This window comes from Paenibacillus sacheonensis (genome assembly GCF_009909195.1).
In the GTDB taxonomy this organism is placed as follows: Bacteria; Bacillota; Bacilli; order Paenibacillales; family Paenibacillaceae; genus Paenibacillus_Z; species Paenibacillus_Z sacheonensis.
The window spans coordinates 1-115,343 of sequence record NZ_JAAAMU010000006.1; the positions used below are offsets into that span (position 1 = coordinate 1).

The 115,343-nt window shown below is 55.5% G+C and carries 86 protein-coding genes and 1 rRNA gene (1 of these 87 running past the window's edge); 9 read left to right on the forward strand and 78 right to left on the reverse strand.

The features are described from left to right. A 16S ribosomal RNA gene (locus GT003_RS13010) occupies window positions 1-145 on the reverse strand; the annotation flags it as partial. Between the two features lie 361 nt (window positions 146-506). Continuing rightward, window positions 507-1,373, reverse strand: coding sequence for a nucleotidyltransferase-like protein (locus tag GT003_RS13015; RefSeq protein ID WP_338045911.1), 867 nt, complete (start codon window positions 1,371-1,373; stop codon window positions 507-509). A 140-nt stretch (window positions 1,374-1,513) separates the two neighbouring features. Here GT003_RS13015 and GT003_RS13020 point away from each other — a divergent pair, with 140 nt between their 5' ends. After that, the gene (locus GT003_RS13020) at window positions 1,514-1,888 is read left to right on the forward strand and encodes a YgzB family protein (protein WP_161698337.1); all 375 of its coding nucleotides are present in this window, start codon (window positions 1,514-1,516) and stop codon (window positions 1,886-1,888) included. Between the two features lie 98 nt (window positions 1,889-1,986). Here the strand turns inward: GT003_RS13020 and GT003_RS13025 are convergent, their stop codons facing one another. From GT003_RS13025 to GT003_RS32250, 7 genes are all read right to left on the reverse strand, one after another. Continuing rightward, complete coding sequence (locus GT003_RS13025; RefSeq protein WP_161698339.1) at window positions 1,987-3,714, reverse strand: glycosyl hydrolase family 18 protein; 1,728 nt, start codon at window positions 3,712-3,714, stop codon at window positions 1,987-1,989. A 224-nt stretch (window positions 3,715-3,938) separates the two neighbouring features. Beyond that, window positions 3,939-4,376, reverse strand: coding sequence for a Fur family transcriptional regulator (locus GT003_RS13030; protein WP_161698341.1), 438 nt, complete (start codon window positions 4,374-4,376; stop codon window positions 3,939-3,941). Between the two features lie 81 nt (window positions 4,377-4,457). After that, window positions 4,458-6,389 (reverse strand): DUF4097 family beta strand repeat-containing protein, encoded by a 1,932-nt coding sequence (locus tag GT003_RS13035; RefSeq protein ID WP_161698343.1) that lies wholly within the window; start codon window positions 6,387-6,389, stop codon window positions 4,458-4,460. 118 nt (window positions 6,390-6,507) lie between these two features. Continuing rightward, window positions 6,508-7,950 carry an Asp-tRNA(Asn)/Glu-tRNA(Gln) amidotransferase subunit GatB gene (gene gatB, locus GT003_RS13040; protein ID WP_161698345.1) on the reverse strand — a complete coding sequence of 481 codons (1,443 nt, stop codon included), beginning with the start codon at window positions 7,948-7,950 and terminating at the stop codon, window positions 6,508-6,510. Between the two features lie 31 nt (window positions 7,951-7,981). Then, window positions 7,982-9,439 carry an Asp-tRNA(Asn)/Glu-tRNA(Gln) amidotransferase subunit GatA gene (gene gatA, locus GT003_RS13045; RefSeq protein ID WP_161698347.1) on the reverse strand — a complete coding sequence of 486 codons (1,458 nt, stop codon included), beginning with the start codon at window positions 9,437-9,439 and terminating at the stop codon, window positions 7,982-7,984. A 35-nt stretch (window positions 9,440-9,474) separates the two neighbouring features. Further along, complete coding sequence (gene gatC / locus GT003_RS13050) at window positions 9,475-9,762, reverse strand: Asp-tRNA(Asn)/Glu-tRNA(Gln) amidotransferase subunit GatC (RefSeq protein WP_161698349.1); 288 nt, start codon at window positions 9,760-9,762, stop codon at window positions 9,475-9,477. 186 nt (window positions 9,763-9,948) lie between these two features. After that, window positions 9,949-11,991 carry an S-layer homology domain-containing protein gene (locus tag GT003_RS32250; RefSeq protein ID WP_204798897.1) on the reverse strand — a complete coding sequence of 681 codons (2,043 nt, stop codon included), beginning with the start codon at window positions 11,989-11,991 and terminating at the stop codon, window positions 9,949-9,951. Window positions 11,992-12,283: 292 nt separating this feature from the next. On the opposite strand from GT003_RS32250, the gene GT003_RS13060 reads away from it, so the two are divergent. Then, window positions 12,284-13,147 carry a hypothetical protein gene (locus GT003_RS13060; RefSeq protein ID WP_161698352.1) on the forward strand — a complete coding sequence of 288 codons (864 nt, stop codon included), beginning with the start codon at window positions 12,284-12,286 and terminating at the stop codon, window positions 13,145-13,147. 175 nt (window positions 13,148-13,322) lie between these two features. On the opposite strand, the gene GT003_RS13065 is transcribed toward GT003_RS13060, so the two are convergent. From GT003_RS13065 to GT003_RS13130, 14 genes are all read right to left on the reverse strand, one after another. Continuing rightward, a complete protein-coding gene (locus tag GT003_RS13065) occupies window positions 13,323-13,703 on the reverse strand; it encodes an ATPase (RefSeq protein ID WP_161698354.1) in 381 nt (126 codons plus the stop codon). Window positions 13,704-13,800: 97 nt separating this feature from the next. Continuing rightward, window positions 13,801-14,583 carry an ABC transporter permease gene (locus GT003_RS13070; protein WP_161698356.1) on the reverse strand — a complete coding sequence of 261 codons (783 nt, stop codon included), beginning with the start codon at window positions 14,581-14,583 and terminating at the stop codon, window positions 13,801-13,803. Next, complete coding sequence (locus tag GT003_RS13075; protein WP_161698358.1) at window positions 14,580-15,575, reverse strand: ABC transporter ATP-binding protein; 996 nt, start codon at window positions 15,573-15,575, stop codon at window positions 14,580-14,582. Before GT003_RS13075 ends, GT003_RS13070 begins: the two co-directional genes overlap by 4 nt. After that, window positions 15,572-15,775, reverse strand: a complete 204-nt coding sequence (locus GT003_RS13080) for a PLD nuclease N-terminal domain-containing protein (protein ID WP_161698360.1) — start codon at window positions 15,773-15,775, stop codon at window positions 15,572-15,574. The genes GT003_RS13075 and GT003_RS13080 overlap by 4 nt, the downstream gene beginning before the upstream one ends. Before the next feature lie 18 nt (window positions 15,776-15,793). Further along, the gene (locus GT003_RS13085; protein WP_161698362.1) at window positions 15,794-16,015 is read right to left on the reverse strand and encodes a hypothetical protein; all 222 of its coding nucleotides are present in this window, start codon (window positions 16,013-16,015) and stop codon (window positions 15,794-15,796) included. Next, complete coding sequence (locus GT003_RS13090) at window positions 16,012-16,359, reverse strand: YxlC family protein (RefSeq protein ID WP_161698364.1); 348 nt, start codon at window positions 16,357-16,359, stop codon at window positions 16,012-16,014. The genes GT003_RS13085 and GT003_RS13090 overlap by 4 nt, the downstream gene beginning before the upstream one ends. Further along, window positions 16,346-16,897, reverse strand: a complete 552-nt coding sequence (gene sigY / locus GT003_RS13095) for an RNA polymerase sigma factor SigY (RefSeq protein ID WP_161698367.1) — start codon at window positions 16,895-16,897, stop codon at window positions 16,346-16,348. The genes GT003_RS13090 and sigY overlap by 14 nt, the downstream gene beginning before the upstream one ends. A gap of 218 nt (window positions 16,898-17,115) precedes the next feature. Continuing rightward, on the reverse strand, window positions 17,116-17,889 hold the full coding sequence (locus tag GT003_RS13100) for an SDR family oxidoreductase (RefSeq protein ID WP_161698369.1): 774 nt from the start codon (window positions 17,887-17,889) through the stop codon (window positions 17,116-17,118). Further along, window positions 17,886-18,851, reverse strand: a complete 966-nt coding sequence (locus GT003_RS13105) for an AraC family transcriptional regulator (protein ID WP_239565785.1) — start codon at window positions 18,849-18,851, stop codon at window positions 17,886-17,888. The genes GT003_RS13100 and GT003_RS13105 overlap by 4 nt, the downstream gene beginning before the upstream one ends. Before the next feature lie 35 nt (window positions 18,852-18,886). Continuing rightward, complete coding sequence (locus GT003_RS13110; protein ID WP_161698371.1) at window positions 18,887-19,972, reverse strand: Gfo/Idh/MocA family protein; 1,086 nt, start codon at window positions 19,970-19,972, stop codon at window positions 18,887-18,889. Then, entirely contained in the window at window positions 19,972-21,135 is a 1,164-nt protein-coding gene (locus GT003_RS13115; protein ID WP_161698373.1) for a Gfo/Idh/MocA family protein, read from the reverse strand. The genes GT003_RS13110 and GT003_RS13115 overlap by 1 nt, the downstream gene beginning before the upstream one ends. Further along, window positions 21,132-22,004, reverse strand: a complete 873-nt coding sequence (locus tag GT003_RS13120; protein WP_161699088.1) for a sugar phosphate isomerase/epimerase family protein — start codon at window positions 22,002-22,004, stop codon at window positions 21,132-21,134. Before GT003_RS13120 ends, GT003_RS13115 begins: the two co-directional genes overlap by 4 nt. Window positions 22,005-22,017: 13 nt before the next feature. Further along, complete coding sequence (gene uxuA / locus GT003_RS13125; RefSeq protein WP_161698375.1) at window positions 22,018-23,064, reverse strand: mannonate dehydratase; 1,047 nt, start codon at window positions 23,062-23,064, stop codon at window positions 22,018-22,020. 281 nt (window positions 23,065-23,345) lie between these two features. After that, window positions 23,346-24,548 carry a M24 family metallopeptidase gene (locus tag GT003_RS13130; RefSeq protein ID WP_161699090.1) on the reverse strand — a complete coding sequence of 401 codons (1,203 nt, stop codon included), beginning with the start codon at window positions 24,546-24,548 and terminating at the stop codon, window positions 23,346-23,348. 270 nt (window positions 24,549-24,818) lie between these two features. Here GT003_RS13130 and uraA point away from each other — a divergent pair, with 270 nt between their 5' ends. Beyond that, complete coding sequence (gene uraA, locus GT003_RS13135; RefSeq protein WP_161698377.1) at window positions 24,819-26,126, forward strand: uracil permease; 1,308 nt, start codon at window positions 24,819-24,821, stop codon at window positions 26,124-26,126. A gap of 142 nt (window positions 26,127-26,268) precedes the next feature. On the opposite strand, the gene GT003_RS13140 is transcribed toward uraA, so the two are convergent. The 22 genes from GT003_RS13140 to GT003_RS13240 all read right to left on the reverse strand — a co-directional run bounded on the left by GT003_RS13140 (window position 26,269) and on the right by GT003_RS13240 (window position 61,943). Further along, the gene (locus tag GT003_RS13140; RefSeq protein WP_161698379.1) at window positions 26,269-27,549 is read right to left on the reverse strand and encodes a hypothetical protein; all 1,281 of its coding nucleotides are present in this window, start codon (window positions 27,547-27,549) and stop codon (window positions 26,269-26,271) included. Window positions 27,550-27,658: 109 nt separating this feature from the next. Continuing rightward, window positions 27,659-29,764: a hypothetical protein gene (locus GT003_RS13145; protein WP_161698381.1), complete on the reverse strand. Its 2,106-nt coding sequence runs from the start codon at window positions 29,762-29,764 to the stop codon at window positions 27,659-27,661. 45 nt (window positions 29,765-29,809) lie between these two features. Beyond that, on the reverse strand, window positions 29,810-32,155 hold the full coding sequence (locus GT003_RS13150) for a glycoside hydrolase family 2 protein (RefSeq protein ID WP_161698383.1): 2,346 nt from the start codon (window positions 32,153-32,155) through the stop codon (window positions 29,810-29,812). A gap of 89 nt (window positions 32,156-32,244) precedes the next feature. Then, window positions 32,245-34,962 carry a family 78 glycoside hydrolase catalytic domain gene (locus tag GT003_RS13155; RefSeq protein ID WP_161698385.1) on the reverse strand — a complete coding sequence of 906 codons (2,718 nt, stop codon included), beginning with the start codon at window positions 34,960-34,962 and terminating at the stop codon, window positions 32,245-32,247. Window positions 34,963-35,167: 205 nt separating this feature from the next. Then, complete coding sequence (locus tag GT003_RS13160) at window positions 35,168-36,883, reverse strand: extracellular solute-binding protein (RefSeq protein WP_161698387.1); 1,716 nt, start codon at window positions 36,881-36,883, stop codon at window positions 35,168-35,170. A 151-nt stretch (window positions 36,884-37,034) separates the two neighbouring features. Then, window positions 37,035-37,958 carry a carbohydrate ABC transporter permease gene (locus tag GT003_RS13165; protein ID WP_204798896.1) on the reverse strand — a complete coding sequence of 308 codons (924 nt, stop codon included), beginning with the start codon at window positions 37,956-37,958 and terminating at the stop codon, window positions 37,035-37,037. Window positions 37,959-38,003: 45 nt separating this feature from the next. Next, a complete protein-coding gene (locus GT003_RS13170; RefSeq protein ID WP_338045909.1) occupies window positions 38,004-38,981 on the reverse strand; it encodes an ABC transporter permease in 978 nt (325 codons plus the stop codon). Window positions 38,982-39,109: 128 nt separating this feature from the next. Next, on the reverse strand, window positions 39,110-40,264 hold the full coding sequence (locus GT003_RS13175) for a trans-sulfuration enzyme family protein (protein ID WP_161698389.1): 1,155 nt from the start codon (window positions 40,262-40,264) through the stop codon (window positions 39,110-39,112). 182 nt (window positions 40,265-40,446) lie between these two features. Continuing rightward, window positions 40,447-42,345, reverse strand: coding sequence for a heparinase II/III domain-containing protein (locus GT003_RS13180; RefSeq protein ID WP_161698391.1), 1,899 nt, complete (start codon window positions 42,343-42,345; stop codon window positions 40,447-40,449). Between the two features lie 108 nt (window positions 42,346-42,453). After that, the gene (gene bglB / locus GT003_RS13185; protein ID WP_161698393.1) at window positions 42,454-43,548 is read right to left on the reverse strand and encodes a beta-galactosidase BglB; all 1,095 of its coding nucleotides are present in this window, start codon (window positions 43,546-43,548) and stop codon (window positions 42,454-42,456) included. Between the two features lie 212 nt (window positions 43,549-43,760). After that, window positions 43,761-45,551, reverse strand: coding sequence for a sensor histidine kinase (locus tag GT003_RS13190; protein WP_161698395.1), 1,791 nt, complete (start codon window positions 45,549-45,551; stop codon window positions 43,761-43,763). Window positions 45,552-45,582: 31 nt separating this feature from the next. Continuing rightward, the gene (gene bglB / locus GT003_RS13195) at window positions 45,583-46,659 is read right to left on the reverse strand and encodes a beta-galactosidase BglB (protein ID WP_239565784.1); all 1,077 of its coding nucleotides are present in this window, start codon (window positions 46,657-46,659) and stop codon (window positions 45,583-45,585) included. A 220-nt stretch (window positions 46,660-46,879) separates the two neighbouring features. Continuing rightward, window positions 46,880-48,526, reverse strand: coding sequence for a response regulator (locus GT003_RS13200; RefSeq protein ID WP_161698397.1), 1,647 nt, complete (start codon window positions 48,524-48,526; stop codon window positions 46,880-46,882). Between the two features lie 257 nt (window positions 48,527-48,783). Continuing rightward, the gene (locus GT003_RS13205; protein WP_161698399.1) at window positions 48,784-49,815 is read right to left on the reverse strand and encodes an S-layer homology domain-containing protein; all 1,032 of its coding nucleotides are present in this window, start codon (window positions 49,813-49,815) and stop codon (window positions 48,784-48,786) included. Window positions 49,816-50,011: 196 nt separating this feature from the next. After that, window positions 50,012-57,235: a sugar-binding protein gene (locus GT003_RS13210; RefSeq protein WP_161698401.1), complete on the reverse strand. Its 7,224-nt coding sequence runs from the start codon at window positions 57,233-57,235 to the stop codon at window positions 50,012-50,014. 399 nt (window positions 57,236-57,634) lie between these two features. Continuing rightward, window positions 57,635-58,114: a hypothetical protein gene (locus GT003_RS13215; RefSeq protein WP_161698403.1), complete on the reverse strand. Its 480-nt coding sequence runs from the start codon at window positions 58,112-58,114 to the stop codon at window positions 57,635-57,637. 95 nt (window positions 58,115-58,209) lie between these two features. Next, the gene (locus tag GT003_RS13220; RefSeq protein ID WP_161698405.1) at window positions 58,210-58,635 is read right to left on the reverse strand and encodes a hypothetical protein; all 426 of its coding nucleotides are present in this window, start codon (window positions 58,633-58,635) and stop codon (window positions 58,210-58,212) included. Continuing rightward, window positions 58,632-58,778: a hypothetical protein gene (locus GT003_RS13225; RefSeq protein ID WP_161698407.1), complete on the reverse strand. Its 147-nt coding sequence runs from the start codon at window positions 58,776-58,778 to the stop codon at window positions 58,632-58,634. The genes GT003_RS13220 and GT003_RS13225 overlap by 4 nt, the downstream gene beginning before the upstream one ends. 31 nt (window positions 58,779-58,809) lie before the next feature. Further along, window positions 58,810-58,971: a hypothetical protein gene (locus GT003_RS32135; protein WP_170312228.1), complete on the reverse strand. Its 162-nt coding sequence runs from the start codon at window positions 58,969-58,971 to the stop codon at window positions 58,810-58,812. A gap of 17 nt (window positions 58,972-58,988) precedes the next feature. Next, a complete protein-coding gene (locus tag GT003_RS13230) occupies window positions 58,989-59,879 on the reverse strand; it encodes a hypothetical protein (protein ID WP_161698409.1) in 891 nt (296 codons plus the stop codon). A gap of 19 nt (window positions 59,880-59,898) precedes the next feature. Beyond that, window positions 59,899-60,834, reverse strand: coding sequence for a type II secretion system F family protein (locus tag GT003_RS13235; protein WP_161698411.1), 936 nt, complete (start codon window positions 60,832-60,834; stop codon window positions 59,899-59,901). Beyond that, window positions 60,831-61,943 carry an ATPase, T2SS/T4P/T4SS family gene (locus GT003_RS13240; protein ID WP_161698413.1) on the reverse strand — a complete coding sequence of 371 codons (1,113 nt, stop codon included), beginning with the start codon at window positions 61,941-61,943 and terminating at the stop codon, window positions 60,831-60,833. The genes GT003_RS13235 and GT003_RS13240 overlap by 4 nt, the downstream gene beginning before the upstream one ends. A 65-nt stretch (window positions 61,944-62,008) precedes the next feature. Here GT003_RS13240 and GT003_RS13245 point away from each other — a divergent pair, with 65 nt between their 5' ends. Beyond that, window positions 62,009-63,442, forward strand: coding sequence for a recombinase family protein (locus tag GT003_RS13245; protein ID WP_161698415.1), 1,434 nt, complete (start codon window positions 62,009-62,011; stop codon window positions 63,440-63,442). Between the two features lie 452 nt (window positions 63,443-63,894). Here GT003_RS13245 and GT003_RS13250 read toward each other — a convergent pair whose 3' ends face one another. The 4 genes from GT003_RS13250 to GT003_RS13265 all read right to left on the reverse strand — a co-directional run bounded on the left by GT003_RS13250 (window position 63,895) and on the right by GT003_RS13265 (window position 67,849). Further along, window positions 63,895-64,236 carry a hypothetical protein gene (locus GT003_RS13250; protein WP_161698418.1) on the reverse strand — a complete coding sequence of 114 codons (342 nt, stop codon included), beginning with the start codon at window positions 64,234-64,236 and terminating at the stop codon, window positions 63,895-63,897. 304 nt (window positions 64,237-64,540) lie between these two features. Continuing rightward, window positions 64,541-66,709 carry a DUF5906 domain-containing protein gene (locus tag GT003_RS13255; RefSeq protein ID WP_161698420.1) on the reverse strand — a complete coding sequence of 723 codons (2,169 nt, stop codon included), beginning with the start codon at window positions 66,707-66,709 and terminating at the stop codon, window positions 64,541-64,543. 110 nt (window positions 66,710-66,819) lie between these two features. Beyond that, window positions 66,820-66,978: a hypothetical protein gene (locus GT003_RS13260; RefSeq protein WP_161698422.1), complete on the reverse strand. Its 159-nt coding sequence runs from the start codon at window positions 66,976-66,978 to the stop codon at window positions 66,820-66,822. A 70-nt stretch (window positions 66,979-67,048) separates the two neighbouring features. Beyond that, window positions 67,049-67,849: a hypothetical protein gene (locus GT003_RS13265; protein WP_161698424.1), complete on the reverse strand. Its 801-nt coding sequence runs from the start codon at window positions 67,847-67,849 to the stop codon at window positions 67,049-67,051. A gap of 894 nt (window positions 67,850-68,743) precedes the next feature. Here GT003_RS13265 and GT003_RS13270 point away from each other — a divergent pair. Continuing rightward, window positions 68,744-68,944 carry a hypothetical protein gene (locus tag GT003_RS13270; RefSeq protein ID WP_161698426.1) on the forward strand — a complete coding sequence of 67 codons (201 nt, stop codon included), beginning with the start codon at window positions 68,744-68,746 and terminating at the stop codon, window positions 68,942-68,944. Between the two features lie 213 nt (window positions 68,945-69,157). Beyond that, the gene (locus tag GT003_RS13275) at window positions 69,158-69,757 is read left to right on the forward strand and encodes a hypothetical protein (protein WP_161698428.1); all 600 of its coding nucleotides are present in this window, start codon (window positions 69,158-69,160) and stop codon (window positions 69,755-69,757) included. A gap of 207 nt (window positions 69,758-69,964) precedes the next feature. On the opposite strand, the gene GT003_RS13280 is transcribed toward GT003_RS13275, so the two are convergent. The 21 genes from GT003_RS13280 to GT003_RS13380 form a co-directional block, all read right to left on the reverse strand. Next, window positions 69,965-71,095: a DUF3800 domain-containing protein gene (locus GT003_RS13280; RefSeq protein ID WP_161698430.1), complete on the reverse strand. Its 1,131-nt coding sequence runs from the start codon at window positions 71,093-71,095 to the stop codon at window positions 69,965-69,967. 76 nt (window positions 71,096-71,171) lie between these two features. Then, window positions 71,172-71,720: a hypothetical protein gene (locus GT003_RS13285; protein ID WP_161698433.1), complete on the reverse strand. Its 549-nt coding sequence runs from the start codon at window positions 71,718-71,720 to the stop codon at window positions 71,172-71,174. Window positions 71,721-71,792: 72 nt separating this feature from the next. Beyond that, on the reverse strand, window positions 71,793-71,996 hold the full coding sequence (locus GT003_RS13290; protein WP_161698435.1) for a hypothetical protein: 204 nt from the start codon (window positions 71,994-71,996) through the stop codon (window positions 71,793-71,795). 535 nt (window positions 71,997-72,531) lie between these two features. Next, window positions 72,532-74,358 (reverse strand): DUF2357 domain-containing protein, encoded by a 1,827-nt coding sequence (locus tag GT003_RS13295; protein WP_161698437.1) that lies wholly within the window; start codon window positions 74,356-74,358, stop codon window positions 72,532-72,534. Next, on the reverse strand, window positions 74,342-76,297 hold the full coding sequence (locus GT003_RS13300; RefSeq protein WP_161698439.1) for an McrB family protein: 1,956 nt from the start codon (window positions 76,295-76,297) through the stop codon (window positions 74,342-74,344). The genes GT003_RS13295 and GT003_RS13300 overlap by 17 nt, the downstream gene beginning before the upstream one ends. 25 nt (window positions 76,298-76,322) lie before the next feature. Further along, window positions 76,323-77,486 (reverse strand): coiled-coil domain-containing protein, encoded by a 1,164-nt coding sequence (locus tag GT003_RS13305; RefSeq protein WP_161698441.1) that lies wholly within the window; start codon window positions 77,484-77,486, stop codon window positions 76,323-76,325. Between the two features lie 238 nt (window positions 77,487-77,724). Further along, on the reverse strand, window positions 77,725-78,189 hold the full coding sequence (locus GT003_RS32255) for a hypothetical protein (protein ID WP_204798895.1): 465 nt from the start codon (window positions 78,187-78,189) through the stop codon (window positions 77,725-77,727). Beyond that, window positions 78,186-79,049, reverse strand: a complete 864-nt coding sequence (locus GT003_RS13315; protein WP_161698443.1) for a CpaE/TadZ family protein — start codon at window positions 79,047-79,049, stop codon at window positions 78,186-78,188. The genes GT003_RS32255 and GT003_RS13315 overlap by 4 nt, the downstream gene beginning before the upstream one ends. Further along, window positions 79,046-79,771, reverse strand: a complete 726-nt coding sequence (locus GT003_RS13320) for an SAF domain-containing protein (protein WP_161698445.1) — start codon at window positions 79,769-79,771, stop codon at window positions 79,046-79,048. The genes GT003_RS13315 and GT003_RS13320 overlap by 4 nt, the downstream gene beginning before the upstream one ends. A gap of 197 nt (window positions 79,772-79,968) precedes the next feature. Next, window positions 79,969-80,643, reverse strand: a complete 675-nt coding sequence (locus tag GT003_RS13325; RefSeq protein ID WP_161698447.1) for a hypothetical protein — start codon at window positions 80,641-80,643, stop codon at window positions 79,969-79,971. A gap of 18 nt (window positions 80,644-80,661) precedes the next feature. Continuing rightward, entirely contained in the window at window positions 80,662-81,351 is a 690-nt protein-coding gene (locus GT003_RS13330) for a hypothetical protein (RefSeq protein ID WP_161698449.1), read from the reverse strand. Window positions 81,352-81,549: 198 nt separating this feature from the next. Continuing rightward, a complete protein-coding gene (locus GT003_RS13335; protein ID WP_161698451.1) occupies window positions 81,550-83,169 on the reverse strand; it encodes a response regulator transcription factor in 1,620 nt (539 codons plus the stop codon). A 1-nt stretch (window position 83,170) separates the two neighbouring features. Further along, a complete protein-coding gene (locus GT003_RS13340) occupies window positions 83,171-85,018 on the reverse strand; it encodes a cache domain-containing sensor histidine kinase (protein ID WP_161698453.1) in 1,848 nt (615 codons plus the stop codon). 351 nt (window positions 85,019-85,369) lie between these two features. After that, window positions 85,370-87,115, reverse strand: coding sequence for a type 2 periplasmic-binding domain-containing protein (locus GT003_RS13345; RefSeq protein ID WP_239565782.1), 1,746 nt, complete (start codon window positions 87,113-87,115; stop codon window positions 85,370-85,372). A gap of 69 nt (window positions 87,116-87,184) precedes the next feature. After that, window positions 87,185-88,072: a carbohydrate ABC transporter permease gene (locus GT003_RS13350; protein WP_161698455.1), complete on the reverse strand. Its 888-nt coding sequence runs from the start codon at window positions 88,070-88,072 to the stop codon at window positions 87,185-87,187. A 23-nt stretch (window positions 88,073-88,095) separates the two neighbouring features. Next, on the reverse strand, window positions 88,096-89,067 hold the full coding sequence (locus GT003_RS13355) for an ABC transporter permease (RefSeq protein WP_161698457.1): 972 nt from the start codon (window positions 89,065-89,067) through the stop codon (window positions 88,096-88,098). Window positions 89,068-89,345: 278 nt separating this feature from the next. Beyond that, on the reverse strand, window positions 89,346-89,696 hold the full coding sequence (locus tag GT003_RS13360) for a type II toxin-antitoxin system PemK/MazF family toxin (protein WP_125664969.1): 351 nt from the start codon (window positions 89,694-89,696) through the stop codon (window positions 89,346-89,348). Between the two features lie 2 nt (window positions 89,697-89,698). Then, window positions 89,699-89,980, reverse strand: coding sequence for a CopG family ribbon-helix-helix protein (locus GT003_RS13365; protein ID WP_090644307.1), 282 nt, complete (start codon window positions 89,978-89,980; stop codon window positions 89,699-89,701). Window positions 89,981-90,442: 462 nt separating this feature from the next. Then, complete coding sequence (alr, locus tag GT003_RS13370) at window positions 90,443-91,636, reverse strand: alanine racemase (RefSeq protein WP_161698459.1); 1,194 nt, start codon at window positions 91,634-91,636, stop codon at window positions 90,443-90,445. 262 nt (window positions 91,637-91,898) lie between these two features. Further along, a complete protein-coding gene (locus GT003_RS13375; RefSeq protein ID WP_161698461.1) occupies window positions 91,899-93,215 on the reverse strand; it encodes an outer membrane lipoprotein-sorting protein in 1,317 nt (438 codons plus the stop codon). Between the two features lie 228 nt (window positions 93,216-93,443). Beyond that, a complete protein-coding gene (locus tag GT003_RS13380; RefSeq protein WP_161698463.1) occupies window positions 93,444-94,289 on the reverse strand; it encodes an SDR family oxidoreductase in 846 nt (281 codons plus the stop codon). 94 nt (window positions 94,290-94,383) lie between these two features. On the opposite strand from GT003_RS13380, the gene GT003_RS13385 reads away from it, so the two are divergent. Then, complete coding sequence (locus GT003_RS13385; protein WP_161698465.1) at window positions 94,384-94,797, forward strand: MerR family transcriptional regulator; 414 nt, start codon at window positions 94,384-94,386, stop codon at window positions 94,795-94,797. A 121-nt stretch (window positions 94,798-94,918) separates the two neighbouring features. Here the strand turns inward: GT003_RS13385 and GT003_RS13390 are convergent, their stop codons facing one another. Next, complete coding sequence (locus GT003_RS13390) at window positions 94,919-95,338, reverse strand: antibiotic biosynthesis monooxygenase (protein WP_161698467.1); 420 nt, start codon at window positions 95,336-95,338, stop codon at window positions 94,919-94,921. Between the two features lie 515 nt (window positions 95,339-95,853). Between GT003_RS13390 and GT003_RS13395 the strand changes: the two genes are divergently transcribed. Together GT003_RS13395 and GT003_RS13400 are read left to right on the forward strand one after the other, a co-directional pair. Then, window positions 95,854-96,165 (forward strand): hypothetical protein, encoded by a 312-nt coding sequence (locus GT003_RS13395; RefSeq protein WP_161698469.1) that lies wholly within the window; start codon window positions 95,854-95,856, stop codon window positions 96,163-96,165. 149 nt (window positions 96,166-96,314) lie between these two features. Then, window positions 96,315-97,229 (forward strand): Rossmann-fold NAD(P)-binding domain-containing protein, encoded by a 915-nt coding sequence (locus GT003_RS13400; RefSeq protein ID WP_161698471.1) that lies wholly within the window; start codon window positions 96,315-96,317, stop codon window positions 97,227-97,229. A gap of 126 nt (window positions 97,230-97,355) precedes the next feature. Here the strand turns inward: GT003_RS13400 and GT003_RS13405 are convergent, their stop codons facing one another. From GT003_RS13405 to GT003_RS13435, 7 genes are all read right to left on the reverse strand, one after another. Next, window positions 97,356-100,142, reverse strand: a complete 2,787-nt coding sequence (locus GT003_RS13405; RefSeq protein ID WP_161698473.1) for a carbohydrate binding domain-containing protein — start codon at window positions 100,140-100,142, stop codon at window positions 97,356-97,358. Window positions 100,143-101,499: 1,357 nt separating this feature from the next. Beyond that, window positions 101,500-107,238, reverse strand: coding sequence for a carbohydrate binding domain-containing protein (locus tag GT003_RS13410; protein WP_161698475.1), 5,739 nt, complete (start codon window positions 107,236-107,238; stop codon window positions 101,500-101,502). A 63-nt stretch (window positions 107,239-107,301) separates the two neighbouring features. Beyond that, on the reverse strand, window positions 107,302-108,138 hold the full coding sequence (locus GT003_RS13415; protein ID WP_161698477.1) for a carbohydrate ABC transporter permease: 837 nt from the start codon (window positions 108,136-108,138) through the stop codon (window positions 107,302-107,304). Window positions 108,139-108,141: 3 nt separating this feature from the next. Beyond that, a complete protein-coding gene (locus GT003_RS13420) occupies window positions 108,142-109,032 on the reverse strand; it encodes a carbohydrate ABC transporter permease (protein WP_161698479.1) in 891 nt (296 codons plus the stop codon). Between the two features lie 302 nt (window positions 109,033-109,334). Beyond that, window positions 109,335-110,693 (reverse strand): ABC transporter substrate-binding protein, encoded by a 1,359-nt coding sequence (locus tag GT003_RS13425; RefSeq protein WP_161698481.1) that lies wholly within the window; start codon window positions 110,691-110,693, stop codon window positions 109,335-109,337. Window positions 110,694-111,748: 1,055 nt separating this feature from the next. Beyond that, entirely contained in the window at window positions 111,749-113,548 is a 1,800-nt protein-coding gene (locus tag GT003_RS13430) for a response regulator (protein ID WP_161698483.1), read from the reverse strand. 1 nt (window position 113,549) lies between these two features. Next, window positions 113,550-115,343, reverse strand: partial view of a cache domain-containing sensor histidine kinase gene (locus tag GT003_RS13435; protein WP_161698485.1) — the 3' portion only. The gene runs 21 nt beyond the window's last position; 1,794 of the gene's 1,815 nt are visible here — the last part of the coding sequence; its start codon lies off the right edge, out of view; its stop codon occupies window positions 113,550-113,552.

A 115,343-nucleotide genomic window follows, 5' to 3' on the forward strand; every position in this document is an offset into this window, starting at 1 on the left:
TTATCCCGGTCTTCCAGGCAGGTTGCCTACGTGTTACTCACCCGTCCGCCGCTAAGCCATCCCCGAAGGAATGACTCCGCTCGACTTGCATGTATTAGGCACGCCGCCAGCGTTCGTCCTGAGCCAGGATCAAACTCTCCATAAAAGTCGGATTGGTTTGCGTTCAAAGCCAAAGCTTTGAATGCAGCATTCCAACTGAAGGATGTGCTTGTTAGCTCATCGCTGACTTACATTTAATGACCTTTTGACAGGTCGCTCATTGTTCAGTTTTCAAGGAACAAATTCGTGTGTCGTTCGCCCAATGTCTCAGCGGCGACTTGATTAATATATCACATCCGGTCATTCACTTGCAAGCTTTTTTTGAAATCTTTTTCTTGCTTGCTTACAAGCTTCTCACCCATATGGGTTTTCCCGAAGGCGGTAATAAATAATTTATCACATCCTCCGCATACACGTCAAGCACTTCATAAAATAAATAACGCATGCTTGGGAGCATGCGTTATACCTTAATGATACCGGAGTTCCAGCACTTCCATGTCGCCGGCCGTAGGCATGTAGGCCACTTCTCGCACATATCCGCGTTTGACCAGCTTTTGCAGCAGAAGCGACAAATCCATATGCAGCTCTGAGAGCATGGAATGCTGTTGAAGCTCCATTATGCTCCATGGTTCTTCCCTGCTCTCCAAGATCGAAAGCAGCAGCCCGCAAGAGGATTTCATTTTACTCATGACGGAGAACTCACAGGCGAGCAGTACGAGCTGCACCCGCTTCTCCAGCGTTTCCGGCGAAACCGTCAGCTCTTCGTAGAGTTTATAGATGCCTGGATTAAACCGTCGCATTTGACGCCAGATGCCGAGCTCGGGATGTACGCCCTTCTCGATAAAAGCAATATGGGCCCAATGGTTAAGCGCTGCTAGTATGTTGCTATACGCATCGAGCAGGTTATTGTCCTGAAGATCCTGTTTGGCCTGCAGATACGTACGAATGAATCCCCCGAACTCCACCAATTCCTTCTGACTGCGCAGTACCGGTGGAAACGAAAGCAAGCCGTCGCGCAAATTCGCCAAATAATTGTCTCGGTCCAACAGGATATCCCCCCGAGCAAGCCATTGTATGATACTCCGGTTCTCGCCGCCTCGTGTCCATTGTTCCAACGTCGCGGGCGTGACCGTTCTAATCTGAACGCGTTCTCCGTCAAAGCTAATGTGCTCGGTTCCTTTGGCCGGGTTCTCGCGTTCGGTAACGATAATTATAAGCAGGTCCAGACCGTCGATCAGCGGATTATAAGGAAACGGGTTGTCGATGGCCGCCAGGCTGACGAGCCCTTCTTGATGCTCATATGCGGCTTTGAAATGTGATTTTATATGCTCCACGTCAATCCCCCGTATAGCTTTCATGCTTACATTTAGCTATAATTATTTCGCAGTTGTTATTCTCTTGTTCGACAATGTCCGTCCGTTTTCCTGCCTAAAGTCTTAGAAACAACTGGGAACTGCCAGAAAGGATTGAAATTATGTTTGGAAAATCGAGTAAAATCAATGAATTCCGGTTATGGGGACTGCTCTTCACCCTATTCGGAATGGGTCTAATGATATTGGGAACAGCCGGTATCGTCTTCTGGGGACAAGCCGGTAAAGTATTTGCTGCCATCTTTATGGTTATTGGCATGATCGCGATGCTGCTCAGCGTCGGTGTTTACTTCTGGGCAGGCATGCTCTCCACCAGCGCCACGATCCTCGTGTGCCCGGAGTGCAACCGCCATACGAAGCTGCTCGGCAAAACGGACCGATGCATGTACTGCAAAACGAAAATGACGCTCGATCCAAAGCAAGCGACCGATCTCGACGAAACCGAGTCGGTTGAAGAGAACATACAACCGCAGGCTTAGTGTTTGCAGTGGGTAAGCATGTAATTACAATCTATTGATTTTAACGCCAAAACGCCCTGCAGGCGGCATATCCGCCTGCAGGGCGTTTGTTTGTGGTATTAAGGAAGCTTCGTCAGGGATTGATGTATGATGCCCCAAATGTCATCGGATTGGAATTGGCGCTGCCAGGTTGCCGCGCCGGCCAAGTTGTACTTCTTCACTAAGGCGACTCTCGCCTTCATCGATAAGGAATCCTCGATCCATATCCGCTGCAGAGCGCCGTCCGCGGTATACTCCACATACCTTTGTCCGGATTCCGCATCGATTACCTGCTTCAGCCCTCGTTGCGCGATAAGCTTCTGGACGGCTTCCATGCCAAGCGTCTTGGAGGTGACGACGGTCTTGCCTTCTTTATCCTTCTTCTCCGTCCATTGACGCGTATACAGTGGCATGCCGAGTACGAGCTTGCCCGGCGGTACGCCGTCTTCCGTCAGAATTTTCTTGATCGACTGCTCCGTCCATGGCAGCGAAGCAACGGAACCCGAAATCGGGCTTGCCGCCCAATGCTCATCGTATGCCATGACCATCATATAGTCGACGACCTTGCCGAGTGCAGCACGGTCCAAGAACAAGGACCACATCTCGCTGTTCGACTTCGGCGTCACGTCGATCGATACGACGACGCCCATCTCATGCATGTAAGGCGTCAACTCGCGAACAAACTGCACGAGGTTGGCTTTGTCTGCCGTATACACATTTTCAAAATCAAGATTGATGCCTTGAAGCTTGTACATTTGCGCAAGCGCAGCCAACTGCTGAATCATCTTCAATCGGGATTCTGCGCTGGCCAATGCTTTCGTAGTGAGATCGGGGTCGAAGCTGTTGCTGAACACCGCCCACACTTGCATGTTAAGCTTATGCGCCCGGTCGACGTACGCCTTATCCGCTTTGCTCTGGATGCTGCCGTTGCCGTCAACCAACGCGAACCAGGTTGGAGATACAACGTTGACGCCGGTTAAGTTATTGATTACGTCCGGATTCGGCGCTTTCATATAGACGGCTTCCCAAGTCAGATTGATTTTGGATCCGACCGCCTTCCAAGCCGGATAGACCGGTGCATCCTTCAACGGCTTGATCTGTTCCATCTTCGTTAAGGCGACGGAGGACTTGTCCGCGTAACCTACAATCCCGTCCGCGCTTTGAACAACATACCATTTCTCTTGTTCGCCCCAAATCCTGACTTCCTTGGACGCGGCGATGCGTTCGTATATCGGCTCCTTCATCGACGGACCGCGCCGAATCGTCAGCTCCCCCTTCTTCTTGGCTCCGAGCTGAATCGCATCGCCCGCGGAGAGCACCGTAACTATATGGTTGGAGGGATTGTAAGACACCTGGAGACCAAACAATTCTTGCAAAGGCTGCGTTGGGATATAGGCGGTCTTATCGACGACTTCAGCAGCAATCCGAAGCTGGTACGGCGATTTATTGAGCTTTGCCGTGAGCGTATTGGTCTGCATGCGAAGAACTTTGTTGGATGTCGTAAGCACGATCGAGCCTGTTTTGCTTTCGTAATAAACTTCTTCCTTCAACCCGAGCTGATCCTGTATGAACGATATCGGAATCCTCACCTGTTCACCGTCGACTAAAGCGCCTTTCGGTATGACTTGTCCATGATATAGCAACGGATAGTCTTCGCCATAATCCGGTTCAACAATCGTATTGTTCGGCTCAAACCGCTGCCAGCCGAACCAAATCACCGCTAACATAGCGGACAACCCGCATGCGATCACGAGCCATTTCAGCCATCCGCCGCTGCGGCGTCTAGGTCGGTATCGAACCGTTTCCACGTTGTAAATCGCTCCTTTCATATAGACATGCTATTCCCGAAACAGAAAAAACATGCAGCTTAAGCTCTCCTCGCAGCCGTACCGTACGGCTGGTCAGCGACTCGGGCCTCTAAAGTACGGCAAATAAAAAACGCGCATATGGCGAGCTTCCTCAACCCTTGCGCGTTCATTCGATTCATTATCGATCGATCGATTCATTATCGATCGATCGAAGTCGTTATCGTTTAGTTTGCCTTATGCCTCGATGCGCAGCTTGCGCATTGTCCGTAGATTTCCATGCGATGTCCCTCGACTCGAAAACCCGTTTCCTTGGAAGCGGCGATCTCCACTTCCGTCAAAGGAGGATAGTCGAAGTCGACGATCGTGCCGCAAGTTCGGCAAATCGCATGATAATGCTCGGATAAGTCGGCATCGAATCGGCTGGAATCATCGCCGTAGGTGAGTTCCCGGATTAATCCCGCCTCGACAAACAGCCGCAGGTTGTTGTATATGGTCGCCACGCTCATGCTCGGAAACGAAGGCGAGAGCGATTTATAAATTTCATCTGCAGTCGGATGAGTCATGGAGTGCATGAGAAAACTTAAAATAGCGTGACGCTGCGGGGTCATACGAACGCCGGTACTTTTCAATTGCTCCAAAGCTTGTTCCACGGTCGCACCCATGCCCAACACGTCCTTTCTGCAATAGTTTAGAACTATTGTACGTGCATCGTTTTCGATTTGTCAATGAAAGCGGAAATCATTTTATGCCTTGTAACGATTTACCGCGATGCTGCTATTGGCGTCAATGTTGATCCGGTAAGTGCCCATGCCGATGCTGCCACGGATCGTTTTCTTATTCACCGCGATCGGCAAATCGCTTGATATGTCTCCGAACGTCACGGACCCATTCACCGAATAGTCGCCCGCTTCGGGAATCCAAACGTGAATTTCGCCGATGGAACTGTCGATGTCCCAGTCGCCGCCAACGAGGCTGCTCGATACATTGATATCTCCGTTCAGCGTGTCGGCCCTCACGGTTCCTTGCGCTTCTTTAATTCCGATCTGGCCATTCTTCGTATCCGCATCCGTACCCTTGGACACGCGCTGCAAATCGATGTTCCCGCTTAACGTGGATCCGTCGAAGCTGCCGTCAATGTCCGATGCTTTTATATCGCCGTTGTACGTATTGAAGGTTACGTTTCCTTGCATCGCGGATGCCGTTATGCTGCCGTTCTTCGTTTCCGCATCGACGGGTCCTTCAATGTCATGAACCGCAATCTCGCCTGACGTCACTTTAATGGTCAATCCGCCGGACAAATGAAGATTCGCCATATCAACGGAGCCATTCACGGTGCCAATATAGAGCTCGGTCTTCGGTGCTTCTACTTCATTAGACGTATCTTCATCCTCGGAGGTTTCAGTTTTTTTTCCGTTCATGCCCGAATCTGCCGAATCGGATGAATCGGATGAATCGGATGAATCGGATGAATCTAAGTCAGCATTACTTACGTTTGGTGTCGAGTCAGCTCCTATTCCCATATTGGATGAAGGAGGCTGTGCTTCCATGCCGAATGCGGAATTAGCCGGGATGGTGACTATCATATTCATACGCGGCTTGCGTTCCCCGTTAGTACCATATGGATGGCCTTGCGCCTTGATTTCGATTTTTTCTCCGCCGTTCACGTCTACCGTGGACTTCTCGGCCGTTTCGTCGGCTTCCGTTTTGTCGGCTGAATCGACCCACATGACCGTCTCCACAACGACGCTGTCGACCTCGCCTTTCTTGATGGTCACGTCGCCGTTGGTATTGTTGATCGAAATAGCCGTCGTCTCCGGGAGCAGCGGCTGATGTATCGTATCCTTCACGTAGCGAAAACCCTTTTCTTCGCCAAATCCGCTCGTGCCGGTTAAATTGACTTTGAATTCGTCCAGCCACCGGAATGGCATGGCAGCGTATTGCGTCACGGCAAAAGCCGTAATCGCGACGAGCGCTGCCAAGAAAGCGCCGCCGATATCGAAAGACGGACGTTTGGCCGCTTGTCGGTAAACGACGCTGGAGATGACGATCTCGAAGCCTAACAGCACGAACGCCGCAGGCCACCATTGCCCCAGAAGCGCGATATCGTTGAGGCCTTTTATTTGATCCCACAGCAGCAGTCCGCCTACTGCGACGAGCACGGCCGCAGCCGTGAAGCGTCCCATTTTGAACATCGCATTCTTCCTCCTCCCCAGGATGACAAGCGCGAGCGCAATAGGCAGCAGCCCTGGCGCATACGCGGCGAAGTTCTCGATCACCGGCGAGAAATCCAACGATGTCTGCACCAGAACAAGCAGCACGCAGCTCATGGCAATGGCGCCTATTCCTTGCAAAATCCCTATCCATCCCGTGCTATGCCCGCCTTCGCCCGTTTCGGCCAACTGTGCTTCCCGACGAAGTTTCGCGGCCAGCTGGAGCGTGCCGAACACGCTGTAAAACCAAAAACAAGGCACGCCTAGCCCGAGAAAAATAATGACCAGCGCAAATCGTCCGCCGCTTTCATCGGCCAATCGAATGATGGCCGCGATATCGGTCAACGTTCCGAGAAGGAGAAGCAGCCCTGCCGCAGGCCGACCCAACAGCATATGCCCGCCGCCGGGAATGAGAAACGCGATCAAGGGCGCTAAGGATGTTTTGATGCTTGACTGCCCGCGCATAAGCCCCCTCCAGTCGTAAATCAGTCTTTATCGGTATTGTAACATATTCCCTATGCAGCAAAGAGGCATGACCGCCTATCGACGGACATGCCTCTCTCCTCTTCGCTTAGAAAAGCGGTTATTGGTTCAGACGCGCGAGCAGCAGCTTGTTAACCAGCGCCGGATTCGCTTTGCCCTTCGTTTCTTTCATGACTTGGCCGACGAGGAAACCGATGGCTTTCTCTTTGCCGGCTTTGAAATCTTCCACGGACTGCGGATTCGCGCTGACGATCCGATCGACGACTTCGGCAATCGCGCCTTCGTCGCTGATTTGGACCAGTCCCTGCTCCTCGACGATTTGCTGCGGACGCTTGCCGGTCTCCAGCATCTCCTTGAAGACGGTCTTCGCGATCTTGCTGCTGATCGTCCCCTTCTCCATGAGACCGATCATCTCGCCAAGCCCCTGGCCCGTCAGCTTGATGTCCTCCAGCTCCAGACCGCCGGCATTCAGATAGCCGAGCAAATCGCCCATGATCCAGTTGGACACGGATTTGGCATCCTTGGTGTATTGCAGGCTCTCTTCGAAGAAATCGGCCAGCTTCTTGGAAGCCGTGATGACTTCCGCGTCGTAGGAAGGCAGGCCGAACTCGGCCGTATACCGGGCTTTACGGGCATCCGGCAGCTCCGGAATGGACGCGCGAACGCGGGCCTTCCACTCGTCGTCGATGTGAATTTGTACGAGATCCGGATCCGGGAAGTAACGGTAATCATGCGCTTCTTCCTTGCTGCGCATCGTGAACGTCTTGCCTTGCGTCTCATCCCAGCGGCGCGTCTCCTGGACGACCTTGCCGCCGCTGTCGAGAATATCGGCTTGGCGCATCTCTTCGTATTCCAAGCCGCGCTGCACGCCGCGGAAGGAGTTCATGTTCTTGAGCTCCGCGCGGGTACCGAACTGTTCCTGATCGTACGGACGGATACTGATGTTGGCGTCGCAGCGCAGCGAACCCTCTTCCATCTTAACGTCCGACACGTCGCAGTAGAGCATGATGGCTTTTAATTTCTCGAGGTAAGCTTTCGCTTCCTCCGGGGAACGGATGTCCGGCTCCGAAACTATCTCCACGAGCGGCGTTCCGACGCGGTTGAAGTCGACGAGGGAACCGAATCCGCCGTCGATGTGCGTAAGCTTGCCGGCATCCTCTTCCAAATGAAGGCGCGTGATGCCGATGCGCTTCGTCCGGCCGTTCACTTCGATGTCGATCCAGCCGTGTTCGCCGACCGGCTTATCGAATTGGGAAATTTGATAGGCTTTCGGCGAATCCGGATAGAAGTAATTTTTGCGGTCGAATTTGCTGACGTCCGCGATTTGGCAGTTGAGCGCCATTGCGGCTTTCATCGCGAATTCAAGCGCCTGGCGGTTCAAGACCGGCAGCACGCCGGGGTGTCCGAGACAGACCGGACATGTATGGGAGTTCGGCGGCGCGCCGAAGGAGGTCGAGCAGCCGCAGAAGATTTTGCTCTTCGTGTGAAGCTCGACGTGCACCTCCAGACCGACGACCGTTTCGTATTTGTTCGGTTCAAACATGGTTTCGCCCTCCTGCTTCCTAAACGTCCCGCTACAGCCGCGGACGCTGTTTGTGATGCTCGGTATGCTGCTCGTACGCATGCGCGGCGCGAAGCACCGTGCGCTCGTCGAACGCTTTGCCGATGATTTGCAGACCGACCGGCAGTCCGTCCGCGAAGCCGCAAGGCACGCTGATGGCAGGCACGCCCGCCAAGCTGACCGGAATCGTGCAAATATCGTTCAAATACATCGTGAGCGGGTCGCCGACCTGCTCGCCGATCGGGAAAGCCGTCGTCGGCGCCGTCGGCCCGATGATGAGATCGAAGTTTTGGAACACGTTGTCGAAATCCTGCTTGATCAGCGTGCGCACCTTCTGAGCCTTCAAATAATAAGCGTCGTAGTAGCCCGAGCTGAGCGCGTACGTGCCGAGCATGATGCGCCGTTTCACTTCAGGGCCGAAGCCTTGGCTGCGCGATTTGCGGTAGAGATCCAGCAAGTTGTCCGGATTGTCCGCGCGAACGCCGTAACGAACGCCGTCAAAACGGGCAAGGTTAGAGGAAGCTTCCGAGGACGCCAGCAGATAGTACGTCGCCACCGCGTATTCCGTATGCGGCAGGGATACTTCTTCCCAGGTCGCGCCGAGGCTCTCGAATTGTTTGAGGGCGGCCAGAACCGCCTCTTTCACTTTCGGGTCGATGCCTTGTCCCAAATATTCCTTCGGCACGCCAATGCGCAGACCCTTCACGTCGCCGGTAAGCGCGCTGACGTAATCGGGAATCTCCACGTTCGCCGACGTGGAATCATTCGGATCGTAGCCGGCGATCGATTGGAGCACGTACGCCGAGTCCTCGACGTTCTTCGTCAGCGGACCGATCTGGTCGAGCGACGAGGCAAACGCCACGAGGCCAAAGCGCGATACGAGGCCGTAGGTCGGCTTCAGGCCGACGATGCCGCAATACGCTGCAGGTTGGCGGATCGAACCGCCGGTATCGGAGCCGAGCGCGAAGTAAACTTGTCCGGCCGCCACGGAAGCCGCGGAACCGCCGCTCGAGCCGCCCGGCACGTAATCCGTATTCCAAGGGTTGCGCGTCGGATAGAAGCTCGAATTCTCGTTGGAGCCGCCCATGGCAAACTCGTCCATGTTCAGTTTGCCGATCGTGACCGATTGCGCGGCCTTGAGCTTCTTCGTAACCGTCGCGTCGTAGATCGGATCGTAATTGCGCAGGAATTGGCTGGCGCATGTCGTGAGCAGGCCTTCGGTAACGATATTATCCTTGATTCCGGCAGGCAAGCCGAACAGCAGACCCTGTTCGCCGTCCTCGGCCAGCGCCTTGTCCAGATCGGCAGCCGCAGCACGGGCCCCCTCCTCGTTCAAGGTCAAAAACGCTTTGATGGAATCATCCGTCGCGGCGATGCGCGAATAGGAAGCGTCCACCAAATCGGCGACCGACAATTCTTTCTTCTTCAATTGATTATGTACTTCCTGAAGGCGTAAATCGAATAGAGCCAACAGCCGTTCCTCCCTTCATTTCCTTGCGAGCGAATTTATTCCAATACGGCCGGCACTTTGAACTGGCCGTCTTCGTCTTCGGGCGCATTGCGCAGCGCGGTCTCGTTCGAAACGGACTCGCGGATCGCGTCATCCCGCATGACATTGTAGACCGGCAGCACATGGGTTGTCGGTTCAACGTCGTCGGTTTGCAGCTCGTTCAGCTTCTCCGCGTATTTCAAGATCGCGTTCAGCTGACCTTCGAACTGCTCCTTCTCTTGCTCGGAAAGCTCCAGCCGGGCCAGGTTGGCCACGTGCTCAACATCCGTTCTCGTGATGCTCATCGTATCATGTCCCGTCCTTTCCAACCAATTTGCACACATTCTACCCATTATAACGCAAGGATCCAAGCAAACTCAATGCAATTCAGCAGTACGCAGCACTGTGCTTCTCGCGGGAAAGAAAAGAACCTGCCGATTGTTCGACAGGTCCAATGCATGGCATGATTTCTTTTTTTAGTCCGTATAGGCTTAAGGCAAGAACGGTGTTGGAATTTCTCCCCCCTGCCACGGACCTCCTCCTACATTGCCATCGATGTCGATCGAGACCACGTTCGAGCGCTGCACGTCTTCGACAATGACGCCGTATACGCGGGTAGGTCCCGTCACTCCACTAATTGTGACGGACGGGTGCGATTCGTCGATAAAGTGCGGCATCGATTTGCTAATCACGTAATCCGCGCTTGGCGCGATCGCGCCATCGCTGACATCGTTCAAGGTCCAATAATAGAACTGGTAGTCCGCCGAGTCATAGTTAGGCGTCAATTGTCCGTCCGCGTAACTGAATTCTTCGAAAGTCAGTATGCCGTCAGTCCGATAGAACGTATACGGCGCGGATTCGCTGTCGTATTCAGCGTTCGAACCGACCGTATATAGAATGTATGTCGAATCCTTCAACAAGCCTTCCAGTGAAATATCCACTGCGCGATTGGTAACCTGCACTTCGCCGTGCGAGTAGGCATCATTGCTGAAATTCTTGATCTCATCCGTCGTTAAAGGATTTTGTCCTTGCGGCAGCAAAACATAATAGACTTTATTCGCATGCTGGACGTCCAAGGCAAGATGAATGGAGTCGGTCTCCTCACCTGACTCGCGACTCGTACCGGAGGTTAGCGCAATGAGTGACGGAATATCGGGCAAACCCTCCTCGGTCGTAAACGTGTAGCTGGCAACTGCCGAGTTCATGCCTTCCGACCTGGCAATCATGTATATGGTGTACTCCGTGGAGGGGTCAAGATACATGTCGTAATTATCGCCGATTTCGATCTCCATCGTCGGTTCCGTGTAACTCTGGGATCCGGATTGTACGTAGTCCGAAAGGCTAACAGGCGGCACGAGCTCCGCTGCGTCCACGTCCTTGGCGGCACCTGGAACGATGGCATAATATACGGTATCCGATGACTTTGAGAGATTGGTCGTAACGTTGAACGTAACGCCGGTCGCACTCGCAACCGCATGCTCCTTGTCGATCGTCAGCGTCGGCGTGTTCGACGACGGCGGAGGCGTGTTCGTATTCGAATTCGAGCCCGTGTTCACAGGCGGCGCCGGCGGGGCGGGCGGCGCCTCGGTCACTTTAACCGGAACCGGCTTGTCCGCGTCTTTCTTGATTTCGTTGCCGTACAACGACTTCAAGCCCGTCGCTTCGATTACTGGAGTCTTGGTATTGTCCAGCGTAAAGCCGTCGTGCAGCGTGATGATGATCGTCTTCTTGTCGTCGGAAAGCTTGAAGCTGTCCTTCTTCGGATCCAACGCGACGCCGTTGACCGTAATCTTGGACAGGTCGATCGAAGATTCGTCGAGCGCCGTCGTCGACGTCAGCTCCAGTTTGTTGCCGGCCGCGAATTCCGCTCCGGATACCGCGAGCGGTTTTTTTACTTCCAGCGTCTGCGCGCTCTCGTACGATCCCGTGACGAGCAGATCGCGCGTCGCGTTCGATTTGCCGCCGAAGGTTCCGTCCGTGCCTCCGCCCATCAGCTTCAGATCGAGCGCGAGCGCCACATACCCTTTCGCCCAATCTGAAACAGACTGATCGTTGACTGGCGCAGTAGACTTCGCATCTTTATCCATGCCCAGGGTGCGAACAAGGAAGGTCGCCAGTTGTTCCTTGGTCACCTTGCCGGCCGGGTTGTACGTGCCTTCCCCGTAGCCGTCCGTAATTCCCGCTGCCTTCAGGGCTTCGATGTAAGGAAGCGCGTAACCGTTCGCGATATCATCCGCCTTTACGTCCGTGAAGCTGGAGGTTTTCAAATCCTTGTTTACCTCGAGTCCCGTAATCAGAGCGGCGACCTTGGCGAATTGCGCCCGGTTCATTTCGTCCTTTAGTCCGAACGTCGTGTCCGAGACCCCGTCGAAAATGCCGGCGTTGATCATCGCATCGAATTTGGCTTTCGTTGCCGCGTCCAAGTCTTTCAAATCCGTGAAATCCGCAGACGTCTTCGCGCTGGCCTCGGCCGCGAACGAAGCTCCGACGGTCAGCCCAAGCAGCAGCGCGCCCGTCCATTTTAACGTTTTCATGTCCTTACTCCCCCTCGTTTCGATAGTTCCACATAATAAAACCCATTCGGCACGATAGCGCACGCAAGGTAGTCATGCTTTATATCGGATTTTCCCCAGGGAGACTAAAGAACTAATTCAAATAACAATCCATGGAAATACATAGACTTCTGCCGGCAAGCTTCAATGTGAAGAGAAATTTCATACGGACCTAATGGAACGCTTAAACCAATTTAAGCTTGATTTAAGGTTGGCTGTACATACTGGGACATGTAACCAGTTTCAACGAATCCAACCACTGGAGGTAATAAGCATGAACATGAGCAAAACGATGAAGACGCTGACGATCGGGGCGGCGCTTGCCGTCATGATACCAATCAGCGCATACGCGGCAGCGAGCTCGACGGCAGCGGGCGAAAAGAGTAGCTCGGTAACGACCGAGAAAGGAACGGCGGACGCACCGAAAAAGATTCAGCGGGAAGGCATGAGAGGCAACCCGGTCAGTCAAGAGGTGCTGGACCTGTTGAAGCTCGACGCGGCAGCCTTGAAGGAAAAACTGGCTGCGGGTAAAACGCTGGCGCAAATAGCGGAAGAGCAAGGCGTCACGCGCGACGCGCTGAAAGCCGCCATGACGGACGCGTTCGCCAAGCGGCAAGCCGAAGAGAAGCAAGCCTTCGCCGATAATCTGGACAAAACGGTCGACGGCCAAATGAAATTCGACCAAGGTCCCGGAAAAGGCAAAGGCTTCGAGGGCAAGAGAGGCTTCTTTCTCTCCTCCGGCAGCCTGGACCTGACGGCAACGGCCAAACTGCTCGGCCTTAGCGCGGATGAGCTGAGAACGCAGCAGGCTGCGGGCAAGTCGATCGCGGACATCGCCAAAGAAAAAGGCGTAGATGCGCAGACTATCATCGATTCCGTCAAGCAGGCAATCGCAGACAGCCAAGCCGCGGCTGTCAAGGCAGGCAAATTGACGCAGGAGCAGGCGGATAAATTGACCGCGGACGCGTCAAGCATCGCAGAAAAACTCGTTAACGGCAAAGGGCCGATGGGCGTAGGCGGCAAAGGGCCGGAAGGACGCAAAGGCGGACACATGCGCATCCAAGAAGGCGCATCTGGAGCTTCCTCCGAAGCCGGGGCGGCTTCGAACGCCGGAAGTGCCGACGGCAGCGGCGTATAGGCGCTCGAAGTCGGCACATTATCTTAAGCGAGGTTTACGCAAAGTCCCTCTAGGATCTCATGAGCAGCAAAGAAGCCTCCTTCCCGATTCGGGGAGGAGGCTTCTGCTTGCCCAATGAATGATAGCTAGTCGTCCTGTCGGTACGAGGCACAATGCAGCCCATGCTGCGCTGCGGTCAGATCCATGCCTTCAAGCGCACTTGGCGCATGAAGTCCTCTTGCGACTGCGGCTCGCTGCTGCCGCTCTCTTCTTCCGTCGATTCCTGCTCCCCGTTCATGATCCGGAGAAACAGTTCCTCATTATGCGTAGCGAGCGCGAAATCGATCAGCGCTTCGCGTTCCAGCTTGTCGACTTCCAGCTTGATCAGCACTTCCTCCAGCTCGACGTCGACGGAAGGCACGTAGAAATTCCGATTCGCCTTCGGCACGCGAATAACGTAATCGAAAGCATTATCGGCGTTCCGATCATACGCAATAATATAGCCATACTCCCCGATCGGGAGATTTTGTTCGAATATATCAGACATGATCACGATACGTTGACCTAATTTAAACACGTTATTTGTCAGCTCCTGTCACGCAATAGCCGTTACTCCGTTGCTCTATAATTCTATCCTACTAAAAAATTAGAAGGAAGTCCAATAGAGCGCCGGGCTACGAGGATAGAAGCGTCGGCCGTTTGCGCAGCGCGAAAGCGGCTGTCTCCATCGCTGCCGCCAAGACGCCTAACGTGCTGACCGTAACCGGCCAAAACTTGCCCGCCGCGGGATCGAGAAACTGGGCCGAAGCCAGCTTCGGAAGCATGCCGGGACTCGCGGACAGCGCATCCGGAAGCAGCCCCGCCGTTACGGAAAGCGCCGCGAGCAAAGCAAGCGAACAGACCGCCGCAGCCGCGCCGCTTCGCAGAAGCGCGCTGAACGCGAGCGTCAGCGCTCCCGCCAGGACGAGCCACAGCCAATAGAGTGCGATAGCAATCAAGCTGCGGTGCCAATCCGGGGTTCGAAACAAGACGCTCGTATAATAATAGGCCGCTCCGAAGCCGCCCGCGAATGCGATGGTGACGAGCGTCAACTGCGCTGCCCACTTGGAAGCGACGAAGCCGCGGAAAGAAACCGGCTTCACGAGAATCATAGCCGTCATGCCGCCGGTCCGTTCGGCAGATATGACGTTCATCGAGGATAAAGCCAGTATCAGCAGCCCAAACACGTTGAGCTGCTGCAGCGTCTGCGCCATCACCTCTTCCGCGGTCGGGACGGGGATCGAGATGACCGCTCCTTCCGGCAAATTCCCCGCATGGGCAAGAATGTCGGGCAGAAAATACGTCGACACGGGCTGCATGGCGCTGAGCAAGACGAACGCAAGCGGTACCCAGAGCAATTTATACGTACGGAGCAGCTCCAGCCACTCCTTCCGGTACATGACCGTCCATTGTCTCATGGCGCGTCCACCGCCTTCAAAAAAATGTCCTCCAGCGAGGCATGGCCGATCTCGAGCTTCGCCAGCGGCAAGCCGCGCTCCAGTACTTGCCGGAGCACGTAGATCCTCGCTTCGTCCGCGTCGCGCACCTGCAGCTTGACGGCGTATTCGCCGGGGAGCAGCGCCGCAGACGCAATGGAAGGATGCGAGAGCCCGCTCAGCCACTCGCCAAGCTGCATCCGCGCCGGGCGATTGTCTTCCACTTCCAACGTCAGGGCAGGCGTACGATGAAGTCCGCGTATGTCGCCGATGGCGCCGCTGATCGAAATTCCGCCTTCTTGCAGCAGGATGACGTCATCGCACAGTTCCTCCGCGTCATGCAGCACATGCGTCGAAAACAGAATCGTCGTCTCCTGCTTCAGTTCCCGAAGCAGATCCATCACGTCGCGTCTGCCGACGGGATCGAGCGCGGACACGGGCTCGTCAAGAACGAGCAGCTTCGGACGGTGCATGAGCGCCTGCGCCAAACCGAGCCGCTGCTTCATGCCGCCGGAATAGCCGCCAATCCGGCGTTTGCCCGCCGCGGCGCCAAGGCCGACGCGCTCAAGCAGCTCCGTCCCGCGCGCGGCGGCCTCCCGCTTGGACAATCCGCAAAGCCGGCCGGCATAGCGCACGAACTCGCTGCCGCTCATCCATCCGTAAAAGGCCGGGTGCTGCGGCAAATAACCGATGAGCGCGCGCGGATCCGCTCCGGGCGCCAAACCTTGGAATCGGACGCTGCCCGATGTCGGCGCGAGCAAGCCGGTCACGATCCGGATCAGCGTCGTCTTGCCCGCCCCGTTCGGACCGAGCAGCGCGGCGCAGCGGCCTTCGTACAGCGCCAAGTCGATCTGCCGCAGGGACTGCAGCGCGCCGAAGCTTTTGGAGACGCCGCGGAAGCGGACAAAGGCCTCTTGCGGCTCGGTAGACGTCCTTGCATCTGCAGGCTTAGCCTGCTTAGGGGCGATGCTCATGACTGCTTTCTCCCGAATAAGAAAAACACGATCGACCCGACGATATTAAAGACGATAATGATTAAAATCCACATCCACTTCGGACCATGGGTCCGCTCCGCCCTCACGCAAGCGACGATCGCCGAGATGATAAGTGCAAGTTCGATAATAGCAAGCGGCAGGATGATGGAAATCAGCTGCCCTGTCGAAAGTTGATCCATGCTGCGTACCTCCCTCGTTCATTTATGTTTACTCTCATCCCCAAGCCCTTTCTTCGCATTCGCCGGGCGCCGCACGATCAGCCAGTAGAACAGCAGGGGCATCGGGCATTGAACAAGGCCCCATAGTCCCCAAAACCATGGATAGCGGCTGTGCTTGCGGGCATCCGCGAACAACCAATTGGATTGGCAGAGCAAGACGATGGCGGCGCCGATGAGAATCGCTATCTCCCCCGCTGTCATCGTTGATGCCTCCTCGCTCTGTTTGACCGGAAGAAGCCGACGATCAGGAAAATGCCTGCTCCGGCGAAGGCGAATGCCTGAAGGATGGCGAAGAATACGTAGCTGCTCTGCCATAGCAGCAGCATCCCGCCGAGCACGAACGCACTGACCAGCCAAAATAAATAACGCTCCGCCCGCCGCCGGCCGCGCAGCTCTTCCTTCCCCTCGCGCACCAGTCGCGCGAAAGCTTCCTCATGCACGGGAGGCGGCACGATAGACGAATCCCATTGTTCCAAATGCCCCTTTAGTCGATCATTGAAGAATTGCTCCTGCTCCCGTTCGATGTCGCCTTCACGTTTCTTCATCGGTCTTCAGCTCCTTTCTCAGCTTGCCTAATCCGTTGTGCAGCCTGGATTTTACGGTTCCGACGGGGATGTTCATCCAGTCGGCGATTTCCTCGTACGCGTAGCCGTAATAATATTTCAGGAGGATCGGAACGCGCTGCTCGTACTGAAGCCCGCCGAGCGCTTCGAGCGCATCCGGCCATTCCTGCTGCTGAAGCGCGGCTTGAAACCGAATCCCCTGAAGCGCCTGTTCCTCCGACTGCCATCTCCGAGATCGCTGCGCCTTGCGCATCTCATCGATATAGAGCCGCGTGCCGACCGAAATCAGCCACGTCGACAATTTGCTTCTGCTCTCGAAGCCGCCGATTCGCTCGATCGCCTTCAGCATGGTGTCCTGCACCAAATCTTCCGCCATCGGCTTGTTCATCGTGATTTTCAGCATATACCGATAAAGAAACGCGTAATGATGCCTAAGCAAGTCCGCCAGTGCCTGATCGTCGCCGCGGACCGCTCGCGCGATTAATCGTTCTTCATCGGGATGAGGTTCAGCGCTGCTCATGTCCGGGCTCCTTTTCGCAGGTTTGATGTTGTTATCGGTTGTTTGACGGCGGAGATGGCCGTTTTGTTCATTTTGCAAATGTTGTCATTTAAATTTAGTTTGCGTATCTTCGGCTAGTGTAATCCTTTTCGCACGCTCGCATAGACGCGCATGCGAGATACACAAAAATACGGCCGTTCCTCGACGAGGAACGGCCGTATTCGTGTTATCCATTACATCTAGATCGTCATGGCTCCGAAGCCGCCGTCCACGCGAATCAACGAGCCGGTCACGTAACCGGAAGCGGCTTCCGAAGCCAGCCACACGACCGCGCCTTGCAGCTCCTTCGGATCGCCGAACCGCTTCATCGGCGTGTGGCCCATGATGCTAGCCACACGCTCTTCCGATAGAATCGCGCGGTTCTGCTCCGCCGGGAAGAAGCCCGGCACGATGCCGTTCACGCGGATGCCGTGCGGCGCGAATTCCCTGGCCAGAAACTGCGTCATGCTGTTGACCGCATGCTTCGAGGCCGAGTACGTGAATACGCGCGACAGCGGCGGACCCGCGGAGACCGAGCTGATGGTAATGATGCTTCCGCCATGTCCGGCGTCGATCATCGACCTGCCGAACACTTGGCAGGCCAGCATGACGCTCTTGGCGTTCACGTCCATGATGGCATCCCATTCGTCCTCCGTGATGTCGAAGAACGGCGTGGCGCTGTTCGTGCCTGCCGTATGCAGTAAAATATCGCTTCTGCCGTTCGGCGACCACGCGTCGATCTCGCCCTGCACGCGGATGAGATCGGCCTTGGATGCCGCGTCGGCCCGGAAGATGGCCGCGCGGCCGGAAGCGAGCAGCTGCGCCAGCTTCGGCTCCGCCTTCTCCGGATTGCGGACGACGAGCGCCGCGTGGGCGCCGTGATCGATCAGCGCTTCCGCCATCACGATGCCGAGCGTGCTGCCCGCCCCGATAACGACCGCCGTACGGCCCGTTAAATCGAATAACGTACTCATGAATTCACTTCTCCTCCAAGGGCGGCGGATGAGGCCGGGCTCCCGCCTTCGGTCGCGAGCTGCAGCATGCGCCGCCGGTACGCCTCCGGGCTTTCGCCGACGGTCGTCTTGAACAGCCGGCTGAAATGGGGCAGCTGATGAAAGCCGACGGCACGGCAGACATCGGACACCGACTGGCGGGGCTCCAGCCGAAACATCATTTTAGCTTGATTGATGCGCCGGTTGTATAAGTATTTGAACACGGTCGTGCCGGTAACGTCTTTGAATAAATTCGATAAATAAGGCTTCGTTAAATGAAGCGCGCCCGCAATGTCGTCCAGCGTGATTTCCAGGGCGTAATGATCCTCCAGGTAAGAGATGACGCTCTGGACATGCTGTTCCTTCAAGGAACGGTGTTCCCGCTCGTTTACCGGCGCGATGCACCAGTCCCGAATAAGATGGAGCAGCTCGATGACGCGGATGACGAATCGATCGTACGATGTCCGTACGCCCGCTTCGTTCGTGCGCAGATACAGGCGGTTCATCTCGTTCAGCAGCGACTCCAGCTCCTCCTGCTCCTCGGGAGGAAGCGAGATCCGGATGTTGCGCAGATTCTCGAACGGCTTCAGCAGCATCGCAGCCGTGTCGGGTTGAAGGATGCGATGCACGTATGCAGGGTCCATATGGATAATCGTGCGGACGTACGGCGTCGAAGGCGACGGATTCGGACAATGCAGGGTCATGCCGTGCATCAGAATCAAATCCCCGGGCTGCAGCGTAATCAGCTTATCGCCGATCAGGTAATTGCACTCGCCCTCCTGAAAATAATACAGCTCATAGAAGGCGTGCGAATGAAACTGCGCTCCGGGCATGGGCGCGGCGTTGCGGTAATTAAGTTCAATCGGCTGCTGCCATTGCATCGTGACCGGCATTTCCGATCCCTCCAAATGGATGCCCGTATCCGGGCGAGCTATTGAACTCATTGTACCATGACGCCCCCTTCAAGGATCATATCCGCCTACAACCGGACCGCTTTATTTTGGGCCGCGATGCATAGCTCGGCCGCCTTGAACGCATGAGCCTGCGTCATGGCGTTCTCCGTGCGGTTCAAACAATCCAGGATCAGCTCGCCGAAGTACGGGAAGCCGACCTGACCGCCGACGGCCAGATGATGCTCGCCCTCGTGGTTGACCAGATAGACATGATCGCCGCTGCGGTCGCGGCCGATGTCGATGTATTTGCGCAGCTCGATGAAGCCGTCCGTGCCGAGAATGATCGTCCGTCCGTCGCCCCAAGTGCCAAGACCGTTCGGCGTCAGCCAATCCACGCGGAAATAGTTCGTCGCGCCGTTATCGCCGATCAGGGTCGCATCCCCGAAGTCTTCGAGCTCCGGCACGTCGGGATTGTTGTAGTTCGCTACCTTGCTGCTGGCGACCGTCGCGTCCTTGCAGCCCGCAAAGTACAGGAACTGCTCGATCTGATGGCTGCCGATATCCGTCAGGATGCCTCCGTACTGCTCCTTGCGGAAGAACCAGTCCGGGCGCGAAGGCTTGTTCAGCCGATGCGGTCCCGTTCCGATCACCTGCACGACGCGGCCGATCGCTCCTTCTTGAATGAGCCGTCCGGAATAAATAGCGCTCTCCACGTGCAAACGCTCGCTGTAATAAACCATATACTTGCGCCCCGTCGCTTCGGCCGCCGCTTTCGCTTCCGCGAGCTGCTCCATCGTCGTGAACGGCGTCTTATCCGTAAAATAGTCCTTGCCGTGCTTCATGACCCGGACGCCAAGCGGTCCGCGGTCGGACGGGATCGCCGCCGCCGCCACCAATCCGACTTCGCTGTCCTCGAGAATAACTTCCGGCGCGGAAGCGGCTTGAGCCTGCGGATACGTCTTCAGAAACTGCTCGACCTTCGCGGGGTCCGGATCGTACACCCACTTGAGCGTCGCTCCCGCTTCCAGCAGCCCGTTCGTCATGCCGTATATATGGCCATGATCCAGCGCCATCGCCGCGAAGACGAACTCGCCCGGCCCGCAGACCGGCTCCGGCTTCGCGACGGATACCGGCGCGTAGTTCATGCCGTCCGTACGATTGAACGCCGCCATCAGTTCTTCGCCTCCGCCGGCTGCGCCCGCTTGAACTTGGACGTCGCGATCCGTTTGTTCAGCTCCGCTTCGTGCAGGGCCTCGTCGAACGGCAGGTCGACCCAATCGTCCAGCCACGTGGACAGATGCATGGCGTTGGACAGCGTCAGCCCGAGGATGCCTTCTTCGCCCGGCGCCACCAGCGGCGCGCCGTGCAGCACGGCATCGGTGAAGTTCTGCAGAATGCCCACGTGCTCGGGGCTCGGTCCTGCCGCGGGCAGATCGATCTTCCACACTTCCGGGGAAGCGAACGGAGCCTTATTGCGCGCGTTGAACTCCGCTTCGTCCTCGCGCAGGCGGTACATCGTCATGCGGTCGTCCTCGATGACGATTTTGCCGCGGCTGCCCGACACTTCCAATCGGTTGGTGCCCGGAGCGTCGGACGTCGACGTGATAAACACCGCCGTAGCGCCGTTCGCGTACTCCGCATAGGCCGTCACGTCGTTCTCGACTTCGATGTCGCGGTTCTTGCCGAATTGGCAGAAGGCGCGCATGCGCGTCGGCATCATGCCCGTCGTCCACTGCCACAGGTCGAGGTTATGCGGACATTGGTTGATCAGCACGCCGCCGCCTTCGCCGCCCCACGTCGCGCGCCAAGTGCCGGAGTCGTAGTATGCCTGCGTCCGGTACCAGTTGGTGATAATCCAGTTGATGCGTCTGATTTCGCCGATCTCGCCGGAAGCGACCAGCTCGCGCAGCTTCTGATAGAGCGGGTTCATGCGCTGGTTATAGACAATGCCGAACTTGCGGCCGCTGGCGGCTGCCGCGTCGTTCATCTCGCGGACCTGCTTCGCGTAAACGCCGGCCGGCTTCTCGATCAGCACGTGCATTCCTTTGCCTAAGGCGTTGATCGCTTCGGCGGGATGGTCGTAATGCGGCGTCGCCACGACTACCGCGTCGACGAGGCCGGAAGCGATCATCGCCGAGGCGTTCTCGAACACGGCGACCTTGCCTCCGTACTGCTCCTCCGCCCATTGGCGCTTGCTTTCGAATTCATCGCAGACCGCGGTAAGAACCGCCCCTTTGATCGTGCCCGACGTCAAAATTCCCGCGTGTCCGGAGCCCATGTTCCCGATGCCGATAATGCCGTATCTCAGTTGCTTCGCTTGATTGACCTGATTCATTCGATCTCCTCCATCCATGTATTCATTTGATCCGCATACGCCTGCAGCATCGTCCGCGTATCGAACGTTCCGCTGAAATCCTCCACGCCGAACCATCCATCATAACCGACGGCCCGCAAATCGCGAAGCACCTGCTTCCACGGCACGATGCCGTTCGCGATCGGCGCCCAGCCGCTGTTCCACTGCACGGGATTCAAATGATCGGCCGTTGTGCCCGGAGATACGGACTGCCAGCCCGCGTTCTTCACGTGCACGTGGGCCAAATAAGGTCCGAGCAGCTCCATGCCCATGCGATAATTCTCGAAACCTTCGTGCACCATATTGCCCGGATCATAAAGGACGCCGACGGCATCCGGATTGAACGCCGATACGAGGCGATGGGCGAGCGAGGCGCTCGGCGCAATCGTCTGATGATGCGTCTCGACCAGCGCCTTCACGCCGTATTCCAGCGCCAGACGCTCCACTTCCTTCAGATAGCGCACGGCTTGCCCGAACAGCTCGCCGTACGGCTTGCTTCGGTCGTAACCGGGCACGCCTACCCGTACCATCGACGCGTCAAGGCGCTTCGCGAGCCGCAGCACCTGTTCGGTTCCTTCGATATCGCCGCAGGCCAAGTATGGCGTGACGGCAATGGTTTGGCGGTTATAGCCGGCCGCCGCATGGCGGAATCGGCTGATCTCTGCGTCGCCCGCATTCGGCGAGATCGTGCACTGATTATTGCCCCAAAAGGAAGGCTTCTCCTGCAGCAGCTCGGCCGGCGTCTCCTTGCAGCGCCATTCCAGTCCCGCAATGCCTGCGGCAGCGGCCGCTTCACACAGTTCTTCCGGCGTCAGATCCGGTGCGGCAACAGTAAAAATCGAAAGTTTCAACATGGTGCTCGGTTCAGTCCCTTCGTTTGGATATGGCTTCCCAGATGCCGTTCAAGTACGTCGCGCCCAGCGCGCGGTCGAACAATCCGTAACCCGGACGGCCCTGCTCGCCCCAAATCATTCTGCCGTGATCGGGCCGAAGCGGACCGGAGAATCCGGTTTCGTGCAGCGCCTCGAGCACGCGCGTCATATCGATGGAACCGTCCGCGGACAGATGCGCCGACTCCTGGAAGGAGCGCGGTCCCGTGCGCAGAATGTTGCGCGTATGCGCAAAATGCAGCTTACCCAACGAACCGAAATGGCGAATGATGGCCAGCAGGTCGTTATCCTCGTTCGCGCCGAGCGAGCCCGAGCAGAACGTGATGCCGTTAGCCGGGCTGTCGACATGCTCCGTCAGCCGGCGCAGCTGCTCCATGCTGCTGACGATGCGGGGCAGCCCGAAGATCGGCCAAGGCGGATCGTCGGGATGGATCGCCATGACGACGCCGGCTTCTTCCGCTACCGGAATAATGCGCTCGAGGAAATAGGCCAGGTTGGCGAAAAGCGCGTCCTCCGTCACGTCGGCATACGCCTCGATGAGCTGGCCCATTTCTTCCTTCGTATAGCTGGAATCCCAGCCCGGCAGCGACAAATCGCCGAGCACCGGGTCCATCCGGGAAATCGTCGCGTCCTCGAAAGTCAGCGTCGTCGAGCCGTCCGGCAGCACATGCGCCAAGCTCGAGCGGGTCCAGTCGAAGACGGGCATGAAATTATAGCAAATGACAGGTACGCCTACCGCGCCAAGCCGGCGGATGGTTTGACTGTAATTTTCAATCAATCGGTCGCGCGTCGGTCGTCCAAGCTTAATATCTTCGTGAACGGGAACGCTCTCGATGACGGCGATGCGCAAGCCCGAGGCTTCGATCGTTTCTTTCAGCGCCAGAATCGATTCCGTCGGCCACGCCTCGCCGACCGGCACGTCGTACAGCGCCGTTACGATACCGTGCATGCCAGGGATTTGGCGGATATTTTGCAGCGTGACGGGGTCGTCTTGGCCAAACCACCTGAACGTCATTTTCATGGAAAACGCACCTCTTCGATCAGAATTGTGAAGGCTTACATCATTCAGGTACCGAATAGTCCTGCCTCATTGTAGCATAGCGATAAGGGAATAAAGCCGCCTGCCCCAATGAGATTAACCACAGTTAAATGAATGGGCGAATTCGGTTGTTTGAATCAAGGCGCCTGTTTCAGAAGCACGGAAAGAGACGTTAACGACGATGAAGAAGAAAAGAAAAAACTGCCCGCGGAATCCATTGGAAATGAACTCCTTGGGCAGCTATTCTGGTTGCATGCGATTCACTAAAGGATGATTAACCCTTCCGGCGACTTCGTCAGCTGCCGGCAGCCGGCGTCCGTGATCAGATAGCTGTTCTCGATCCCGACGACGCCGCGTCCGGGGAAGGTGAATTTCGGCTCTACCGCGAGCACCATTCCCGGCTCCAGCGGATTGCCGAAGCCGCGCGCCAGCACCGGCCATTCGTCGACCTCCAGCCCGATGCCGTGGCCGAGGAATTTGACTTGGTTGCGGCCGAACCCCATGAAGTGTTCCCCCAGTCCGGCCGCCGCGGCATCCTCGAGCGAGGCTGCGTAGACGGCATCGCAGGCCGTGCCGGGACGCATAAGCGCTTCGGCATGCCGGATGATCCGCTCCGAATGGGCATACGCATCGGCAAGGTCGTCCGGCAGGGCGCCGATCACCGCCGTCCGCGTCTGATCGATGACGTAGCCGTCGATGCAGCAGCCGATATCGATGAGAATCGGCTCATTGCGCAGGATAAGCTTGCGGCTCGTGCTCTGCGGAGCTGCCGGACCGAGCCCAAGCCCGCCGGCCGGACCGTCGAAAGCGCTCGGCACCGCCGCGGCGGCACCGGAACCGAGCATGCCCGTCATGATTTCCATGTTGTAGCTGCGCGTCCGCATGGCGCCGATATGGCCGCGGATGCGCATTTCATACTCGAGACGCGCCATCAGTTCCAGCTCCTGCAAGCCTTCCTTGATCATAGGAAGGGCAGCCTCCAGCGCTTCGGCCACGACTGCCGCAGCCGCTTCGATACGGCCGACTTCCCAGTCCGATTTGATCATGCGGACAGTGCGAACGAGCGAAGAGCCGTCGATTAGCGAGCATGAGGTATTTCCGCCCGACACGGCCTCAGCCAGCTTTGCATAGGTCGCGGCCGGCAGCACATCCATCTCCGTCCCGATTCGAATCCCCTTCGCAGCGGCATTGCCCTCGTCGCCCCCGAATACGGACGGATACCCGCCGGCCAGCTGCGCGCGAAAGCCCCGAAGCGACGTCAAGGCCTCCACTTTGACCGCCGATTCCCTCTCCGCCCGCTCGAGGCTGCGTCTGACATAGAACACGGGCTCGCCTTCAACCGGAATAAACGCATAGCCCGCCTGCATCGAGCCCGTGAAATAAACCAAATCCACATGCTGCGTCACTAGAAATGCGTCCATCCCGACCGCGGACATGCGTGCCTGCAGCCTTCTTACCCGCTCCATGATTTCTTCCCGACCTGCCGCTTCCGTCTCGATCCCATTGCCCTGCACGTCTTTCCGCTCCTCGCTGCACGTAGATTCCATGATTCTCCCCTCATTAGAACAAAAGACCGGCAAGGGCGTCAACTCGAGCCGCATTCGATTCCCGTCCGGACGGCCGGCGCTTCGCGTCAGTTTGAGAAAGCGCTTGTCAACCAACACTAGTCTATGTAGAATCGATAAAGTTGCGCCGTCATACAAGATCATAATGACTAATGGAGGATTCGTAGCCTAATGAAACAACAAGAAATCGGCATTCTCGACAGACCGCCGCTCGCGCAGAGCCTCATGCTCAGCCTACAGCATTTGTTCGCCATGTTCGGCTCGACCGTACTCGTTCCTAACCTGCTCGGCGTGGACCCTGCCATCTGCCTGCTGATGAACGGAATCGGCACGCTGCTCTACATCTTCATCGTCAAAGGTAAAATTCCCGCCTATCTCGGCTCAAGCTTCGCCTTCATCGCGCCGGCAGGCGCGGTCATCGGCAACCATGCCTCGCATGCCGACGGCTATGCGGCGGCGCTCGGCGGCTTCATCGCGTCAGGCATCGTGTTCGCCGTCATCGCCCTCATCATTCAGGCGGCAGGCACCGGCTGGATCCATGTGCTGTTCCCGCCCGCGGCCATGGGCGCAATCGTTGCCGTCATCGGGCTCGAGCTTATTCCGGTCGCGGCCGGCATGGCAGGCTGGATCAAAGCCCCAAGCGCGGCGGCCGACGCCGTATGGTCGCCCGATGCGACCACGATAACCATCTCGATCGTTACGCTGCTGATCACGGTGCTCGGCTCCGTCCTGTTCCGCGGCTTCATGCGCATCATTCCGATTCTCGTCGGCATCGTCTGCGGCTACTTGCTCGCGTATGCGCTGGACGCCACCTCCTTCAAAGGCGTCGCGGAGAGCGGCTGGCTCCGGTCCCCGGACTTCACGATGCCGTCCTTCGAATGGGCGGCGATCTTGACGATCGTGCCCGCCTCGCTCGTCGTAGTGGCCGAGCATATCGGCCATCTTATCGTGACGGGCAATATCGTGCATAAGGACTTGTCCAAGGATCCCGGCTTGCATCGTTCGATGCTCGGCAACGGCGTATCCACGATCCTGTCGGGCTTCCTCGGCTCGACGCCGAACACGACCTACGGAGAGAACATTGGCGTACTTGCGATTACGCGCGTATATTCGACGTTCGTCATCGGCGGGGCGGCGGTCTTCGCCATCCTGCTCTCGTTCCTCGGCAAATTCTCCGCGCTCATCTCGGGCATCCCCGATCCGGTCATGGGCGGCGTCTCGCTGCTGCTGTTCGGCGTCATCGCCGCTTCGGGGCTGCGCATGCTCGTGGAATCCAAGATCGATTACAGCAAGCCGACGAACCTGTATCTGACCACGATCGTCCTCGTGACCGGGCTGAGCGGCGCCAAGATCACGATCGGCGACTTCACGCTGTCGGGCATGGCGCTCGCGACGATCACGGCGATCGTGCTCAGCCTGCTCTTCAAGCTGTTCGAAGTCACCCGTTGGTCTAATGACGCGGATGCATCGGAGCATTAAGCATGATGCCTCGCAAACTCGCAAGGTTGGAATGAATAGGATTATCGCGCACCTGCGCAGTCGAATCATGAACGGCAAATGGCGTCACGGGATCTGGCCCCGTGACGCTATTTTCGTTCCCTGGATCGACCTCACAACCGATTTAGTATCCGCCCGCCCCGCCCCCGGAACCGCCGCCATCCTGGGAGCGCGCCATGAAGGCCGCGCGCTTGGCGACCGTGGCGTCGGCGGCCGCTTGGGCTTGGCGAGGATCGCCACCGAAGACGCTATCGACGATCCATCGCTGACCGAAGCCGGCATGCGTCACTTCGTCCGCCCAGTCGAAGTCCTGGAACGTCGTCATGAGCGGGTCTTGAACGATGTCCCGGCAAAACTCCCACTCTTCCCGCTTGCCCGGCGGATACTTCATGCCCGCCTTCTCGATGGCGATCGTGAGGTGCGTGTACGCCTCCTCCCCTTCGAACAGCTGGCTCGTCATGTCGTACCAGCCGGTCCAATTCTCGAAGCCGTACACGTCGTAGCCCTTCGCGCGAAGCGCTGCTTCCCCGAACCAGCAGTGCCGCACCTCGTCCCAGATGTGGCGCGCGGTATCGCGATAGAAACCCCACGGCTTATCCTCGGCCGCGAAGTGCACGTAAGCGATCGCTTCCGCCGGCGACATCTCGAAATAGCGATGCAGCATCATCTGGAGGAGCCGCCCTTGCGCGTCGTCCTCGAACGCCATGCCCCGCATCTTGACGACCGAGGTCGCGAAGCGGCCGTCGCGCGTGCTCTTATCCGGCAGCGCGAACGGTTCGGCCGGCACGGCCAGCGACGCGTCGGCCGGCTTGCGCTCGCCGCTGCCGTCCGGGCCTCCGGCTGCAGCCAGCAGCGCAAGCAGCCAGCTTCTCCACCGGGCGGCCAGCTCGCGTTCGGCCTCGTCCGCCAGCCCGGAGATATGGGCGATCGCCTCGCGGCCCCATGCCAGCTGCGCTTCCCGATCCATCAGCTGATGACCCAGCAGGCGCCTCGTCGGTTCGTCGACGAGCGGCTGCGCCTTGTTCAAGTATATGCCGATCGCCTCCAGCTGCGCCGGCTTGACGACCTCGAAGAGAGCGACGAGCAGGCAGAGCGTCGTCGGCGATCGCAGCGACTGCTCCGTCAGTTCCGCGAGATCGTTGTCCGGACATTTGTCGAAAGCGGACGGACTCGTCCGGAGCTGCTTGCCGCGGCTCCGAAGCTGATCGTAATGGTCGGCGTCCTGCCAGGTCAGACGGCCCAGCGCGCCTTTGATTTCGTACTCGGGCCGGGCCGTCATATGGCCGGCTTCGATGCGCATCAGCTGCCGGTCCAGCCAGGCGATCCGCCGCAGCCGCTTGGCCGATTCCTCCACCGACATGCCGACGACGTCCCAGCGTTCGATTTCCATGAAAGGACGCAGCATGGTCATTCCTCCTTCTTGCGGAGCACGGAACTCAAAAGCTGCCGTCCCATGCCCTCCACTTATGATCCTTCGTCATGAACGACGAGGTGTCGAACTGATACGCGGACATTTACGGCGTACGGAACAGCGATGCGCCGTCCAGTTCGAGCCCGCATCCGTTCACGAAGCCATAACGTCCTGCTTCTCCGCCGCCCCTGCAAACGAAGGCGAAGTCGGCATCCGTCGTTACCGCGCCGTATGCCAGCCGGCTGGCATCCCAGCCGTACTTCGGAATCGCGGCCGTCGCGAGCAGCCCGGCATCCAGGTCGAGCTTGTAGCACAGCTCGATCTCCCTCGACCCGGACGCGAATCGCAGTCCGAGTCTGCCGTTGTCCTGCGGCTGCCCGACGATCGAGACGCGCCCGAGCGGAAGCGGACTGCCGCCGCCGGCAGGGACCGGCGTCAGCACGGTAACGAAGACGTTCATCGTCCCGGCCTCCACGGCGCGGGTGTCCGTCTCGTACACCATGTCGCTGTCGGCATAGCACCGCCGGATCTTTTCCCGTCCGATCGTCCGGCCGCTCTCGGGGAATTCGATCAGCAAGGCCAGTTCCTTGCGATTCTCGATTGGCCGCGGATCGTCCGGCTGCTGATAGATCTGCCGCACTTGACCGACGAAGTGCCGATCTCCCGCCTCCAGCACCGACGACGGATGCCATAAATTCGCGGTCGTCAGCAGCCCCTCGGACTGCGAAACGGTCCAATCGACGAGGATATAGACGCCTTCCTGCTTCAAATACGTCACGCAGCGATCCCAGACGACGGCCCGCAGCGGATCGATCATCCGCGTCCGGCTGTAGTCCAGCTCGGCGAAGGTGTGAAAATGCAGCTTCTCGGTCTTCGCTTGTTTATACGAGCCGTCGTCATGAATGAAGTCGTACAACGGTCCTTCCGGCGCGCCGTACCGGAATACAAGCCGGTTATGGTAGATATCGGCGCGGTACCTGCCGTTCGGCGCCCCGTCGCGGTAGCCGCCGTCATGCAGCAGCACGTTCTGCTCCTGCACGAGATAACAGACCGCATTCTCGTCGGCATGGCCATGATGGGCCTTCTCCGCGGGAGCCAATATCGTCCGGCGCAAATATTCCCGCGGCACCGCCGCGTAGCCGCCTTCGTCGCGGTAATTGAGCAGCAGGTAAGAAGCATCTTCGTCCCAGCCGCTGCGGAACGCGATTTTCTTGCCGACGAGGTCATCGAGCAGCAGCTCGCTCTTGCCGTCCGGGCGCTTGGGCGCCACCGTCTCGTCGCACCAGTCGTAGGCATTGGCGAAGTAGGCGGCCAGGTAGATGGACGGAGGCCCCTGCTGCAGCGCCATCGCATATTCGTATATCCGGCCCGCCGCGTATTTCATATGCCCGCAGCCGTATCGTGCTGCGCCTTTCTCCAAACAAGCCAGCCACAGATACCAGAACGAATTGAAATTCGCGTCGCCGAAATCGGGAATTTGCCCGTTCGGCGCGATCAGACGCGCGATAAAATCGAAATAATACTTCGTCTGCGGCTTGGCGAAATATTCATCCTCCCGTTCGGTCAACTGCGCGTACATGATCGTCGAACCGAGCCACAGCGGCAAGTAAAGCTCGGCATCCTCGATCGACCAGCCGCCGAACGATTCTTCGGCCAAATAATCGCGCAGCTTCGCCCATTCGCGCGTCTCGCCCGTGTCGCCGAGCGCCTTCACGGCCATCGACAGGTTGAAGACGCGGAGCATGGAGCGGTTATGCGCGCCCCATTCCGGATAATGCAGCACCGCCTGCATGGCGCTTCGGATCGAGCCTTCGATCTGCCGTTTTTCTTCCGCCGAGAGCAGCGCCGAATCTTTCATAGCCAGATAGCCCTGCAGGTAATGCGTCCCCTGGAACATCGGCTCGAAGGAGGTAATGCCCCGTTCGTATTCCGGATGGCGCCGGCGAATCGAATCCGGCACGATTTCCTTGAATGCTTCGATATCGAGCAGCGCCCGTTTCGCCCACCGGCCGTACTCCTCCTCGCCCGTGATGCGGTACAGGAAAGCCTCCGTCTGCGCCTGCAGTCCGAGATTGCCCGGCGGGCTGTACATGCCGAGGAACTTGTCGGGCTTGTAAGATTCGCGCCAGCCCTCGATGGCGGCCTCGTATTGCTTGCGACCTTCGATCACGGCCGCCTTGACGTAGTCGAGATAGATCTGCTTGTTCATCGGATCCTCCAGCTTCGCCCGCCCCTACGGGACGGATCGTATTTTCTATCTGCCGATGCCGTCGGCGTCGAACGCCTTCGGCAGGCCGGCGATCGCCTTCAGCCAACCGTTATAGCGCTCCAGGGAGAATCCCGGACTGCCGAGCAAATAATGATTTCCGTACGATACGCCGCCGCATTCCCACTCTATCAACAGCATCCGCTGCGCGCTGCGCGGCGCGCGAATGGCGCCGAGTTCCGCCAGTCCGTTCGCTTCCACGTCGTAGACGCCCGAGAGCAGCGTCTCCCCGGAGTCCGCATCCCACACCCGGAATTTGCCCCGGGCCGGCCGGAGCGAATCGTTGCCCGCCTTGACTTTCACCGCCCAATTCTCGGGTTCGTCGACCATGATGCAGACGGGCTGCTGCACGCGTCGGATATAGTGATAGGCCAGCTTGCGAACGCCGTAATAGTCGACGACCGCGTCGGAGAATTGCGGCCAGCCGTCGAGCAGATTCCACCAGAGGACGCCGGTTCGCTCCCATTTGCGCAGGCGCACCCGTTCGATAAAATATTTCTTCGCCTCGGCCTGCGAAATTTGCGAAGCGAGAATGAACGGCAGCGGCTCGTCAGGATACTCCCCGAACAGCTCGTTGATCTGGTCCGCCATCAGCTGCACGCGGAACCGGTACATGGATTCCGGCGTGCTTACCGGATCGGTGGCATGGGCGATCCACTGCGGATTGTCCTTCCACGGCCAGACGAACGGCGCATCCAGAAACCGCTCCATCGACGACAGCCCCGGGCAGCCGTGATAGCCCATTTCCCCGGCGAACGGCGCTTTCGCTTCCGTGTAGAAGACGCTTTTGAAATAATCCCGCACGCCCCACAGATGCCGCTCCGGCAGCGCATCCGCCGATTTCATCGCGTACGCCTCCGGCGAAATGTACGGGGAACTCGGCACGTACGGCCGATACGGATCGCACTGGAAGACAACCTCCTTCAGCACCTTGCGGGTCAGCACGTTCCGGTTGGGATCCAGCCCGCGCAGCGCGTACATCTCGTCGCATTCGTTATCGCCGCACCAGACCGCCAGGGACGGATGGCGCCGCAGCTTGCGCACGACGGAGGTCGCCTCCCGGCGGATCGTATCCTGAAACTCCTGATCCTGCGGATACATCGCGCAGGCCATGGCGAAATCCTGCCACACCAGGATGCCCTCGCGGTCGCAGAGATCGAAGAACGCATGATCCTCGTAGACGCCGCCGCCCCAGCTGCGCAGCATGTTGCAGTTCAGATCGGCGGCAAGCGCGATGGCCCGGTCGTAATTGCCCGCGCCCCGGCTGTGGAACTGATCGGTCGGCACCCAATTCGTTCCCTTGATCAAGATCGGCACGCCGTTCGCCTTGAACAGAAATTGCCCGGGCCGCTCCAGCGTCGCCACATCGGTTCGAACAAGCTCCAGCGTGCGTATGCCGACCTGCTGGCGGTGCACGGCGAGCACCTTCCCGTCATGAAGAAGCTCTGCGGTCATATCGTACAGATGAGGCTCTCCGTAGCCCCGCGGCCACCACAGCTTCGGATCGTCGACGACGAATTCCGCCCAGCCGGCCGCAAACCGCACGGGAAGCGTATGCGCGAATATCGAATTGCCGCACGCCCCGCGAAACCGCAGCTGAAGACCCCCGCCGCCGGAGGCAGCGGACGGCAGCAGCAGCGACGGACGGATTCGCAGATTGTAGAACAGCCTTAGCTCCGCCTGACGTTCCCCAGCCGAGACGGTAACGGGATAGATGTCCACGAACTCGTTCGGGTCGGAGACGACGATCTCCACCGAACGCCACAAGCCTGCGGTCACTGCCCGGCCGAAGATATCCCAGCCGAAGCTGTGCGCCGCTTTGCGCACCCTTAGCTGCTCGTAATTGACCGGCAGCGCGAAGCTGGACGGATCTACCGTCTGCGAGAGCGCCTCGGCGACCGCCGGCTTAAGCCGCACGGTCAGCACATGCTCGCGCCCCGGCTCCAGCATGCCGGTAATGTCGAAGCGGTGCTCGATGAACTGGTTCTCGGAACGGCCCAGCTCGTTGCCGTCCAGCCAGTAGGTGGCGAAGCAGTCCACGCCGTGGAACAACAGCTCCGTCTTGGCCCCTGCCGCCGCCTCTTCGTCGCCGGTAAAGCGGCGTTGATACCACCATTCATGCGTTTCGTACCGGCGCAGCAGTCCGATATTGCCGCCGATGCGCGGATCGGGCAGTTCGCCCGCGGCCTGCAGGTCCAGCTCCACGTTGCCGGGAACAGAGCAGGCGATCGGCTGCAGTCCCGAGACCGCCAGTTCGTTGGGATGCTGGATGCGCCTCTCCTCTTGCGGATAATAGAACAATGACCATTCGCCGTTTAATCCGATCGTTCTCAAACCGAGCAGCTCCCTTCGCCGCGGTATATCGCCGCAGCCATCAACTAACGATTCAGGATATAGATTCAAGGCCGGGTGCGCGTGTCCTTCTATTCCACGACGAATCGATAGACGCCTGAGCCGATGGATAGCAGCAGCGCGGCATCCGTCTCCTCCGCGGCCGTTACGCCCGGAGCCTTCGCCGCGTCGACGCCCGATTCGATAACCCTCTGACCTTCGCCGCGCGGGATGCGCACCGAGGCGGTCGAGCCTGCGGGCACGCCGATCTCCAGCTCCAGTCTGCCATCCGTCAAACGCCAGCTGCACCGGATCGGTCCCGCGATCGAATCGTAGCGGCATTCGACGCGGTCCAGGCCCCCGCCGATGCGGGGTCGAATGCGAATATGCCGAAAGCCGGGCCGTTCCTCGTCGAGATCGATCCCGCCGACGTAACGGTACAGCCATTCGCCGACGGCTCCGAGCGCGTAATGGTTGAACGAATTCATGCCGGGCCGCTGAAAGCCCCGCTCCTCGGTCCAACCATCCCAGCGCTCCCAGATCGTGGTCGCTCCCTGAAGCACCGAGTAGAACCAGGACGGATACTCCTGCTGGTTGAGCAGCCGGTAGGCGGCATCCTCGCGGCCGGCTTCCGCGAGCTCGGCCAAGAGATGCTTGGTGCCGTGAATGCCGGTCGTCATATGCCAGCCGTTCTCTTCCAGCAGCTCGAGAATCCGCCGTACCGCGTATTCCCGTCTGCGCTCCGGCAGCAGCTTCATCGCCAGCGCGAGGGCGTAAGCCGATTGCGTATCGCCTTTGATCCGGCCGATTTCGTCCACGAACGCCGCTTTGAACGCCGCTTTGATCTCCCCGAACAAGTCCGCGTACCGTTCGGCATCCTCCGTCCTGCCGATAACCGCCGCCATCCGCGACAGCAGGTCGGCCGAATGCGCGTAATACGCCGTGCCGAACACGTCGTACGGCGTCGTCGAGAACTTCGCCGTGTTGGGCAGGCCGCTCCTCCCGTGCGCCTCGGCGAGCGACAGCCAATCGCCGAACTGCGGCAGGTCCTCCCGCAGGTGGCCCGGATGCCGCTCGCTCAGGAAGGCGATCCAACGCGCCATCGCGTCATAATGCCGCTCGATGACCGTCGTGTCCCCATAGACTTGGTACATCATCCAAGGGACGAGAATGCCCGCGTCGCCCCAGCCCGCGGATGCGGTGTGGTCGTACGTCATGTCTCCGCCGTGCTCCGTCTTGCCGCCCGCGATGAACGGCGCGAAGTCCGTGAAAGCGCCAGTCGGGCGCTGGGCGTCGGTCAAGTCGGTCAGCCATTTCGTGAAGAAGGGAGCCGCATCCATGCAATAACAGGCCGTACGGAAAAACACCTGGGCGTCGCCGCTCCATCCCAGCCGCTCGTCCCGCTGCGGGCAATCCGTCGGCACGCTGACGAAATTGCCGCGCTGCGTCCATTCGATGTTCCGCAGCAGCCGGTTGAGCAGCGGGTTCGAGGTTGTCATGAAGCCCGCGGCCGTGAGCGCGGTGGAATAGACGACGCCGATCGCGTCCGAAGCATCGAAATCGTCGCCGCAGCCGGAGATTTCCGCATATCGGAAACCATGCAGCGTAAAATGCGGCTCGAATTGCTCCCGTTCCCCGCCCCCCAGAATAAACGTGTCGGTTTGCCGCGTCAGCCGCAAGTTGTCCGTGTACAGCTCGCCGTTCGCGTCCAGCATCTCGCCGTGCCGCACCGTCACGATGCTGCCCGCGGGTCCCGCGAGGCGGAGCCGAAGACGGCCGACCATGTTCTGTCCCATGTCGACGATATAGCGCCCGGCTTCCCTGCGCGTCGCCGCGGCGGGCGCAAGCGTCATGACCGAGCGGATCGGCGGCATGACCGCGCCGTTCAGACTGCCCTTGTAATCGTAGAATCGCTGCGCCGGCTGCCACTCGCCATCGTCGAAGCCGGCCTCGGTCCATCCTTCCTGCTCCAGCCGGGCGTCGTAGGTTTCTCCCATATGGAAATCGGTCGCGAGCAGCGCCCCGAACGACGCCTTCCAGTCCGTTCCGGATACGACGGATTGCAGGGAGCCGTCCTCGTACTCGATATTGAGCTGCAGCAAGGCGCGCGGATCCTGCCCGTAGCGCTGATAGCCGAACATGCCGATGTAACCCGAATACCATCCGTGTCCGAGAAGCAGCGCGAGCGCGTTATCGCCGTCCCCCAGCGAATCGGTCACGTCGAATGCCTGATACTGCAAACGGATGCCGTAATCCGTCCATTCGGGGAGCAGCGTGCCGTCCGCGATGCGCTTTCCGTTCGCGTACAGCTCGTAAGCGCCGAGCACGGCGCAGTAAACGACGGCCCTCCGAATCCGTCCGGAGGTCCGAAAGGTTCCGCGCAAGCAGACAGCCGGCTTCGGCTGTTCGCGCGTCGGCTTATGGCTGCTCTTCAGCCCGATCCACCGGCCCTTCCAATCGCCGCGCGACAGCATTCCCATGCTCCAGCTCGCCGGCTCGCTCCACTGCGATTCGCAGTCGTCTTGATCCCATGCCTTCGCCTTCCAGACGTAACGGCGCCCCGATTGCAGCCGCGGACCGCCATAAGCGGCGCAGCCGGGACGATCCGAGCGTACCTTGCCGGAATCCCAGACGTCCGCGCTGCCTTCCTCCAGCAGCGCCGGCTCGCTTGCGACCAGCACGCGGAAGGCCGATTGGGCCGCGCCCCGCGCATCCGAATCCAGCAGCCAGCCCAGTCTCGGCCGCAACGCGTCGATTCCGGACGGATCATGCATGTATTCCGTTCTTAAGCCCACCACACGCAGCGTCATCTTGTAATCCTCCTTCACCTAATACCGGCGTTAGGCTTGGCGCATCAGGGATCTCCCGTTTCGCAAGCCTGTGCCTCGATTATCGCGCGGCCAACTCGGGTTCGGGCTCCAGCCTTGGCCACGGCTCGGGTTCTCCGCATTCAAGGAAAGGCCGCTGATCGCGTCAGCGGCCTTATCCCTTGCTGCCGGCCGGGTTGCGGCTCGGTTACGGCGTGTACGCGATCTTTGTGTACGCGTCGGTCAGCTCTTGGTCGTATTTCTCTCCGCCGAGCTTCTTCCAGCCCGCGATCATCGTGTTGTATTCCTTCTCGGGATCGTCGGCGACGATGACTTTCGTAATCGATTCGTTCAGGAATTTCTTGATCGTCTCCTGATTCTTCTGCGCGAACGGACGCGGATCGGTCAGAATGACGGAAGCCGGCGTAAAGTTCGCGAAGACGGAATCGTATTTCGTCGTCACGGCGACGTAATAATCGACGTCGAACAGCTTGGCGTTCTCCCCGGCGATTTTCAGCTGCTCCGGCGTGCTCATCGGCTGGCCTTGCTGAATGATCTCGAGGTCGCCGGGACCTGCATACCAGTCGACTTCCTTCGCGTTCTTCGCGGGATCGATGACCTCGTGCGTACCGTCGGCGTTAACCTTGTAGTGCACGCCCTCGATACCGGATTGCAGCGTCATGATCGTGGCCGGGTCGGCCATCCAGTTCAAATATTTGACGGCGGCGATCGCCTGTTCTTCCTTGCTTGCCTTCGGAACCATGATGGACATGCCGTAATCCGGGGCGCCGCCGGCATATTGCTTGCCGTCCGCCGTCTTGAGCGGATCGATCGGCATCCATCTCGCGTCCGGAACCGCTTTGCGCGTGGAATCGGTCAGCCCCCAGCCGGAATCGTTGTTTTCCACGAATCCGGTGACGCCTTGGGCGACGTATTGGTTGAACTGCTGGTTGTTGACGTCGGTGCCGAATTCCTTCGGAATGAGGCCTTCCTTGTACAGCTTGTTCAGGAACTTGAACATCTCGAGCGCGTTCGGCGTGGCGACGTTGGAGACGAATTTGCCGTCCTTCCAAATGCCGCCGAACATGTCGGTGCCGTTGTTCATCAGCTGCGGGTTGACGCCGAAGGCGCCGGACAGCGCGTACATGAACGCCTTGCCGATTGCCGGGAACGCGAACGGTACGACATTATCCTTGCCGACGCCGCCCGGATCCTTCTCCTTGAACGCCTTCAGCACGTTATACAGCTCGTCGACCGTCGTCGGCGCCTGCATGCCGAGCTTGTCGAGCCAGTCCTGCCGGATCTTCATCGCCGGTCCGACATGCGGGTTGGCCCGAAGCGCCGGAATGGCGTAACGTTTGCCCAAGTACATGCCCGATTCGTCCAAGGCTTTCTGGTTGTTCTTCTGAATCTGCGGGCCGTACTCAGCGAGCAGATCGTCCAGCTGCCAGATGCCGCCCTGCTCGGCGTACTTGAACAGCGTATTGACGTCGTAGGTGAAAATAATGTCCGGCGCCTGGCCCGATGCCAGCCATACGTTCAGCTTGTCTTCCGCTTCCGCGCGGGGGACGGCCACGTATTCGAGATCGATGCCGAGCGGCTTCACCTGCTCCTGCGCCCATTTGATCAGCGGCGCTTCCGTCAGCTTCATGCCTTCCGGCGCATTGCCCCGGTCGTAGATCATGACGCGCAGCTTCGTCATTTTGGCCGGCGTTTCGGTCTTCGGCTCGTTCGCCGCCTTCGTTCCTTCGTCGTCGGCCGGTGCCGCATCGCCGCTGCCCGTGCCGTCGTTCGTGCCGGCTGCCGCGCCGTTAGCGCCTCCGTTGCCGTTGCCGTTATTGGAATTCGAACAGCCTGCCAGCAGCATGGTGAACGCAAAGATGAGCGCAAGGATGAACGTAACCCCCGGTTTGAGTTTGACCACCGTATTTCCTCCTCTTAATGATTTACAGGAATGGTTGCCGTCGGTCCGGCATACGCCGCGCCTTGTACTGCTTCCTTCCCCGGCGGCCGGGCCTTTATATCTAGGAGAGCCGCGAAATCCGCTCCCGTTCCTGTCGCGCGTTAGCGGACCGTCAGCCTTTGACGGACCCTAGGAAAGAACCTTTGACGAAATACTTTTGCAGAAACGGGTATACGATGAGGATCGGCACGGTGGCGAACACGGCGGTTGCCGCCTTGAGCGACTCCTCGATGACCTGAAGCTTGCCCTGCTGCTGCATGACCTCCAGCGACGTGTCCATCTGCGAGAGGAGCAGGATGTTCCGCAGCCGCACCTGAAGCGTATACAGATCGGGATTGTCGATCATGATGACCGCCCCCATGTAGCTGTTCCAATGGCCGACGGCGTAGAACAGTCCGATCGTCGCCATGACCGCGCCGGAGAGCGGAAGCACGATGCGCAGCAGGTAGCGGATATTGCCGCAGCCGTCCATGATGGCCGCCTCGCGAAGCTCCTCGGGCATGTTTTGGAAGAACGACTTCATGATGATGACGTTGAACGCGCTGACGGCGCCGGGAATCATGATGGACCACAGCGTATTGAGCAGTCCCAGCTCCTTGTTCAGCAGATAGCTCGGAATGAGCCCGCCGCCGAACATCATGGTGAAGATCATATAGTTCATGAAATATTTGCGGCCGGCCAAATCCCTCCTCGAGAGAGGGTACGCCGTTAGAATCGTCATCACCATATTGATCGCGGTGCCGACGACCGTGACGTAGATCGTAACGAGCATGGCCCGGATGACGTTATCGTCCCAGAACACCGACTTCATCGCGTCGAACTGAATGCCGACGGGCCACAGGAAGACCTTGCCGGATTGAATCGCATGGCTGCTGCTGAACGCGTTCGCGATCGTGTTGACGAACGGGAAGATGCAGATGAAGGCAATCAGGCTGATGATCGCGTAATTGAAGATGTTGAAGCTTACGTCCCACATGGAATACCGCCGTCTGACGGGCTGCATGGGCCGGTTCGCCGTTTCCGCTTGCTGCGCCATGGAAGCGTTCCCCTTTCTCACCGAAGAATGAACTGCCGGATGCCGTTACCAGATTCCTTCGCGGCCCATTTTGTTGGCGGCGTAGTTGGCGCCGAGGATGAGCCCGAGATTGATCAGCGACTGGATCATGCCGATCGCGGTCGTCAGCCCGAATCCGCCCTGCCGGATGCCGAGATCGTAAATGTAGGTGCTGAGCACGTCCGCCACGTCCATGACGAGCGGATTCATCAGCGCGTACGGCTGTTCGAATCCGATCGATACCATATGCCCGAGGTTCAGAATCAATAAAATGACGATCGTGGGCATGATGCCGGGAATGGTGATATGCATGATCTTCTTCCAGCGTCCCGCGCCGTCCATCGAAGCCGCCTCGTACAAATGGGGATCGAGCGTCGTCATCGCCGCCAAATAAATGATCGTCCCCCAGCCGACGCCGGCCCAGATGCCCGACCCGATAAAGACGGTCACCCACCAGGAATTCTCGCCCATGAAGTAGACCGGCTGCAGGCCGATCCATTGCAGTGCCTGGTTGATGATGCCGTACTTCGGCGACAGCAGCGCGTAGATCATGCCGCCCATGAGAACCCACGACATGAAGTGCGGCAAATAGAGCAGGGATTGCGTGATCCGCTTGAAATACTTGCTGCGCACTTCGTTCAGCAGGATGGCCAGAATGATCGGCGCGGGAAAGCCGAATACGAGCCCGAGCACGTTGAGCATCAGCGTATTGCGAATGATTTTGTGCAGGTCCGGCAGATGGATCATTTCCTTGAAGTAGGCGAAATGATTCCACGGGCTCTTGAGGACGCCCTCGAACATGTTGTAGTCCTTGAAGGCGATCAGAAGTCCGAACATCGGAATGTAGCAGAAGATAAAGAAGTAGACGAGTCCCGGTGCAAGGCAGAGATACAAATCGAGGTTTTTGCGGATTCGTTTCCACAGCGCGCTCCTGCTTTTGGCCGCGCCTGCGTCGATGTCCGCCTTGTAGGGAAGAGCGGGACTTTTATTGGTTTGCGCTTCCACTTGGCTCCCCTCTTTCCGTTTGGAATAGTCTAAGTTTACCTAGGAATGAAAGCGTTTTACATATATGGATTTTTACTTTTTATTAGGTTTCTTGACGTCGGCCGAATGAATTGTATCCAGCGGGTCTGTTACGCCCGCTTCATCCCGGCAAGCGCCGCGTCGATATCCTCGATCAAGGAGTCGGCATGCTCGAGTCCGATGGAGACGCGCAGCAGGCCCTGCGGAATGCCGGTCCGCCGCGAGGCCTCCTCGTCCAGCCAGAGGCCCGGCGAGTTGACGAGGCTCTCGAAGCCGCCCCAGCTCGGCCCTTCCTGAAAGAGGCGGAGCGACTTCATGAAGCTTGCGATCGCCTCGCGGCTTCCCTTCGGAACGAAGCCGATCAGGCCGGAATAACCGCTCATTTGGCTGCGTCCCAGCTCGTACTGCGGGTGGCTCGGCAGCCCGGGGTAGAGTACCCGGTCCACAAGCGGATGCGCCTCCAGAAAAGCCGCTATGCGCAGGGCGCTCTCTTGATGCTGGCGCATCCGCACGGGCAGCGTGCGCAGGCCGCGAATGAGCAGCCACGCTTGATGGGGGTCCATCGACGCGCCGAACATGCCCCGCTCGCGGTGGGTGACCGGCTCCATGCGCGCCTTGGTGCCGACCATGACGCCGGCGATAATATCGCTGTGGCCGCCCATGTACTTGGACGCCGAGTGCACGACGATGTCGATGCCGCAGCCGATCGGATTCTGGTAGAGCGGCGTCGCCCACGAGTTGTCGGCGATCGTCGTGATTCCCCTCGACTTGGCGAGCGCCGCTATGGCACGCAAATCTTGCAGCGTAAATACATTCGACAAAGGCGTCTCGAGGTAGATCGCCTTCGTGTTCGGACGCAGCGCCCGCTCGAACTCCGCCAGGCTTTCGCCCGACACGAACGTCGTCTCCACGCCGAACTTCGCCATGTAGCTCTCCAGGAACGCCTTGGTCGGCGGATAGACGTTAGACGGGCAGACGATGTGGCAGTCCTTCTCCATGACGCTCATGAGCGCGGCCGTAATCGCCGCCATCCCGGACGAGAAGCAGCGCGCATCCTCGGCTTCCTCGAGCGCGGCGATCTTCCGCTCGGCGATTTCGATCGTCGGATTGGATGCCCGGGTATAGCTGTAGCCGTGATCCTGCGTCTTGCGGGTAAACAGCGAGTTTTGAAAAATCGGCGGCACGATCGCGCCCAGATAGCGGTCGTAATCGTCGCCCAAATGCATGCAAATCTCTTCTTTGCTCCTGCTTCCGTGCACGTCCATGACCATTCCTCCACGTTCTACGGCCGCCGTAAGGCCGGCGGCTCGCCTAATATGCAATGGCCCCGGAACAGGAGAGGCGCCTGTTCAAAGGCGGCTTCTCTCCTGCCGGGGCGATTGGCCTGCTGCTGATCGTTCGGGGACGGTTGTCCCCCAGCTTTTCTTTCGGGGTGGTTGTCCCGCCGCTATTCGTTCGTTTCTTCCCAGCTGTACTCGGCCTTGAACGCCGCCGAGCCGGCGACCCGGCGCGCCATCACGCCCCAGCGGACGAGATCGAGCCGGTGCTCATAGCCTTTGAAAATATACACGCTCGTGCCGGGGCAGCCCTGCATGCGGAGCGTCACCCGCTTGTCGTCCAGCTCCCACCGGACCTCCCAATCCGCGTCGGTCCCGCAGACGGCCGTCTCCAGCATCAACTGGTAGCCGTCTTCGCTGCCCGGCCGCTCGCACGGCGCGAACGGAAGATTCGAGCTCAGCTCGCCGGCGCAATGGAAGAACCAGTCGATCGTATGCGCTTCCGACTCGTCCGTCCCTGCGGCCGGCATTACCTCGAACAGATCTTCCAGCCGGTTCGGATGAAGCCGCATGCTGCGAACGAAGCCGTAGCCCGGATAAACCTCGTCCGCGGCGACGCTGCAGGCGCTGCCGCCTTCGTCGAACGCGAGCATGCGGCCGGTCGGCCGGTTCGGCTGCGTCTGCCGGTCGATCATGACGGAATTGTGGGCGATCGTCTTGCGCTGCCATTCGCGGAACAGGTCGGAGCCGTATCCGCTGTTGGAAATGTCGCGCGACATGACCTCGTCCTTGAAGAACAGCTCGAAGTTCATGATGTCCGCATGAGAATGGCCGCGCAGCACGAAGCCGTATTTAAGGAACAGCTCCGACCGGCCGCTTCGCAGCATCGCGAAATAGATCGAAGGATCATGGCGCGAATCCCGCTCGGGCAATCCGCTGCCGGACGGCAAATGGTCGAACCGCTCGTTCTCCCAATCGCGGCCGAACAGCAGCCGCGCCGAGCCGCCGATGTTGGCGCCCGGCAGCGCTTCGTCGTGCTTGTCGTAGCAGAACGACAGCGCGTAGCGGAAAGCGGGCTCGTCGTGCACGTTCCGGATCCATTCATACGCCTGCGCGTAGTTGCCGAACTTGAGCAGCGGCCAGCCGTCGTTCGGATTCGGGAACTCGCCGTTCGCGAACGCGTAGTGAACCGGGTAGCGATACATTCGCAGCAGTCCGTCTTCCATCTCCGGAAAATCGTAACCGTAGATTTTGCAGAAGGCGAGATAGTAGGTCATCCCTTCCGCGCAGTAGAAATGATAGTGCATGGAAGCTTCGTACCAGAAGCCTTCCGGCAGCAAGCCGTCGGCCAGCTTCTTCTTGATGCCGTACTCGCCCTCGGCGGCGCGCTCGCACCAGATCCGCTCGCCGAAGAACAATCCGGTCATGCCGGCGGCCGCTTTCATCCAGCAGACGATATTCGGCGTGACGCCGACCTTCTCGATCAGAAACTCCGCTTCCGGAATGAAGAACCGGTGCTTGTAATGCTCCAGCTCTGACGAGGTGAATTCTTCCTTCACCAGCTCCATCCCGTTCAGCAGCCAGATGACGGCGACGCCGTCGGTCAGATCGCAGCCGGTGAAGCGCCCCTCTTGACGCGGAGGCGTCCGCACCTCGAAACGGCCGTAGTTGTCGCACAGGAAAGCGAGCGCCCGGCGAATGTACGCCATATACTTCCGGTCTCCATAGAGCTTGTGGAGCACGGCTGCATTGAACACCTGGCTGCAGGTCGACATTCTGTACATGTACGACCAGGCATCGTCCGCTTCTTGGGCGATTCGCAGCTCGCCGCAGCCGCTGCAGCGGTGTTCGCCGGGCTTGTTCGAATCGAAGATCAGCGCCGCGTAACAGCGGTCGCAGAAATAATGATGGCCCCAGCCGGCGACGCGCGACGCGTCGTCCGCGTAATTGGCGATCCACCGGTCCGTGTCCGGCCTGAAGGCGTCGACGATCGCCTTCGCCCAGCCGAAGCGCCCGATCTTGTCGCGCACCGCCTGCCAATTTTCCACCATCCGCATCGTGCCGTTCATCCCGTTCACTCTCCCCGTTTTATGCTCGTTCGGACCGCAAAAATACCCGGTTATCGGCGTACTGCGGCAGCGACAAACCCAGACCGGCTGGCGCTTGCCGACTTACGCTCAAGCTTGCGGCACGACGCCGGCCGTTTCGGGATGCTTCATGCTCTCCACCAGCATGAGCAGCGTCATCGCCTGGCCGTACGGCATCGGGCAGACCGAGATGCCGCGATAATAATCGAGCTCGTCGCCCACGCAGGTGCCGTAGGACACGCCCTGCACGAGTCCGTCCTCGTCGACCCGCGCCATGACGGCCCGCATCGCCTTCCGTCCCGTTTCCAGATAACGTTCGGACAAATACCCTTTGCGTACCGCTTTCATAATGCCGTAGGCAAAGCCTGCCGTCGCCGAGCTTTCCGGATAGGAATCCGGCTGATCCAGCAGCGTTCTCCACATGCCTTCTTCCGTCTGCAGCGGCACGAGCGCCTGCGTCTGGCGTTCCAGCGAGGTGAGCAGGAACTGCGCCACGCCGGGCTGCACCGGCACGATATCGAGATAATCGACGAGCCCCGCGGCATACCAGGCGTTGCCTCTGCCCCACAGCGCTTCCCCGAAGTGATGGTTGCCGAGGAACGTCCAGCCGTGGAAGAACAGACCCGTGCGTACGTCGGTCAAATATTTCAGGTGAACGAGAAATTGGCGCACGCTTTCCTGCACGTAATCGTCCCTGCCGAGCAGCACGCCCATCCGGCCCAGGAACAGCACGGTCATGTACAGCGTGTCGTCCCACAGCTGCCCCTCGTTATCGGCGGTGACGGTGATGTGGGAGATGCCGCCTTCCGTCGTGCGGGGCATTTCCGTGAAGGCGTATTGCGCCCACTCCCGGCAGACGTCCAGGTAATCCTCGCGGCCGAGCTCTTCGCCGAGGTAGCTCATCGTCAGCAGCGGGCACATCGTATTGACGTTCTTGCCCGGGAGCCCTTTGGCCAGATGCCGGTCGAACCAGGCGACGAGCTCGTCTTGAATATCCTTGCGGCCCGTCTCCTTGTAGTAGAGATACTGCGCGAACAACCCTACGCCCTGCGACCAGTCCCAGACGTCCATCGAGACGATGCTGTCCTTGACGTTTTCCTTGAACGCCGGCTTCAGCTTCTTCATGCCCTGCAGCACGAGCTCGATCGAACGGCTTGCCTCTTCCTTCGAAAGCATGCGATCCATACTGTCAGCTCCTTCGTTCCGAAGAAGCTTGCTCCGCCGGCAGGCGGCGAAGGCGCTTCTTCTTGGTCGCTTTTATTTTCACAGGTACGGAGGCCGCTTTCCATTGTGGAATCTTGCGGTTATATTAGATTTTTTGTTCTTGGAGGAGCGGTATTGCCGACGAGCGCGCGCAGCGGCTTCCCCACCGATATTCAATCCGCGGCCCGCTTCCGTCAGTCTTCTATCCCTTCCTCCGCAACGACGGGCAGCCGGACGCGCACGGTCGTTCCTTCCCCGACGGCGCTCCCGATCGCGAGGCCGTACCCGTCCCCGTACAGGATTCGGATCCGCTTGTGCACGCTGATAATGCCGACATTGGTATGCTTGTTCTCCCCGTCGACGGTGCCGTAACGCTCGGGGCTGAGCAGCCGGTCGACCTTCGCCGCTTCCATGCCGACGCCGTTGTCCGATACCTCCAGCAGCAAATCCCCGCCTTCCTCGCGGCAAACGATGCGGATGAGCGCCTTGCCGGGCTTCTCCTCGATGCCGTGCACGATCGCGTTCTCCACGAGCGGCTGAAGGATGAACTTGGGCACGCGGCAGCCCGTCAACCGTTCGTCAACCGCGTAATTCAACTCGATCCGATCGCCGTAGATGATTTTGTGGATCGACAAATAGCTTCGGATAAAATCGAGCTCCTCCTCCAGCGGAAGCGTGTCGCCTTTCTTGCCGATGCTCTCGCGCAGCAGCTTGCCCAGCAGATAGATCAGCTCGCCGATCTCCTCTTCGCCCTTGATCTTGGCCATGCTGTGGATGGCTTCCAGCGTATTGTACAGAAAATGCGGGTTCATCTGCGCCTGCAGCGCCTTGTATTCGAACTGAAGCGTGCGGTACTCCGCCTTCTGCTTCAGCATTTTCTCGCGATAGACGGAATTGAACAGATCGTTGATCTTCTCCGCCATGGAATTGAACTTGGCCGTCAGCAGGCCGACCTCGTCACGGCTCATCGGCTTGATGGCGCTGTGCTGGAAGTCGAGCGAGAAGAGGGTCATGCTCTGCAGCAATCGGCGGATGCTCCGTGTAATGTTCTTGGAGATGAGCGCCGCCATCAGGAAAGCGAACAGAAGCGATACGAGAATGGTGCTGATCGTCCAATATTTGATGCTCTCCGTGCCGCGGGTCAGCTGGCCGACGTCAATGATCTGCACGACTTTCCATTTGTCGTAGTCGGTGGAGAGGACGCTCGAGATGTACCGCCTGCCGCCGAATTTAAAATCTTCTTTTCCCGTATCCGACAAATAGAGCTTCTCATTCAAGTAATAGGCGCCGGCGCCGCCCTGCACTTCCCCCGGCACGAAGAGCCGATTGTCCCCGTTCAGGATCAGGACGTCGCCGTCCATCAGGTTATGCACGCCCGTCACGATGGAGCCGATGTAGTCGCTTTCCAGCCCGATCGCGATAATGCCGACGTATTTGCTCGTCTCGATGTCGTAGAGCGCCCTTGCCATGTACAGCGTGTCGTTCGCGCCGCGGAACCAGAGCGCCCTGCCCCGCATGTCCTGGATTTGCTTCAGATCGAGCCGCTCCATCAGCTCCTGGTTGTAGTTCACGACCGCCTTGCGCTGAATCGAGTACCGCTTCGAGCTGCCGTCGATAATGAACACCGACAAGAAATAGTCCTCGTTGAAGAGCAGCTCGTTCAGGAAATCGTTAATGTACGTATCGCGGAAATAGACGTCGTTCTCCTTGACCGGCATCTCCTTCAGCTTCTCGCCGAGACTGGAACTGCGGAATTGCTGGAACGCCATCTGTTCGACGTCGGTGGTCCGCTTGTCCAGGTTGATGCCGATCTGGCTGATCAAATATTGCGAGAATTCGGCGGAATTCCGCTTGATCGCCCCGACCGACACCCAATAGTTGATGCCGCTGATCATGAGGACGGTTACGAGAATAATGACGGTGAACGACAGCAGGAACTTCGTTCTCAGTTTGGCATCCACGAAGAAACGTCTTACCTTGCGCATGGCATCACCGCGTCCTCCCCTTGCTGGCCGTTCATTCGTCGAGATGGTGCAGGCTCTCCACGAGCATCAGCAACGTCATCGACTGCCCGTAAGGCATCGGGCATTGCGGAATGCGGTTGTAAAATTGGCGGCTGTGCCCCATTCGGGTGCCGTAGGAGACGCCTTGAACCATGCCGTTGGCGTCGATTTTCCGAATGACCGCCTGCAGCGCGGCAATGCCGGCGCCCAGAAACGTCTCGCTGATGTAGCCTTTGCGCACCGCCTTCAGGATGCCGTAGGCAAAGCCAGCCGTCGCGGACGTCTCTTCGTAGGCCTCGGGATCGTCCAGCACCGTTCGCCACATGCCGCTATCCGCCTGCAGTTCGCCGAGCTTGCGCACCTGCTGCTCGAGCGACGCGACCAGAAACATCTCGAAGCCGAGCGGCAGCTCGACGATGCCGAGATAATCGACGAGTCCGGCCGTATACCAGGCATTGCCGCGCCCCCACAGCGCCCGGGCGTAATTGTCCCTTCGGATGAACGACCAGCCGTGGAAGAACAGACCGGTCCGCGTGTCGGTCAAATATTTGAGATGAATGAGAAATTGCCGGATGCTCTCCTGCACGTAATGTTCTTTCTTCAGCAGGACGCCCATGCGGCCCATGAACAGCACCGTCATATAGAGCGTGTCGCCGCGCAGCTCGCCCTCGTTCATGCTCTCCGTCGTGACATGCGTGATGCCGAATTCCGGCGTGCGCGGCATATCGTCGACCGCATAGCTCGCCCACTCCTCGCAGACGGACAAATATTCCGGACGGCGCGTCTCCTCGTACAAGTAACTGAGCGTCAGCATCGGGCACATCGTATTGACGTTCTTCGGCGGGAGTCCTTCGCGCAGCCGGTCGTCGAACCAATCGGTCAGATAAGCGAGGATGCCGCGGTCGCCCGTTTCCTTGTAGTACTGATAGAGCGAGAACAAGCCGACGCCCTGCGACCAGTCCCACTTGTCCATCGAAATGATGCTGACGGGCGTATCTTCCTCGATCAGCACTTCCAGACGTTGCATGCCGGAAACCACCTGATCGATCAACGCTTCGACTCGTTCCCGCTGCAGCTGCAAGGTCGCCATGTTTTGTCCTCCTAAAAGTTTTGCGCAGCAAAACTCGCTTCGTAAGCATAAGCTTCATTTTGCGCAGCAAAATTCACTTCGTAAGCATAAGCTTAGTTTTGCACAGCAAAACTGGCTTCGTAAGCACGCGTTGCACACGCGATCATCATTTACAGCCTCGCTGAGTTTTCACTATAACGCATTCGCGCAAAGAGAACTATGCGTGGATTTTATGGTTTTATTAGCTTTCTTTACTTCGGTTTTTGAACTCTTTCGGCGAAATGCCTTCTGTTTTTTTAAATACTTGGTAGAAATAGGCATATTCCTTGTAGCCGACCATTTCGCCGACCTCGTTCACTTTAAGCCTCGGATCGCGCAGCAGCCGCTTGGCCGCTTCGATTCTCGCCTTCGCGACCAGATCGACGAAGTTGATGCCGGTCTCCGCGCGCAGAAGCCGGCTCAGGTAGCTCGGGCTGAGGCCGAAATGCTCGGCCACGGCGGTCAAACTTATATTTTCGGCGAAGCGGCCGTTGATGTAATCGACCGATTCTTTCACGACGAGACTGTACTCTTTGTCGTCGCCTGACAGCTTGGTTTTCACGGTCTTGATGAACGCGGCCAAATAATCGGAAGCCTCCCGCATGTCCCGCAGCCGATAGATGTCCTCCAGCACTTCGTTGATGCTTCGGTCGAAGCCGAATTCGTCGCCGGTCGCGCGATAATAATAGCGGGCCGCGGCGAGGCAGACATCCGAGATCAGCCCCTTCGCCACGCGAATATTCCCTTCGCTGTAGGCCCGGATATGCGCGATAATCTGCTCCAGGTGGCCGATCATCTCGTCGCTCGACACCTGCTCCAGCATCCGGTTGAACTGTTCGAGGTCGCGGATAATGGAAAATTTCCCTCCCTCCCCTGACGGCTCCACCATCTCGGGAAACAGGACTTGTCCCTCCGTATGAAAAAAGCTCGTGTCCATCAGGGCAGATGCTCCTTCGTACGCCTGCCTAAGGTCCTGCAGCTGCCGATAAACCGGGCTGACGGCGATGCAGATCGTCAAGCCATGCCGTTGGCGGACCAGCTCGATGAAGTCGTGGCAGAAGCTCTGCAGCTTCATCTTCAGCTCGCGCGGCGTAAGAGGCTTGGGAAACAGGCACGCAAGCACGAGGTCGTCGTGGCGGTACGAGTCGATGATCTCGAATTCCCTGCGTGCCGCCGCTAGCTGGGCCATCTCCGTCATGGCTCCGTGCAGCATCGGGCTGATGCTCAAGCTGTCGGCGCCTTGAACGGCGGCGAGCGGCCGCTTCGAGCGGACGATCAGAACGGTACAGCGATTCCAGGCCAACCCGAGGCTTGCGGTCGTCTCGGCCAGCTTATCATCGTGCGGAACGCTCCCGCCGATCAGCTCCGAGACGAATTGGCTGCGCAGCGACGGCAGCGAATTCTGATGGCGCTCCTCCAGCTGATTGAACGCCTCGTCGCGTTCCGCCCGCTGCGACAGCTCCTGCCTGGCGCTATCCAGCTCGTGTACCGCCAGTCCGATGATCCGCTGCAGCTCGTCGTTGCGGACTGGCTTGACGATAATATCGTAGACGCCGAGCTTCACGGCGCGTTTGGCATATTCAAAATCCTGGTAGCCGGTAATGAGGATCGTCTTCGACTGCGGAAACGCCAGGTGCATGTATTCGGCCAAATCGAGCCCGCTCATGCCGGGCATTTTAATATCCGTGATCAAAATATCGGGCTGCTTGTCATGAATGATCCGCTTTCCTTCAATGCCGTCCTCCGCTTGTCCGACGACGGTGCAGCCGAGACTGTTCCAGTCGACGGTCTGGACGATGGAACGGAGAATGAGCGGCTTATCGTCGATGACGACTACAGACTTCTTCACGCTGGCCAACCTCCCCAAAGTCGGTCACGGCAGCCGGCTGCCGTGAGCCGGCAACGAACGCCGAGAAATGCATTTACCAATGATAGCGCTTGCAAGAAATGCTGGACACTATGCGCAAAGATGATACCCCGAAAGCGTGCCACTGTAAACTTCAAAATCCCGACACCGGCCGGTTGCGGGCAAGGGGCTGCCTGCCTCCCCATAAGAAAGGCCGCCCCTGTCCTAGTCGGACATGAGCGGCTCTTCGTCGTTTCCATTTACTGCGGCTTCATCATCAAGAGACGATACAGGAAAACGGCCGTTTCCGCGCGGTTCGTGCCTTTGGCCGGTTCGATGCCCGCAGTGCCGCCTTTCACGATGCCTGCCTTCACCAGCTTGGCAACGGACTGCTTCGCGTAGCCGGCGACCTTCCCCTTATCGGCAAAGCCGTCCAGCTGCGTTCCCGCCGCCTCCGGCAATGCGCTCCCGAGCGTCTTCAGCGTACGGTCGATCAGCACCATCAGATCCTGTCGCGACACCGCAGCTTCGGGCTTAAAGCCTGCGCCGTCTCCCGTGGCGATGCCGAGCGCCTTGGCCGTCGTGATCGCTTCATAGTAGTATTTGCCTTTCGGGACATCGGCGAAGCCGCTTCCTTCTGCCTGCGCCTTCAGGCCAAAGGCCCGCACGAGCATCAGCATGAGATCTCCGCGCTTCACCGGCAGGGCGGGTTCGTACTTGCCGTTACCCGTTCCGCCGACGATCCCCTTCGAAGACAAGTAATGGATTGCTTCCGCAGCCCAGGCCCATTTGGCTCCGAGATCGCTGAACGAGATCGCGGCGCCGATTCGAACCGTCGTCTTCGTATCCGGATGCAGCGTTGTCATCTTCAACTGCGAATCGACCGTCTTCAGCTCCTTGACAGAGACTTTGGCCTCGCCTGCTCCGATCGCGACGAACGTAAGCGAAGCCAAGGCCGCGCTTCCGCTGACGCCCGCAATCTTGCCGATCTTCGTATGCGCGAAGCGAACCTGCCCGTCCGTCAGAATCGGGTCTGTCGACATCCCCGCGATGGCGCTTGAAGCCTCTTTGAAGCGAAGCTTGCCGGCATCGTAATTGAGCGTAACATCGAAAGCATAGACGTCGGCGAGCTGCTTTCCTTGCAGCGTGAACTTCACTTCCTGTCCGGCCGCCGGCGAAGCCGGGGACGTGGTCAGCTCGAAGACGGGAGCCGTCGCTGCCCGGGCAGGCGCAAGGCTGTTGGCACCGAGCAGCAGGCAGATGAGAAAACCGAGAATTAGTTTGCGCGGCATATGCGGCGGCACTTCCTTTCCGTATCCGTTAACCCAAAATGAAACGGCTCTCGCCGCCCGGAAATAGACGGCAGAGCTCGTTTCATTGCAGGAAACGCTGAGCTTGGTTCGTAGATGAAGCCAATGAAATCATGCATGTAGAGATCGCGATGTAGAGGAAGGCTCTGAGCCTTCCTCCGCTGGATGGAATGTACTCTTATTCCGCAAGCCAGCCATCGAGAATCATGCGGGCAACGGCGGCAAGCGATTGGATCGTGATTTCGCCGTTGTCGAAGATGTCGGCTGCGGCAATGGCATCCCAGCCTTCGTCCGTCGATTTCTTGCCGAAGTATTTCACGATGAGCGACAGATCCTTGATCGTGATGCTTGTTTGTCCCGGTACGAGCGTAATCAGCTTCGTCATGAAGGTATGCACCGCAGCGTTCAAGTCGGTTACCGCTTGGTCGACTTGACCTTGCGTCGCCGCAGCGTTGTTCTTCACGCCCGTTGCGTTGTCGATCGCCGTTTGCAGCGCAGCCTTGGAGCCGACTGCATACTTGCCGAGCTTCGTGCCTTCGACAGCGGCATTGTGCTTGCTTTGCGCGTTCGTAATCGCCGCGGTCAATGCAGCCTTATCCGCGCTCACGACAACCACTTTGCCTTCAAATGCTGCCACTGCGTCCGCAAGAGCCGTCGCAGCATCATTCACTTGCGATTGCGAAGCCGAAGCATTGTCTCTGACGGCTGCCGCGGCGTCGATCGCCGTTTGCAGCGCGGCTTTGGCGCCTGCTTGATACTGGCCGGCCGCCGTGCCTTCAACCGCAGCGTCATGCTTGGCCTGCGCGCTTGCGATCGCCGAGCTCAGAGCTGCCTTGTCGACGTTGCTGATTGCGATGCTGGCGGAAGCGCCAGCCGTATTGACGTTGACGGTCTCGCCGTCGTCGCCGATCGTCATGTTCGTCAGGCCGACGGAGGTCGATCCGACGGCTGCGTTTCCTTTGACGCCGCCATGCAGCACCAGCAGATCGCCGTCGGCTGCCACGCCGTTGCCCGCGCCTTCGCTGGCCAGCAGGATACGGATCTGGCCCAGCTCCGACTTGACCGCCGTGCCAAGGACGACGAAGTGTTCTTTCAGCGATGCGATAGCGCTTTCGGCCAAGCTAAGCTTGCCGTTCTCGTCCGTCACCGTCGCGAATTCCAGCTTGTTCGGATCGTAGTGCACGGTCAGATCGGCAATCGAGAAGCGATCCGTCACGCCGGCAACGCCGACGTTCAGATCGACCGGTTGGCCGACAAAAGCCGTCGCCGGAGCATCGATCGTCGCGTGCAGGGAATCCGAAGGTTCCTCCGGCTGCAGCGACGTGCCGGACGAGAGGATCAGATCGCCGAATTTCAATGGATCCTTGCCGGTCGAGATGCCGTCCATATAGGAAATCCAGCCCTCGCGGCCTGCGCCGTCGTTGTCGTTGACGATGACGGAGATGCCGAGATCGGTCAGATCCGCCGTCGCCGGCTTGCGCGCATCGGTCAGGATGCTGTTCCATGGGAAGGCGACCACGTAGTTCGTCAAGTGATTCGCTTCGTCACGGGTGAATTTGTACTTGATGTCGTTCAGGTTGCCGGTCGTAACCGGTCCCCATGTTTCGTTGCCGAGCGCCGATTCGCCGGTCGTCGCGTTGAGCGACGCGATGAACCGCGGATGGTTGTCGCTCGATGCCGTTCTGCCCGGACGTTCAGGGTCGAACGACACCTGCAGGCTGTCCGCGCCCCAAGAATCGTATACGTTGGCCGCGGACATGCTGTGCACGTCGTCCGTCACTTGCACGGCGAGGTAGAGATAGTCGTCGTCCCACTTGACGTATTGGTCGCCCGAGCGGTCGCCGGCTTGGTCGCCGATCAAGTGAACGACTTGCGAACCGGACCACGCGTCCGCGTCGATCGAGCCGTCGAGCGTGCCGCCGCTTAGAATCGGATGTTCCGGATCGACGCGGGTTGCCGTCAAATCGCTGATGTCTTTATTGAAGGAACGGTCGTAACCGTCCGCGTTCGTAATATGGAACGTGAAATGCGTGCGGTTGTCGGCCGATAGCATCGCGGCCGGAATCGTAACGTACTGCGTCGTGCCGCCCGCGATGTCTCCGAAGCTGTAGCTGCCTGCTGCAGCCGCCGGCTCCTCGACCTGCACGGTTCCGCCTGCGACGCTGCCCGAGTCGTGCTTGTTCGTGAGCGCGACTTTGACGTCGTAACCGGTCTTGGCCGCATTCTGCACCGGATAAATCTCGACGCCGATCGAATCGTCCGTGTTCTTCGTCTGCACGGTGAGCGTCTTGTAGTTCGTGCCGTTCGCCGTCGGCGTAATCTTCAGGTCGTACGTGTATTTCGCGTAGTTATCCGGGACATGCAGCACCAGCGTGTCTTTCGAAGAGCCTGCGCTGAACGTGCCGCCCGAGACGATCGACCAGCCTTGCGGCATGTCGACTTGGTATGAACCGCTCAGACCTTTCGCGCCCTCGGTCACGCGGTTGATGTCCAGGCTCAGGTCTTGGCCGGGCGTTACGCTGACCGGACTGAACGCTGCCGTGTCGAAAATCACGTCGGACGAGTCTTGCGGTTGTTCGTACACGCGCACCCAGTCGATGTACATATCGGATTGATCGCCGTAGCGGTCGAACCCGTAGCCGGGAGGGAACGCGTCGCTTTGCGTCATGGCGTTGTTGATCAGGAAGTAGCTTCCTTTGCGCCACGACAACGGCAGCGTCTTCTGTTTGTAGACTTCCTTGTTATCGAAGTAGTACGTCGTGTAATCTTCCTGAACCAGCACGCCGTACGTGTGGAAGCCCATCGAGATGTTGCCGGCGTCGCTGCCGATCAGGTCGACCGTATTGACCGCCTTGCCGCCGCCGTCCAAATTATCGTAGCCCCATGGATGGGTGGCGATGGAATAACCCGACACGTTCGGCGGGTAAGCCTCGATGATATCGAGCTCGTCGGTCGCCTCGTCGTTCACGCCGGTCAGCGTCCAGAACGCCGGCCATTGGCCCGGGTTGGCACCGACGAAGAAGCGCGCCTCCAAGTATTGTTCCGTGTAGCCTTTCGTGCGGAAGCCTGCGCCGTCATCGCCGACGGAGCTGAGGAAGCCCGTCGTATAATTGCGCTGGTAGCCGTCGACACTGGCCGGAAGCTTCTGTTCGTAGTACTTCGTCTTGATCTTCAAGTAATCCTCGACTTGCTCGAACGGGTCGTACGCGCTGCCGCGGTCGGCAAACAAGGCGTTGCCGTAATCCTTATAATCCGGTTTGTGCGAAGCGTACGTCGTACGTTGACCTTGGCCGTCGATGCCCGTCTTCGAGATCGTCGGCATCGTCTTGTAGTCGTCCTCGAACGTCACGTCCATGTCCAGTCCGTCCAGCTGCGACGGCATCGGCGCGTTCTCCAGGCCCATGTTCCAATCCGCGCCGCCATTATTATAGAACTGGAAGTAATCCTCGATCGTCTTCGAGCCGTCCGTCTTCGTCGCCGTCACCTTCACGGCTACCGGGCCGTGCGGGAATTGGTCGGCGTCGAACGTGATCGAGCCTTTGCCATCGCCGTCCAGCGTGACGTCGGCCAGCTTGACGATATAACCGGAGGCGTCCGCGTGCTGGGCATCCGGCTGATGCAGCATGTAGCCTGCGGCAGCCGTGTAACCGCCCTTCGCCGTGAAGTTCAGCGTCGTCTCGCCGTCAAGCTCCGCACGGTAGGCCGGCGATTGCAGCGTCACCAGGTCCGGCAGCGCGATCTTCGGCGCCACGACGGATACGGTTTGGGTTGCATACTTCACGCCATTGACGATCGGCGCGATCTTGATCTGGCCGTTCGGCAGCGCGTAAGCCGCCGGGACGCTGACGACGATCGTGTCGCTCGCGCTGCCGGCCGCGAAGCTGCCGCCCGATACGACGGACCAGTTCGTGTCCGGGAACGTCACTTCGTACGTGCCGGCCATCTCTTGAGCATTCTCGTCGCGTGTGATCGCGATGCTGGCGTTCTCGCCCTGCACGACGTTGATCGAGGCAGGCGCCGTGAAGCCGGGAACGACCGCGTTCGGATCGTACACGTATTCGAAGCCGTCGACGATGGCGGTATCGCGGCCGCTGTTGGCTTCGGTCTTCACTTTCAATTCGAGCTTATGCTGGCCGCCTCGCAGGCCCGTCTTCTCGAATACTTTGGCGTTCGATACCGTGTCTGCCGTTTTGGAATCGATCGTCGTCTGGAAAACGCCGTCCAGGTAGACGTCCAACAATCCGCCTTTATCGTACGTGCGCATGAAGACGGATACCGCCGTACCGTCGAACGTGAATGCGTTCACGTCGCCGTTATTGTTGGCGTTATCGTACATGTAACCCCAACCGTCATGCCACCAGCCGCCGGTCGTGGCGAAATAATCTTTGGATTGCGTCGATTTGTCGAACTGTCCCCAGTTGCCGCCGTCTCCGCCCGAGGTGCTCTTGTACGGATACGTCGTGGAATCGACGCGAATCGTTTGAATCTCGTTCGACTTCACGTAATCATACTCGAAGCCCTCCAACACGATCGAACCGCCAGGTCTTGTGACGACCAGCTTAAGCGCATGGTTCCCGACGGGAAGACCGCTCTTGCTGAATACCCGTTTCTTGCCGCTGCTGCCGTTCGTGTCGACCGAGCCTTGCTTGACGCCGTCGATATAAACGTCGAACGCGCTGCCGCCGTCGATGTAGCGGGCGTACAGCCCAACGGCATCGCCCTCGAAGTTGAACGTTACGTCTTGATCCGTGCCTGCCGTGATATACATCCACGCCCAGCTGTCTTTCCACCAGTTGCCATGGAACGAGAAGTAGTCGTTCGGCTGCGAGCTGTGGTCGAACGAGGTCCAAGCGCCGTCCGTCCCTCCGGACGCGGTCACATACGGATAAGTGCTGCCATCTACCGTACGCTTCTCGCCGACGCCCGTAATCGCCGGCGCTTCCGGATCGTCCGGTGCCTGCACGGTCACCTTCATCGGCGGGTAGGTTCCGTCGCTGATGGTCGGCGTAATGATCACCTGACCGTTCTTGCTCTTGTAGTTGGAAGGCACTTTAAGTTGAATCGTATCCTCGTAATGGTTGGTCGAGAATGACTGGCTCGCTGCCGCCTGCCAATTATCGCCTACCTTCACCTGCCACCCGCTTGTCGGGAACGTCAGGCTGTACGTGCCGAAGCGGGTTCCCGCCGCGCCGTTGCGGTTAATGTTCACCGAGATTTCATCTCCCGGAGCTGCCTTGAAGAACGTATTTTCCGTCCAGAATTTCGGCAGGTTCGGATCTTCGAAATGGCGGAACTCGAAGCCCGCGATACGCAGGAAACGCGTAGCTGCGTTGTTCGCGCCCATAATCTTGAGCGTATGGTCGCCATCGGAGAGTCCGCTCTTCTCGAACGCCCGGAACGGCTGATCCTGCGTTGCGTTCGTATCGATATGCGTCTGAAGCTGGCCGTCCAAGTAAATGTCGGCTTCGCCGCACTCGGTGCACTTCGTCATATCGAGGGCAATGGATGTCCCGTTGAAGTTGAACTCCAACGCGGTCGAAGCGTCTTCTCGAACGTACATCCAGCTCCAGCCGTCGCGCCACCAGCCGCCGTTGATGAAGTTGAAATACGTGCCGAGGTTCGTGCTCGGGTCGTACGTTGCCCATGACCCTTGATCGCCGCCGCCCGTGTTGCGATATGGATAGGTAGTGGAATCGACGCGAATCAATTCGCCCGTCGCGCCGGTTGCCGTCGCGCTGATCACGATCGGCTCGTAAGATGTACCGCCGCTCGCCACCGGCGTGATCGTGATATCGGCCGTCTCATCGTAGTCGTTCGGAACCAGGAACGTCAGCGTGTCGCTGCTTGCTCCTGCCGCGAAAGCGGCGTTGTACGTGCCGGTTATGTCGACGAACTGCTCGCCGTTCATGATCTTCCAGCCTGCCGGCGCTTGTACGTGGTACGAGCCGGACAGCGCTTTCGCTGCATCGTTGCGGCTCACGTTGACGCGCACGACGTCGCCGGAGAGCGCCTTGACCGAAGCATCGCTTTCGAAACGAACCGTACCCGGCGCGTCTTGATACACGCGTACCCAATCCACGTACGTATCGGCCTCGTTGCCATAGCGCGTGAAGCCGCCCGGAACGTCGAAATTCTCGAACGGATCCGCTGCGTTGCCGTTGATGCCGTAGTGATCCGACACGGCGGCGTTAATAATGAAATAATTGCCGTATTGCCAACTGAATGGCAATGTTTTGTGGCGCGTTACTTCCACGTTGTCGCAGTAGTAATACGTCCAGTCTTCCGTAATGTAGACGGCCAGCGTATGGAAGCCCATCGCTAGATTGATATTGCCGAAAGGAGCCGTATCGAGGTTGGCGCTGTAGCCGCCGCCGAGCTTGCTGGCGTCGTAGCCCGCAGCCGCCGGTTTGTCGTACCCCCACGGATGCCAGGCGATTTGGTAGCCGGTAGGCGTACCCAAGTAGCCCTCGATGATATCCAGCTCGTCGCTAGGCTGGTTGGCCAGGTCCGGATTCTGAACGTAACCGTTCGCCGTCAACGTCCAGAATGCCGGCCACATGCCGGGGTTCGGACCGAAGAACATGCGGGCTTCGAAATACTGATTGCGTCCGCCTTCGGTATGGAAGCCGCCGCCCGCCTGGTCCATGGAGGACAGGTAGCCGGTGCTGACCTTCTGCTTCCAATAGTCGTTGCGGACATAGCCCGTCGGATGATAGATCGTCGACAGCTTCATGTACTCGTTATCGCTGATCGAGAACGGATTATTCGGGCCGTCGGCATCTTCGAACGCCGCCCAGCCGAACATGCCGCCGCGCGCCTCGTCGACCTTGGCCGATGCGTACGTCGCGCCGATGCCGGTCTTGTTGATCGTCGGCATCGTTTTGAAATCGTCCTGGAAGACGGTAGGCATGCCGCTCGTGACCGGATTGACCGGGGCGTTATCTAGTCCTGCCCGCCACGCCACGCCGACCTTGTTGTTGAGCTGCAGGTAGGCATTGTCGATTTCTGTGCTGCCCTGGAACACTTGGATGCGCACGGAAATCGGGCCTTTCGGATATTCGGAAGCCGGGAATTGCACGCTTCCGTCTCCGCCCGCCAGCGTAACCTCGCCGACGAGATCCTTCGTGCCGTTGCTGTTATGATTCAAATCGCTTGGCTGCTTCTGCGAGTAGACCTTAGCGGTTGTACCGAGCGTATTGTGGAACGAGATGGTAATGGTATTGTCGTTAATGTCCGAGCGATACGCCGGAGACGTCACCGTCGTAATGCGATCGGCATCGCCGGCCGCAGCCTGGACCTTACTTGAGAAGCCGAAACCGACAAAGCTCGATAGGATCATCGAAAACGTCATCAATAACGCCATGGAACGATTAAACCGTCGCCATTCGCGCTTCATTCCCATTTTGCTACCTCCCTGTTTCGATCTGTTTGTCTTCCATGCGAATTGACTCCTTGCAGCGTCTTCCGCTCGCCCCGAATGCTGCGGCGATTATACCGGAAACCTCTCCCTTCGCGACCTTATCTGACATCCACAACGTCTGTCCCCATTTATTATAGAAAAAGAATGAAAACACTTACATACGGTAATATTCTAGTTTCTATGGTAAAAAAACAAAGTCGTCCCAGCGGTTTGTCGAGCGTTGGCGCTTATCGCCGCAATCTTGTCGCTGCCTGTCGAAACCCGGTACGGAACCTTTGAGACAGGATTCCAGCCGTACAAAAAGGCCCTGCTGCATGACGGAATGCCGCAGGACCTGCTATTCGTATGTTTATATGCCGATATGCGAGCCGCACGAACGACTTACGTCAGCTCGGCGGCCCCCTTGATCATCCATTCGATCGGATCGATGACGTTGAACACTCTCGGATAGACCATTCGGGCAATAAGCACGACCCCCGGCCGATGCAAGGTGACTTCATAATCGTATCGCTCGTTGCGGTACGTGTAGGGAAACAAGCGGTCGTCGTTGATTACCTGGAAGTCGACGATGTCCACCCGCTCCTGCAGATACGCATCCGGCAGCGGGAAACCGGCTTCGTCCAGCTGCAAATTGCGCTGCAAGTACGCGTCCGCTTCCGCGCGGGCGATCGCCTCGTCGATATGAAGCCGCCCGTCCGCCAGCGCGGCCGCATCGATCTGCTGGGCGGCGGCATGGGCAGCCCGGTTCACCGCATGCTTGCCTTGGAACAATGCGGCGACGGCCATCTCCTCATCCGTCTGCAGCGCATGCAGCAGCATCCAGATGACCGCCATCAGCATCACGAGCACCAGCTTGTACATGAACGGCCCCCTTTCCTTTTCCGATGCGATGCGATGCGAGACGAGTATCCTATTCTGCTCGCTCATTCGATCCCCCGCTGCAACGCGTCAGTAGATTATGGCACATACTCGCTCATTTTCGTTCCCGAAGCCTTAAGTCTCGCATCGGCCGGCGGCGGCCCCACGCCGATCAAACGGTCGATATTGAACAGCCCTTCGACGGGATAGCTGGCGCTGACCGACAATGGAGCGCCGCGAGGCAGCGGCTGCGAGGGATTCGTCGCATCCGCCCCGTTGTCCGAGACGACCTCGAACGCGATGCGTGCCGGATCAAGGCCATAACCCGCCAAACGCTCCTTCGCGTCCTGAAGCATCGCCGCATCGACGAAGCCGTAATCGCCGCTCGCGCCGACCTCCAGCAAGTAATCGACTTCCTGCTGAAGCACCGCCTGCCTTACGATGAGCACATGCTTATATATGGGCGAGAACATGAACCAGCACATCATCGCTGCAAGCAGCACGAACACCAGCAAGCTCTTCAAGGGCTCATCCTCCGTATGCCGTCGCCCATATGATGGCCGGATTGTTCCAATTGACGGTTCATGCCGTCCTCGCCGCCCGTTACTTCGCTATAGATCATGACGGCGACGATGATCAGCAGCAGCGTCATGAGCAGAGAACGCATCGGCGTCGCCTCCTTCTTCGCATCGTATTCCTTACGGCGTAGTCGTCGTAAGCAGAGCGCCGATCTTCGTATTCGCGGAATCTCCCTGCGATTGAATCTGCGCTTTCGTACCGGTCGTATCCTTGGAGACGATGGCATTGAACAGCAGAACCACGACGACCAGCATCATGACCGTAATCAAAATATTACGCATGCTTACTCACCTCCTTCTTAGTTCAGGGATTGGAACAGCAGCTGGCCTTCCTTGACCCACGGATAGATAAAAATCTGAAACGTGTACATGATGGGAATGCCCGCGAGGACGAAAAGCAGGTACGACGTCGATTCCTTGCGGCTGTCCTTCGCCAGCTCCAGCTTCTCCTTATAATCCTGGATCCGCTCGCGCAGCAGCTCATAATACCGCTCGCTCTCGTGCAGGCGCAGCGAATCGATCGTCTCGACGAAGCTCAGCCCTTCTTCCGTGCCGAGCCGAAGCTTGAGGCGCCGCAGCGCGCTTTCCGCATCGTGGTACCACTCTCCGAGCAGCGTCTGGAGATCCCCGCGCATCGTGCGCGTGTAAGGCAGGCATCGCATCAGCTTCGTATGGATATGAAGCGAGGAGCCTGCGAGGTAGAGGAGCTGGTTGCTGACGATGTGAATTTCTTTGGTCATGCGCACCGCGCGCGTCCGGCGTACGGCTTCCAGCCAAGGCAAATCCCACAGCAGCAGGAGCAAGACGGCAGCCAGCGCCAATGGTGCCGACACCGCAGGCAGCACGGCGATCAAAATCTTCGTCATGCCGTAAGCCAATATAGTCCACAGCGGCGTTCCTGCCAGAATCGCCCGGCGAAGCAGTACGTACAGCGCCGCATCGCCCGTATAGCCGCAGCCCGCCAGCAAGCGCTCCCTTTCTTTGAATGTCTGCGAGACGCGGCTCACTCTCGCCATTCGCAGCCAGCGGTCGTCCACCGTATGGGTCTTCCATTTCAATAATGCCAAATGGGCGAACCGCGGCTTCTTGAACGAAGCGGCCTTCAACAAGGAGACCACGAGCACGAAGCCAAGCGCGTATTGAATGACGAGGGCAGCCCACATGAGGACGATAGTGATTTCATTGCTCATCGGAGCGCTCATGCTCCTTTCACATTTTTTTGCGCGACAGCCACAGGCCCATCACGAAGGACAGGAAAATCATAATGGCGGCGTTGAGGAGCATGTTCCGCCCCCCGGGATCCAGCACGTAATACCGATATGCATTCTCGGGACTGTAATGGAAGTTAATGCCCATGAACAGCAGCAGAAACAAGATTGGCGAGAAGCTCGCCAGCCGGATCTCCAGCAGCTTGTTGCGCTCCTGCTGATTAGCCCGGCGCGCCTTGCGCATGTCCGTGATGAGATCCTTCAAATTCCCTGCGATCGGATGCCCCTCGGCCAGGCCGGCGCGTACGATATTGATAAAATAATCCGCCCATACATGGCCGAGCGACGCCGCGAATATTCGCAGGCTGGCTTCATCGTCTCCGCGAACGGAGACATTCCGGTACAATTGCTCGAATACGGCCTGCATCGGCCCGAGCATCCGTTTCTCCTCTACCGTTCGCTGCAGCGCGGTGCGGATCTGCCGTCCGCCGCTGACCAGGCAGCATTGGTAGAAGAGCTCGATCGCGGGCAGGAAATCGATGCGCGTCTTCATTTGCCGATGAACCTGCATCGTCCGAAGCAGCAGATAGGGCAGCAAACCCAGCACGCCGCCCAGGAGAACCAGCCCCTTCAAGCTCTTGAAAAACAGGACGCCGAAAGCGGCGCCCGCAAGCAGCAGAAGCAAGCTAAGCAGCACGACCGAGCCTGGGCGCAAGCCGGACTGCAGCGACTCCAGCAGCTCGGACAAATGACGGTAGCCTCTGTCGAAGCGCTGCAAGTATCTGGCCAGCCGCTCGCCGAATCGCTGCTCCCTCCGGTAATTCAATCGGCCGACGATCTGCTGACGCTGGAACCAAGCGCCGAGCAGAGCCCGGACCGCAACAAACAGCGTGCAAAACAAGGCGGCGCCAACGAGAATCAACCCCAGCTTCATCATGTGGCAGCCCACGTCCCTGCTTCATGAACCTGAAGAACGACACGGGCGGCATTGGCTGTCGGTCCGGCGCTCTCGCGAGGATCCGGCCATGCTGCCTTCCTCTCCGAATCAGCTCCCAGCCTCAGCTTGGCCAATGCGCCGGCCGATGGCAGCTGCGGATACCGCCATTCCCCGCTTCCTTCATCGTATACCGCCCATTCCCTCACGGCGGTCTCCCCGTTCTCCCAGCCGAGCTCCCCAAGGCGGACCAGCCTCCGCCGCCCGGCTACCAGCCGCATCTCGATACCGAGCTGGGTCACGTATTCGGCAATTCGTTTGGTCAGACGTTCGGGGCTCATGGCTCTTCCGTCCAGCAGGCACATATCCGCGATCGCTTCCGGAACGTCTTCAAGCGCGCTGGCATGCAGCGTCGTCATGCTTCCCGCATGCCCTCGGGTGCAGGCGCGCACGTAGATGTTCGCATCCTCGTCCCGGATCTCGGCATGAACGATGCGCTGCGGCGACTGCCTGAGCGCGAGCTTGAACGCCTGCGCCGATCGATGAAGCGGATCCTCTTCGTCCACCTCGTATTCAATGACGTTCTTCGCCGGAAAGTCCCGCTGCAGCATCAGCTCATGCCTGCCTTCGATCGTCACGAGCCGCTCCTCGTCGGGCAGCTCGCCGATCAGCGCCTTGATGAGATTCGTCTTGCCCGAGTTGGTCGGACCGATAACGACGATATTGAATCTGGCTTGCAGCGCGGCGAGCAGCATGAACCGAATCCTGTCGCTGAGCGTGCCGTAGTCCGGCTCGCTCAGCTGCGCCAGCTCGAATCTACGAACCGTATAGAACCGCAGGGTCAGCGTCGGCTTCGCCGTAAATCCGAACCCCGTCATCGTGACCCGCGTGCCGTCCCGAAGCATGACCTCGGCCCAGCGCTTGCGCGGATTGATGCGATCGTTATTGTACAGCACGAGGTTTTGCTGGATCCGCTCCACCTCGCGCAGCGATGCGAAAGCGAACGGGGATGGCAGGGCTGCCCCGTCCCGAACCTCGAAGATCGAGGTCCCGACGACTTGGATCTCCTCCAGCCCTTCCCGCTCCCGAAGCACAAGCTCCAGCACGTTCATGCCGATGACCTCATCAATAGCAAATACAGAATGTTCATGGTATAATCGTTAGGAGGTGGTACATAATGAGCAAACACGTAGCGATATTCAATAGAAAGTCCCGATCAGAAGGCGATACAGATGAGACAATGCAAAACCATAGGCAAATAACAAGAAGGTTGTGCGAGGAACGGGGATTCACTTATATAGAATATGAAGAGGTCATTTCTGGTGCAAGCGCATTAGAAGAAAGGACAGAGCTTATAAGGATGCTCCAGGACGTTGAAAAGGGCTTGTTTCAAGCCGTTGTCACGGTCGAGTTAAGCCGCTTATCCCGTAGCGGTCACTATTCGCACATAATCGCTGACACGCTCGCTGAACATAATGTTCTTATCATCACACCACGTGAAACGATCGACTTAAACATTGATTCACAGCGGTTTTTATACGACATTGGGTCTGCTGTCAACTCGAATGAATACCGAACAATTAAGCGTAGGATGCGGCAGGGGATTATTGAGAAGGCAAAACGCGGTGAGTACGTCGCTGGTAAGGTGCCGTTCGGGTACGATGCAGTTATTATTGGAAAGAAGCGGACGCTTGTACCTAACGATGATGCCGATATAGTTCGGGTTATCTACAACCTTGCTGAGAACGGGTACGGAAACAAAGAGATAGCCAAAAGGATGGGCAAAGCTCATAAATCGATTGAGAACATTCTCCGAAACAAACAATATACAGGTACCCTAGTCTATCAATTGTACAATAAGCCAAGAACCAAAGGTGGTATTATCACTGACGTAATAGAGGTACCTAATGCTTTTGAAGCTATTGTCCCAATGGAGACGCACTTCCGAGTTCAAGCTGCCATGAAAGGGCGTTTGCGAGGGGACATTGATGTAAAGGCGCGATCTCGTGGTGAAGTCAGGACAATCCTAAAAGATCTCCTATATTGTAATGTTTGTAATATTAAGACCGGTTTTAATTTGGATCGTGGACGTATGTATATCAAGGCGTGCCCTAAGTGTAGAGCAAAAGGAGCTCAAGAGTCTGTTGTTCTAGAGGCTTTTTACAGTCAATTGGAATTTGTGGAGAAGCACTGGAGAGAGTTATGGGAGAAGGCGTTGGACAAAAGCTCATCAGCTATAGGAGACGATTTGACCGTTCAAATGGAGACCTTAGAGCAATCCCGCTCCAAGCTCACTAACAAGCTCAAGAAGGCGCGAGAAGCCTATACGGAAGGGATCTTTACTAAGGAGGAATATCTGACTGATAAAGCTGCAATTGACAAAGAATTGATTAGCATAGATCAAACGTTGAAACAGGTTAAAGACGAAATAGAGAAACGCGACTTGTTTACTGACTCTGATATGTTGGAACATAGGTTGACAGTCTTGGAGAAGGTTAAGAAGTTAACAAATTTAACAGAGATAAATCGACTTCTGAAACTAATCATTGCATTAGTGTACTACCAAAGAAATGAAGATGATTCTATCGAATTAATGATTGCTCCAAAGTGATTTTGCGGAAGAAGCCTATTCCGATTTGGATTAGGCTGTTTTCTTTGGTTTCAGGGAATTGATTTTTATTAGTATACGTTTGGCTTCAGCAGAATGGTACCCGAATAGTTTTACGACTTCCTTATAATCTTGCCATAATAATTGAAGGATTGCGTCGTTCGCTTGTATGTGCTGCTCTTGTATCAGATTAGAAAATCCGTCAAGGTTCATTGTTCCATCCTCTCAGAGGTATATTGGGCTTGCATTTAAACTAAGGAGGACAAAGGCTCAAATTCACAACAGCATGTCAAAAGATCGAGAAAAAATTATCTGTTGCAATTCCTAACCCCCCGCCCCTTTTTACATCGATTTCCAGCCTTCAACCCGCCACCCCACGTTGATAGCAAGACAAAAAAATTTCCCTTAATCACACATTTTCGCTCTGGTCCAATAGTGGAAACCCAGTTATCGCATCAGGATTGCACTCTCGATGGACGTTTCTTGATACTCTTTTGTGATACGTTGTAAAACTCGTTGATTCCATTAGAATATCGATCAACCATCTTGAAGCCCAATTCCCCCATGATTTTCTTGATGATTCCGTTCGGGACATAAAACCCAATGTCACGTTCGCATAGATGTTTCAAACGATACGAAGAGGTGCGAGTATTAATGCTCTTAATTAGGGTCAGCTGCGTACACCACTCTCTTACAGCACCAATCTGTTCTTGAGACAGGTCAGCGATCTGCTCGTAATCGTTGGGTAGCATTGCCCGGATTTCTAGTTGAGCTTGGAATGGATTATTGTTATTCATTGTTCATATCTCCTTTGAGTTTTGTATTGTGTCAGAATAGAAAATTCCTGTGTCAGTTCTTGTGTCCGTCCAAAACGCCGTAACCCGCGCCATTACTGGTTTTTTTCGTCCTTGTGTCAATGTGTCAGAGATTATTGAAGTCGCTGGCTACATGGGTAAAAAAGGAATTTACCTACTGTGCTCTTTTCTTTAAAATGATTGACACATTGACACAGAAGGGGGTAAACCCCGTGCCGTTACTGGACTTTTTCTGTGTCAGGCTTGTGTCAAACCAGGATTCTTGTGTCAAAAACTGACACGGGATTTACCCAGTATTGCGAATATATCTCTTAACAGCGTTGCCATCCTCTTTACCAGACTTTATATCAAGTAGACGTTTACGGTCTTTTTTGAGGTTAAACCGCTTCATTAACTCGTTTTCAAGTCGCTGCTTAGAATACATGTAACGGCGGTCTTCCCCACGATTTGTGCCCCACTCAATATATCGTTGATAAATATCAGAACAGGACTCGTAATCGATGACATCAAAGCAACCATCCTCTTTGACAGCAAGTGTCTTGTCGTATCCAGTGTCAGCTAACCAGTCACCAAGTTTGTCATTGTTCAACACGAACTCTTCCTTCTGTTCAATCCGCTTCTCATTCGGGGATGGGTCACCTTTGTTTTCGATTAGGCGGTACATTCCCTCAATTGCAAGCTTAAGAAGATATTCATTGGAATCCACTGTCTTAGCCATATTCTCTGCCACGGTATCAGGTAGCTTGTCAGGATCGTTATTAAAGTTAAAATCGAATGGGATGATCTCAAGTCTACGATTGACCTGGTTGCCCTCCTCGCGAATGTTAGGGAAGAAGTTACTTGCCCACACTTGAACCACCTCTATCTTAGCTGTGAACGTATCCTTGCCTTTGAACTCAATCGGTTGGAAGCCACCTGTGATTAGGCTCTTTATCTTGTCAAAGTCGGGGATCGGAGATGTCCCAATCTCGTCAATCAGGTTGACCTTCTTGCCATACAACTCGGCAATCTTGAATTGGCTCTTTGCTACATCATGCGGAGATAGGCCCCCGATGAATCTCGGATTAATCAGTTGGGAGATTAAATGGAGGAAGAATGATTTCCCATTGTGGGCTGTACGTCCAAACAAGAACCACGCATATCGTGCTAATAATTCCGGTGAAACAGCAGCTCCTAATATCTCCTCAAGGTTTGTCCTTGTCGGAGCATGGAAGTTTGAAATCTTGTTCAACGTCTGATCAATAAAGGACGAGTAAGCATTCTTGTTGTAATTGACATCGATCTTGAAATCAAGGTAGATGTCGGGACTGAATGGGACAAGGCACTTCTGATCCACGTTCCACAATCCGTTCTTGGCCGGGATATGGTGGCGATCCCACTCCGTAACGATTGGAACTGATGCCTTGATATACGCTTGTACTTCCCGCACCTGATGGATTGTCAATCGCTTGTCTAATTGGCGAATCGTAGAGTCCAACAGACTACCCTTAGAGTCCATTTTGTAATACCCCTCGACAGCATCGTAATAATAGAGGATGCCGTTCTCGTCACCATAGCGAATGAGTTGAAACTTATCGTTGATGTAATCGCCCATCGTATAGTGAAGGAACTTCTCACCGTGTTTGGTCATTTCCCACCACTGACATTGACGAAGAAATTTTTTATCAACGCTGACCTTAGTGATCTCAGTGATGCCGTTGCTCTTCATGACATTAACAACGTGACCATAGCTGGTTGTCTGCTTGTCATACATCAGACGAGTATATTTGTCATGACTGGATTCATCACCGCAATCAATCATGGTGCAGATTGCTCGACCTTGATTGTCAGTGAGCCTACCTTCCTTGACCATCGTTACAACAGCAGCAATAAAGGTAAACCAATTGTGATAATTACCACCAGCATCGAGGTATCCGGTATCCTTCAGTTGCTTGACACATTTTTGGAATAGATCAAAATCGAATGTCCCATCGAATGGAATGATTTCGCTCGGTGGCTGTATTTTCTTGATCGTAGTGGAGGTCAAAAAGCAATCAGGGAGCATCATACGTTTGCCCTCGTTTGTAATCTTCCGCTCCTCACCGTTCAGTTTGATCGTTACCCACGGATTAGATTTTACCGTTTTGAACTCCACATCGAAGACTAATGACCCGATTGTGACCCTACTTTCTGGAGCGAACTTTTCATCCTGGTTTAGACCATCATAATTGAAGTAAAGATGATAACCGCGAGTGGTTTCAACCGTTTGTGTTTCGATGCCTTCGATTGCAAGCATTTGCAGGATGCTGTTCTTGGTGTGTCCCACGTTCTTCCTATCATCGATATCAATGTCAATCACAACTTCGTTCGGTTCTAATACATATCCGCAGTCATCGAAAGTGGTAATCGATTCTGATTTTTCTAGAGATTTTTTGGAATTAGCCCACTTCTTACCCGCTTCGAATTTCACGTACATCTCTCAACTCTCCCCTGTTTTATTTCTGAAAATAGGAAACCTTCTTTGACAGCTACTTCAATTGATTGCAGCATGGTTTTGTCTTTGTCTTGCTTGCAACACTCATTTCACTAACCATGCTGTTTCAAATTTTGTTGGCTGATGTGGATCAGGATCAGGTCACGGAACGTACCAGACATGTTCAAATGTTGATTCTTTTTGAAGAACGACTGGACGATCCTGTGTTCTTCTTTATCTACCTTGAAGTGGAAACCTTTGACTTTGCTCATTGTTAATTGCCCCTTTATTTACAATTGTGTAGTCGTTTTGACTAAATAAAAAGTGACTTACCTTCCTAGCTTATATAGCCTCTTGCAGTAGCCGAATTGCATAAAAATCAAATGATTCATCGGAATTACTCTCCTTCAGCAATTTGTTAACTTTTTTGATTAGATACTGAAGTTGTCCTCGACTGATCGATAAATCTTCTAACATTTCCTTTTGCAGACCACGCCGAACTCCTTTACTTCGATGGAGATATTCCAGAGCAATATCGATCTCATGCGGTTTAAAGTTATTCGCCATGAACAGGTTGATTTTACTCTCGCGTTCCTCGGCTATGGCCTCCTTGATCAGGTATGTGTCCAACGGGTCGACAACAATCTGTTCATTGACGCCTCGCTGTCGGCTGACATCTCTTTGTTTGGTTATATTGTCGAACCAGCTTTCGTACGAGTTGACCAGGTCATTCCCTTGCAATATCATCCGCGGAGCCCCAGATTCATCGGATTTGCTATCTGCCAGCTTTGGAGAATACGATCTCTTCTTCAAATCTTCCTCGGTAAATGGCGTAATCAAACCTTTTAAAAGCTTGTCTGCGTAATAAGCATCCTTGCACTTGTTGTGACCATCGACCTTCTTCCATCCCGAAAGTGAGCGCAATAGTTCCGCGATATACCATTGCTTAACTGACCATTTAGCATTTGACCAAGTCGTGAGCCATTGACTAAAACTCTTTTCACCTTTTGGAAAGCGATTTCTATACGCATTTTCCATATAAGCCAAACTGAGTATTACGTTTTCCATCCTGCCATTGCTTGTGTCTGCCTTCCGTTGGTAACGAACGAATTTCACTTCATGCTTTAGAATCTGTTGCATCATCCACTAACCCCTTTCAATCTGAAATGTCCTTTCACAGTGCTTAAGCACACATTTGTCCGAAATTCACACTTTGTTTGAAAAAATTCGCAAAACTGCTCTATGCCTTCACACTGTTAAGGACGCATTTGTCCGAAACTCACACTTTGTTGGATAAAAAATCACAAAACCGCTCTATGCCTTCAACACTGTTAAGCACACATTTGTCCGAAACTCACACTTTGTTGGGGTGAAAATTTACAAAACTACTCAACATCCATATGTCATATCTCAATTTGAATTTTCATAAATGGGCATGAAAAAAAGCCCTGGCCATCTTGGACAGGGATGAGAACAAGTATTTTCAATATATTTTACGTTCTGTTATTCTCTCTGCGCCACTTTGTGCCCCTTTGTTTTACTACAAAAAGTGCTCGTGTCCTAGAACAGATAGGGTCTTTATACGCCGGATCAAGGCAATCGTTGAAATCTTTTTTATATTTCTCACCCAAATTTTCTGCACAACGCTGTTCGTAACAGCCTTAACAATATGTATGGTATTCGTCTCGCTTACATATGCGTTATTTCTTCCATTCAGTGAGTAGCATTGCGTTAGCCTTTCATGATCTCCTCAACTAGCATTGTGTTGCCCTCTCAAAGGAGTATCGAATTTTCACACTTCTCTCGTCTGTTCTCTTAAATGGGAGCTGACCCATTTTAAATTTACTTATTGGGGCTGATAAATTGTCAGGTGTTTCTAGTAGGTTCAATAAGAATGGCCTTATTCCAAAGGCTAACTATACCAATCGATATGGACAACGTATTTACATGTCAGCCTTTGATCGATTCATGCACTCTTATAACAGATCGACAAAAAAATCTACAAAGAAAAGAATCCGCGAATAAAGGAGCATGTACATGACCAAAGAAAAAGCCCACATTGATGAACATTGCATCAAGGAACTTCACCGTCGAGCAAAACAGATTCGTACCGATGCGGTCATAGGATTGGGACAACTCAGGCAGCTCGAAGCTGAATTGGAAAAAATGAGGAACATAGAGGGGAAAGGAGGTGTTAACAATGAAGGAAACAAGAATTATGACAAATGTTCACAATAGGAACGATATGGACGAAGCATTGAAAGTAGCTCGTAGAAATACCGGCTATTACGAGCATCATGAAAAGCGTAGAAAGCAAGCATGTTCAGTAGTTGAACTGGAAGCTTGGATTAGGGAGGCTAAAGCGAAGAATTTCTAATTAAACTATTCACAGAGATGAACCACGCTCCTGTGCGATTACGGAGCAAACCCAAAACATAGGAGTGTGTAATAATGGCTATTTTGAACATGAAGAAGAAGACATTCGCTGAACTCGAATCCAAAACGATCAACAAGATTCGACTATTCAACGATAAAAAGTCCGATGCAACGGCAGCAGTATCTGAATTCATCTCTAGACTTCGTGAAATTCATGAGCAAATCCGAGCAAAGGAAGTTGAGTATACGCAGTCAATGGACAATAAAATGTTGCGTGAGATAGACGAGCTGACCTCCAAAAAGGCACAAGTCGAGCGATTAATAAACATCCAACGTCAGGCATTTAGCAATGGCGATTCTAAATTAGAACTGACGGACGCTGACCGCGAGGATCTTGCAAGCACGTTCGCACCATATCGCAAGCAGGAACGAGAATTAACTGAGAAGCTAATCAAGCAATATGCCGATCTTGAGAAGACTCTCGATGAGTTAAAAAACGCTCGTGACGAATACTGGGAACAATTCTATGCTCCATTTAATGGGCAAGTTATGCAAGCTACCGGCGATATATTTGCCGTTCATTTCTTGCGTAGGAATGATAAACTTGGAGAGGCAAGTTACAAATTGCAAAATCTCGCTAATCATAAGGCGTTCCCACAATCTTACGTGGACTAACAAACAAAAAGGGCAATTAGAAGGGAATACCCCAAATTTTGCCCTTTTATTATTTAAATCTGTTAAATCTTGATTTTGATTTTTACTGAATAGCGTCCCGTATTCAACTAACGTATCACGTTAGAATCTCAAATACCTCAGCCCGACCGAGGACCGAATAGCCCGATAGTATGTTGTTATCTACTGTAGGCACTTCTAGAAATGCTCTCACAATTTCAAGAATTTGTTAATGCCAGTTTCTTTAAGTGGTCTTGGTGTGCTCACATTTAAACCTACGGAATTTAAAATTTTAGATAAGAAATCTTCTGACATTACTGTATCATTAAAAATCAATTTATGTTCATTTATACTTCCCAATAATCCTCCAACTACTATTTTTCCAAACTTTAATGTCTCTGGTGATATATTTTTCTCTAGATAAACTCTTGTAACAAATAAATTAATAAAACTTGCTAATAAATCAGCAAGTTGAATCATAGGGGTTTCAATGGAGTCTACCATTTTTAATATTTTGATCTTTGTAAATCCAAAAACTATTTCAGTTCCAGTCTCTAAAACGAATGTAGCTTCTCCATTCCTGTACCAATTAAATGCTTCAGGATATGCTTCTTCAAATTGCTTAGTTTGATCATGATAGAATCTTAATTTATTGATATTTACCTTCCGTGAAAACTTCTCTAAAATCTGAATAAACGAAATGAATATAGGGAGATTTAAACTATGCATTGCCTTATGAGGCATCGCTGTCATGGTGTGCGTTTCTTCCCAAAGAATGTCTTCTAAAAATTTTGATGAACCACTAATTGCATTCGCTAACTCAAAATGAGAATTATTGTTCAATTCGCTGATGAGTGAATCATGCGCGATTTTAATTGATTCAATACACGGATTATTATGCGCATTTGCAAAATTCAGTAATGATTGAGGACAATCATGATAGATGATTTCTGCAATAGACTTCTTCACACCATTCATCCAAGATAATTCGGGCATAATATTTTCATTATGTGCATAATCGAGAAATGCCTCTACAATTTTTGCAGCAATACAGTACTTTTTTTCTGCAATTACAAAAAACGGCACACAGCCTAATTGCCCTGCTTCTGTGAATAAATTATTAATAATTTTTTGACCATTTACACTTTTTAGTATTTCACTTCCCTTAAGCTCGTTTTTTTCTGGGAAGTGGGCTCTTATATATTTATTTATTAAATTATCAATTTTAAATCTCTTTTCTTTCTCAATCAGCCATCCTGCTAATACATAGAAAGGTTGTTGAGCATCAAGATAGTTTCCCCCACTATTACCTGATTCGTCACAGTAAAAGTCATGTGTCATTTTTTTTCCTTTCTTATCATCAGCTAAATTCGCATATGATTAAGCTTAATGAATTTCAGCCGGACCAAGGGATGTGTTATGCGAAGTTAGTTATGAGGTCCCTCAATAAAATTATTTCAGTTTTGGTACATCCATCCTTCTTACACATTATATAAATGTTATTTGAGGTATAGTTGAACTTTGAAATATCTTCACTAAACCATTTCATAAATTTTTCAATAAATTCATGTAACGAATGATTAAACAAAATGAAAATTCCGTTTCTGTAATTATAATCTCGTATAAATGTATTAATTGTTTGGAAATCTTTTTTCGTTTGCTTCTTATCTAGTACGCCTTTTACTTCAATTACTAATTCGTTATTAGAATGCGAGCCAGCATTATGTAAAATAAAATCCGGGTTTTTCTGATCTGCTCTCCTGAAGTCACGATGCCCACTCTTATCAATTTCTCCACACAACGACAACTCAGGGCCGTCCCCCATAATCAGTCTTATCTGATGATACAATTCATAACAAAACACTCTTTCTCTAATAACATTAGAAGAATAAGTAGTAATAACTTGGTGATATCCACCACCTACGTTATTTAAAGCCCTTTCAATGATTCCTATTCTTGATTCCACATTGCGACCCTCCAAAAAGTTTCTCTTACGAACATCGCATACATCTTTGAAGCCATTCTGGTTTTGTCACATTTACCCTCCACCGAACGGAATTAACACAGAGACCTTAACAACATCTTTGATTGGAATCCAATCCACATCGGCTTCATACCGAATCTTTACTCGTCCATTTTCAGTCACTTCTTCTACAATACCTTTTGCCTTACTATCGTCTTCCAATGTCAAAACAACCAATCGGTGCTTCTGAGCTGCTGTCCGAAGTTCCTTAATAACCATCTTGTTCCCCCAATCTAACCCCTCAAGGATTATCCTTATCTCATCTAAAGGTCACAGAAAGCGACCAACCACCTTTGTGGGTTGGTGGTTCGAGTGTGTACGGCACTTTACGCCTCGTCCTACTGAAATTTATAATCGAATAAACTGTTTCACAACTTGGTTAGTAAATCCTCTTCATCTTTTTCTCATATCCCAAGCTCCAAATCTTGTCGGTACCTTCAAGCTCACACATAAACGGCTCACCAAGACTGGATAAAACATAGGTGCATGCGGAAACATACCACTCTTTCCCTTATCGTCCGCAAGACCTAGTATACAGTATTTCCCACAGTTCAGAAGCAACTATTAAACAAAAAAGACATTCCTGCATTGAGGGGTTAACCCTCCTATTACAGGAACGCCTGTTAGTTGTTTATATATAAGTGTCTAGGCTCTATTATCTAAAGAAGTAAATAAAGGCTGAGTTGATTACTCGGTCAATAGAGTAAGCGGAAAAGCCCACGTTTTGACGCGGACTTCATTCTTACACACTAAATTAAATACTTTCCTTAACATTCTCCATAAAACTAATTATTAATTGTAAATTTGCAATTATCTCGTCAAAGTTTTGACCAGGGTTCATTGGGATAATTCTAATTGAATCATCATGAATAAATGATTGATTTCTATATTCCATTCTAGGTTCAGCATAAATTGCCCATACCTCACGTACTGGCCTTGGACTAAAAGTTTCTCTAAAATTCTTGGCCCTCTGCCCCTCACCATATAGAAATCTAGAGTTACTATCCCGCTTATATGCGATTAACTGTTCCATCTCTTTTTGTCTTGTGATTGAGTTGTGTTTTGAATTAACCCAAAAATTGCTAACAGGACGATACTTAAAGTCCACTATTAAGCTCCCGACATATACGTTTTGCTGATAAAAATCAAGTCTTCCATCAGGTCTATTATTTTTACCCATATAAAGCGGAGTTCCCTCTAAATTTGTAGCACTACCAGCTAATGGTATGACTCCATCGTATACAAACTGAATACTCAGGTCATTTTTTGTCAAGATTATTCGTTCACCACTAGCCATGTGAGGAATTAAAAATAGTTCATCGCCCTTTAAATTGTCATACATCCACCCCGACTTAGGTTCAAAACCAATTTGACAAAGTAATTTTAACAAGTGTAGGTATCCCCACATTTCATATAACTTATCAGTTCTCTTCCATTGATATGTAAAAGAAGGATCTAAGGATATTTCTACTTCTTCTTCTTTTATATCTCTATGTAATTGGTACAATGCCCTATAACGAGAATCCAATAAAAGATTGTGTGGTATATGAGTAAATGGTTTATAGGTAATTTCATCAAACCACGGAGCATGGTTAATCATTTGAAAACCTATTTTCATACGGTGCACTAGCTGAGCGTAGTTTTCTAATAATACTATTACTCGCTCTTTCTCTGATAACTCTCTTCGAGTACTTTCTTGAAAAGAAGCATATATCCTAAGGTCAACTATCTCTTGGCTCAACTTTACCTTATAAGATCTAAGTGATTCATCAAATTGATCCAATAAAGATAATACATTGCGAACAATAAATTTGACCCATCTATTCTCAGGTAAATCATAATCAATCGCACTATATGGAGTTAGCAAATGGCCATCATAACCAGACTTAGTTTGAAGTGCACGCATGGTCACTTGGTCAACTTTATTAGATCGATTCTCATTTGTCCAACGATACTGTTTTCTCGTTTTAAAATTCGCTTTATTAAAAATGTCTGTCAATGCCGCCATTACTGATGGATAATGCTTTTTTATTATCATAAAGTGTCTCAACAGTTGAGGAGGAATCGCCTTTGTTGCACTATCTGAAGCATTATATACCTTTTTAACAAAATCAATGGCTAGTCCCCGAACTGTAGCTTCAAGTTCCTTTTTCATTAGCTCCAATTCGTTATTAGTTAATTGTTTTGCATGTACTATAAAAGGGATATAATATCTTTCACCGTCAGCTACCAATGTAGCCAGATATGTTCCTGGTATTAGTGGATAATAATCCTTAAAGTATAATGCGAGAGGTGTATTTGACGGTTTAAGATAGACATCTCCACTTTCATCATATTCAAGTCTGTCATCCTCCAGTGATTCTAATCCATACATATAGAGTCGAGCATTTTTATCTCTAGTATTAAATAGAATGCTAACGTATTTATTTTCTACTAGTTCAAATGAAGGATTATATTCAATTACGGCTTCAGATGTGTAAAAGTCATGCACTGATTCTTTCTTATCATTATCCTTTATAACAGAGAGCTCAATGGATTCAACTTTAACAGCTTCTACCATCTTTCTATAAAGTGAAGCCATTGACCTTCAACTCTTTCGCCTTTTGATACAAAACATCTATCGTTTTAGTGAATTTCGATACACGACTGTACTTTTCTATAACCTCGTAGATTTTTCCATCAACTTTATCCTCATTGATTTTTCCGACTAAGCCCTTCAATAACCCCTCTGGCCCACGTAATTTTGTCAGAATTCGTTGAACGACTTGAATATCAAACGCTTCCTCACGACCTAGATAAGAATTATTAGGTAAATTCTTAAGGTATTGATCAATTTGTTTTATAACTCTGGGACCAATTCCAAGATTTCTACTTTCTTTCTGCATTGTCTCATGAATTGCCCATAATAGTTCTAATTCATCATCGCTTAAAGAAAGGGTGCTTTCTTGTTTTTTAAACTTAGAATATTGCTCGTAAGTATATGGTCTACGTGTTTTTTCTTTTGCTTCTCTGGAATTTTTGTTTTTCAACTTACTATATTCACTAACCTCTAGCGATATCACATTTGCTCTATCTAACACTTTATCTGAGAAATGATAGGTCGATTCATCTAAATTAACAGTACCAACAAAAACAACATTAGGTCCAATGTTGACTTCTGGCCCATACTGACCTGAATTATAGATTTGTTGAGCAATCCGGTCGCTATATAGTCTAAGTGTTCTTCTATTGGAATCCATCTCGAGGACCGATAGAAATTGAGAGAAGTAATGTTCAACACGAGAAAGGTTCATCTCGTCAAAGCAAACAATAAACATTTTAGTTCGATCCTGCTGAGCAATGAATAAGGTATCCACTATAGATGTATCACTTGGCCTATAAAGCATATTTTTAGTATCTACATATCCAAGTAGATCAGAGTCATCGGTCCATGAAGGACGTACCGGAATGAAAAGCAGTTGATTGGCATCCAGCCCTAGGGCTTTTCCGTACGCCTGGACTAACTTTGATTTACCTGTACCGCTCATTCCAGCAAGAATAGTTAGTGCATTTGATTTCATTGCAGTGTGAAAATTATAAAGATCTGCCTCTTTATATTGAAGCCCATTATCACGAGTAACATTTATGAAATGATCCATAAACTCCTCTTCTTTAACATATCCATCCTCATCGAGTTGTGAAGTTTCATTTGAATCTTCGTTTTCGTTCTTACTGACTTCATCGTTATATGAAGAAGGTTGGAATGCTTCCCTTAAAATATGCACATCTGGATCAACACTTTTCAGCTTGCCTTCAATTTCATTATACGAATCCTGATCCAAAAACAATAATGCATCGTCATCATTACCTTCACGATAAGTTTTATTAATCCATGGATTAAAAGAAATCTCTTTGACGCCATCATTTGCCACGAATGAAAATCCACCATGAGCATATTCGTGCTTATCGAACAGGCCAAAGGCCGTAAAAACATTCCCTTCTCTCCAAAGAACAATAGTGGGGGTATCATAAGGCTCAATTGAGATTCCTTCAGCAGTGCCCACATACTTCCCTTGGATCAGAGATTCAACAAACTCCTCTCGTGTCATATCTTGTTGATTAGTAGAGAATATTGGAATCGATTTGAATGTCTGAGTCGGTTTATAACTTTCTAACTTAGGTATTAACCTGATGTTCGTTGCATAAAAATGTTCCTCGCGATTAGTTAGAACTTTTTTAGTTGGCTTAAATAACACAAGACTATCTACCAAGAATTCCGATAATTCATTCACACGAGTGTATTCATTTTGACTATAATCCTCTTGAAAACCATATTTTTCAATGTCTGAGGGATAGCACGTAAAAAGAATCTGATTACGCGGGAAGCTATCCGGTGGTTCATTAATAAGCTTTATGTAAAATTGTAATGTATTCTGTTTATTAACAAAGGCAGATTTATGTCTTCCAATAAGCTCGAAAATTTCCTCATTTGATGGATGCACACCAAGAAAATCAACATCCCATTTTTTACGTTGCAACAATTGAATCTCCCCCTAATACTAGTAACTAGTAGTGAATATTACAATAATCTTTTAGTTCATTATACGTACTAAAACCATTTACCTTTGATCCAAATATCTCATTAAGTAATTGTTGCTTAGGAACCGGTAATCGAAACTTTATGTACCATATTTCGTCTACACTTTCTAATGCATTACCTTGAATCATTTGTTCTAGTTCACTCGGCTTTATTAAATTGAACTTGATATCTTTTCGACGTTCTAATCCGTCCGGCAAGTTCCGATCAATTATTGTTATTTCTCTAGTCCCTTTATCCTGCTCACTAACCTCTAGAATTGGTTGCTGATTCTGTAGTTCACCTATTTGGGTATTTAATGATTGTATCTGCTTATTTAGATCTACCTCAGAGTTCTGAATTCTCTCATAATCCACCTTTAATTCTTGGTGCTGTTTATCTTTTTTGGCAATTAAGGCGTTACGAGTTTCAATCTCCCGTTCGAGGATCTTCGTGCGTTTTAGAGCATTATTTATTTCACTTTGCCCACTAGTGATTTGTTTCTTTAGCTCTCTGTTTGACTTTATAACTTCATTCTTATCCTCTATTAATTGTATTCTTTCTTTTTCTAAAGATAAGATTTTAATCTCTAGTTGTTCTATTTGACTTTTATATTTAACAATTTCATGTTGCAAGGTAACATATTCATCATTTTTTTCTATAGAGCTCTCTATTTCTACCAAAGTACTTTTTTGTGTATCATCTTCTATATCCACTTCACTTAAGCATTGTTCTTTTATTTTGTTATAAAGTTCTATACCTTTATTTATCGTATCATTATCCGTTTGTGATAACAGGAAAATAACCACATCTTCCAATTTCAATATACTCTCACTATTTTGGAAATCCTCTACTATTCGTTCTATACTTTGGTTACTAACTTCCTCAATAATGTCTTTGATTTTAGGCACTTTATAATAGATTCGATAAAATTCTCTTGAGCGCTGTATATTTTTTGGTTTAATTAATTCTGCTTCAATGCGACTCCTAAATAGCCTTAATTGCTCAAACTTAAGATTATTTAGGTCACTTATTCCTTTAATAACAATTCGAGATCGAGAAGTTAAATGTTTATTTATTTCATTTACTAGATGAACTATCGTTTTGTCAGGCATTTCTCCAAATATCCATTTCCAAGCATCTCTCTCCGACATTTAACTTCTCCCTTTTCAATGTACTTTCCGTATTAGACTTATTACGAATCTAAGTGTTTAGTCAACCACAAAAATATGAATTCAAGGTCCAAAAAAACCAATTTATAGAGCGCTTTCTCGATGACACAATTACTATTATAACACTTTCAATGCTTTGTATTGGGTAAATTATCCTAACAAAAGCAATGCCTGCCTTCACAAATTTCATTCATTATTCATGAAGTACTGTAACTCTCTCCTATTCACGGGCCAACAAAAAGGAAATATAGATTACATAACCAATTGACGCCTGGCTTGGACCGATTAATGTAGATGGGAAATCAATTCCTTTTGATATGCATTCTATAATTGCTGTTACCTCCGCAAACAACGCCTCCGCCAGCGTCGCATACGGGTGGCGGCGGCCGCCAGGCAGTTCATGAACCCGCTGGCGCAGCAGCCGGTCCGCAATGACGGCGAGAATCCGCTCGCGGTCATCGGCATACCCCAGCACCGCGCGATTCAGGCACTCGTTGTATTCCCGCCGTTCCTCTTCCGTCTCGCCTCGAGGCTGCGCCAAATACGAGCGCATATCCTCGGCCAGCCGGCGAAAATCCTGCAGCGGGTCAGCGCCCGCAACGACAGCGCCCGCATCCTCGTTTCCCTCCTCCTGCAGCTTGGATGAATAAGCCGCAGGCGAGAAACGTTCCCGCTGCCTCGTCATGAGCTCACCTCGCCGCGATGAACCAGCAGCTTCTTGTACCACGGCTGCATCGCCAGTTTCCGCTGCCTTCGGAGTCCATGCGCCGCCGCGATGGTCTTCGCAGGCTCCAGCATCGCTCTTCTGCCCCGTTCGTTGTCGGCTAGCCATTCTTCCAGCGTACCGCTGTCGAGCGAAGCGAGCATCTGCTCGCTCAGCGCGTGTTCGCCCAGCAGCGGCACGCCAAGCTCTTTGCAAATGTCCTTCACATGAAATCCTCCCTTTCCCCATGGCGAATGAATGACCAGACCTTGAAAAGACGCCGCCGGGATACCGTAGAGCGGCGCCAATTGCTTCGCCCACCGCTGACCGTCTTCCTGAAAATGGGACAAGGCGCCCGTCGTGACGAGAATTCGCGTTGCCGCCCGGCGCAGCGCGCACAACGTAGCTGCATTGTCCCAGTAGGCACCGACATCGGCGATGACGACATCGAAAGCTTGCGCCGCAGCGTCAAGCAGATGCTCCATTTCTTCCATCGCATAATATTCCGCTTGGTCGCGCAGCAAATTGCCGAACAAGACATGCACGCCGGTCAGCCTGCTGCAGCGGTGCATGGCGCGAAGCAGCTTCTCGGGATGGAGCGTACGGGTCGCCAGCTCCGGCCTTAACTCATCCAGCGTCCCGGCAGGATCGTCGACGCCGAGATAACGATGCATCTTCGCGCTCTTCAGGTTGAGGCAGAGAAAACCGATGGTTCCGCCGCTTTCTTCCGCAATCCGGCATGCCGCGGCGAATGCCGCCGATGACGTGCCGATGTTCGGCGTCGTTCCCACGAACGCGATCAGCGGCGCCGCGTTACCGGCTCCCGCGCCGATTCGGATCATGGCGCTTCCCCCTCCGCCGGCTCGCCTACGTCAAGCGATTCCGCGGAGTAGGCAATCACGATTTTGCTTTTGCCGTTCCTGCATAGGGAATCCAGCTGCAGCCACTGCGCTTCCGTCAAGTTAAGGTTGATGTAGTCGATCATGCCGATCGCATCGCGTCTGGAAGCGTACATGGCCTCCTTGTCGCCGCTCGCCATCGACATCAGGCTGGAATTATCGGCGTCGTCGATTTCCATATTGCCCGCGGTCTTCACGGAAGCGACCGTGACCGCTTCCGCGAATAAGCGCTCCGAGACCGTCGTATCCCCAGAAGCATAGACGATCACCTTATCGCCCGCCCGAATGCCGTTCGACACGGAAAGCACGTAATCGCGCGGGATGCCGAAGGTCGACTGGCTCTTGTTCGGCAGCAGCCGGAACTTATCGACCTTCCACCGCAGCAGCGGTTCGTCCGCGCCAAGCGGGACGACGACCTCCATGCCTCCCAGCCCGTCCTTGCCAAGCAGCATATCGTCCGAATACGAGGCCTTGGCGATCTGCTTCAGCCCCAGAAGGTCGGGGGTCAGCCGTTCTCCCGCGGCGACGAACCGGACCGGAACGACGACCTCCACCGTCTCTTGAAATTTCACTTGTCGCAGCTGCAGCACGTAGACACCGTATACAAGCATGCCCGACAGCAGCGCGGCCGTTACGGACAGCAGCGCATTTCGTCTTCGATTCATGATCCCATCCTTCCGCAGCGCTCATTAACAGGGTATAAAAAAAGAACGCAAGCCGGGCATGTGCCCAAGCTTGCGTTCTTCGCATAGCGGTTGCTAATGATCTGCTCGTATAATGTTGACCTCATGATAGCAAACAATAATGGGGCTGTCTACACAAAATTACAATAACCCCCAATTATCGCCTTGCTTCTTCCCGATTAGCGCCTTGCTTCTTCATAAATATGCGCATTCCCGATTCTTCTCAGCTGCTTCGTATATTCGACAAGACCGATTCTGCAGCCCGGTCCGATGGTCACGTTGGCGCCGCGCACGATATCCGCCGTCGTGTTCTCCAAGTAGACATAATCGCCCTCGATTAGCTCGGCCGACAGCGACATCGCCCCTTGCCCGGAAAACAGCTGCTTCAGCCCGCCCCATTTGCTCTGGCGGACGACGATGCGGCCGCCGGAAATTTCCTTCGCCCTGCAAGGTCCCCACGTGCGAATATCGACTTCGCCCGCATGAAGCAGACCGTGAATATGAAAGCCGCCTCTGGCATCGAAGCGCAGCGCCTCGCATTCGCCGCCTTGAACGTCGAGCTGTCCCCGAAGCTTGACGCTGCGCCCCCGGATGCTGCCCGTTATATGGAGCTGCCCCAAGATGCTGATTTCGCTGCCCATTAAATCTCCGCGGACGGCGGCTTCCCCGACTTGACGGTAATGGACCGCCTTGAGCGAACCCGATACGTCGAAGTTGCCCATGCTGCGGAAAGAGTCGCTCTCGAGCGGGCCGAAGATATGCGCCTCTCCCACGACGCGAACGTTATGGAAGCTGCCGCCGTTCGAGGAACCGTTCCCGGTAATGCTGATGTTCCGTTTCACCGTCGCATGCATGCTCGTTTCCTCCCCGCGTTATCCTTCGATTTGCTGCCGCGAGCGCACCTGCGCCTGCGGATGCACGATCAATTCCGACACGTATTCCACCCTGTCGATGTCGCAGCCGCGGCCGATAATGACCGTTCGTCCGCGCACGACTTGAGCAACCGTCTCTTCGAGCTCGACGATGTCGGCTTCGATGGTGCGGGCTTGCGCCTGCGCCTGCCAATTATGCGGCAGCAGCGATTCGATCAGTTTTCTGAGATTGCCCTTGCCGGAATGCTGAACGACGAGGCGCTGCGCCTTGATGCCCTCGGCCTGAAGCGGGCCTTCCAGCTTCATTTCGATCTGTTCGCCCGTGAGCCAGCCGTCGACGATCAGCGCGCCTCTCGCCTTGCTCTGCTTCAACTCGCAGTGGCCCTTGACCCTCACGAATCCGTTCATGCTCATGTGATCCGCCCGCAGGGGGCCATTAACCGTGATTTGTCCTTCCAGCTCCGCATTTCCCGCCTGAAGCGCGCCATGGCTGGTCAACTTGCCGTTCACCTTCAACCGTTGTTCCGCCCGGAGGCTGCCTACCGTCGTCATGCCGCTCGCTTCGAACTCGAAGCAATCGATCGGGCCGTCTATTTTGCAGACGCCTTCCATTTTGACCTTGTAATACTCCCCGCCGGCAGCATTGCCGATTCCCGCAATCTCCAGATCTGGCCGATTCGTAACTCGCATCCGTCATTCCTCCACGTTTGTTCTGTGTCTTCATTATGCGCCTTAATCGCAAGCGCGGACAGCGGCGTGAGATGGAACTTCGGCTCCGTCGCAAGACGGATGGAGGCACGCGGCCGGCATCCAACAAACAAACCCGGTACCGCTTCCGGTACCGGGCTGCAATGACACTTGTTTTCTCCTCGCACGAGCTGAAGCCGGCTACCGCCCAACCGCCGTAAACTTTTCCCGATACTCCATGGCGGAGATTCCCTCCAGCTCGCGGAAAACGCGATTGAATTGTTTGGTGTTCTCGAAGCCGACCAGCTCGCCGATCTCGTAGATTCGGGTATCGCTTTCCACCAGCAGCGCCTTAGCCTTCTGGATTCGGACGCGCTTCAGATAGACGACGAAGCTCTCGCCCGTGAATTCCTTGAACGTTTGGCTGAAATACGAGTAGTTGAGCGATACATGGTTCGATACGATCGCCATATTGAGGTCGCGATGATAGTTTTCGTGAATGTAACAGACCGCTTTCTTCATCTCTTTATGCTCGGCATGGACCGACCGCAGGCTTCTCACATAGTCGCTCAATCGAAGCAGCAAATCTTCCGCGGCATGATAATAGTCCTGAATCGACTCGAAACAGTACAGGCAGCCGACCTTCTTGTAAATCCGCAAAATTTCGACCGACTCTTCGCCATACTGATGGAACACGCCGTCGAAGACGAGCTCGTTCAGCTGCTTGCTGATCTCTTCCATGTACGCGGTATCGTAGGCGGCCAGCCTCTTCGAATCCAGCAGTTCGGACAAGATCTGCTTCATCTCCTTGTCCCGATCCGTGCCCAGCATGTTCGCCAGCTTGCGAATGTCCTCCAGCGGTACAGGCTGATCGGCCAGCCGTTCCTTCTTGCCGTCGTAGACGAGCAGCGCCGGCTCGGCGCTTGCTTGCAGAAATCCGTATTTCAACGCTTCCCGGGCTTGCGCGTACGCTTGCTTGACTTGACCGGCCGATGCCGCCCGTTCGCTTAAGCCGATTCGTCCCCATACGTGATTCTCTTTCATGAAGGTAAGCAGGCGCTGCAGCGGCTCCACGCGATCGCACAGGATAACGAGCCGGTCATCCTTATCCTTCAACCAGAACCGGTATCCGCAAGGCTCCGAAGCCAATCGGGCGATCAGCGTCTCCGCTTTGCCGCTCGTCAATTCGCCATGCGCCTGCAGCAGCCCTATGTAGAACTCCCCCGCCGATGCGGAGGCGCCGCCCCCGCCCGCATTCCCGCCGGCAGAATCATCGCCGCCCCTGTAAGACGGAGCAAACACATTTCCCCAGCCCGCCTTCTCGCAGCGTTCCGCGATTTCCCGTTCCTCGATGGCCGGATGAAGAAAGATATAGTTCAACTGGCTCGCCAGGAGCTCCTCGCGAACCTGCTGCACCGCGCCGAGCCGTTCGGACAGCTCGTTCTTGCGCTCGAGATCCCGCTCTGCCCGCTGCAGGGCATCGAACAGCTCGTCGCGCACGATAGGTTTGAGCAGGTACTCTTTGACCTCGTGCTGCATCGCCGCTTTCGCATATTGAAAGTCGTCGTAGCCGCTTAGAATCATCACGATCGGCCTCGACTCGCACGTACCGATCTCGCCGATCATCGTCAGCCCGTCCATGCCCGGCATCCGAATGTCGGTAATGACGATGTCCACCTTCCGCTCCCGGATGATGCCAAGCGCTGCCTCGCCGTCGGAAGCAAACAGCAGCTCGTATCGCTCCGGACAACCCCGCTCGATAATCGCTTTCAGACCAAGCCGAATATTCTTCTCATCGTCGACAATGAGTAACGTACGCATGTCAGACCAGCCCTCCACTTACGATAAAGTAGGGAATGCGCATACGCACGCGCGTATATTCCCCCTCGCCGCTCTCGACGAACAAGCCGTATTCCTTGCCGTAAAACAACTGAATCCGTTGATGAACGTTGCGCAGCCCGATTCCGCTGCCCTCGGCCTGCTTCTCGAACGGCGCCGCCTCCCGCTCGCCGACAGCCGAGATGCCGGATTCCGCGCCTGCGATTTTCCGGTTCAGCTCCTCCGTCATCCCGCCCGACATGCCGACGCCGTTGTCGGCAATGACGATCACGATCGCCTGATCCACCAGCGTCGCGGATATCGAGATCACCATGCTCCGCGCCTCGGAAGGCTTCATCTTCATGCCGTGCTTCACGGAGTTCTCCACGATCGGCTGCAGCGACATCTTCAGCAGCTCCTGGTTCAAATACTCCGGCGGCACGTCGATCTGCAGACGGACCATATGCTCGAACCGGAGATTCATAACGGCAATATAGTTCGTGATATGGCCGAGTTCATCCTTCAGGCGCACGTATTCGCTCATCCATCTGAGGTTGTAGCGCATCATGCCGCCAAGCGATGTAAGCGCATCCGAAATAACGGGCTGATTCTCGATTTCGGCCAGCATTTTGATATTCTCGAGCGTATTGTACAGGAAGTGGGAGTCGATCTGGTTCTTGAGCGATCGCAGCTCCGTCTCTTTGGATGCCGCCTGCTTCGTGACCGCGTCCGCGATCAACTCGTTGATTTTCTTCAGCATTTTCCGGAAATGGTGGGCCAGCTCGCCGACCTCTCCCCCGCCTCGAATCGTGAAGTCGAAGTTGAAGTCGCCTTGACGGACTTTCTTCATGAAATGGGCCAGCATATGAAGCTTCTTCAGAATAAGCGCGTTCAGAAAATACGTGGAGATGGACAGGATGACCAGCAGGATCACGATCGCGATAATAATCTTGTTGCGCGTCCGGTCGATATCGGCGAATACATGCTTGAGCGAAACGACGTTCAGCACGTAAGCGTCGATCTTCTCGACGTAAATGTAATTGCTCAGAAACGGGGTCTTGTTCCGCGTAAACAAGTAATGGCCCTGCGCGCCGGCCAAATGGCTGTTCAGCTCGGCGCGAATGTCCGCCTCCGTCAGTCCCGCGTCCTTCATCAGCGTAATGCCGGGATCGTTGAACATCTTCCCTTGGCTGTCGAAGATGAACATTTGCGACTGCCCTTCGTCGCTCGAGCCCCGGAACACGTTCGGGAACACGTTCGTCAGCAGCATATCCACCTGCATGATGCCGACATGCTTGCCCGCCGGATGTTCGATCTCGCGAAGCAGCGAAAGCTTCGGCCTGTCTTCCTTGGCGTCGGAGACGATCGGACGAATCGGCTCGCGGTCCTTCCGGTCGAAATACCACCATTCGCCCCCGTCGAGCGCATTGACCTTCTTGTACCACGGCTCCGATTGTATGCGCTTCTCGAGCAGGATAACCGGCCAGATCTCGTTAATCCGCTTGTTGTTGGAAAAGAGACGAATATGCTCGATGTTCGGATTGTTGAACTGCAGGCGCAAAATGTTCGTGACGGCGGTCGTATCGAATTCGATCAGCTCCGACGCGTTCGGCTCGCTTGTGCGCTCCAGATAATACAGCACTTCTTTGTCGGACTGGGCCAACTGCGCCGCCCGCTCCATCGTCTCGATGTTGTTGTTCAGGTTGATCCGTTCGATCTCCAGCTGGTTCTCGCTTTTCTTGACGATGTCTTTCATATAATTGTCGTTCAGTTCATTGAAGATATAGAACGAGATCAATAGACTCGGCAGCAGCAAAATAAGAATATACGCAATGATAAGCCGCTTCTGCAAAGACAGCCGCTCAAGTCTGAAGAGGAATTCGCGTGCCCGTATGCGAAGCCTGCCGGCCAAATGCAATCACCGTCCGTAAGATGAAATGTACGCTAGAAGCATCGGCCAGCCGCCGATAGGCCCTCTTCGCCGTAAGGGTTTATTATAATACAAATCGCCGTGGAACGGTGATCGCCATACTTGGATATAAAAGGAAGCGGCATCCATGCTATAGCCTTTAAAATAGCCGCAGAACGGGCATGAACAGCCGGCGGCTGTCCCTCGAAGCCAAGCTGCAGGCGGCAATCCCGCTGTGCTGCTTGGCCGAAGGCGTCAGACCGCCGGCTGTTCGTATGCTTGAACGCGCGCTGCTTATTTCAGGAACTCTGCCAGCTTCGCCACGTTCTCTTCGTATTTCTTCTGTTGGTACGCCTGCACCTTGTCGAGGCCGGCGCTCTTGCGCTTGTCGAGGAAATCGTTGAACTGCTTGTCGAAATCTTCGTCCGATTTGCTGAGCAGCAGCTTCGGAAGCGCCTTGCCCCATGCCTGTGCGATCTTCTGGTTGGCGATGCCTTCCTCGGAGTTGCCGGTCGGATCGATCTGATCGAATTGCGAGAAGCTCTTTGTCTTGCCTTTCGTCCAATCCTCCATTTGCTTCGCAGGCTCGACGCTCGGCGGCGCCCATTTCAGGTTCATGTTGGTATCCATGAGCATCCAGAACGTGAACGACGCGCCGTATTTCTTATCGAAGGCGGAACGGTCCTTGTTCATCAGGTCAAGCACTTCGGGCTTGAAGACTTCCTTGCCGTCAACCGTATCGTACGTCTCGCCTGGAATACCCATGTACAGATCTTTATTGCCTTCCTCGCTGACCAGGTAGCTGAGGAATTGAATCGCTCTAGCTTTATCCTTCACGTTCTTGGAGATCAGCGTTACCGTCCAGCCCGAGATGCCGGGGCCCGACAAGGTCGGCGCGTCAAGCGCTTCGTTGCCCGGTCCGTCGATGGCGATATAGACCGAGTTCGGGTCTTTGGCGAACAACGCGTTCTCCTGCGTCGCGAAATCGCTGCGTTGGTACAGCATGGCGAAGTAGCGGCCCTGCGCGATCTTCTCTTCCATCTGCGGACGCTTGTCGATGAAGATGTCCTTCGACAGCAGTCCCATTTCATTCGCTTTGCGGAATGTCTTAAGCCAGCTTACGTATTCCGGATCCGTCCGGCGGTCATACAGCTTGCCGTCTTTCTCGTACGGAACGGCCAGGAAGTTCTGCAGATAGCCTTCGAGCGAATAGTTGCCCGTTTCCGAGAACTCGTGCAGGCCGAGCGGAATAAGCGGCTGACCGTTCACTTCCGGGAATTTCTCCTTCGCCAGCTTAAGCGCATTCAGGAAGCCTTCCTTGGTGCGCATATCCGGCTTGCCGAGCGCTTCGTACATATCCTTGCGAACGACGAACGTTTGGTTCGACGTATAGTCGCCCGAGAATTTCTGGAAATCCTTCGGCGAGGACGAAGCGTTCGGATAGCCGTAGAAATTGCCGTCCGTCTGCGTGTACCACGACGTTTTGGCCGGATCCGCCACTTTGTAGAAGTACGGATCGTATTGATCGGCCAGCTTGTTCAGCGGTTCCACCATGCCGCCCTCGATCATCTTCTTCACGTTATCCTCGGACCAGCCGAGCGTAATGAAATCGGGCAGCGAACCGGAGGCGATCATCGTGTTCAGCTTCTCGTTCTCGTTGCCTGCCGGAACGATGAAGTTGATGTTCACGCCCGTCTTCTTCGTAATGTACTGGGAAGTGGCGTCTACGCCCCATTTGTTCGGGAACCAGGAGAAATTAAGATACCAATCGAACGTAATCGGCGACGTGTCGCCTTTCCAGCCCGGCTCATCCGCGTTAACGGTCTTGGCATTGCCCGTCGCTTCGTTGCCGGCTTTGTTGCCGTTGGCATCGTTGGCCGCTTTGCCGTTGCCCGCGGCGTCCGCATTGTTCGTCGCGCCGCCATTGCCGGCATTGCCGGTATTGCCGCCATTGTTATTGCCGCCGCATGCTGCCAGCGTGGCTACGAGAGCCGTTACCGTCGTCAAAGCCAACCAGCGCTTCACTGTTCCTTGTCTCATGTGTTCTACCCCTTTGCCTTCGCTTATTATAAGTCCCTTCCGGCAGTGACGCCAGCGGGGACGAACAACCTACCCTTTGATGGAACCGATCATCATGCCTTTGACGAAGTACTTCTGCAAGAACGGATACGCGAGCACGATCGGTAAAGTGGTGACGACCATGGTCGCCAGCTTGATGGACTGCGAGCTCACGCTCTTCGTAATGCCGCCCGGCATATTCGCCATCATCAGATTGGAGCTGGACTGCGCGATGACGCGGTACAGGAACGTCTGGATCGGCTGCAAATCCATGTTGTTGATGTAGATCATGCCCGTAAAATAATCGTTCCATTGGTACACGCCGTGGAACAGGGCGATCGTCGCGATGACGGGCATCGAGACTGGAATGACGACGCGGACGAAGATGGAGAAGTCGTTGGCGCCGTCGATCTTCGCGGCTTCCTCCAGCCCTGCCGGAATCTCGCGGAAGAAGGCCAGGAAGATGATGAGATCGAAGAAGTTGAACATCGCCGGAATGATGTAGACCAGGAAATTGTCCAGCAGATGAAGATCGCGTACGAGCAGATAGGTGGGAATGAGACCGCCGCCGAAGAACAGCGTAACCGTGCCGATGAGCATATACACCTTGCGGCCGATCAGCTCGCGCCTTGAGAACGCGTAAGCGACCATGGCCGTGAAGAACACGTGCAGCGCGGTGCCGCTCACCGTCTTCATGACCGTAATGCCCATGGCCTTCATGATGCCGGGATTGTTGAATACCGCCTCGAAGCTGTCCAAGCTCATGACGCGCGGCCACCAGTAGATGCCGCCCCGCATCGCGTCCTGCCCGTCGTTGAACGCGTTCACGAGCACGTACCAGATCGGATAGATCGTAATGAAGCAGATCACCAGCATGCCGAGCACGTTGAACGCATCGAACGTCGCCTCGCCGGCGGTTTTCCTTCGGAGTGTGAACATAGCTTGTCAAACCACCTTTAACGTTAAAATAACGATGTGTCGTTCAGCTTCCTGGATACGGTGTTGGCCGTCAGCAGCAGCAGGAGCGCGATGATCGATTTAATCAATCCGACCGCGGCCGAATAGGAGAAGCGGCTGTTGATAATGCCCGTCTGGTAGACATAAACGTCGATGACGTTGCTTGTGCTTTCATTGAGCGAATTGCGCAGCACGAGAATCTGGTCGAAGTTCGAATTCAGCAAGCCGCTGACCGCGAGTATGAACAGAATCGTGATCGTGCCCGCAATGCTCGGCAGCGTGACGAACCACATTTTCTGAAACCGTCCGGCACCGTCGATCGTCGCCGCCTCGTACATTTCCGGCGATACCCCGGCGATCGCGGCAAGATAGATAATCGCGGACCAGCCAAGCTCCTTCCAGATATCCGAGGAAACGATGATCGTCCAGAAGTACCTCGGTTCGGCCAGATAACTGATCGGCTCGTGGATGAAGCCAAGCGCCATCAACAGCTTGTTGACGATGCCGACATCGGCGAGCCAGGTGGTCAAGATTCCGCCGAGGATAACCCAGGAGAGAAAGTGAGGCAGGTACGAGATCGTCTGCACCGCCTTCTTCAGCCGAAGGGAGCGAAGCTCGTTCAGGAAGAGCGCGAAGATAATCGGGAGCGGAAACCCGATCAGCAGTTTGAAGAAGCTCATGCCGATCGTATTCCATATGACGCCCTTCAGCTCGTCGTCGTCCAGGAATTCGCGGAAATGATCGAGACCGACCCACGGGGCATCGCCGATGGAGTGGATGATGTTGAACTCCTTGAAGGCGATGATGACGCCGTACATCGGGATATAGTTGAATATGACCATCCATGCCACGCCGAGCAGCGCCATCGCCTGCAAATATTTCTGGCCGGCCAGCTTTCGGACAACCTTCTTGAACCTCGTTTTGCGGCTTAACGGCTGCTCTTGCACGGCCAGCTCATAGCTCAGATTGGCGCTCATGTTGAAACCCCCAAAACCGATTTGTAAGTGCTTTCATTGATCTGTACCTATTGTATATGCCCCGGTCAGGCGCGCATAAGGTCTCATTTTTTGACTCGAGGCGCAAAATTTCAGGTGCGCGGCGTGAAGGAAAGAGGATGTATCCGAAGGCTGCCCGATTAGGCGGACAGCAAAAAGGCAGGCATGAACGCGGTTGGGCGTTCATGCCTGCCTGGTGGCGGCTGCGATGACTAACATCTGTAACAACCAAGATTGAACGTATAACTTCGATAACGGTGTTAAAAATCGATAAGACCGACGCTGATTTGGAGCGCTTCGTCTACCTTGCGCATCGTTTCGTCGTCGAGGTGCGTAATTTTGTCGGTAAGTCGCTGTTTATCGATCGTACGAATTTGCTCAAGCAGAAGCACGGAATCCCGGTCGAATCCATGGGAGGCCGCGTCGATCTCGACATGCGTCGGCAGCTTCGCTTTCTGAATCTGCGCCGTGATGGCCGCTACGATGACAGTCGGGCTGAAGCGATTGCCGATATCATTTTGAATAACGAGCACGGGACGTACACCGCCCTGCTCCGAACCTACGACAGGTGACAAGTCCGCAAAAAACACATCGCCGCGTTTAACGATCAAGCTTACACCCCGCTTACGAGTCGGCCGAGCGTGTCGCCGGCATCTTCCTCCGCTTGAAAAGCTTCCGAAGCCATCACCAGGTTGATCTTGGCCATCTCCAGATAGCCCCGCTGCATCGAATCCCGAATTTGACGCTTCTTCCGTTCAATCAAATACAGTTTCATAGCCTGACGAATAAATTCGCTTCGGTTCGAGTTTTCTTTGGCGACGATTCCGTCGACTTCCTCCAGCAAATGATCCGGCAAACTGATCATAATCCTTTTGGTATTTTGCAAATTGGCCACCGAACTCGCACCTCCAAAACATTTCCAGCAAGGTGAAACGGCAATCACCATAAAAAAGGTGATGCGCGTTTCATTCCGTAGAATTCTAAGCGTTGTATAAGGCGAAACTTATACGTCTTAGAATTCAAGGTGAAACGGCCGGCACCATCGCTTCGATGATGCGCGTTTCATTCCGAAGAATAAACGGCTGCCGCCGTCCTTGCCGGCGAAGCGCGTTTCATTCCCGAGAAATACAAGCCGATTAGGCAGAAAACTTATAATGCTGGCTTATATTTCAAAAAACAGTAACAGTATGTCATTGTTTGGTCCGTAATATACACCCTCATATGTATGCAACCCGTATATCAAGTATGCTGCATCCATAGGCAAATCCAAGGGTCTAAATCTGTATGGGCTGAGTTACAATATTCGAGGCGAGACGATAAAATCCTTTAAATACACCCCAAATACACGATAAGAAAATTATTCCTGTCCGGACAGAAGCGGATTGCTCTCCGCAACGATCTCCGCGCCGCGCATATAGATCCGAGGCACCCGGGCCGCGATCATGCACGTCACTTCGTAATTGAGCGTATCCAGCTTCGCCGCGACCTCTTCGACCGTGATGACGTCCTCGCCCTGCCGACCGATCAACACGATCTCTTCGCCGTTCGTCACCGGATTCCCGGCTTCGCCGGCCGAATCAAGCGCAATCATGCATTGATCCATGCAGATCGTGCCGAGCACCGGCACGCGTCGTCCGCGAACGAGCACTTCCGCTTTGCCCGTCAGCATCCGGCTGTAACCGTCCGCATAACCGACCGGGAGCGTCCCGATCCGTTCCTTGCCCGTGGTGAAATACCGCGTGCCGTAGCTGATTCCCCAGCCTTCCGGCGCTTCCTTTACCATGACGACCTCGGTTTTGAGCGTCATGACAGGCTTCAAGCTAATTCGACGTTCGTTCACTTCCGCCGACGGATACAGGCCGTACATGCTGATACCCAGGCGCAGCATGCCCTCGCCCCACTCGGGCGTATCGATGCCCGCAGCGCTGTTCGCCGCATGGATGATCGGGATGTTCAGCCCTTCGGCAGCCAGCTGCTTGACCACGACGCTGAAGCGATCGTGCTGCAGCTTCGTGTAGCTTTTGTCGGCTTCGTCCGCACGCGCGTAATGCGTGAACAAGCCTTCTACATAAAGGTTCGGTTCCCCCATCGCCCGCTTAATGAAAGGCAGCGCATCGCCTTCCGCCAATCGGCCGAGGCGCCCCATGCCCGTATCGACCTTGACGTGAACCGACAGCTTGCGGCCATTCCGCGGCAAAGCCGCCGCCGCATCGATGATGTCGTCCCGGAACAAGGCGACCGCGATGTCTTCGTCGCGGGCGACCTCGAGGCCTTCCGGCGGCACGAAGCCCAAGACCAGAATCTTCGTCGTCAGTCCCGCTCTTCTTAGTTGAAGCGCTTCGTCCAGAAATGCGACGCCGAGAAAGTCGACGCCGCAGCGTTCCGCTTCTCTCGCGACTTCAACGGCCCCGTGGCCGTAGGCGTTGGCCTTCACGGATGCCATCAGCAGCATCCCTTCCGGGATAGCGGCGCGAAAAGCCAGCAAATTATGCTTCAATGCGTCGAGCGATATTTCAGCTCGCGTCGGACGATAATGACTCGCCGTATTCAAGATGCTCCACCTTCATTTCCAAAAGTAAACGCCTGCCATGACAACATGGGCAGGCGTTTATCTCAAAATCCAAGCGTTTACCTGATGATCAGCGCTTGTATTTCTCCGGAATGAAACGAGCCGCACCGTCGATTCGGACGGTACGGACCGGTTCACCTTCTTACCCATAACCTTTATGTTATACGGTAACGCTGAAGGATGTCAATGAATTGGCGCCTACAGGACGGGAGCAAGTGTTGGAAATCATGCGCGCGTTCGGCGCTTATTTGGACATATCGCCTTCGACGGACTGAGCGACCTTGACCATCTCGGTCTCCGGCAGATTCGCGCTCGTAATCCGGAACTCCGTGCCCTCGTACGTCCATGTCAGGGTGCGCTGCACGTCATCGCCGCTGATCATGCCGTAGGTGAAGCCCATGTCCACGAGAGTGCCTTCCGTGGCGGAAGCCGCTACATCCTTTGGCTGCGTCTCGATCAGCGTGTAATCATACGAGCCGGCGTAACGGATCATGATGCCCGGGTTGCCGCCGAAGACGATGCTTTGGTTGTCTTTCTCCGATACGCCGTCCGGCAAATACGTCGGATCCATGCCGCTGAATGTTCCGTCTGCCGGGGCCATAGCGCCTTCGTCGGCGGAATCGTTATTCGCGGCATTATTATCCGTACCGCTATCTACATTCGTGCTGGAATTATCGTCGGGATTATTGCCGCTGGCGTTATTCGCGCCGTCGTTCGTTGCCGCGTTATTCGAGCCGTTGCCGCTGTCGTCCGTCGTCGCGGCTGCATTGTCGCTGCTGCCATTGTCGTTCGTCGCGGCTGCATTATTGCCGTTCGAGTTGTTATCGGTCGTCGCGGCTGCGTTATCGCCGTTCGAGCCGTTATTCGTTCCGTTTGCGCTGTTGTTGTCCGGATCCGCCATTGTCGGCTGGTCGCCGCCCGCTGCCGGAGTGCCCATGTTTTTCTGGGTATCGAACACGCTCTTCTCGAGCTTGGAGCCGAATTTGAACGAATCGAATTTAACGGAAACCATGACCGCGTTATTGGCATCGCTAACCTCGACTTTGCTTGGGGCGTAGTCGGATTTGTTCAGCCAAATCTTCTGCCGGGCCAAGGAACCGTTCTGATAATTCGCCATCACGTCGAAGACGTAAGCATCGTTATCGACCGCGAACGTGCGGGAGTTGTCCAGCAAAATGCTTTGGACGAGCGTCTGGTACAGGTATACCTGGCCTTGATTCGCCGGCCAATCGCTTTGGAAACGGAACACTTTGTTGAGGCGCGGCGTCAGCACGAACACGCCTTCGTCATTGCGGAGCACGATTTGAGTAATGTCCTTCTTGGCGTTCGTGAGCGCGATGCGGTAGTACTGCGGCTTCTGGTACGATACCTCGACTTGGTACTCCAGCGGCTGCTGGCCCGTGAATAACGTCATGACGCCTTTGCCCGTGTAACTGTCCAACCCGCTTAACGTTTTGTCCAAATCCTTGACAACCGATTCCGCGTCCTTAGTCCCGCAGCCTGCGAGCACCGCCGTGAGGCAAAGCAAGAGAGCTGCAATGAAACTGAATCGACGACGCATGAGATCAACCCCTCATCACATTTTTTAAACGTATCCGGAGTTGTACGGCAGCCCATGCGGATATCTCGCAGGACCAGCGTACGGGACAAGAGCCGTTTACGCTTGACTTGTACATGTGTATGAGGGGACTTGGACGATTATGCAGACAAGTTGCGGCTTGGCCGACGAGCGGTTCGCGAGCGAGCGATCAGAGGCTCTTGATGCGACCTGATTCTTTACGCAAACGGTTTACGCAAAATAATGCCCTTCTTCAAGATCGGCGATCAGTCCGGGCTTCGCCGGTTTCCAGCCCAGAAGCTCCCGCGTTGCCGGACCCGCTTGCGCGGTGCCGTACAAGGCGGCGATGTCGAGTGCCGCTATGGCGCCAAGAAACCCGAAGTGACCGGCGGCTTCTTCGGGCGTTATGCCGACCGCCGGCACGTTCAAATGCCGGCCGATGACCGCGGCGATCTCGCGGAGCGGAATGCCTTCGTCTCCGGCGCCGAGCAGCCGCGAGCCCGCCGGGGCGGACTCCAGCGCCAAACGGTACAGCACCGCCGCATCCAAACGGTGAACAGCCGGCCAGCGGTTCGTTCCTTCGCCGACATAGGCGGCGAAGCCTTTCGCCCTGGCGATGTCGATCATCATGGGCACGAATCCCCTATCGCCTTCGCCGTGCACGGACGGCGCGAGCGAGACGATGGATGCCCGAACGCCCCGCTCCGCCAATGCGAGCACCGCTTGATCCACGGCACGGCCATTGGCGTGAGCGGTCGTAATGAATGGCTTCCCGGAGCCTTCGAGCGCCGCTCCCATGGCTGCGACGGCCCGCATATCCAATGCCAGCGCGCCTTCAAAATCGGAAAAATCGTTGGTAAACGCCAGATGGATCACGCCGTCGGCAGCCGCGGCCGCGCCGCGCAGCGTATCCGGATCGTCCAGCGCGCCGTACAGCGCTTCGGCTCCCGCCGCCTTTAATCCACCGGCTTTCTCTTCCGACCGGTAAAGCCCCGTCACCGTATGTCCCGCGCCGATCAGTTCGCGGACGACCGCGGAACCGATATACCCCGTTGCTCCCGTTACAAATACATGCATAATGATAGCCTCCTTCAAGAGTTGACTGCTTGAACATGCCAAGCATAAACTATGAAGTGAACTCTAGGGCAAGCGATCCGAAGGAGAAGTGACGATGAAAATTCAAGAACTGGCGGACAAGATGGGATTAACGATCCATACGATCCGATTTTATGAAAAGGAAGGCTTGTTGGATGAACGGCATGTCCGGCGAGAAAGCAACAATTACCGCACCTATTCGGAAGAGGCGGTCGCGCGGTTGAAGCTCGTCAAGAAGTTCCAATCCATCGGCTGTTCGCTGGCCGAGCTGAAGGAAGTTCTGCAAGATCACGATTCCAATGCGCAGACGAACCAGCAGATTATCGATTGGATTCGAGGCAAACAAGAGGAGATCGAAAGCAAGAAGAAAGAATACGACCGCATGTTGGATACCCTTGACAAGATGCTGTCGTACCGGATACTGCTTGCGGACGATCCGCAAAAAGCGGAAGAGCTGCTAAAATCGTGGCATGCCGACACATCCGATTGAGCGCTGCTTGCAGCTTCCCCGTTCGATCATCAACTGCGTGCTGCCCATATGCGACCATGGAATAAAAAAAGCCTCCGCATCCACGACTGGCGTGGCTGGCGAAGGCTCCTTCGTCGCCGTCTTATGCCGAAGCGGACGAGGCCGGCAAATGCGTCGCGACGACGTTGTAGGTCGTCACTTTGCTGCTCAGGATCGGGCTTGCCGGCGCGGAACCTTGCGGAGCCGCGCTAGCATGGCCGTTTCCTTGCGCTTGATGGCCGCTGCCCGCGGGCGCCGGCGTTTGGCCGCCTTCCGGCGGACCGCCGCGGCGGGCATGGGCTTGGCGGAACGAATCGCTTTCGGTCCAGGCCTTGAAAGCTTCTTCGTTCTCCCAAGCCGTGCAGACCCGAATTTCCTCCGCCTCTTCCGACAATGCGGCATGGAGCACGTCCATCCGAATGAAGCCCGGGAAAGCATGGACGCCCTTCGGCGAACGGAAACGTTCCAGCACCGCATCGGAAGCGCCGGCTCTGACCTCAAAACGGTTCTCTACAATAATCATGCAAATAAGCCTCCTCGTTAAATTCCGTTGCAGCTGACGCAGCCCCAAGCGCTTGGCTTGGAGCCCCGCTGCGAAAGATTCGATATAGGCTATCGTAAACCAAATTCGACTTCATTCCAAATTCCGTGCTCGCCAACTTCCCAAACGCTTGAACGGCAACGTTGACCGTGCATGATTTGTCAAAAGCCGACAACATTACTATGAATCCATGTTTTTTTGCTGAAAAATTACATTACTCCACAAAAAGTAATGAAAAAATCTTCATTTTTCATATACTAATAACATATTGCACTTAATATGAACCGTATTATATCATTGGATTGGAATAATAACCCTTTATTAACCAAATCCTAATCCTATCCTCATTAAACTTCATGACACCGTTTCACGTCTCGCAAGCTAGGTCATCTCCTCAGAAGCTCAACCCTTTCCTCCCGTAACGAAGCAGCCCGATCTCAGCAAACTTGCACGCAAAAACGCATAGAAGGACCAATTCCTAAAAGGAGTGTACGTCTATGAAAATCGTATATAAACCTACCGCAGGCGCATTCTCGCTTTCGCGCGACTCCTTGCTCGCGCTCGAGATCTACGGCGGCCCGGAGGGCGCGGAAGCGATCGCGTTCTGCTCGGATCTCGGCAATCGCACGAATGCCGAGCTCATCTCTTTCATCGAAGAGCGGCGCAAAATCGACCCCGGTTTCGAGGTATCGCTCGCGATCGCCAAGGTCGAGGACAACGGCGTTTACATCATCGACGGTTCGGAAGGCTACGAGAAGATTAAGGTTGCCTGCCGGGTGAAGAACGGAATCGTGACGGGCTATTCCTAGTGCAGCTCGAAGGACAAGTATGAATAAAAATACAGAATAATGCCTTTAATTCTGTATTTTTATTAGTTGACACCTCGATATATCGCATATAATATGAATACATACTTATAACAGTGAATATTTATTCATTCCATTGCGAGGTGCCCGAATTGAACCATTTTCTTACGATGCAAGAGCCGGACCGGGCGGAGCTGCTTCATCTCATCCAAACCGGCATCGCCGTCAAGAACCATCCCGAACGCTACGCGAACGCTTGCGAGCGCAAAGGGATATTGATGCTTTTTCAAAAAACGTCCACGCGGACAAGTCTCTCTTTCCAATCCGGCATTGGCCAAATGGGCGGCTACGCCGTTCCGATGGATTGGAACGCGAGCAATTTCAGCATTTCTCCCATTCGTTACGAAGCCCGTTACGCTTCGCGCAACTGCGACTTCATCGTCGCCCGCCTGAAGAAGCACGCCGATTTGCAAGAGTTGGCGGCCTACTCTTCCGTACCTGTCATTAACGGCTGCTGCGACCGCTATCATCCGTGCCAAGCGCTCGCCGACCTGATGACCATCTACGAAGTCTCGGGAACCTTCGAAGGCGTGACGGTCACTTATGTCGGCATCCAGAACAATGTCGCCAACTCCTTGATCGCCGGTTGTTTGACGCTTGGCATCCGGCTTATTCTCGTCACGCCTATCATTAACGAAGCGTCATGGGACGGCGCGTTGATGGACCGGGCATTCTCCAGCGGCCACGTGACCAGGATGGAGTCGCTTCCGGATGCGGCGGCGCAGTCCGATTACGTCTATACGGATACATGGGTGGACATGGAGCATTTCCACCACGCCGATTATGAGGCGATCAAGGATTTCCGCATGGGCACCATGCTTCCTTACCAGCTGAACAAAGGAACGCTGAACGGCCATACGCCTTATATCATGCATGACATGCCGATCCATCCCGGCTTCGAAATCGAAGAAGAGTTGATCGAGTCGGCCAGCTCGATCATCTATCAGCAGGCAGAGAACCGAATGCACGCGCAGAAGGCGCTGCTGATGCATCTGCTTCAACGATAAGCGCAGCATGCGCGAATAAGACGGCCCCGACGCTTCGAATGCGAAGCGCGGGGCCGTCTTTTTGCCGGTCGCTCAATTAGGTGGTTGGTTCTGCAAACTTACTAATGGGAATAGGGATAGGGCGCATCAGTAGGCCTGAACGGAATCCAGATAGATCGAGCTGCTGCCCGCGGACCCGGAGCCCATGTTCACATAGAAGGAAATTTCGCCGATTGCGCCTTTGTCGATCACGCCGTTGCCCCCGCTGTACCAGCCTGGATGCGCGAACACGCCGAAGGGCAGCTGAAGGACGGATGCGGTCGTGCCGCTCATCGTGACGGCGGTCTCCCACGTCTCGCCGCCGGCTTCCTTGAACTGCACGGTGAACTTCCGGTTCGACCCGTCCGGCTTGAACCAGAGCGATAGCCCTGTCGTGCCGCTCCAGTTCACATTTCCGAGCGTCTTGGTCGCTCCGGAGTAATCCGGCGATGCGCTCACGGTGTAGGCCAGTTTCATGCCGTACGTGCCGCCGTTCTTATTCGCGGTATCCAGCGTTCGCGTCAGCGCGCCGCCGGAAGCATTCGGGACGTAGGCAGCTTGCAGCGATGCATTGGCGCCTCCGTAGCCCTCGAAATCGTCGATGGCGACGTTCACGGGAGGCGGCGAGAAGGTTTGAGCCGCGACGGAATCAACGTACAGCGTGCCGCTGCCCGCCGAACCGGCGGCCTTATTGACATAGATCGAGTATTCGGAGATCGAGCCCGGATCGAGCGTGCCGTTGCCGCCGCTGTACCAGCCGGGATGGGCGAAGCTCGTAAACGGCAGCTGGAGCACCGTGGCCGAGGTTCCCGACATGACGTAATAGGTTTCCCACATTTCGCCGCTCGTTTCCTTGAATTGCAGCGTCAGCGTCCGGCCGGAGCCGTCCGGCTTCAGCCACAGCTGGAGCCCGGTCTTGCCCGTCCAGTTCGCCGTGCCGAGCTGCTTCGTGATGCCCGCGAAATCCGGCGAGCTGCTGACGGTGTAGGCCATCTTCATGCCGTACGTCCCGCCGTTCTTGTTCGTCGTATCCCGGTTGACGGTCACGGCTCCGCCGGACGTGTTCCGAACATAAGCCGTCTGCAGCGCGCTGTCGGAGGCGTACGATTCGAAATCGTCCAGCGTCGACGTCTGCGGAGGGGCGGTCGCGGTCGTGAAGGACAGACCGGAATTGGACGCTGCCGTCGAGCCCGTTCCGTTCGCGGCCGTGACCTTCCAATAGTAGGTCGTGCCGTCCGCAAGCGCAGCCGAAGGCGTGTAGCTCGTCGCCGTTAAACCTGCGGCGTTAATGATCGGACTCGCGTAGGAGGCATTGTTCGCCACCACCAGCGTATAGCTGGAAGCGTTGGCGGAAGCGCCCCAAGCGAACGCGGGCGTCACGCCGACGCCTGTCGAACCGCCGGAAGGCGCGGTCAGGGCGAAGCTTCCCGGAATCGGAAGGGCGGTGCCGCCGGTGGCGTAGACGTTGGAGTACGCACCGGCCACGCCTCCGAGATTGACGCCTTTCACCCGGTACCAAGCCGCCGTGCCGCTTGTCGATGTCGCGTCGGTCCACGGCGTCTGGTTATCCGTCGCGCATGCGTTGCACACGACGGTCCATGGACCGCTGCTGCCTGCCGTCGAGCGCTCGACCGTATACGTCGCCGAAGGCACGGAGCCCCGCCACTTCAGCTGGTATTTGCCGCCGCTTACCGCATGGCTCGTCAGGAGCGGGGCGCCCGGCACGCCATGGGCCGGCACGGACATGCCTCTCATGGCAAACGCATGATTGCGCATCTGCTGGACGGCCGTTTGCATGGCCGGCGTATCGCCGGGGTAGTGAACCGTAAAGCTTTCATTATGCTGCTCATAACCGTAGTCGTCGCCATGGCCGAACAGCGCCCAGAAGGCATCTCCGGCAATGACCGGCGTCGACTGAATCGCGCTCAGGAAATTGCTCAGCGTGCCCTGCGTCTCGTAATTCCACGCATACTCGCCGACATACATGACTTTCCCCGCATTCTGCACCTTCGTCGCCTGCGTCTGCAGCTGGGTGACCGACAACCCCTTGCAGCAGCTCCCGACATTCGGCCACTGGTAGAAATGGTCGGAGTAAATATCGATGCCCGGGATGGTCAGATGGCTGTCCACGACCCCGTAGCTGCCGTCCATGACGAGGTGATGCGTATCCAGCTGCTTCAGGTAACCCGCGATTTCCGTCGTCCAGTTCTTGAAGGCCGTCGGGTTGTCGAACCAGCCGAGCTCGTTGCCCGTCTCCCAGGCCATGATCGTCGGGTCGTCCTTGTAGGCAACGCCGGTGTACGTATTGACGCGGTTCAACAGCGTGTTCACGTACTGCTTGAAGGCGTCGATGATCGCCGGCTGATTGTAGAATTCATAGCCCGTGTAGCTGATGCCGTCGTCCGGGTAGCCGAACCACTTCGTCCACGACTTCTTCCCGCCGTGGTAGTAGTTGTATTGGTCGATCAAGGGCAGAATGAGGCGTACGCCTTGATCGCCTGCCGTCTTGATGACGTAGTCCAACTGCTGGAAAGCCGTCTCGTTGTAGGTCGTCAGCGTCGGCTTGATGCATTTGGGGCAGCCGAACGAGATGGCGGCGTGGCTGCGGACGACGTTAACGCCCATCTCCTTCGCCGTGGCGAGGACGTCATTGACGCGGAAAGCGGTCGGGTAGTCTACGGTGCCCGGCGGGACGTTCTCGTCCAGTCCGAGCCAGTAAATATTGGCCGAGCCGAAACGGAACGGCTGTCCGTCTACCGTCAGCTGGCTGCCGGAACGGGTGACGAAGCCGGTAATGGCGGCCTTGGCCTGGCCGCCGCCGATGATCGACGGCGTCAGCGTGAAGACGAGCATGGCGGATAGCAGCAATTGAATGGACTTCTTCAACGTAATCAAATCAATGCGCCTCCTTACGAATGGTCTGGCACTTGCGGCCTGGCAGTGTGCTCCGGCTGCTGCGCGGCGGGGATCGCCTCCTCTCTCGGTGGGCATAGGTTCCGGCAAGCGCCCTGGCATACGTTTGGTACAAGCTGGTTGTTAGCGCTTACAATATTGATCGTACACCTTTGCATCCGAGCATTATAGAGAGCGGATTTGGATTTCTAGTCTTCTGTTTGGCATCGGTATCCCGTTCGGAACTCAGGTTGAATTCGGCCTCCGCAGGCACCGGATGCTGCGTAACCATGCCTCCGTCCCAACCTGGCTCCCGCTATCCAACCATGCTTACACATCCAAACGCCGATTCATGCTTAACTATCCAAACCTGCCCCAGTAAGCATGAAAGGCTGCCGAAGGTGCAACCGTCAACCTGGGCCGAAACTCTAACGATTGCCAGCGTCGCTAATCAGCGAAAAATGCTGCTTATGAAACTCTAACGTGTGTCATAGGCGTTATTAGGCCAGTAGGAGCTGATTTGCACGGCAAAATCTCGCAATAAGCTCCCTGATAGACGTTAGCTATAAAAGAGGGGCATTTTGAGGTGATTAGCCTTCCTCACAATCGTTAGCTTTGAATGGGTAGTCGGTTAGTCGGCGGCAGTTAGACGGTAGTCGGTTAGTCGGTCTGCGATTAGGCGGTCGGGGGACGGCAGTTAGTGATTGGCGGTTAGTCGTTCGGCGGTAATCGGCAGTCGGCGGCGGTTAGACGGTCAGGGGTGATAGGCGGTCGACGGCGGTTGGTTGGCATTTATGCGGTCGGTGCGATTAGGCGGTAGTCGGTCGGCCATTAGTCGGTCGGGTGAGTCGGCGGCAGTTAGACGGTAGTCGGTTAGTCGGTCTGCGATTAGGCAGTCGGGGGGCGGCAGCTAGTGACCGGTGGGTAGTCGGTCAGGGGTAACCGGCCGTCTGCGGCGATTAGGCGGTAGTCGGTTAGTCGGTCAGCGACTAGTCAGTCGGGGGGCGGCAGTTAGTGATCGGCGGTTAATCGGTCGGGGGCATTGACAATGGCTGTCAACGACGGTTATCGTCGGCATCCGGTAATCGACTGTCCGAGGCGGCTATTCGGTCGGGGGTAGTCGGCAATCGGTAGTCTGCGGTCTGCGGTCTGCGGTCTGCGGTCTGCGGTCTGCGGTCTGCGGTCTGCAGTCTGCGGTCTACTGGCTACGGTCGGTACTTGGTACTCGATGCTCGATGCTCGTTACTGGCAATCGGCAGTCGACGGCGGTTAGTCAGCAACTTGCAACCTCGTGTTCCGCGATTGTTGGCTCACATAGAATTGGCCGGCTGCACAAGGCAGCCGGCCAATTATTTTAAGCTTAATGTTCCGTTCCGTGCATGAAATTAACGATGGCTTGCGCCGCTTCGGCTCTCGTTGTCGGCTGCTGCGGAGCGAATCGGCCTCCGCCGACGCCTTGCATCCAGCCTGCCGCCGCTGCGGCCCGAACGTCGTCCAAGGCCCAAGCGGCAATCCTTGACTCATCGGCGAACGAGGCAGAGCCTGCTTGGTCCGCGGAGGTTGCCGTGACGTCCGAACCGGAGGAATCGACAGAAGACGCCGGATTTGACGCATCGGCTGATTCTGCCGCCCGGCCCGAGAGCAGCCTGTTCGCCCGCGTGAGCAGCGCCGCGATTTCCTGCCGGCTGATCGGCGCATTCGGCGCGAATGCCTCCGCGCCGCGGCCCGTAATCAGCGCGTGATCGAAGGCTGCCGCTGCAGCATCGCGATACCAGGCCGCAGCAGGAATGTCCTTGAATGCTGACGCGCCTTTGCCGTCGGTCTCGGGCGAGAGTCCGAGCGCACGCACGAGCAGCGACACGAACTCCGCGCGGCCGATCGCCCTTGCCGGCTCGAAGCGATTGCCGCCGACGCCGTTCAGCCACTGGTGCGCCGCCGCTTCGCGAACGGCTGCGAATGCCCAGTGCGCGCTTCCGAGATCCGCGAAGGCGCCCGTGTATTCCAGTACCGCATAGGTACTGAAATGCGGCAGCGAAGCGGTGATCGTCTGCCCCGCCGCATCGGCTTTGCCGCCGGCGTACGACCAGGCTTCCGTAAGCGGATTCCATACGAAGACGCCCAGCAGCTCGGGATGTTCGGTCTTGCCGACTTCGAACGGAAAGCTGACTGCGACCGGCGCCGGGAATGCTCCCGATTCATACCGCTTGCCGTCCTTCACGAGCGCAAGCTCAAGCTCGAACGTTGATCCGTTCCGTTGATAGCCGGCTGGCAGATTTCTTTGCGCGGCCTCCTGGTTCAACCGGGAAATGCGAAGGGAGATAAACGCATTCGACAGCTGCTGCTGATCGACGGTGACGAGCAGGGCCGATACGACCTCGGCCGGAAGCTCGATGACCGTCCCGTCGCTCGAGGCCAATCGCAGTCGATCCCAGGTCAGCGACTTCAAGTCGGCCGCCGGAACCAGAAGCTCCGTCTTCTTCTCCTGCAGCGTCAAGTCGAGAGTGCCGCTCTTCAGCGCCGCGCGCAGGTCTTGGAGCGCCGATAGCTGCTGGCCTTCAAGGAGCGGATCGGCTGAACCGCCGCCGGAACCGCCCGTTCCCGGGTTCGTACCCGGATTCGTGCCTGGATCGGTACCCGGATCCGTGCCGTCATCCTTGACCACTTGAATGCTGTCCACGTACAGCGCGCTGCGGCCGATGGCTCCGTCTCCTTGGTTGACGTAAAGCGAGAATTCCGCCATCGCGCCCAGATCGATGCTGCCGTTGCCTTTCGTATTCCATGGCGCGTTGCGGAACTCCGAGAACGGAATCCGGACAGTGCCAGGCGTCCTGCCGGAGAGTACCCGGTAAGCTTCCCACGCCTCGCCGTCCGCTTCGATGAACTGAACCGTCAGCGTGCGATTCGACCCGTCCGGCGTCAGCCAGAACGAAAGCCCGTCGTATCCCGTCCATGTCATGCCGTTCAACTGCTTCGTCATGCCCGCGAAATTCGTCGCTTCCGTCAGCTCGTATTCGTACTTCAAGCCGTATTTGCCCGCATCCTTGTGATCGGCGTCCGGCGTCAGCGACACGGGGCCTCCCCATTGGTTGCTCGTGTACGCTTTCTGCGCCAGCAGCTCGCCGCCGCCGTAATAGTCGAAGCTGTCGATCGTCGGCACGCTCGCAAGCTGAATGCCGTCGACGTAGAGGAGATGGCTGCCCGTCGTTCCCGCGCCTTTGTTCACGAAGATCGACAGCTCCGTCATCGAAGCCAGCGTTAACGCGCCGTCGCCGGTCGACCATGGGTTGCGCGCAAAACCGCTGAACGGCAGCTGATAGAGCTTCCCATCCGTGCCGGAAGGTTCAAGCTGCGCTTCCCAATAATCCCCGTCCTTCTCCTTTAATTGAAGCGTCACGCCGCCGCCCGAGCCGTCCGACTGCAGCCACAGCTCGATGGCATTGCCCAAGGAAGTCCAGTTCGTGCCGCCGAGCGACTTGGTCACTCCCGCGTAGCCTTTCCTGTTCGTCAGCTCGTAGGCAAGCTTCATGCCGTAGTCGCCCCCGGATGCGTGGCTGCTATCCAGCGTAGGCACGATACTGTCGCCGTCCGCCTTGCTGACGTATGCGCCGGCCAGCAGCGTATCCGAGCCTTGGTAAAATTCAAAGCAGTCGATCGCGCCAAGCTTAGCAACGGCGATATCGTCCACGTAGAGCGAGCCCTTGCCTGCAGCGCCGGCCCCCTTCTCCACATACAGCGAGAACTCCGCGATCGCATTCAAATCGATCACTCCGTTGACCGGCGCATTCCAGCCCGGCCGCGCGAACGCATGGAACGGAATGCCGATAAGCCTGCCTTCGGTGCCCGACAAACGTACCTTCGCCTCCCAATACTCGCCGCTGCTTTCCTTGAATTGAACCGTCATGCCGCGGTTCTGTCCATCCGGCTTCACCCATAATTGAATGCCGCCGCTATTGCTCCAATCGATGCCGCCCATGTTCTTGGAAATGCCGGCATAGCCTTTCGCGTCGGTCAAGTCATAGCCGAAATCCAGCCCGTAGTCGCCGCCGCGCTTCGTCTCCGGCGCTAGCTTCAACGTAACTGCATCGCCGTCGGCATTCGGCGTATAGGCAGCCTGCAGCTTCGCATCGTCCCCGACGTACGATTCGAAGTCGTCGATGGTCGGCTGGCGGTATAGACGGATGTCGTCGATGTTCACGGTATACGGTTGTCCTGCCGCGCCGTCCATGTACAGGCCGAACGAAGCCGCTTTGCCCGCATCGATCGCGCCGTTGCCTTGGCCGGCATGGCTGTCTTTCCACCATTGCGGAACGTAGAAGCGGCTGAACGGTACCTGCACGAGAATCGGTTCCGAGCCGGATACGCGCAGATCGCTCTTCCACACTTCGCCGCCGGTATCCGGGCTTTCCGTCACTTGCAGCGTAAGCCCCATGTCCGAACCGTTCGGCTGCACCCACAGCTGGATGCCGCTGTTGCCCGACCAATCGGCATTGTCGAGCGATTTCTCCAATCCTCCCCATCCTTCGCTCATCGTCGTTTCCAGCTTCAATCCGTAATTGCCCTCGCTCTTGACCGTGTTATCGAGGGTGAGCGTAATCGGCGAGCCGCTGTCATTGACGGCATACGCGCCCCGTACGCCCGCGTTCGAGCCGCTGTAACTCTCGAAGTCGTCGACGATCTGCGTCTTCGACTGCTCCGCCGGCGGGTCCAGCTTCTCGCTGCCCACGCCGATGACGACTTGGCCAACCTGCGGATTCCAGGTCTGATCGGCCCTGCTCGTCGGAAATTGGAACTTCAAGTATTTCGTGCCCGCAGGCAGTTTGTAACCGATGTATTCGGTGCGCGTCCACCAGCCGTCGCCGGCTTTGCTGTTCTTCGCGGCCGAGCCGTAAGGCGCGAAGTCGACGCCGTCCGGCGAGGTGAACATGAGGAAATCCTGCACCAGATAAGCGCTCGGCTCCTGCCGCGCGAAGGTCAGCAGCTTGAAATAGTTCATGTCGCCGCTCGTCTTGTACGTGAACGTCAGCCCTTCGTCCACGCTGCGGTTCAGCCGTTTGTTGTCGCCGCCGAAATACGCATCCGCATTGTCCGTGCTGAAGCCGAGGTTCGCGTCATGCGCGTTCATCTTGATGAAATTGTTCATGTCGTCGATCAGGACCCCGTTCGCCATCTCCGGACGCTGGATGGAATCGGGGAACGATAGCGCGCTGCCGTCCGTGTCGTATTCGAGGTTCACCCGGCCGAGCTCCGAGGCGCCGGCATCCGCGGGAAAAGCGATGCGGACGAACTTCGCGTCTGCCGGCAGCGTGCCGGAATACGTCACCGCTCGCCATGCCCCTTCGTTAACGCTTGCATTCACGTCGAGCGCGGTGAAATTCTGACCGTCCGTCGACGTCGCGAAAACGTAGGGTTCCGCCGTCTTACCGGGATCGAAGTACGCGGCTGCCGCAAGCGACCGCGCCGCGACGGTACCGCCGGCAGCCGGAACGGGCAGCGCGTAGACGACGTATTGCTCCTGCGACGTCTCCAGCATCTTCAACCGTGCGGGATCTCCGCCGAAACGGGTCGGATCCTTGTAATCGATTTCGAGATCCGTCGAGTAGTCGTACAGCTTCCCGAAATTGCGCAGTTCGTCGCGAATGACGTGCTTGGCCGTCACGGGACCGACCGCCGACGAGAATTCCGACGAGCCTGAGGCGTTATTCGCCTTTAGCCTGTAATAGTAAGCCGTTCCCGTTACGGCGGACATATCGTGGAACAGCTGCGTCTCGCCTTCGACCGCATCGGACAGATTGTCGCCGACGACCGTCCACAGACCCTCGGCAGCCTCCGCCCGCTCCAGCGTATAGCCGCTTGCGCCAGCCGAGCCCAGCCAGGATATCGTGGAGACGGTTTCGATCGGCAGCAGCTGCGGCGTCGATGGCACCGGCAGCGGCGGCACCGTTTCGATTCCGCGGATGCTGTAGGCATGTTTGCTGAGGGATTTCAGCAGATTCGTCTCGTCGAAGCCGTCGCCGGAAGGAAAGCCCGGCCAGCGGTACGCGCCGTAGAAGACGCCGTCCTTCACGCTTTCCGTGTGCGGATAGAAACCGCCGTCGCGATTATGCATGCGCAGGCTCCAGATCATGGCGCCGCTTGCGCCGCTTTCCTCCAGGTTGTTGAGGAACTGGTCGATCTGGGCCGTCGGTTTGAAGCCGAACTCCCCGACGATGTATGCCTTCTTGCCATCGGCTTTGGCCATGTCCAGGTTGACCTGAGCGCCATAATCGCTGTAATGGTCGGGGTAATAATGGTTGGAGACGATGTCGACGTTCGGATCGGTCAGCGATGCGTCGTCGATGCCGTACTTACCGTCGATAACGAGATGATTGCCGTCGAGACCCTTGATGTACGCCGCGATATCGGCCGTCCACGCATGCGAAGCCGGCACGAGCTCGTTGCCCGTCTCCCAGCCGAGAATCGCCGGGTCATCCTTATACGCCACGCCGGTAATCGTGTTCACGCGATTCACCACGTGATCGATGACGGACTTGAAATCGGCGATCAGCTGCGGATCGCTCCAGAAGGCCGCTTCGTTCTTGCCGCGGAACGCCGCGTATTCCTTGATGCCGCCCTGCCATTGATACTGGTCCACCAGCGGCAGAATGATACGGACGCCGTACTGATTGGCGAGCTGGAGCATCCGGTCCAGCGCTTTGAAAACGTCTTCATTAAACTGCAGCGGTCCGCCCGGCGCCGACGGTCCCATGACCGCGCGCTGCTCCGTCGTATCGTCTGCCTTGCGGACGGACAACACATACGGCCTCGTGACCGTGCCGCCCATTTGCACGAGCGCTTTGAACGCATCCTCCTGCTCCCACGCCGTCGGTATTCGCCAATGGATATCCTCGATCATGCTGAGCGTCGGCACGTTCGCCGAGACGAAACGGAAGACGCCGCTGCCGTCTTTCAACTGGTCGCCGTCACGTGTGATGAAGGTCGAAAATGCCGATGCAGGGGGCGCTTCCGCTGCTTCCGCGCGCGGCGCCGCCGAAAAAACCGATAAAAAAGATGACACCACCAGCAGCAGAGTCATCACATGCGCAATATGTCGTTTAAACAAGGCACGAACCTCCCGAAGGTTATTGGCTAAGCACCAAGCAAGCCGGCCGGCGGACGGCCCGGTCTATTTGACCGAACCGCTCACGATGCCGGAGAAAATGTAACGCTGGAGGAACAAATAAATGATGACTGTCGGGATGAGTATGATGACGACCGCGGCGCTGATCAAATTCCACTGCGCGCTGTTGACGCCGGCGAATTTCATGAGCGACGTCGAGACGACGCCCAGCTTCTGTGCCGGCATGTACAGGTACGGAATGTACATGTCGTTGTAGATCGAGATCGTCTTGATGATCGTCACGGTAGCCGTCGCCGGAATAAGCAGCGGGAAGATGACCGACCGGAAGATCCGGAACAGGCTGGCGCCCTCCATCATCGCGCTCTCGTCCAGATCGAACGGGATGCCCCGGATGAATTGCAGGAAAATATAAATTTGCACGACGTCCGTGCCCAAGTAAAGCAGCACCGGCGCCAAATGCGTGTTGAACAAGCCTAGGTTCTTGATAATGGAGAACGTCGCGACCTGCGTCGTCACCGAAGGAATGAGCGTCGCCAGCACGTAGCCGGCCAAGATGGCGCGCTTCAGCTTGAAGTCGAACCGGCCCAGCGCGTAAGCGGCCGTCGTGCCGATCAGGATGTTGCCGATGAGGGACAGCGCGAGAATGATGCCCGTATTGTAGAAGGCGCGTCCCATATGACCGATGTTCATGACCGTTCGGAAATTGTCCATGTTGAAGAAGCTGTTCGGCAGATCGAATACGCCCGAAACGTTGTACTCCTCCGTCCCTTTGAACGCGTTCAGCACGACGACGGCCGGCGGAAACAGCACGGCGAACACGGCCAGCGACAAGAGAAGGTAATGCACGGCCTGCAGGGGACGGTTGCGTTTGAGCAGCTGCATGCGTTATCGCCCCTTTTCTTCCCGTAAAATAAGTTTGCGCTGCACGGTGATGACGATGATGACGATCGCCAGCAGCACGACGCCCATCGCCGATGCCAAGCCGTAATTGCTGTAGTGGAACGCCGTATCCACCGTCTTCGTCACGAACGTTTCGCTTGCGCCCGCCGGGCCGCCTTTGGTCATGATAAACGGCAAATCGAACACCTCGAGCGCGCCCGTCACGGTCAGCAGCATGCTGAGCTCGATGATCTTGAGCAAGCTCGGCCACGTAATGAAGCGGAAGGACTGCCATCCGTTCGCGCCGTCGATGCGCGCGGCCTCGTACAGATCTTCGGGGATTGACTGGAGCGCCCCGATATAGATAACCATGTTGAAGCCGAGGTATTTCCACATGGAGATGAGTGCGAGCGAAATGTTGACCATATGCTTATTGCCGAGCCAGCTCGTAATGAGATCCCCGAGCCCCAAATTCGTGAGCAGCGCGTTCAGCGAACCATGCTGCGCATCGTATACGTACGAGAACATGTAGGCGATCGCCACGCTGTTCATGATGTACGGCAGGAAGATCAGAACCCGGAATCCGTTCCGGCCGCGAAGCTTCCGGCTCAGAATGACGGCAAAGTAAAGCGCGACGACGTTCTGAAGAATCCCGCCGAAGAAATAGTACAAGTTGTGCCCGAATACGCTGAAGATCTCGCTGTTGCGGAAAATCTCGCGGTAATTATCGAACCCGACCCAGCCTTTGTCCGAGCTGTAGCCGTCCCAGGAAGTCAAGCTTAGGTAAAGCAGGTTGGCGCCGGGATACAAGGAGAAGAGTATCAGCAGGGTGACTGGGAGCAGGAGAAACGCGAAGAGAATGATCGTCTTCTGCTTCTTGTATAGGGAGGAGTACATCGTTAGCCCTTCCTTAACCGTATTTGTTGCCGCGTTCTGGCGGCCGATAGAAAAGGGGCATGACCGCGGATGTCATGTCATGCCCCTTCGGCAGGCGGTGGCGGCGTTGGCGGCGTTGCCGCACTAGCCATGTTCGCGACGTTCGCCCACGTTAGTCACGTTGCCGCACTAGCCATGTTCGCGATGTTCGCCCACATTAGTCACGTTGCCGCACTAGCCATGTTCGCGATGTTCGCCCACGTTAGTCACGTTAGGCTGCGAGCCGCCTTTACTCCGCCTTAGCGGCTATAACTGGGCGGCTGTTACTTGGCAACCGCCGCGCGCGCTTCTTTCCAACGCTTGTTGTAGTCGGCGAATACTTTGGCCATGTCTTTGCCCATGATAACGTCTTGCGCCAAGCCGCTCGTGTCGAACTGCATTTTGTTGCCGATTTTCAGGTACTCGTCGCTCTCGGCTTGCATTTCCACGACTTTCGGGTTGAAGGCCATGAATTCGGCCAGCTGAGGCAGCGCCGGCTTCTTGTCTTTCAGCACCGGGATGAAGCCGCCGAAATCGTCATAGCCGGATTCTTCGACGAGCCATTTCAGGAACGCTTTGGCCGTCTCCAGGTTGCCGCTTTTCTTGCTGACGGCATACGCGTAGTCGGGGCTCAGGAGCGCTTTGGCTTCGCCGCTGTTGTCGATCGGAAGCGGGAAGAAGCCGACGTCCTCGGATTTGGCGCCGTTATCGATGACTTGCGGCACGACCCAGTTGCCGAGCAGGTACATCGCCGTCGTACCGGAGGCTACGTCCTTCTTGGAGCCTTCCCAGTTCGTGGACATGAGGTCTTTCTCCGCATAGCCCTTGTCGACGATCGTCTTGATGATCGACATCGCTTGACCGTAAGGTCCGTCCATCGTGAACGGCTCGTCTTGGCCGGCCATCGTGTTATGCAGCGCCGGGTCGTTCGCGAAGAGGAATGCTTCCTGATCCCAGCCCATGAGCGGCCATTTGTCCTTGAAGTTCGTGGACATCGGGATGATGCCTGCCGCCTTCAGCTTCTCGCATGCCGCGTAGAATTCGTCGAGCGTCTTCGGAACTGCCGTGATGCCGGCTTTCTCGAACGCTTTCTTGTTGTACGTGATGCCCATCGCCGAGCTGCCTGAGACGATGCCGTACAATTTGCCGTCCTGGCTGCTGTAGTTGTCCTTGAAGTAAACTTTGTCGTTCAGGCCGAGATCGTCCAGCGGCGCGAAGAACTCGGGCAGTTTCTCTTTCGTGACCGTCTTCGGCACGAGGATGACGTCGGGGAACTCGTTTGACGCGAGGCGTACTTTCATCGACTCTTCATAGTCCTTGATTGCTTCGAACTCGACCGTCGCTTCCGGATATTTCTCGTGGAAACGCTGCGCGTAGTTTTTCAGTTCCGTCTCGACGAGGTCCGTGCGGTTCGTCGCGAACGTAATCTTGCCTTTGATCGCGCTCTCCGGAGCCGCGGCTTCTTCGTTCTCCGCTTTGGCGCCGGCGTTATTCGTGCCTGCTGCTGCTTGGTTGTCTTCTGTCTTGGCCGCGCCCTCGGTGGCGTTGGCGCTGCCGTTGTCGTTGTTGCCGTTCGATCCGCAGCCTGCCAGCACAACGCCGCAAAGCACGGTCGAGAGCATAAGAGATGCCCATTTCTTCATGATCTTTTCTTCCCCCTCATCGCGTATGGAGCACAAATGATATCGGTTACAAGTTCAATTATGGAGGGATTTGAGAACGCTTTCCACGTAGCGGATTTGGATTTATTGTCTTTGTTTTGGGTAAAGGCGAAAGCCTCGTTCGCCGAAGGATGTCGGGGAATGCGGTCTTTCGCCACATCGGGAGCATAAGCTTGGCGATTGGTTTGTGTTCGCGTCGCGAGACGGGGATGCAGCATTCGTCTACGTTGGGAGCATTGACCTGGAGAAAGCCGCGCTCGCCGACGGATGTCGGGGGAAGGCTTCATCCCGCTTTCTCGAATTGACCGGAAATTGAGCATTCCCCTACTTCGGGGCATGGTCGGGAAAGGCACCTATCATCCGCTCCCAAGGAATAAGTGTAAATCTGCACTTATTTTCAACTAACAACGCAACAAAATCGAAATAAGTGCAAAAATGCACTTATTCGCCCAGTTTATGGCTAGAATCGCCCGGTATCGGCTAATTAGTTGCAGATTTGCACCTATTTCCAATTTCAGCACGGAATCCTCAAAAATAAGTGCAGATTTGCAACTATTTCCCGGCAGCAGTCGGCGAATGATACTTTCGGGAGCAAATCACTAGAAGCAGTCGAGTTCCAGTTTGTAAGGACTGCAATTCGGGTGGTAGAGCACGGTGTACGGGTTCTGAGGTCTGTTCGTTAAGAGCTAGGCCTATTCGTTGGAGCACGTAGGTACAGGCTAGAGTTCGGCTACCGGTTACTGCTCGGTCTGTACTAGCTAGAGCACGTTGGTACAGGCTAGGGTTCGGTTACCGGTTAGTCCTCGTCTGTACTAGCTAGAGTACGATGTTATAGGCGAGTGCTCGATCTACTTGTTAGAGCAGATTGTTACTAGCTGGAGCTCAGTTGGTACGAGTTAGACTGCGCTCATACGGGTTAGAACTCGGTGGTCTGTATGGTTAAAGCGCGATTGGGTCGACTAGAATTCGACTGGAGCGCATTACAGTTCGGTCAGTATGGTTGCACGCAAAACTTAGCCGATAACCCCCCGCCCTGCCTATCCGCCAAACGTCTGGTTCCGGTACTGCTGCGGGGTCACGCCGACCGTTTTCTTGAACAGTTTGTTGAAATAAATACCGTCGGCGTAACCCACCATTTCCCCCACTTGATAGGCTTTCAAGTCCAACCGCTCCTTCAGGTATTCCTTCGCTTTCGTCATGCGGACCTGCGTCACGTATTCGGTAATCGTCTGCCCCGTCTCCCGTTTGAACAGAAAGCTGAAATAGCTGGCGTTAAGAAAGACCGCCTCAGACAGCGCCGTCAGCTCGATTTCTTCGCGATAATGCTCCTGAATCCATGCCTTCGCTTTCTCGATCACGCGTTTGCCGCCTGCGCTTCTGCCGGGCTCGAGCGCCATCACGACCTGCTCCGCCAAGGAGATGAGCCACTCTTGAACGTCCCGCAGGGCATAAAGCGCACCGGCACGTTGATGGAAATCGAACGCGGCTTCCTGAAGCTCCTGAAGCGCATCCAGGAAGCCTTCGATCTTCGTCGCCAGCGTATAGAACAAGTGGCCGGCGAGATGGATGACTTCGTCATACCCCGCTTTGCCCTGCTCCGCTTCGGCGAAAAACCGCGGCAGCGCCGCTTTAATTGCCTGCAAGTCCAGCATCTCGCAGGCCGTCTTGAACTGCTCCTCCAGCGTCGGCGCGTTCAGCTTCCACGGCTCCGCTTTCGGCGGCAGATCCGCGGCCAGCTGAACGGCACTGCCCCGCTCCGCGCAGAACGAATGCCGGCTCGCCGCGAGCGCATCGCGATAAGCGCGTCCCCAGCCCGCTGCGTTTGCCGTCCCCGCCGTATTATCAGCACTTCCCGCACTTCCCGCACTTCCCGCACTTCCCGCACTTCCCGCACTTCCCGCGCCGCTCCCACCACCAAAACCGTCCGTTCCGCCTGCAACGCTCACTCTGCCCGCGGCACTCGCACTACCTGCACTACTTGCACTACCAGCAACAACACTACCAGCACTGCCCACACCATTCACACCGCCCCCTTTAACCGCGCCGGCAGCGCCACCCGCGCCTCCCTGAGCCCCCACGAGGCACTCGCCGATCGCAAGGAACCCGCCGCTGCGGTTCTGCAGATGGTCCATGACGCGCAGACTGACGGCCCGAAGCGCTCGCTGCTGCTGCGTCTTCTCTCCCCCGGGCAGCGCAAGGACCGCCGCAAGAAGGCCGTCCTGCATCACCACAACCTCCCGCACCGGATCCTTGAGCGCATGCAAATAATTGAGCAGGCTCTCTTGAACGAGCGGATTCGAGGCCCGAAATACGAGCACCGCGCCCTGTCCCGCTTCCGGGAGTGCCAGCCCCTCGCCGTCTCCGTCCCCGGCAAGCAGCCGCCGAAGCCGTGCTTCGCGCTCGCCCGCCTTCCGTTCGCGCACGGACTCTTCCCGCCGCTCTGCATTCTCTCGCCGGCGCGCCTGACGCTCCGCCAGCTTCGCCAGCATCGCCGACAGCTCCTGCATGTCGACCGGCTTCAGCATATAATCGTCGACGCCCGACTGGATCGCCCGGCGCGCATATTCAAAATCGTTATAGCCGCTCAGGATGATGCACGGCAATTCCGGCTCTCTTGCCCGCAGCAGCTCGATGAAGCTGAGGCCGTCCATATACGGCATCTTGATATCCGTAATGATCAGGTCCGCGCGCGGCTCCAGCCCTTCCAGCGCGGCAAGCGCTTCCTCGCCGTCTTCGAAGCTGCCGACGACGCGGTAGTCGCCGCTCAGCTTGCCGATCATTTTCTCAAGCCCCAGCCGGATAATCTCTTCGTCGTCCACGATGACAATGTTCAGCATCTCAGTAATCCCCCTGTCCATTCAAACCGTTCGGCGACGGATAAGGCAGTGCGAGCGTGACGATGGTACCTTCGCCGATCCGGCTGTCGATGGACACGCCGTAGGCTTCGCCGTAGTACAGCTTGATGCGCTCATTGATGTTTTTGAGCCCGATGCCCGACTTCATCGCCGTCTCCTCCGTCTGCCCGCCGATGTACAGTTGCAAATGCTGCAGGATATCCGGCGGGATCCCGTTCCCTTCATCCTGAATGTAGATGTGCAGCCGTTCCCCGGCGATCTTGGCGAAGACGCGGATATGCACCTTCACCTTCTTGCCCTCGAGTCCGTGAAGGATGGCATTCTCGACGATCGGCTGGAACGTCAGCTTCAGCACGTCGTAGCGGAGCACGTCGGGCGGCAGCTGGGCCTCCCATTGGAACTGGTTCTTGAACCGGTACTTGAGCAGGTTCAAATAGTTGTCCAAATGCTGCAGCTCCTCCTGCACCGTTACGGTTTCTTTGCCCCGGTTGATGCTGTACTGCATCAGCTTGCCGAGGATGAACGTCATATCCGACACTTCCGTGTCGTCGTTCAACAGCGCCTTCATCCGGATCGTCTCGAGCGTATTGTAGATGAAATGCGGATTGATCTGGCTCTGCAAGGCTTCCAGCTCCGCCTCCTTCTTCCGGTTCTGGATGACGTAGATCTCGTCGATCAGGTCCTTGATGCGCCGCAGCATCCGGTTGAAGTGAAGGCCCAGCACGCCGACCTCGTCCTTGTTCTTGATGCGGAAGCTGATATCGAGATTGCCCTGCTGGACGGCGATCATCAGATTCGTCATCGTGCGAAGCGGCTTGGACAGCCGAAACGAAATGACGATGGAGACGACGAGCGCGGCAATGACGATGAGCACGGTCGCGATCGTCGTCACGTTGCGCGTGATTTTGGCATCATGATGCAGATGATCGACGGGAATATAGACGATCGTGCTCCAGCCCGTCACGTCCGAACGATTGTACGTGGCGAAATAATCGACCCCGTCCACCGCCATTTCCACGCTGCCCCGGCTGCCCGCGATGCCGTTCAGCATGTCCGGATTGCCGAGCTGCTTGCCGATCCACTGCTTCCGGCTGTCGTAGATCACGTTCCGGTCCCGATCGATGATCAGCGTCATGCCGTTCGTGATGTCGTCCATCTGCTCCACCGTCTGCTCGATCGCATCCAACTTCGTATCGACGACGATCGTGCCGATGGAGGCGAAGGAATTGACGTCGCGAATATCGCGAATGACGGAGAACACATAGTAGGGGGGATGATTCGGAATCGCGATCTCCTGCGTGCTCAGAATCGTCGGATTGCCCTCCGCTCCTTCCGCGATCGCGCTCCACTCGGCGTAACGCTGCTTCAGGTCCGGACGGACGGAATCCGTCTTCATGCGGTAGAAGAGATTACCGTAATGATCCAATATGTACGTGGAGCTCATATCCTTGTTGAGGTTATTCATGAGGCCGATATAGAAATCGATCTTGTTCTGCTTGGCCAAATCAAGGCTCGGCGTCACGAGATACTGCTGCAGCTCGGTGGAATACAGCGGGATTTTCGTAATCACCATCATATTCGCGATCGTTTCCTCCAGCTTGCTCTGGAAGTTGGCGATGACCTGGTTCATATACTGCGACGTATTCTTGTTGATGGAATCCACATAGTTCTGGTAAGAGATATAGCTGATCGCGATGATCGGCGTGATGATGAGGAAAATAAACACCGCGATCAGCTTCTTCTGCATGCTGCTCTGCACCTTGAACATCGACCCGAT

Excerpts from the sequence above, each read along its gene's own strand:
- GT003_RS13020 (WP_161698337.1), top strand. The coding sequence starts at position 1,514 with ATGTTTGGAAAATCGAGTAAAATCAATGAATTCCGGTTATGGGGACTG.
- GT003_RS13030 (WP_161698341.1), bottom strand. The coding sequence starts at position 4,376 with ATGGGTGCGACCGTGGAACAAGCTTTGGAGCAATTGAAAAGTACCGGC.
- GT003_RS13035 (WP_161698343.1), bottom strand. The coding sequence starts at position 6,389 with ATGCGCGGGCAGTCAAGCATCAAAACATCCTTAGCGCCCTTGATCGCG.
- gatB (WP_161698345.1), bottom strand. The coding sequence starts at position 7,950 with ATGTTTGAACCGAACAAATACGAAACGGTCGTCGGTCTGGAGGTGCAC.
- gatC (WP_161698349.1), bottom strand. The coding sequence starts at position 9,762 with ATGAGCATCACGAGAACGGATGTTGAGCACGTGGCCAACCTGGCCCGG.
- GT003_RS32250 (WP_204798897.1), bottom strand. The coding sequence starts at position 11,991 with ATGAAAACGTTAAAATGGACGGGCGCGCTGCTGCTTGGGCTGACCGTC.
- GT003_RS13060 (WP_161698352.1), top strand. The coding sequence starts at position 12,284 with ATGAACATGAGCAAAACGATGAAGACGCTGACGATCGGGGCGGCGCTT.
- GT003_RS13070 (WP_161698356.1), bottom strand. The coding sequence starts at position 14,583 with ATGAGACAATGGACGGTCATGTACCGGAAGGAGTGGCTGGAGCTGCTC.
- GT003_RS13075 (WP_161698358.1), bottom strand. The coding sequence starts at position 15,575 with ATGAGCATCGCCCCTAAGCAGGCTAAGCCTGCAGATGCAAGGACGTCT.
- GT003_RS13080 (WP_161698360.1), bottom strand. The coding sequence starts at position 15,775 with ATGGATCAACTTTCGACAGGGCAGCTGATTTCCATCATCCTGCCGCTT.
- GT003_RS13085 (WP_161698362.1), bottom strand. The coding sequence starts at position 16,015 with ATGACAGCGGGGGAGATAGCGATTCTCATCGGCGCCGCCATCGTCTTG.
- GT003_RS13090 (WP_161698364.1), bottom strand. The coding sequence starts at position 16,359 with ATGAAGAAACGTGAAGGCGACATCGAACGGGAGCAGGAGCAATTCTTC.
- sigY (WP_161698367.1), bottom strand. The coding sequence starts at position 16,897 with ATGAGCAGCGCTGAACCTCATCCCGATGAAGAACGATTAATCGCGCGA.
- GT003_RS13100 (WP_161698369.1), bottom strand. The coding sequence starts at position 17,889 with ATGAGTACGTTATTCGATTTAACGGGCCGTACGGCGGTCGTTATCGGG.
- GT003_RS13105 (WP_239565785.1), bottom strand. The coding sequence starts at position 18,851 with ATGAGTTCAATAGCTCGCCCGGATACGGGCATCCATTTGGAGGGATCG.
- GT003_RS13110 (WP_161698371.1), bottom strand. The coding sequence starts at position 19,972 with ATGGCGGCGTTCAATCGTACGGACGGCATGAACTACGCGCCGGTATCC.
- GT003_RS13115 (WP_161698373.1), bottom strand. The coding sequence starts at position 21,135 with ATGAATCAGGTCAATCAAGCGAAGCAACTGAGATACGGCATTATCGGC.
- uxuA (WP_161698375.1), bottom strand. The coding sequence starts at position 23,064 with ATGAAAATGACGTTCAGGTGGTTTGGCCAAGACGACCCCGTCACGCTG.
- GT003_RS13130 (WP_161699090.1), bottom strand. The coding sequence starts at position 24,548 with ATGGAGCGGGTAAGAAGGCTGCAGGCACGCATGTCCGCGGTCGGGATG.
- uraA (WP_161698377.1), top strand. The coding sequence starts at position 24,819 with ATGAAACAACAAGAAATCGGCATTCTCGACAGACCGCCGCTCGCGCAG.
- GT003_RS13140 (WP_161698379.1), bottom strand. The coding sequence starts at position 27,549 with ATGCTGCGTCCTTTCATGGAAATCGAACGCTGGGACGTCGTCGGCATG.
- GT003_RS13145 (WP_161698381.1), bottom strand. The coding sequence starts at position 29,764 with ATGAACAAGCAGATCTATCTCGACTACGTCAAGGCGGCCGTGATCGAA.
- GT003_RS13155 (WP_161698385.1), bottom strand. The coding sequence starts at position 34,962 with ATGACGCTGCGTGTGGTGGGCTTAAGAACGGAATACATGCATGATCCG.
- GT003_RS13165 (WP_204798896.1), bottom strand. The coding sequence starts at position 37,958 with ATGGCGCAGCAAGCGGAAACGGCGAACCGGCCCATGCAGCCCGTCAGA.
- GT003_RS13175 (WP_161698389.1), bottom strand. The coding sequence starts at position 40,264 with ATGGACGTGCACGGAAGCAGGAGCAAAGAAGAGATTTGCATGCATTTG.
- GT003_RS13180 (WP_161698391.1), bottom strand. The coding sequence starts at position 42,345 with ATGAACGGCACGATGCGGATGGTGGAAAATTGGCAGGCGGTGCGCGAC.
- bglB (WP_161698393.1), bottom strand. The coding sequence starts at position 43,548 with ATGGATCGCATGCTTTCGAAGGAAGAGGCAAGCCGTTCGATCGAGCTC.
- GT003_RS13190 (WP_161698395.1), bottom strand. The coding sequence starts at position 45,551 with ATGCGCAAGGTAAGACGTTTCTTCGTGGATGCCAAACTGAGAACGAAG.
- bglB (WP_239565784.1), bottom strand. The coding sequence starts at position 46,659 with ATGGCGACCTTGCAGCTGCAGCGGGAACGAGTCGAAGCGTTGATCGAT.
- GT003_RS13205 (WP_161698399.1), bottom strand. The coding sequence starts at position 49,815 with ATGCCGCGCAAACTAATTCTCGGTTTTCTCATCTGCCTGCTGCTCGGT.
- GT003_RS13210 (WP_161698401.1), bottom strand. The coding sequence starts at position 57,235 with ATGGGAATGAAGCGCGAATGGCGACGGTTTAATCGTTCCATGGCGTTA.
- GT003_RS13215 (WP_161698403.1), bottom strand. The coding sequence starts at position 58,114 with ATGTACAAGCTGGTGCTCGTGATGCTGATGGCGGTCATCTGGATGCTG.
- GT003_RS13225 (WP_161698407.1), bottom strand. The coding sequence starts at position 58,778 with ATGCGTTCTCTGCTCATGACGCTGCTGCTGATCATCGTCGCCGTCATG.
- GT003_RS32135 (WP_170312228.1), bottom strand. The coding sequence starts at position 58,971 with ATGCGTAATATTTTGATTACGGTCATGATGCTGGTCGTCGTGGTTCTG.
- GT003_RS13230 (WP_161698409.1), bottom strand. The coding sequence starts at position 59,879 with ATGAGCAATGAAATCACTATCGTCCTCATGTGGGCTGCCCTCGTCATT.
- GT003_RS13235 (WP_161698411.1), bottom strand. The coding sequence starts at position 60,834 with ATGATGAAGCTGGGGTTGATTCTCGTTGGCGCCGCCTTGTTTTGCACG.
- GT003_RS13240 (WP_161698413.1), bottom strand. The coding sequence starts at position 61,943 with ATGAACGTGCTGGAGCTTGTGCTTCGGGAGCGGGAAGGGCTGGAGGAG.
- GT003_RS13245 (WP_161698415.1), top strand. The coding sequence starts at position 62,009 with ATGAGCAAACACGTAGCGATATTCAATAGAAAGTCCCGATCAGAAGGC.
- GT003_RS13250 (WP_161698418.1), bottom strand. The coding sequence starts at position 64,236 with ATGAATAACAATAATCCATTCCAAGCTCAACTAGAAATCCGGGCAATG.
- GT003_RS13255 (WP_161698420.1), bottom strand. The coding sequence starts at position 66,709 with ATGTACGTGAAATTCGAAGCGGGTAAGAAGTGGGCTAATTCCAAAAAA.
- GT003_RS13260 (WP_161698422.1), bottom strand. The coding sequence starts at position 66,978 with ATGAGCAAAGTCAAAGGTTTCCACTTCAAGGTAGATAAAGAAGAACAC.
- GT003_RS13265 (WP_161698424.1), bottom strand. The coding sequence starts at position 67,849 with ATGATGCAACAGATTCTAAAGCATGAAGTGAAATTCGTTCGTTACCAA.
- GT003_RS13270 (WP_161698426.1), top strand. The coding sequence starts at position 68,744 with ATGACCAAAGAAAAAGCCCACATTGATGAACATTGCATCAAGGAACTT.
- GT003_RS13275 (WP_161698428.1), top strand. The coding sequence starts at position 69,158 with ATGGCTATTTTGAACATGAAGAAGAAGACATTCGCTGAACTCGAATCC.
- GT003_RS13280 (WP_161698430.1), bottom strand. The coding sequence starts at position 71,095 with ATGACACATGACTTTTACTGTGACGAATCAGGTAATAGTGGGGGAAAC.
- GT003_RS13290 (WP_161698435.1), bottom strand. The coding sequence starts at position 71,996 with ATGGTTATTAAGGAACTTCGGACAGCAGCTCAGAAGCACCGATTGGTT.
- GT003_RS13295 (WP_161698437.1), bottom strand. The coding sequence starts at position 74,358 with ATGGCTTCACTTTATAGAAAGATGGTAGAAGCTGTTAAAGTTGAATCC.
- GT003_RS13305 (WP_161698441.1), bottom strand. The coding sequence starts at position 77,486 with ATGTCGGAGAGAGATGCTTGGAAATGGATATTTGGAGAAATGCCTGAC.
- GT003_RS32255 (WP_204798895.1), bottom strand. The coding sequence starts at position 78,189 with ATGACGAGGCAGCGGGAACGTTTCTCGCCTGCGGCTTATTCATCCAAG.
- GT003_RS13315 (WP_161698443.1), bottom strand. The coding sequence starts at position 79,049 with ATGATCCGAATCGGCGCGGGAGCCGGTAACGCGGCGCCGCTGATCGCG.
- GT003_RS13320 (WP_161698445.1), bottom strand. The coding sequence starts at position 79,771 with ATGAATCGAAGACGAAATGCGCTGCTGTCCGTAACGGCCGCGCTGCTG.
- GT003_RS13325 (WP_161698447.1), bottom strand. The coding sequence starts at position 80,643 with ATGCATGCGACGGTGAAACGGAACATCAGCATTACCGGGAACGGTTCC.
- GT003_RS13330 (WP_161698449.1), bottom strand. The coding sequence starts at position 81,351 with ATGCGAGTTACGAATCGGCCAGATCTGGAGATTGCGGGAATCGGCAAT.
- GT003_RS13335 (WP_161698451.1), bottom strand. The coding sequence starts at position 83,169 with ATGCGTACGTTACTCATTGTCGACGATGAGAAGAATATTCGGCTTGGT.
- GT003_RS13345 (WP_239565782.1), bottom strand. The coding sequence starts at position 87,115 with ATGAGACAAGGAACAGTGAAGCGCTGGTTGGCTTTGACGACGGTAACG.
- GT003_RS13350 (WP_161698455.1), bottom strand. The coding sequence starts at position 88,072 with ATGTTCACACTCCGAAGGAAAACCGCCGGCGAGGCGACGTTCGATGCG.
- GT003_RS13355 (WP_161698457.1), bottom strand. The coding sequence starts at position 89,067 with ATGAGCGCCAATCTGAGCTATGAGCTGGCCGTGCAAGAGCAGCCGTTA.
- GT003_RS13375 (WP_161698461.1), bottom strand. The coding sequence starts at position 93,215 with ATGCGTCGTCGATTCAGTTTCATTGCAGCTCTCTTGCTTTGCCTCACG.
- GT003_RS13380 (WP_161698463.1), bottom strand. The coding sequence starts at position 94,289 with ATGCATGTATTTGTAACGGGAGCAACGGGGTATATCGGTTCCGCGGTC.
- GT003_RS13385 (WP_161698465.1), top strand. The coding sequence starts at position 94,384 with ATGAAAATTCAAGAACTGGCGGACAAGATGGGATTAACGATCCATACG.
- GT003_RS13390 (WP_161698467.1), bottom strand. The coding sequence starts at position 95,338 with ATGATTATTGTAGAGAACCGTTTTGAGGTCAGAGCCGGCGCTTCCGAT.
- GT003_RS13395 (WP_161698469.1), top strand. The coding sequence starts at position 95,854 with ATGAAAATCGTATATAAACCTACCGCAGGCGCATTCTCGCTTTCGCGC.
- GT003_RS13415 (WP_161698477.1), bottom strand. The coding sequence starts at position 108,138 with ATGCAGCTGCTCAAACGCAACCGTCCCCTGCAGGCCGTGCATTACCTT.
- GT003_RS13420 (WP_161698479.1), bottom strand. The coding sequence starts at position 109,032 with ATGTACTCCTCCCTATACAAGAAGCAGAAGACGATCATTCTCTTCGCG.
- GT003_RS13425 (WP_161698481.1), bottom strand. The coding sequence starts at position 110,693 with ATGAAGAAATGGGCATCTCTTATGCTCTCGACCGTGCTTTGCGGCGTT.
- GT003_RS13430 (WP_161698483.1), bottom strand. The coding sequence starts at position 113,548 with ATGCTGAACATTGTCATCGTGGACGACGAAGAGATTATCCGGCTGGGG.